This is a genomic window from Mucilaginibacter calamicampi (assembly GCF_042676765.1).
GTDB lineage: Bacteria > Bacteroidota > Bacteroidia > Sphingobacteriales > Sphingobacteriaceae > Mucilaginibacter > Mucilaginibacter calamicampi.
Genome location: NZ_JBHTHU010000005.1, coordinates 228,520 through 343,862 on the forward strand (window position 1 = coordinate 228,520; position 115,343 = coordinate 343,862).

Annotated in this window: 113 protein-coding genes and 2 tRNA genes (2 of these 115 only partly in view); 61 read left to right on the forward strand and 54 right to left on the reverse strand. The window is 43.1% G+C overall.

Annotation, left to right across the window (positions count from 1 at the left end; translation table 11 throughout):
* Nucleotides 1–236, forward strand: partial view of a phosphatase PAP2 family protein gene (locus ACFQZS_RS06650; RefSeq protein ID WP_377098498.1) — the 3' end only. Its footprint begins 418 nt before the window's first position; only the last 236 of its 654 coding nucleotides appear in the window; the start codon falls outside the window, past its left edge; it ends in the stop codon at nt 234–236.
* Between the two features lie 70 nt (nt 237–306).
* Here ACFQZS_RS06650 and ACFQZS_RS06655 read toward each other — a convergent pair whose 3' ends face one another.
* Entirely contained in the window at nt 307–957 is a 651-nt protein-coding gene (locus tag ACFQZS_RS06655) for a hypothetical protein (RefSeq protein WP_377098500.1), read from the reverse strand.
* 122 nt (nt 958–1,079) lie between these two features.
* Here ACFQZS_RS06655 and ACFQZS_RS06660 point away from each other — a divergent pair, with 122 nt between their 5' ends.
* A complete protein-coding gene (locus ACFQZS_RS06660; RefSeq protein ID WP_377098502.1) occupies nt 1,080–1,688 on the forward strand; it encodes a hypothetical protein in 609 nt (202 codons plus the stop codon).
* 50 nt (nt 1,689–1,738) lie between these two features.
* Here the strand turns inward: ACFQZS_RS06660 and ACFQZS_RS06665 are convergent, their stop codons facing one another.
* Nucleotides 1,739–3,439, reverse strand: a complete 1,701-nt coding sequence (locus ACFQZS_RS06665; protein ID WP_377098504.1) for a M3 family oligoendopeptidase — start codon at nt 3,437–3,439, stop codon at nt 1,739–1,741.
* A 423-nt stretch (nt 3,440–3,862) separates the two neighbouring features.
* Here ACFQZS_RS06665 and ACFQZS_RS06670 point away from each other — a divergent pair, with 423 nt between their 5' ends.
* Nucleotides 3,863–4,297: a YybH family protein gene (locus ACFQZS_RS06670; RefSeq protein ID WP_377098505.1), complete on the forward strand. Its 435-nt coding sequence runs from the start codon at nt 3,863–3,865 to the stop codon at nt 4,295–4,297.
* 56 nt (nt 4,298–4,353) lie between these two features.
* Here the strand turns inward: ACFQZS_RS06670 and ACFQZS_RS06675 are convergent, their stop codons facing one another.
* The gene (locus ACFQZS_RS06675; RefSeq protein ID WP_377098507.1) at nt 4,354–4,629 is read right to left on the reverse strand and encodes a hypothetical protein; all 276 of its coding nucleotides are present in this window, start codon (nt 4,627–4,629) and stop codon (nt 4,354–4,356) included.
* Between the two features lie 355 nt (nt 4,630–4,984).
* Nucleotides 4,985–5,380: a winged helix-turn-helix transcriptional regulator gene (locus tag ACFQZS_RS06680; protein WP_377098509.1), complete on the reverse strand. Its 396-nt coding sequence runs from the start codon at nt 5,378–5,380 to the stop codon at nt 4,985–4,987.
* A gap of 131 nt (nt 5,381–5,511) precedes the next feature.
* Between ACFQZS_RS06680 and ACFQZS_RS06685 the strand changes: the two genes are divergently transcribed.
* Entirely contained in the window at nt 5,512–6,270 is a 759-nt protein-coding gene (locus tag ACFQZS_RS06685) for an SDR family oxidoreductase (RefSeq protein WP_377098511.1), read from the forward strand.
* 153 nt (nt 6,271–6,423) lie between these two features.
* Here the strand turns inward: ACFQZS_RS06685 and ACFQZS_RS06690 are convergent, their stop codons facing one another.
* From ACFQZS_RS06690 to ACFQZS_RS06710, 5 genes are all read right to left on the reverse strand, one after another.
* Nucleotides 6,424–6,897 (reverse strand): hypothetical protein, encoded by a 474-nt coding sequence (locus ACFQZS_RS06690; protein WP_377098514.1) that lies wholly within the window; start codon nt 6,895–6,897, stop codon nt 6,424–6,426.
* Nucleotides 6,898–6,964: 67 nt separating this feature from the next.
* A complete protein-coding gene (locus ACFQZS_RS06695; protein WP_377098516.1) occupies nt 6,965–7,492 on the reverse strand; it encodes a DUF5946 family protein in 528 nt (175 codons plus the stop codon).
* A gap of 35 nt (nt 7,493–7,527) precedes the next feature.
* Nucleotides 7,528–8,043, reverse strand: coding sequence for a VOC family protein (locus ACFQZS_RS06700; RefSeq protein ID WP_377098518.1), 516 nt, complete (start codon nt 8,041–8,043; stop codon nt 7,528–7,530).
* 99 nt (nt 8,044–8,142) lie between these two features.
* Nucleotides 8,143–8,997 carry a UbiA-like polyprenyltransferase gene (locus tag ACFQZS_RS06705; RefSeq protein ID WP_377098520.1) on the reverse strand — a complete coding sequence of 285 codons (855 nt, stop codon included), beginning with the start codon at nt 8,995–8,997 and terminating at the stop codon, nt 8,143–8,145.
* A 394-nt stretch (nt 8,998–9,391) separates the two neighbouring features.
* Nucleotides 9,392–10,531, reverse strand: coding sequence for a GAF domain-containing protein (locus ACFQZS_RS06710; RefSeq protein ID WP_377098522.1), 1,140 nt, complete (start codon nt 10,529–10,531; stop codon nt 9,392–9,394).
* Between the two features lie 239 nt (nt 10,532–10,770).
* Here ACFQZS_RS06710 and ACFQZS_RS06715 point away from each other — a divergent pair, with 239 nt between their 5' ends.
* The 6 genes from ACFQZS_RS06715 (at nt 10,771) to ACFQZS_RS06740 (ending at nt 15,603) form a co-directional block, all read left to right on the forward strand.
* Complete coding sequence (locus ACFQZS_RS06715; RefSeq protein WP_377098524.1) at nt 10,771–11,424, forward strand: HAD family hydrolase; 654 nt, start codon at nt 10,771–10,773, stop codon at nt 11,422–11,424.
* Between the two features lie 53 nt (nt 11,425–11,477).
* Nucleotides 11,478–12,245: a hypothetical protein gene (locus ACFQZS_RS06720; RefSeq protein ID WP_377098526.1), complete on the forward strand. Its 768-nt coding sequence runs from the start codon at nt 11,478–11,480 to the stop codon at nt 12,243–12,245.
* 118 nt (nt 12,246–12,363) lie between these two features.
* On the forward strand, nt 12,364–12,783 hold the full coding sequence (locus ACFQZS_RS06725; protein ID WP_377098528.1) for an OsmC family peroxiredoxin: 420 nt from the start codon (nt 12,364–12,366) through the stop codon (nt 12,781–12,783).
* Nucleotides 12,784–13,001: 218 nt separating this feature from the next.
* The gene (locus tag ACFQZS_RS06730) at nt 13,002–13,811 is read left to right on the forward strand and encodes an MlaE family ABC transporter permease (RefSeq protein WP_377098530.1); all 810 of its coding nucleotides are present in this window, start codon (nt 13,002–13,004) and stop codon (nt 13,809–13,811) included.
* The gene (locus ACFQZS_RS06735) at nt 13,811–14,584 is read left to right on the forward strand and encodes an ABC transporter ATP-binding protein (RefSeq protein ID WP_377098532.1); all 774 of its coding nucleotides are present in this window, start codon (nt 13,811–13,813) and stop codon (nt 14,582–14,584) included. The genes ACFQZS_RS06730 and ACFQZS_RS06735 overlap by 1 nt, the downstream gene beginning before the upstream one ends.
* A gap of 17 nt (nt 14,585–14,601) precedes the next feature.
* A complete protein-coding gene (locus ACFQZS_RS06740) occupies nt 14,602–15,603 on the forward strand; it encodes an MlaD family protein (protein ID WP_377098534.1) in 1,002 nt (333 codons plus the stop codon).
* Nucleotides 15,604–16,279: 676 nt separating this feature from the next.
* Here the strand turns inward: ACFQZS_RS06740 and ACFQZS_RS06745 are convergent.
* Entirely contained in the window at nt 16,280–17,170 is an 891-nt protein-coding gene (locus ACFQZS_RS06745) for a winged helix-turn-helix domain-containing protein (protein ID WP_377098536.1), read from the reverse strand.
* A gap of 102 nt (nt 17,171–17,272) precedes the next feature.
* Between ACFQZS_RS06745 and ACFQZS_RS06750 the strand changes: the two genes are divergently transcribed.
* The 6 genes from ACFQZS_RS06750 to ACFQZS_RS06775 all read left to right on the forward strand — a co-directional run bounded on the left by ACFQZS_RS06750 (nt 17,273) and on the right by ACFQZS_RS06775 (nt 23,490).
* Nucleotides 17,273–18,019 (forward strand): WD40/YVTN/BNR-like repeat-containing protein, encoded by a 747-nt coding sequence (locus ACFQZS_RS06750; protein WP_377098538.1) that lies wholly within the window; start codon nt 17,273–17,275, stop codon nt 18,017–18,019.
* A gap of 43 nt (nt 18,020–18,062) precedes the next feature.
* The gene (locus ACFQZS_RS06755; RefSeq protein ID WP_377098540.1) at nt 18,063–19,073 is read left to right on the forward strand and encodes a ligand-binding sensor domain-containing protein; all 1,011 of its coding nucleotides are present in this window, start codon (nt 18,063–18,065) and stop codon (nt 19,071–19,073) included.
* 212 nt (nt 19,074–19,285) lie between these two features.
* On the forward strand, nt 19,286–20,029 hold the full coding sequence (gene fabG, locus ACFQZS_RS06760) for a 3-oxoacyl-[acyl-carrier-protein] reductase (protein WP_377098542.1): 744 nt from the start codon (nt 19,286–19,288) through the stop codon (nt 20,027–20,029).
* 124 nt (nt 20,030–20,153) lie between these two features.
* A complete protein-coding gene (locus ACFQZS_RS06765; protein WP_377098544.1) occupies nt 20,154–20,765 on the forward strand; it encodes a hypothetical protein in 612 nt (203 codons plus the stop codon).
* Between the two features lie 141 nt (nt 20,766–20,906).
* Complete coding sequence (locus tag ACFQZS_RS06770) at nt 20,907–22,994, forward strand: hypothetical protein (RefSeq protein ID WP_377098546.1); 2,088 nt, start codon at nt 20,907–20,909, stop codon at nt 22,992–22,994.
* Between the two features lie 310 nt (nt 22,995–23,304).
* Complete coding sequence (locus tag ACFQZS_RS06775; RefSeq protein ID WP_377098548.1) at nt 23,305–23,490, forward strand: hypothetical protein; 186 nt, start codon at nt 23,305–23,307, stop codon at nt 23,488–23,490.
* A gap of 74 nt (nt 23,491–23,564) precedes the next feature.
* Here ACFQZS_RS06775 and gldB read toward each other — a convergent pair whose 3' ends face one another.
* Nucleotides 23,565–24,605 carry a gliding motility lipoprotein GldB gene (gene gldB, locus ACFQZS_RS06780; RefSeq protein ID WP_377098550.1) on the reverse strand — a complete coding sequence of 347 codons (1,041 nt, stop codon included), beginning with the start codon at nt 24,603–24,605 and terminating at the stop codon, nt 23,565–23,567.
* 70 nt (nt 24,606–24,675) lie between these two features.
* Here gldB and ACFQZS_RS06785 point away from each other — a divergent pair, with 70 nt between their 5' ends.
* On the forward strand, nt 24,676–26,325 hold the full coding sequence (locus ACFQZS_RS06785) for an NAD+ synthase (RefSeq protein WP_377098552.1): 1,650 nt from the start codon (nt 24,676–24,678) through the stop codon (nt 26,323–26,325).
* Nucleotides 26,326–26,553: 228 nt separating this feature from the next.
* Here the strand turns inward: ACFQZS_RS06785 and ACFQZS_RS06790 are convergent, their stop codons facing one another.
* Together ACFQZS_RS06790 and ACFQZS_RS06795 are read right to left on the reverse strand one after the other, a co-directional pair.
* The gene (locus ACFQZS_RS06790; RefSeq protein ID WP_377098554.1) at nt 26,554–27,693 is read right to left on the reverse strand and encodes a redoxin domain-containing protein; all 1,140 of its coding nucleotides are present in this window, start codon (nt 27,691–27,693) and stop codon (nt 26,554–26,556) included.
* A gap of 51 nt (nt 27,694–27,744) precedes the next feature.
* The gene (locus ACFQZS_RS06795; RefSeq protein WP_377098556.1) at nt 27,745–28,926 is read right to left on the reverse strand and encodes a formimidoylglutamase; all 1,182 of its coding nucleotides are present in this window, start codon (nt 28,924–28,926) and stop codon (nt 27,745–27,747) included.
* Nucleotides 28,927–29,138: 212 nt separating this feature from the next.
* Between ACFQZS_RS06795 and ACFQZS_RS06800 the strand changes: the two genes are divergently transcribed.
* Complete coding sequence (locus ACFQZS_RS06800) at nt 29,139–30,104, forward strand: SDR family NAD(P)-dependent oxidoreductase (protein ID WP_377098558.1); 966 nt, start codon at nt 29,139–29,141, stop codon at nt 30,102–30,104.
* Between the two features lie 58 nt (nt 30,105–30,162).
* Here the strand turns inward: ACFQZS_RS06800 and mtgA are convergent, their stop codons facing one another.
* From mtgA to ACFQZS_RS06815, 3 genes are all read right to left on the reverse strand, one after another.
* Nucleotides 30,163–30,855 (reverse strand): monofunctional biosynthetic peptidoglycan transglycosylase, encoded by a 693-nt coding sequence (mtgA, locus tag ACFQZS_RS06805; protein ID WP_377098559.1) that lies wholly within the window; start codon nt 30,853–30,855, stop codon nt 30,163–30,165.
* A 48-nt stretch (nt 30,856–30,903) separates the two neighbouring features.
* On the reverse strand, nt 30,904–32,211 hold the full coding sequence (locus ACFQZS_RS06810) for a DEAD/DEAH box helicase (protein WP_377098561.1): 1,308 nt from the start codon (nt 32,209–32,211) through the stop codon (nt 30,904–30,906).
* 299 nt (nt 32,212–32,510) lie between these two features.
* Nucleotides 32,511–32,834 carry a hypothetical protein gene (locus ACFQZS_RS06815; protein ID WP_377098563.1) on the reverse strand — a complete coding sequence of 108 codons (324 nt, stop codon included), beginning with the start codon at nt 32,832–32,834 and terminating at the stop codon, nt 32,511–32,513.
* 145 nt (nt 32,835–32,979) lie between these two features.
* On the opposite strand from ACFQZS_RS06815, the gene ACFQZS_RS06820 reads away from it, so the two are divergent.
* From ACFQZS_RS06820 to ACFQZS_RS06840, 5 genes are all read left to right on the forward strand, one after another.
* On the forward strand, nt 32,980–33,750 hold the full coding sequence (locus ACFQZS_RS06820) for an Fpg/Nei family DNA glycosylase (RefSeq protein ID WP_377098565.1): 771 nt from the start codon (nt 32,980–32,982) through the stop codon (nt 33,748–33,750).
* 165 nt (nt 33,751–33,915) lie between these two features.
* Entirely contained in the window at nt 33,916–34,290 is a 375-nt protein-coding gene (locus ACFQZS_RS06825; protein ID WP_377098567.1) for a GreA/GreB family elongation factor, read from the forward strand.
* Between the two features lie 83 nt (nt 34,291–34,373).
* Nucleotides 34,374–36,203 carry a M61 family metallopeptidase gene (locus tag ACFQZS_RS06830; RefSeq protein WP_377098569.1) on the forward strand — a complete coding sequence of 610 codons (1,830 nt, stop codon included), beginning with the start codon at nt 34,374–34,376 and terminating at the stop codon, nt 36,201–36,203.
* 2 nt (nt 36,204–36,205) lie between these two features.
* Nucleotides 36,206–36,859, forward strand: a complete 654-nt coding sequence (locus tag ACFQZS_RS06835; protein WP_377098571.1) for a hypothetical protein — start codon at nt 36,206–36,208, stop codon at nt 36,857–36,859.
* 64 nt (nt 36,860–36,923) lie between these two features.
* Complete coding sequence (locus ACFQZS_RS06840; RefSeq protein ID WP_377098573.1) at nt 36,924–37,199, forward strand: hypothetical protein; 276 nt, start codon at nt 36,924–36,926, stop codon at nt 37,197–37,199.
* A 77-nt stretch (nt 37,200–37,276) separates the two neighbouring features.
* Here the strand turns inward: ACFQZS_RS06840 and eno are convergent, their stop codons facing one another.
* The 7 genes from eno to ACFQZS_RS06875 all read right to left on the reverse strand — a co-directional run bounded on the left by eno (nt 37,277) and on the right by ACFQZS_RS06875 (nt 44,618).
* Entirely contained in the window at nt 37,277–38,575 is a 1,299-nt protein-coding gene (eno, locus tag ACFQZS_RS06845) for a phosphopyruvate hydratase (RefSeq protein WP_377098575.1), read from the reverse strand.
* Nucleotides 38,576–38,701: 126 nt separating this feature from the next.
* Entirely contained in the window at nt 38,702–39,430 is a 729-nt protein-coding gene (locus tag ACFQZS_RS06850) for a DUF2490 domain-containing protein (RefSeq protein ID WP_377098577.1), read from the reverse strand.
* A gap of 97 nt (nt 39,431–39,527) precedes the next feature.
* Nucleotides 39,528–40,244: a DUF2490 domain-containing protein gene (locus ACFQZS_RS06855; RefSeq protein WP_377098579.1), complete on the reverse strand. Its 717-nt coding sequence runs from the start codon at nt 40,242–40,244 to the stop codon at nt 39,528–39,530.
* Nucleotides 40,245–40,323: 79 nt separating this feature from the next.
* Nucleotides 40,324–41,427, reverse strand: coding sequence for an ABC transporter permease (locus ACFQZS_RS06860; RefSeq protein ID WP_377098581.1), 1,104 nt, complete (start codon nt 41,425–41,427; stop codon nt 40,324–40,326).
* Nucleotides 41,428–41,484: 57 nt separating this feature from the next.
* Complete coding sequence (locus ACFQZS_RS06865) at nt 41,485–42,246, reverse strand: ABC transporter ATP-binding protein (RefSeq protein WP_377098583.1); 762 nt, start codon at nt 42,244–42,246, stop codon at nt 41,485–41,487.
* A gap of 448 nt (nt 42,247–42,694) precedes the next feature.
* Nucleotides 42,695–42,901 carry a hypervirulence associated TUDOR domain-containing protein gene (locus tag ACFQZS_RS06870; protein ID WP_377098585.1) on the reverse strand — a complete coding sequence of 69 codons (207 nt, stop codon included), beginning with the start codon at nt 42,899–42,901 and terminating at the stop codon, nt 42,695–42,697.
* Nucleotides 42,902–42,962: 61 nt separating this feature from the next.
* Entirely contained in the window at nt 42,963–44,618 is a 1,656-nt protein-coding gene (locus ACFQZS_RS06875; RefSeq protein ID WP_377098587.1) for a M1 family metallopeptidase, read from the reverse strand.
* Nucleotides 44,619–44,773: 155 nt separating this feature from the next.
* Here ACFQZS_RS06875 and lpdA point away from each other — a divergent pair, with 155 nt between their 5' ends.
* A complete protein-coding gene (lpdA, locus tag ACFQZS_RS06880) occupies nt 44,774–46,177 on the forward strand; it encodes a dihydrolipoyl dehydrogenase (protein WP_377099615.1) in 1,404 nt (467 codons plus the stop codon).
* A gap of 191 nt (nt 46,178–46,368) precedes the next feature.
* On the opposite strand, the gene ACFQZS_RS06885 is transcribed toward lpdA, so the two are convergent.
* The 12 genes from ACFQZS_RS06885 to ACFQZS_RS06940 form a co-directional block, all read right to left on the reverse strand.
* Complete coding sequence (locus tag ACFQZS_RS06885; protein WP_377098588.1) at nt 46,369–47,403, reverse strand: DUF6807 domain-containing protein; 1,035 nt, start codon at nt 47,401–47,403, stop codon at nt 46,369–46,371.
* A 21-nt stretch (nt 47,404–47,424) separates the two neighbouring features.
* Nucleotides 47,425–48,780: a Gfo/Idh/MocA family protein gene (locus ACFQZS_RS06890; protein ID WP_377098590.1), complete on the reverse strand. Its 1,356-nt coding sequence runs from the start codon at nt 48,778–48,780 to the stop codon at nt 47,425–47,427.
* Between the two features lie 469 nt (nt 48,781–49,249).
* Nucleotides 49,250–49,513: a hypothetical protein gene (locus ACFQZS_RS06895; RefSeq protein ID WP_377098592.1), complete on the reverse strand. Its 264-nt coding sequence runs from the start codon at nt 49,511–49,513 to the stop codon at nt 49,250–49,252.
* A 160-nt stretch (nt 49,514–49,673) separates the two neighbouring features.
* Nucleotides 49,674–49,970, reverse strand: coding sequence for a thioredoxin (gene trxA, locus ACFQZS_RS06900; RefSeq protein WP_377098594.1), 297 nt, complete (start codon nt 49,968–49,970; stop codon nt 49,674–49,676).
* A gap of 302 nt (nt 49,971–50,272) precedes the next feature.
* A complete protein-coding gene (locus ACFQZS_RS06905; RefSeq protein ID WP_377098596.1) occupies nt 50,273–51,415 on the reverse strand; it encodes a Gfo/Idh/MocA family protein in 1,143 nt (380 codons plus the stop codon).
* Between the two features lie 360 nt (nt 51,416–51,775).
* Complete coding sequence (locus ACFQZS_RS06910; protein ID WP_377098598.1) at nt 51,776–54,811, reverse strand: glycosyltransferase family 117 protein; 3,036 nt, start codon at nt 54,809–54,811, stop codon at nt 51,776–51,778.
* Nucleotides 54,812–54,898: 87 nt separating this feature from the next.
* Nucleotides 54,899–55,120: a CDGSH iron-sulfur domain-containing protein gene (locus ACFQZS_RS06915; RefSeq protein WP_377098600.1), complete on the reverse strand. Its 222-nt coding sequence runs from the start codon at nt 55,118–55,120 to the stop codon at nt 54,899–54,901.
* Nucleotides 55,121–55,212: 92 nt separating this feature from the next.
* Entirely contained in the window at nt 55,213–55,773 is a 561-nt protein-coding gene (locus ACFQZS_RS06920; RefSeq protein WP_377098602.1) for a DUF4256 domain-containing protein, read from the reverse strand.
* Between the two features lie 10 nt (nt 55,774–55,783).
* Nucleotides 55,784–56,161, reverse strand: a complete 378-nt coding sequence (locus ACFQZS_RS06925) for a DoxX family protein (RefSeq protein WP_377098604.1) — start codon at nt 56,159–56,161, stop codon at nt 55,784–55,786.
* Nucleotides 56,162–56,168: 7 nt separating this feature from the next.
* The gene (locus ACFQZS_RS06930) at nt 56,169–56,633 is read right to left on the reverse strand and encodes an SRPBCC domain-containing protein (protein WP_377098606.1); all 465 of its coding nucleotides are present in this window, start codon (nt 56,631–56,633) and stop codon (nt 56,169–56,171) included.
* A gap of 5 nt (nt 56,634–56,638) precedes the next feature.
* On the reverse strand, nt 56,639–56,965 hold the full coding sequence (locus tag ACFQZS_RS06935; RefSeq protein ID WP_377098608.1) for an ArsR/SmtB family transcription factor: 327 nt from the start codon (nt 56,963–56,965) through the stop codon (nt 56,639–56,641).
* Nucleotides 56,966–57,041: 76 nt separating this feature from the next.
* Nucleotides 57,042–58,034, reverse strand: coding sequence for a GlxA family transcriptional regulator (locus tag ACFQZS_RS06940; protein WP_377098610.1), 993 nt, complete (start codon nt 58,032–58,034; stop codon nt 57,042–57,044).
* Nucleotides 58,035–58,147: 113 nt separating this feature from the next.
* Between ACFQZS_RS06940 and ACFQZS_RS06945 the strand changes: the two genes are divergently transcribed.
* Genes ACFQZS_RS06945 through ACFQZS_RS06955 form a run of 3 tightly spaced genes read left to right on the forward strand, consistent with a single transcriptional unit; the run spans nt 58,148 to nt 59,920 of the window.
* The gene (locus ACFQZS_RS06945) at nt 58,148–58,675 is read left to right on the forward strand and encodes a DinB family protein (protein WP_377098612.1); all 528 of its coding nucleotides are present in this window, start codon (nt 58,148–58,150) and stop codon (nt 58,673–58,675) included.
* 44 nt (nt 58,676–58,719) lie between these two features.
* On the forward strand, nt 58,720–59,163 hold the full coding sequence (locus ACFQZS_RS06950) for an SRPBCC family protein (protein WP_377098614.1): 444 nt from the start codon (nt 58,720–58,722) through the stop codon (nt 59,161–59,163).
* A gap of 13 nt (nt 59,164–59,176) precedes the next feature.
* Nucleotides 59,177–59,920, forward strand: a complete 744-nt coding sequence (locus ACFQZS_RS06955) for an isocitrate lyase/PEP mutase family protein (RefSeq protein ID WP_377098616.1) — start codon at nt 59,177–59,179, stop codon at nt 59,918–59,920.
* Between the two features lie 45 nt (nt 59,921–59,965).
* Here the strand turns inward: ACFQZS_RS06955 and ACFQZS_RS06960 are convergent.
* The 6 genes from ACFQZS_RS06960 to ACFQZS_RS06985 form a co-directional block, all read right to left on the reverse strand.
* Nucleotides 59,966–60,041 (reverse strand) — tRNA-Lys (locus ACFQZS_RS06960).
* 72 nt (nt 60,042–60,113) lie between these two features.
* Nucleotides 60,114–61,040: a bestrophin family protein gene (locus tag ACFQZS_RS06965; RefSeq protein WP_377098618.1), complete on the reverse strand. Its 927-nt coding sequence runs from the start codon at nt 61,038–61,040 to the stop codon at nt 60,114–60,116.
* 16 nt (nt 61,041–61,056) lie between these two features.
* Nucleotides 61,057–61,569, reverse strand: coding sequence for a hypothetical protein (locus tag ACFQZS_RS06970; protein ID WP_377098620.1), 513 nt, complete (start codon nt 61,567–61,569; stop codon nt 61,057–61,059).
* 86 nt (nt 61,570–61,655) lie between these two features.
* Complete coding sequence (locus tag ACFQZS_RS06975) at nt 61,656–63,020, reverse strand: sensor histidine kinase (protein WP_377098622.1); 1,365 nt, start codon at nt 63,018–63,020, stop codon at nt 61,656–61,658.
* Complete coding sequence (locus tag ACFQZS_RS06980; protein WP_377098624.1) at nt 63,021–63,707, reverse strand: response regulator transcription factor; 687 nt, start codon at nt 63,705–63,707, stop codon at nt 63,021–63,023.
* Nucleotides 63,708–63,876: 169 nt separating this feature from the next.
* Nucleotides 63,877–64,224, reverse strand: a complete 348-nt coding sequence (locus ACFQZS_RS06985) for a nuclear transport factor 2 family protein (RefSeq protein WP_377098626.1) — start codon at nt 64,222–64,224, stop codon at nt 63,877–63,879.
* A 127-nt stretch (nt 64,225–64,351) separates the two neighbouring features.
* On the opposite strand from ACFQZS_RS06985, the gene ACFQZS_RS06990 reads away from it, so the two are divergent.
* From ACFQZS_RS06990 to ACFQZS_RS07000, 3 genes are all read left to right on the forward strand, one after another.
* Nucleotides 64,352–69,952: an alpha-2-macroglobulin family protein gene (locus ACFQZS_RS06990; protein ID WP_377098627.1), complete on the forward strand. Its 5,601-nt coding sequence runs from the start codon at nt 64,352–64,354 to the stop codon at nt 69,950–69,952.
* A gap of 151 nt (nt 69,953–70,103) precedes the next feature.
* On the forward strand, nt 70,104–72,476 hold the full coding sequence (pbpC, locus tag ACFQZS_RS06995; RefSeq protein ID WP_377098629.1) for a penicillin-binding protein 1C: 2,373 nt from the start codon (nt 70,104–70,106) through the stop codon (nt 72,474–72,476).
* A 180-nt stretch (nt 72,477–72,656) separates the two neighbouring features.
* Complete coding sequence (locus ACFQZS_RS07000) at nt 72,657–73,061, forward strand: hypothetical protein (protein WP_377098631.1); 405 nt, start codon at nt 72,657–72,659, stop codon at nt 73,059–73,061.
* A 486-nt stretch (nt 73,062–73,547) separates the two neighbouring features.
* Here ACFQZS_RS07000 and ACFQZS_RS07005 read toward each other — a convergent pair.
* Nucleotides 73,548–73,621: transfer RNA gene (locus ACFQZS_RS07005), tRNA-Arg, on the reverse strand.
* A 158-nt stretch (nt 73,622–73,779) separates the two neighbouring features.
* Here ACFQZS_RS07005 and ACFQZS_RS07010 point away from each other — a divergent pair.
* Complete coding sequence (locus ACFQZS_RS07010; protein WP_377098633.1) at nt 73,780–74,628, forward strand: N-acetylglucosamine kinase; 849 nt, start codon at nt 73,780–73,782, stop codon at nt 74,626–74,628.
* Between the two features lie 99 nt (nt 74,629–74,727).
* On the opposite strand, the gene ACFQZS_RS07015 is transcribed toward ACFQZS_RS07010, so the two are convergent.
* Nucleotides 74,728–75,432 carry an NUDIX hydrolase gene (locus tag ACFQZS_RS07015; protein WP_377098635.1) on the reverse strand — a complete coding sequence of 235 codons (705 nt, stop codon included), beginning with the start codon at nt 75,430–75,432 and terminating at the stop codon, nt 74,728–74,730.
* A 125-nt stretch (nt 75,433–75,557) separates the two neighbouring features.
* On the opposite strand from ACFQZS_RS07015, the gene pfkA reads away from it, so the two are divergent.
* Genes pfkA through gap form a run of 3 tightly spaced genes read left to right on the forward strand, consistent with a single transcriptional unit; the run spans nt 75,558 to nt 78,393 of the window.
* Entirely contained in the window at nt 75,558–76,544 is a 987-nt protein-coding gene (pfkA, locus tag ACFQZS_RS07020) for a 6-phosphofructokinase (protein ID WP_377098637.1), read from the forward strand.
* Complete coding sequence (locus ACFQZS_RS07025) at nt 76,545–77,393, forward strand: hypothetical protein (protein WP_377098639.1); 849 nt, start codon at nt 76,545–76,547, stop codon at nt 77,391–77,393. It abuts the gene before it with no gap.
* Nucleotides 77,394–77,397: 4 nt separating this feature from the next.
* The gene (gap, locus tag ACFQZS_RS07030) at nt 77,398–78,393 is read left to right on the forward strand and encodes a type I glyceraldehyde-3-phosphate dehydrogenase (protein WP_377098641.1); all 996 of its coding nucleotides are present in this window, start codon (nt 77,398–77,400) and stop codon (nt 78,391–78,393) included.
* 77 nt (nt 78,394–78,470) lie between these two features.
* Here gap and ACFQZS_RS07035 read toward each other — a convergent pair whose 3' ends face one another.
* From ACFQZS_RS07035 to yihA, 3 genes are all read right to left on the reverse strand, one after another.
* Nucleotides 78,471–78,845 (reverse strand): YtxH domain-containing protein, encoded by a 375-nt coding sequence (locus tag ACFQZS_RS07035; protein WP_377098643.1) that lies wholly within the window; start codon nt 78,843–78,845, stop codon nt 78,471–78,473.
* A 229-nt stretch (nt 78,846–79,074) separates the two neighbouring features.
* Nucleotides 79,075–79,266, reverse strand: a complete 192-nt coding sequence (locus ACFQZS_RS07040; RefSeq protein WP_377098646.1) for a cold-shock protein — start codon at nt 79,264–79,266, stop codon at nt 79,075–79,077.
* 104 nt (nt 79,267–79,370) lie between these two features.
* Nucleotides 79,371–80,000, reverse strand: coding sequence for a ribosome biogenesis GTP-binding protein YihA/YsxC (gene yihA, locus ACFQZS_RS07045; protein ID WP_377098648.1), 630 nt, complete (start codon nt 79,998–80,000; stop codon nt 79,371–79,373).
* A 144-nt stretch (nt 80,001–80,144) separates the two neighbouring features.
* Between yihA and ACFQZS_RS07050 the strand changes: the two genes are divergently transcribed.
* From ACFQZS_RS07050 to porT, 4 genes are all read left to right on the forward strand, one after another.
* Entirely contained in the window at nt 80,145–80,633 is a 489-nt protein-coding gene (locus ACFQZS_RS07050) for a VOC family protein (protein WP_377098650.1), read from the forward strand.
* A 253-nt stretch (nt 80,634–80,886) separates the two neighbouring features.
* Nucleotides 80,887–81,372: a GNAT family N-acetyltransferase gene (locus ACFQZS_RS07055; RefSeq protein ID WP_377098652.1), complete on the forward strand. Its 486-nt coding sequence runs from the start codon at nt 80,887–80,889 to the stop codon at nt 81,370–81,372.
* Between the two features lie 179 nt (nt 81,373–81,551).
* The gene (gene ubiE / locus ACFQZS_RS07060; RefSeq protein ID WP_377098654.1) at nt 81,552–82,283 is read left to right on the forward strand and encodes a bifunctional demethylmenaquinone methyltransferase/2-methoxy-6-polyprenyl-1,4-benzoquinol methylase UbiE; all 732 of its coding nucleotides are present in this window, start codon (nt 81,552–81,554) and stop codon (nt 82,281–82,283) included.
* Nucleotides 82,280–83,011, forward strand: coding sequence for a type IX secretion/gliding motility protein PorT/SprT (gene porT / locus ACFQZS_RS07065; RefSeq protein WP_377098656.1), 732 nt, complete (start codon nt 82,280–82,282; stop codon nt 83,009–83,011). Before ubiE ends, porT begins: the two co-directional genes overlap by 4 nt.
* A 55-nt stretch (nt 83,012–83,066) precedes the next feature.
* Here the strand turns inward: porT and ACFQZS_RS07070 are convergent, their stop codons facing one another.
* Nucleotides 83,067–83,759, reverse strand: coding sequence for a LytR/AlgR family response regulator transcription factor (locus ACFQZS_RS07070; protein ID WP_377098658.1), 693 nt, complete (start codon nt 83,757–83,759; stop codon nt 83,067–83,069).
* The gene (locus ACFQZS_RS07075) at nt 83,752–84,837 is read right to left on the reverse strand and encodes a sensor histidine kinase (protein WP_377098660.1); all 1,086 of its coding nucleotides are present in this window, start codon (nt 84,835–84,837) and stop codon (nt 83,752–83,754) included. The genes ACFQZS_RS07070 and ACFQZS_RS07075 overlap by 8 nt, the downstream gene beginning before the upstream one ends.
* A 173-nt stretch (nt 84,838–85,010) precedes the next feature.
* On the opposite strand from ACFQZS_RS07075, the gene ACFQZS_RS07080 reads away from it, so the two are divergent.
* Nucleotides 85,011–86,681: a S41 family peptidase gene (locus tag ACFQZS_RS07080; RefSeq protein ID WP_377098662.1), complete on the forward strand. Its 1,671-nt coding sequence runs from the start codon at nt 85,011–85,013 to the stop codon at nt 86,679–86,681.
* A gap of 79 nt (nt 86,682–86,760) precedes the next feature.
* On the opposite strand, the gene ACFQZS_RS07085 is transcribed toward ACFQZS_RS07080, so the two are convergent.
* A complete protein-coding gene (locus ACFQZS_RS07085) occupies nt 86,761–87,141 on the reverse strand; it encodes a hypothetical protein (RefSeq protein WP_377098664.1) in 381 nt (126 codons plus the stop codon).
* Nucleotides 87,142–87,370: 229 nt separating this feature from the next.
* On the opposite strand from ACFQZS_RS07085, the gene ACFQZS_RS07090 reads away from it, so the two are divergent.
* The 21 genes from ACFQZS_RS07090 (at nt 87,371) to ACFQZS_RS07190 (ending at nt 110,937) form a co-directional block, all read left to right on the forward strand.
* Complete coding sequence (locus ACFQZS_RS07090) at nt 87,371–88,147, forward strand: SDR family NAD(P)-dependent oxidoreductase (RefSeq protein ID WP_377098666.1); 777 nt, start codon at nt 87,371–87,373, stop codon at nt 88,145–88,147.
* A gap of 205 nt (nt 88,148–88,352) precedes the next feature.
* Nucleotides 88,353–88,802, forward strand: a complete 450-nt coding sequence (locus ACFQZS_RS07095; protein ID WP_377098668.1) for a GatB/YqeY domain-containing protein — start codon at nt 88,353–88,355, stop codon at nt 88,800–88,802.
* Between the two features lie 131 nt (nt 88,803–88,933).
* A complete protein-coding gene (locus tag ACFQZS_RS07100) occupies nt 88,934–89,695 on the forward strand; it encodes an alpha/beta fold hydrolase (RefSeq protein ID WP_377098670.1) in 762 nt (253 codons plus the stop codon).
* A gap of 9 nt (nt 89,696–89,704) precedes the next feature.
* Nucleotides 89,705–90,367 carry a CBS domain-containing protein gene (locus ACFQZS_RS07105; protein WP_377098672.1) on the forward strand — a complete coding sequence of 221 codons (663 nt, stop codon included), beginning with the start codon at nt 89,705–89,707 and terminating at the stop codon, nt 90,365–90,367.
* A 109-nt stretch (nt 90,368–90,476) separates the two neighbouring features.
* Nucleotides 90,477–91,358 (forward strand): NAD kinase, encoded by an 882-nt coding sequence (locus ACFQZS_RS07110; protein WP_377098674.1) that lies wholly within the window; start codon nt 90,477–90,479, stop codon nt 91,356–91,358.
* Nucleotides 91,359–91,367: 9 nt separating this feature from the next.
* Entirely contained in the window at nt 91,368–92,153 is a 786-nt protein-coding gene (gene porG, locus ACFQZS_RS07115; protein WP_377098675.1) for a type IX secretion system protein PorG, read from the forward strand.
* 184 nt (nt 92,154–92,337) lie between these two features.
* Entirely contained in the window at nt 92,338–93,078 is a 741-nt protein-coding gene (locus ACFQZS_RS07120) for an isoprenyl transferase (RefSeq protein WP_377098678.1), read from the forward strand.
* Nucleotides 93,079–93,141: 63 nt separating this feature from the next.
* The gene (gene bamA, locus ACFQZS_RS07125) at nt 93,142–95,694 is read left to right on the forward strand and encodes an outer membrane protein assembly factor BamA (RefSeq protein WP_377098681.1); all 2,553 of its coding nucleotides are present in this window, start codon (nt 93,142–93,144) and stop codon (nt 95,692–95,694) included.
* A gap of 11 nt (nt 95,695–95,705) precedes the next feature.
* Nucleotides 95,706–96,239 carry an OmpH family outer membrane protein gene (locus ACFQZS_RS07130; RefSeq protein ID WP_377098683.1) on the forward strand — a complete coding sequence of 178 codons (534 nt, stop codon included), beginning with the start codon at nt 95,706–95,708 and terminating at the stop codon, nt 96,237–96,239.
* A gap of 50 nt (nt 96,240–96,289) precedes the next feature.
* Nucleotides 96,290–96,802, forward strand: a complete 513-nt coding sequence (locus ACFQZS_RS07135; RefSeq protein WP_377098685.1) for an OmpH family outer membrane protein — start codon at nt 96,290–96,292, stop codon at nt 96,800–96,802.
* A 145-nt stretch (nt 96,803–96,947) separates the two neighbouring features.
* The gene (gene murI, locus ACFQZS_RS07140) at nt 96,948–97,781 is read left to right on the forward strand and encodes a glutamate racemase (RefSeq protein ID WP_377098687.1); all 834 of its coding nucleotides are present in this window, start codon (nt 96,948–96,950) and stop codon (nt 97,779–97,781) included.
* 99 nt (nt 97,782–97,880) lie between these two features.
* Nucleotides 97,881–98,951: an NADH-quinone oxidoreductase subunit NuoH gene (gene nuoH / locus ACFQZS_RS07145; protein ID WP_377098689.1), complete on the forward strand. Its 1,071-nt coding sequence runs from the start codon at nt 97,881–97,883 to the stop codon at nt 98,949–98,951.
* Between the two features lie 120 nt (nt 98,952–99,071).
* Complete coding sequence (locus tag ACFQZS_RS07150) at nt 99,072–99,659, forward strand: 4Fe-4S binding protein (protein WP_377098691.1); 588 nt, start codon at nt 99,072–99,074, stop codon at nt 99,657–99,659.
* Complete coding sequence (locus ACFQZS_RS07155; RefSeq protein ID WP_377098693.1) at nt 99,656–100,204, forward strand: NADH-quinone oxidoreductase subunit J family protein; 549 nt, start codon at nt 99,656–99,658, stop codon at nt 100,202–100,204. Before ACFQZS_RS07150 ends, ACFQZS_RS07155 begins: the two co-directional genes overlap by 4 nt.
* Nucleotides 100,201–100,506: an NADH-quinone oxidoreductase subunit NuoK gene (gene nuoK, locus ACFQZS_RS07160; RefSeq protein WP_449288896.1), complete on the forward strand. Its 306-nt coding sequence runs from the start codon at nt 100,201–100,203 to the stop codon at nt 100,504–100,506. Before ACFQZS_RS07155 ends, nuoK begins: the two co-directional genes overlap by 4 nt.
* Before the next feature lie 3 nt (nt 100,507–100,509).
* On the forward strand, nt 100,510–102,576 hold the full coding sequence (locus tag ACFQZS_RS07165; RefSeq protein WP_377098694.1) for an NADH-quinone oxidoreductase subunit 5 family protein: 2,067 nt from the start codon (nt 100,510–100,512) through the stop codon (nt 102,574–102,576).
* Between the two features lie 3 nt (nt 102,577–102,579).
* A complete protein-coding gene (locus ACFQZS_RS07170) occupies nt 102,580–104,181 on the forward strand; it encodes a complex I subunit 4 family protein (RefSeq protein WP_377098696.1) in 1,602 nt (533 codons plus the stop codon).
* Between the two features lie 108 nt (nt 104,182–104,289).
* Nucleotides 104,290–105,903: a DUF4139 domain-containing protein gene (locus ACFQZS_RS07175; protein ID WP_377098698.1), complete on the forward strand. Its 1,614-nt coding sequence runs from the start codon at nt 104,290–104,292 to the stop codon at nt 105,901–105,903.
* Between the two features lie 3 nt (nt 105,904–105,906).
* On the forward strand, nt 105,907–107,403 hold the full coding sequence (locus ACFQZS_RS07180; protein ID WP_377098700.1) for an NADH-quinone oxidoreductase subunit N: 1,497 nt from the start codon (nt 105,907–105,909) through the stop codon (nt 107,401–107,403).
* 109 nt (nt 107,404–107,512) lie between these two features.
* Nucleotides 107,513–108,820: an ammonium transporter gene (locus tag ACFQZS_RS07185; protein ID WP_377098702.1), complete on the forward strand. Its 1,308-nt coding sequence runs from the start codon at nt 107,513–107,515 to the stop codon at nt 108,818–108,820.
* Nucleotides 108,821–109,029: 209 nt separating this feature from the next.
* Nucleotides 109,030–110,937, forward strand: a complete 1,908-nt coding sequence (locus ACFQZS_RS07190; protein WP_377098704.1) for an amidophosphoribosyltransferase — start codon at nt 109,030–109,032, stop codon at nt 110,935–110,937.
* A 112-nt stretch (nt 110,938–111,049) separates the two neighbouring features.
* Here ACFQZS_RS07190 and ACFQZS_RS07195 read toward each other — a convergent pair whose 3' ends face one another.
* Genes ACFQZS_RS07195 through ACFQZS_RS07210 form a run of 4 tightly spaced genes read right to left on the reverse strand, consistent with a single transcriptional unit; the run spans nt 111,050 to nt 113,413 of the window.
* Entirely contained in the window at nt 111,050–111,415 is a 366-nt protein-coding gene (locus tag ACFQZS_RS07195) for a DUF1304 domain-containing protein (protein WP_377098706.1), read from the reverse strand.
* Nucleotides 111,416–111,463: 48 nt separating this feature from the next.
* Entirely contained in the window at nt 111,464–111,979 is a 516-nt protein-coding gene (locus ACFQZS_RS07200) for a DinB family protein (RefSeq protein ID WP_377098708.1), read from the reverse strand.
* Between the two features lie 35 nt (nt 111,980–112,014).
* Nucleotides 112,015–112,797, reverse strand: coding sequence for a hypothetical protein (locus tag ACFQZS_RS07205; RefSeq protein ID WP_377098710.1), 783 nt, complete (start codon nt 112,795–112,797; stop codon nt 112,015–112,017).
* A 58-nt stretch (nt 112,798–112,855) separates the two neighbouring features.
* Nucleotides 112,856–113,413, reverse strand: coding sequence for a 2'-5' RNA ligase family protein (locus ACFQZS_RS07210; protein WP_377098712.1), 558 nt, complete (start codon nt 113,411–113,413; stop codon nt 112,856–112,858).
* A gap of 73 nt (nt 113,414–113,486) precedes the next feature.
* On the opposite strand from ACFQZS_RS07210, the gene dinB reads away from it, so the two are divergent.
* The gene (gene dinB / locus ACFQZS_RS07215; RefSeq protein ID WP_377098714.1) at nt 113,487–114,671 is read left to right on the forward strand and encodes a DNA polymerase IV; all 1,185 of its coding nucleotides are present in this window, start codon (nt 113,487–113,489) and stop codon (nt 114,669–114,671) included.
* A gap of 159 nt (nt 114,672–114,830) precedes the next feature.
* On the opposite strand, the gene ACFQZS_RS07220 is transcribed toward dinB, so the two are convergent.
* Nucleotides 114,831–115,343: the 3' portion of a DUF4251 domain-containing protein gene (locus tag ACFQZS_RS07220; RefSeq protein ID WP_377098716.1), read on the reverse strand. 81 nt of this gene lie beyond the right edge of the window; 513 of the gene's 594 nt are visible here — the last part of the coding sequence; the start codon falls outside the window, past its right edge; its stop codon occupies nt 114,831–114,833.

Consider the following 115,343-nt stretch of genomic DNA (forward strand, 5'->3'; position numbering starts at 1 on the left):
CTATAGTAATTACTTACATCTGCCGTAACAAGTTATGGGGATGGCCGCTGTTTTTGCTGGCTTGCTTGGTTGGTTATTCGCGTATGTATCTAAGTCAGCATTTTTTTGAGGATGTTACTGCAGGCTCTGTTATTGGCGTAGTGGTAACGGCAATTTGGCTTTACTGGGCTGAGGGCCGGCAGTTCCTGAAATCAGAAAAATGGAATAGCGGTTTAAGTAAAATTGGCCGTAAATAAAAAGGATTTAAGAATTGCAAAACACGTAGTTCTGCAATCCTTAAATCCTTTAAAATCTTAGTTTAGACAATTAGGCTAGAGCAGCCCTGCGTTTGTTGATCAAAACTACCACCAACGCAATTACTAAAAGCGATCCGCCACCAATCAACCCAAATTTGACAACCGGAGACATACCTTTTTCGTTTGAAAGGTATTGATCGCCGCGGTTAAGTGCGGGCGATAATTTGATAGACGACAAGAAAGTTTTCAATTCTCCGCCAATTACGCCGGCACGCATGCCGGGATAGGCATACTCAAAAAAGTAACTCGCGCTGGTTGTATACAATAACACAAAGTTTTTAAACTGGGTGCTGCTGTCGTCGGCATCATATTGTAAGGTAAATGCTTTGGCTTTTAACGCGCCTACAGTGGTATCGCGTACGTTTTGGGCGCTGGCGTTTTTATATTGCTGCTTAAAGTTGTCAACATAGTTATCCATTACCTTGTTCAGGTCCTTTTCCTTTTTCAGCGGCTGATTTGTCTTGTCGACTGCTTTTACAACCACCATATAACCATAGTCGCTGTTGGCAGAAAATACTTGCTGATTAAGCGTATCCGTCTTACTATATTCTGCCGGCAACGACACTGTTACCAAACTATCTATTTCTACAGGTTTTAAGTCCTGGCCAAACCCCGCCGCTGTAATCAGTGACAGGAAGGCACCTAATACTATCTTTTTCATACAGACAGTATTCCCAAAACCGTACCAGAAATTTGCTACCCGTGTAAATTTGATGTTAGATGTTTATATTGCCAAAGCGAATTTGGTTTAATAGCTATCCTCCTAAATAAAAGCTTTATCTAATGAAATTTTGTTCCTATCTTATTTTTGTGACAGTCTTGATATTCATAATTTCATGCAATGCAAAGGATAAAAAATCAGGCAGATACAGATCAAAAGGCTTTGCAACAAATGCAATAGCCACTAGTGCGGAAACTCCTCAGGGAGTAGCGTTAAAGTTTTACAAATGGTATATAAAGGAAATGTATCCGGACAGCTCAATTGATAAGCCACAGCTATTAATTAATGCTGATTCTATTTATCGGTTAGATACGACTTATCAATTCGCTCGCTTAAGAAAAACAGATTTTTTTTCAGAAGATTTCTTTAAAATACAAACACGTAATTATCAATCCTGTGATTTATGGTTAAAAAACACGCGTATAAAGGAAATCGAAAGCTATCAATCGGCACCTAATAATATTTGCGATTTTTTTTCCAACTACTCTTGGGTAGGTGGGCAAGGTGAAAATGTTACCGACGCACGGATCGCGTCGCATAGTATCAAAGACAACAAAGCAATTATTAAAATGGAGATACTGATAGACGGAGTATCATATAGCCATCCAAAAGTAGTTGAATATAAAGAAAATGGCTTATGGAAAATTGCAAGGATTGATTTAGAGTGGTAAGTAACGAAATAATGAGACAACTCACTATTCTCTACTTACCACTCACCTAACTATAACTTCTCTATCTCCGCCTTAACAAACTGAGCCAGTTCCTTCACATAGTCGGCGCTGAAATCAAACTTGATACCCGCGGTTTGGTAAATCTCTTTGATGGTTTTGGTGTAACCCAGTTTTAACGCGTCAAGGTATTGCTGAAGCGCTTTTTCGGGGTTTTCCTTATAGTTTTTCCATACAGCAATGGCGCCTAACTGTGCCATGCCATACTCAATATAATAGAAGGGTATCTCAAAAATATGCAACTGTTTTTGCCAAAGGTTGGCTTCGGCATCCTCCAATCCGCTCCAGTCGGCAAAGCCTGCGCCGAAGGGTTCATAGATCTGTTTCCAGGCCTCGCGTCGCTCGTCGGCGGTATGCTCAGGATTGGTATAGATCCAATGCTGAAACTGATCAACCACGGCTACCCAGGGCAGGGTTTTAAGCACATCTACCAATTGATCGCGCTTGGCACGGCGCAGATCATCCTGATCAGAAAAGTATACATTCCAGTTATCCATTGATACCAGCTCCATAGACATAGAGGCCAGTTCCGCCACTTCTGACGGGCAATGTTTAAAGTCGTTCAATTCTAGATCCGCAGTAAGGAAGGTGTGCACCGCGTGTCCTCCCTCGTGCACCATGGTGGTCAGATCGCGGAAGGTATTGGCGGAGTTCATAAAGATAAACGGCGCGCCGGTTTCAGACAATGGGTAGTTATAGCCACCCGGTGCCTTTCCTTTACGGCTTTCCACATCAAACAGGTTATTGGCTTTCATGATTTCCAGCCGCTCGCCCAGGTAGCTGTTAATATTGGTAAAACACTGTATGGTTTTTTCTATCAGGTCATCGCCATTGCTAAATGGCTTGAGCGGCGGCTTGCCCGATGTGTTTACATCCATATCCCAGGGGCGCAGTTCGCTTAGGCCCAAAGCCTGCTGGCGCTGGTGCGCATGTTCTTGTAGAATAGGCACCACCTCGCGCTCAATTGCTTCGTGAAAGGCGTAGCAATCCTGTGGTGTGTAATCAAACCTGCCCAGCGCCTGGAACATGTAGTCGCGGTAGTTTTCAAACCCGGCATTAACGGCTACCTTATGGCGCAACGCGCGCAAGTGATCAAACAGATCATCCAATTTCTCTTTCTCCTGCAGGCGGCGGGCGGTAATAGCCTGCCAGGCCTGGTGGCGTTTGTTGCGGTCGGTATCTTTTAACAGCGCGCCTGCCTGTTCAAGCGTATACTCTTTACCATCAATGGTTACAGACATTGCACCGCTTATCTGCTGGTACTTTTGCGCCTCAACCTGCAACTCGGTTTGCAGCGGGATATTCTCTTCTCTAAACAACTCCAGTGCCTTTTTAACTCCTCGCAGGTACACAAAGTATTTGTCGTGGTCCAGTTCATCAAAGTAGGGGCTGGCTACCAGCTTCTTGTTCAACTCGTTGCTGTAGGGGGCGGTTTTAGGCTCTATCTCTGTAGCAAAGTACTGAAAAGCCGCCAGCTTCTCTTCGCTGTTGGTATCGCAGGTCATGCGGATGTAGCGCCAGGCAAAATCTTCCTCTAATGCCGCTTCCAGTTCGCTGCGGTCGCGCATCCAGAACTCAAGGTCGCCGGTATTGTCTATCTGGCGGTTAACCAGATCAAGGTAAAGCGGCTCCAGGTTTTCCCATTTAATATCAAGGTCGGCAGGTATGTATTTGCGTGTTTTTTTATGGATCATTTTGATGTGCAGATATGTAGATATGCAAATATGCAGAATAGTACGGAAGTCCGAAAGACGGAAAGTCCGAAAGATGTAAAGTTTGTTGGAACCGCGAATTCGGAAAAATGGCTCCATTGTTTGTCCTGCATGGATGTGAGACAAAGTGAGACAAGGTGGGACAGTTTTTTTGGTAAGAATTTGGTAATGAGTAGATTGCAGTTTTGCGTTGGGACAAAGTGAGACTACTTATTCGTCAGGAAAATTAGCTGTAAAATTTATATAATTAACTGATAAACAGATATATTGTGAAAATGGATTTTTTTGTCCCGCGAGACAAATCCTGAAATAGGTTGAGCCTAATGAACAAAACCAATTTTGCGTGGTTATTAATTCCGCTTGGTATTTAAATATAAGCGGAATTAATAACCTGATAATCAACTTATGAAAACTATAGAAGGCGACGAGGAACTGATCAAAAAGCTTACCGAAAATTTTGTAGCCGCGTTTAACTCAGGCAATGTTGATGCCATGATGTCAAATTACGTACCTGATGAAAGCTTTGTTATTTTTGACGTTGTGCCAAGGGCGGAATATTGCGGTGCTGAGGTTTATCGCGGATATTGGCTGGAGATGTTTTCGCATTTTGAAGGCAAACCTCATCTTTCAATAAAAGACCAGGGTATCACTGTTGGCGGAGATGCAGGCTTTGGGTATAGCTTTCAGCACGTTACCGGCAAAAGTAAGCAGGGTGACGAGGTTAACCGCACCGTGCGGGTTACGAATGGCTACCGCAAAATAGGCGATAACTGGCTCATAGCCCTTGAACATGTTTCTATCCCGGTTGATTTAAAGACAGGCATGGCGGTATTCCAGTAAATGTAGGGGTAATCCTTTGCTTTGCCCGGCTTCTGCAAACAATGTCAGCCGCTCTGTTATAAGCGGTCCATATAGTTAATGATGAATAAGGCAAGATGTTCCTGCTCCGCTACTTGCAGATCATAACCATCGTATATCCAATAGCCGTCGTTATCAAACAAAATACGACCTAAGTTTTCGGTTGTTTGTTCAAAAGAAGTATACAACTCATAACATTGTTGCCCTGCCGGCGCGTACGAGGGAACTACCCTGATAACTTCGCCACTTCCATTGCGGCTTAGCCAGGCCTTGGCCTCGGTAGTTAAATATTGCTTTACTTTAGTTAACTGCATCAGTAAAAACTTTAAGCAAAGCTAATAAAGTTGCTAATATTATTAGTAAATTTATTGTATCTGTGACTTCCTTTACTTTTTGTTACGTGTGCAATTTTTTGTTAGTCCGGATCTTTGATTAGTCGTGTTCGAAAGATTTAAGACAAGCGGCGGGCGGTGCGATTCCTTCCTTGGGGAAGGAGGAGGAAGGGGTAAATAGCTGTTTTAAGTTTGCGTAAAACCCCTACCCGCCATTTCACAGCCCACCCCGCCCTTCCCCAAGGAAGGAGTTTTGATGGTGACCAATCTTTCGAACACGACTAATCAAAGATCCGGACTAACATGGTCCGGACTAACATGGTGAGTGAGCTCTTAGTTAACTATTTTCCACCATCACCCGCTCCCTAAAAGTATAACAACTTTCATCAGCCACCTTAATGCTGTCCTGATTGACGGTCAGAAAATCAGCACCCCATTTTTCGAGGGCATAAAAAATGGCGGAGAGTTTAAGGCCCAGTTCGGTAAAGGAGTATTCCACCCGCGGCGGCACTTCGGGGTAGATCTTCCGCTGTATAATTTTATCTTCTTCCAGCTCGCGTAATTGCTGCGACAGCATTTTTTCTGTTATCCCGCTAACGCGGCGGTGCAGTTCGCTGTAGCGGGTGGGGCCGTCCATTAACTGGGTTAAAATTTGAACTTTCCATTTGCCTGATAGCACACTTAGCGCGGCCTGCATGCTGCAGGTGTATTCGGGGTGTCTTTGTTTTGTCATAATAAAAAAGGCAAATGGCGTTTTAAGCCAACCCCGCCAAAACCTACTTTGTGGTGCGTAGCCTACAAAATGGTGCATTCTTGACGGGAGTTATCCCGCTGTGTACATTTGAGGGATATAAATCAAATGTAATGAAAAAATTAGCTAACAAAACAGCCATAATAACAGGCGGCAACAGCGGTATAGGCTTTGCCACCGCGCAGGAATTTATTGCCCAGGGCGCAAAGGTGATCATAACCGGCAGGAGCCAGGCAGCAATAGACGAAGCCGTTTCAAAACTTGGCGAAAACGCCTACGGTGTAATTGCCGACAGTAACAGCATGGAAAGTATAAAGGAATTAAATAACCGTGTTAAAGCAATTGCGCCATCGGTTGATATTGTTTTTATCAACGCGGGCATGGGCAAGTTCAATTCTGTTGATGAAATGACGGAAGAGATGTTTGATGAGATAATGGATACCAATTTTAAAGGCGCCTATTTCAGTCTGCAACAATTGCTGCCGCTGGTTAACGAAGGTGGTTCTATCATTTTTAATACCTCTATTAACGCCCACATAGGTATGGCGGGTGCCAGCGTGTATGCAGCAAGCAAGGCCGCGTTGCTATCATTAACAAAAAACCTGGCTGTTGAGTTGCTGCCACGTAAAATCAGGGTAAACTCAGTTAGTCCTGGTCCGGTAGGTACGCCATTTTACGCTACTGATAAATTGGGTATGACCGAAGAACAGTTAAAGCAAATGGGCGAGGCTGTTGTGTCTAAAGTTCCGATCGGCCGTTTTGGTACCATGGAAGAGCTGGCAAAGGTGGTAACCTTCTTCGCATCTGATGATTCAACGTTCCTGTTGGGGTCTGAGCTGATTGCTGATGGGGGTATGTATAATTTGGGGTAAGCGTGAGCGGTAACGCTCCGTTGACTCACCCCGATGACGCTTCGCTGGTCGACCCTCTCTTCGCCTTCGGCGGAAAGAGGGTAGGGGAAGTAAATTCATTAAAAAAGGGCAACCCGCTAAGCAGATTGCCCTTTTTGCTAAATAAAATTATGCTTAATTCTTACTAAAAGTATAAACAACGTAAGCGGTTCTGCCACCATTGGCTATGGGCGATTTTAACGTCATAGAAGTCTTGTCTGCCTGAGCAACGTTAAGCTGATAACCGTCGGCTATGTTTTTAGCTTTTTCTCCTTCGTATATTTTTTTAAACTGAAATACCGGGTTCATTTTGTCCTGGTTATTATAACTCCAGAATATGGTTTGCGACGTTCCGTTGGCTAAAGTGTATGATCCGTTGCCGCTGTTAGACAGCGCCCAGGTACTGTTAACAAAAGCCGATGGTGGTGCCTGGTCGAAAACATTTTGTACCGCATTGGCTACAATACCTTCGTAACTAACGTTAGTTAATGTCCAGTTGCCGTTAACCGGTCCATTTTGGGCACCCACTAAGCTTTTGGTGGTTGAGCATGCCTGTAAAATAAAGGTAAGGGCTAAAACGCTTAGGGTAAGTTGTACTATCTTTTTCATGGTGTTGTGATGTAATTATTTGGTTAATCAGAACATAAACCCTGCCAAAAAATGAATGCTGTAAAAACTAACGTTTCAGCAAAAAATTAGCTACAATGGGTTCAATATCTTCCCTGTATCCATAAAAAGCTTCGTAAACGCTGTATGCCCATTCTTTCACTGTTGTTCTGCACTCCTCGGGCGACGATGCTGTTAATATATCAGCAGTAGTTATTTCGCCCCGTTCGCCTTTGGGCGGAGGGGTACGTACCGCACTGCGATTTCTTTTATAATCATTTACCGCGTTGCTTAGTATGGGGGTAAGTGAATAGTTCCACTCCACACTTTTTTCAAATATCAGCACCAGCCTTGCAAAATGGATGTAATTGTTCCAGGGTCCGTGTACCTCACAGTGCTGCAGCGCCAGTGCGTCAACACTTAAAAAACGGGTGGTGTAATTGGCTGGGTCACTATAATCAAGCAATTCTGCAATGTGATTTACGTTTTGATGGCATTCGGCCACACCATTTAATACCGGCGCGCCGCAGAACTGACAGGGACCGTTATCAAGCAACTTTATCCCGTGTTTTTCAGCATAACTTAGCCAGTCTTGCATAGTTGTTTGATTGAATTTCTTTCGAACGTAAAATCCTACATTGGGCCTATCAGCTCAATAAAGTTACCGTCAGGATCTTGCACAAAGGCAAATTGACTTTGCGCGTTAAGGGCGGTTGGCGTACTGCCTAATAACTTAACATTCATTTTAGTAAGCCTGTCTATCACCGCTTTTAACGATTTTACATTAATGGTGATATACTGCGGGCGTACATCATCCTGTATAAAGTTTTGTTTTGGATGCGTTGCCTTGGCACCTTTAATGCTGATGAGTTTCCACTCGTTGGCTTCGGGACTGTTCTCTAATTTTAAAACCGTTACCGCGAAGGGCACGCCGTTGGATAGACCGGAACGTTTGGCAAAGTCTTCGGCAATATTAAAACTGCTCGTTTTAACCATGCCTATGCCGTTTACATAAAAATCGACAGATTTTTCAATGTCGGCTACAACCACGCCTACGCCGATCAGTTTACTGCTGAAGTTAGATTGGGCTTTGGCGGTAAAGGCCGCAAGTAGTGCAAAAGCTACAGAGAGAATTAGATACTTTTTCATTGGTTTATTGGTTTATCAGTTAAGCTAATATGCGATGTATTACCTTTTGTTTTTTATCAGATACCGACTGTATTTTGTGATTATGGTCAGTAAATCCAACTAAACAAAAAACGTCCTATCCAACAAAAACAAAACCGCGAAAACAACGCTGGCTATGCCGTTGGTTGTCATAAAAGCGAAGTTTACCCGGCTCAGGTCGTTGGGTTTTACCAGCATATGCTGATAGATGAGCATGGCGCTGAAAAACACTATGCCGATATAATATAAAACACCCACATTAGTGTAGAATATTGGCATTATAATAAACAATGCAGATAGGATATGTAAAAAAGTAGAGAGCCGTAAAGCGTTCACTTTGCCCAGATAGGCGGGTATGGAGTGCAGGTTTTCACTGCGGTCAAAATCCTCATCCTGCAGGGCATAAATAATGTCAAAACCGCTCACCCAGCATAATACCGCCAGCGAAAAGAAAACGGGCAGCAGGGCAAACGCGCCTGTTACGCTCAAATAAGCACCGATAGGAGCCAACGAAAGGCCAATGCCCAATACCAAATGGCAGAGCGCCGTAAAGCGTTTGGTGGCGCTATAACCTAACACTACCAATAAAGCCACCGGCGAAAGGTAAAAACACAGCGGATTAATAAACCATGTTACAACCACAAACAATGCGCAGTTAACCAGCGTAAAGGCCAGCGCCGATGTTGGACTAATGCGACCTGCGGGTATATCGCGCACTTTGGTGCGTGGGTTGCGGGCATCAATTTCCCTGTCCAGGTAACGGTTAAATGCCATGGCCGAATTACGAGCAAACACCATGCACAACACCATCATAACCAGTTTTTGCCAAACAAAGGGGTGGTTGGTAGTTGTTACCGCCAAAAAAAAGCCTATAAAGGCAAAAGGCATGGCAAATATGGTATGCGAGAAGGTTACCAGCGATAGATATTTCTTCATTTAGTACAGGGTAGTTAGCCTTGCAAAAGTAACCAAAACTTTAAATAAATAAGGCGGGGTGTAAGAGCGTTGAAATCCGCTTAAAAAATCAATGTGATGGTACAGCTTGTTTAGGCATACCACTATATCTAACGGCCTACTTAGCATGTGGGATGCTGAAACGAGTTCAGCATGACAATGAAAAGTCATGCCGAATTTATTTCGGCATACCATAGACAGGTGGCAAACTCGGTATAAAAATCATATATAACGGGCTACTTAGCATGTGGGATACTGAAACGAGTTCAGCATGACAATAAAAGGTCATGCGGAATTTATTACGGCATCCCATAGACAGGTAAACACCTGCCTGGTAAATGGACGGACAAATAAGTTCGGCATAACGATTTGGGTGTTACGCCACAATAGACATATATCCGTTAATGGTATTTTCAGAGTCTTTTACTATCTCGCAGATCTTTTGGTCCAGTTCTTTTACGGTATATTCCAGCATTTCAAGATACTCGCTGTTGCCTTTGTTCTGTTCCAGTTTTATCAGCGCCATAATACCCAATAAGGATGCAACCGGGCGGCGCAACTCGTGCGATTGTATAATGGCTATGCGGGTAAGTGCGGCATTTTGTATATTGATCTGGTCCTCCTGCATTTTACGGTCGGTTATGTCTGCAGAATTGATGGCTACGCCTATAATATTGCCGTTCTGGTCGGCTATCGGTATAAAAGTAACCTCCATCCAACATTCTTTTTCCCTGCCGGGGCATACGTTCCATTCGCGCCGTACTATTTCGCCTGCAAATGCCTTTGCCAGGTTTTTCGTTATAGGCTCAACCACTTTTGGAGCGGTAAACCCGGTTATTAAAGCCCCGGTTTGCAGTGGTTTACCATGTTCTGCTATAGAAAACTCATCGGCAGCCTTGTTAAAAGCAAGTATCTCCAAATTTTTATTTACAAGCACATGGGTATCTTTTGAGCTATCAAAAATAGCCTGTAGTTTAAGCTCCGATTCTTCTATCAGTTTCTTTTGCCGTTCCGTCTCGTCATTCCGGCTTTCCAGGGCGTTCATTGTCCAGTTCAGCTCCATCAGGCGCATTACCTGTTTTGACAGGGTTTTCAGCGCGCTTCGCTGCGTGTCGTCCAGGTCGCGCTCTTCCATATCAATAACGCAAAGGCTGCCAATGTTGTAACCATCGCTGGTAACAAGGGTTGCACCGGCATAAAACCGTGCGTGCGGTGCTTCTGCTACAAGCGGGTTGTGGGTAAAACGTAAGTCATTGGCCATGTTAGGCACAACCAATAACCCGTTTTGCTGTATAGTGTGATTGCAAAAGGCCAGCTGCCTTGCAGTGCCTTCCATATCAACACCTTTGCTGGCTTTAAACCATTGCACATCCTCGTCAATCAGTGTTACAAGCGCCACAGGGGTATTGCAGATCTGTGCGGCAAGGTCAACAAGTTCGTTAAGGTCGGCTGCTACGTCAGGGTTTATTTGAGTAAACCTACTTACGGCCTCAAGGCGACTTTTTTCGTCAATCATATTACAGCACGTAAAGATTTAGCATGTTTCGGTTTATATATAATACGATTTGAGGCCGCAATTGGTTTTAATGGCGGTGATCAGATTTTATATTATTGCTGTAACTTTCGTAATACAAATGTTACTTAAAAGTTATAATTTAACTATTGTGATAGTTTTCACGCTTTTAGCAATCATTTCAATTTTTTATCCGCTGGCAGCATTCATTTAAATACTTTTGCGGCTGCTAAACAAAAATTATGAGGGCTTTTATATTCGACCTGAATGGTACCATGATAGATGACATGGAGTTTCATACCCGCGCATGGCAGCATTTATTGAACCATGACCTGGGCGGAAACTTTACCTGGGACGAGGTAAAAGCACAGATGTATGGTAAAAACCCCGAAGTGCTGGTGCGCATGTTTGGCGCCGACCGTTTTACTGCCGACGAAATGAAGGAGCTTTCATTTGAAAAAGAGAGGCGTTACCAAAAGGAGTTTTTACCGCAGTTAGCGTTGCTGCCGGGTTTGCATCAGTTTTTAGATAAGGCGCATAAGGCAGGCATAGTTATGGGGATAGGATCGGCGGCTATTCCGTTCAATATTGATTTTGTGCTGGACAATTTGAACATACGCCATTATTTTAAAGCGATAGTTAGCGCAGATGATGTTACAATTAGCAAACCCCACCCCGAAACCTATTTGCGTGTAGCAGAGTTGCTGCAAGTTGCACCTGCAGACTGTCTGGTTTTTGAGGATGTTCCTAAAGGCGCAGAGGCCGCGCTAAACGCGGGTATGCCGTCGGTTATATTAACAACCACGCATCAGCAGCATGAGTTTGAAGGCCTGCCCAACGTGATACATTTTGCTGATGATTTTACCGGGGATTTTTTTGAAAAGCTGATAGAATAATGGTTGCGGAGCTGACTTACAAACTTTTTTAAACTTGTTAGCGTTAAATCACCATGAAGATAAAACTACCCATTGTAATAATTGGCGCGTTGGTTTTGCTGAGTTCCTGCTCGCAGGTTTATACGCCGGCGCTTTATCACCAGGATATTGCCTACCTGCCAAAACCGGCATCGTTTGATAAGGAAAGCACCGCTAATTACGTATCGGCGGGCTTAAACATGCATACCAATACCAATTTTAACGACGTATTGGTAAGCGGACAGGTAAACCTGAGCCGCGCGAATACTTTTGACAATTTTAACGTGGCTTACGGCGCGTTCGGCTCTTTCGGCGATTATCAAACCGGTTCAAGCGATAAGGCAAAAGCCAATTATTTCCGCGATAAATTTTTTGGCGCGGTAGGCGGGCGGTTCTCTGCCAATTTTTTTGTGAATAATGACCGGGCCGATATCCGTTTTATTGGTGTGGAAGCCGCGTATAGCCATGAGTTTGGCGATTATGCCGATTTTCGTAAATTTTTGGTAACCCAACCCGGCTATAAAGTTGATGCCCGTACAGATCTGTTTAGCATAGGCCTAACCAGCGAAATATTGTTCCATAACCAAAACGATACTGATTTTCAGCACGGCATACGTGGCTACTTAGGCACAACACTGGGCTATAACCCTATTAATGAAGAGTTTTATAGCGGCGACACTGCCACGCAGCGCATGTTTCGCAATATTTACCCCAAAGCCAGCTATTTTATAAAGTTTAAAGATTATTTTGGCACTATAGAAGTAGGCAGCGCGGTGTTTTTAAGAGCAGGGTTGAAATTTTAACAGCGCTGAACAAAACCGGTAAGCCTGGTTTATAATTTAACAGTAAAACCAATCTTTAATAACTAATCTTTAATCTTCAATAGCTAACTTTACCAATAATCAATAAACACACAACATTATGAAAAGAACAGCAAAAGCCCACTGGAACGGCACATTAAAAGAAGGCACAGGAACCATCACTACGCAAAGCACTACTTTAAACAATACACAATACTCTTTTAAAACCCGTTTTGCTGAGGGCGTTGGCACTAACCCCGAAGAATTAATAGCCGCTGCACACGCAGGCTGCTTCACCATGGCTGTTGGCGCTGAGCTTACCAAAGCCGGCTTTACCCCAGGCGATCTGGACACCGAAGCTGTTTTAGAACTGGATATGGTAGCATTAAGTATCACCGGTATACACCTGGAGTTGAAAGCATCAGCAATTGAAGGTGTATCTGCAGAGCAGTTTCAAGCAATTGCCGAAGGCGCAAAAGCTAATTGCATTATATCAAAAGTATTGAACGCGCCTATTACCTTGGGTGTGAGCTATCAATAAGGAATAAACACAAGAAAAACAGAAAACGCCATTGCGCCTAGCAATGGCGTTTTTTTATTTTCTTAGGTTAATGTAAACAACATCCACACTTTACTTTACCTAACAATTACAAATGTAACTTTGCCGTATTAATCATTTGATTAATTTTGCAGCGCGTAAAACAACACATGCGTGTGTTTGTAGATATTATACATTAAATAATACCTTTGCCGCCGTTAATGGATATACAAAGCACAGAAGCCCCAGTAGTTAAGAAAAAGCAGAGTAAACCACGTAAAAGGGCGCTAGACTTTTTTGCTACGCTTTACGATATCCACAAGTTTATCATCCGCTTTTTTAAGGAGGCTTTTGTACCACCCTTTGAGTTTAAAGAGATCGTTCGGCAGTGTTTTGAAGTAGGGGTACGGTCGTTCACCTTAATATCGTTAACAGGTTTAATTGTAGGTCTTATTTTTACCAAGCAATCCCGCCCTTCATTGGCCCAGTTTGGAGCAAGCTCCTGGTTGCCATCATTGGTGTCAATAGCTATTATGCGGGCGCTGGCACCCTTGGTTACCGCTTTGATAGCTGCCGGTAAGGTGGGATCAAGCATTGGTGCCGAGTTGGGCTCTATGCGCGTAACCGAGCAAATAGATGCCATGGAGGTATCAGGCACAAACCCGTTTAAGTTTTTGGTTTGCACGCGTGTGCTGGCCACAACACTTACTATTCCAATTTTGGCCACTTACACCGGTTTGGTAGCCATGTTAGGTGGTTATATAAATGTTGCGCTTAACGAAGGCACCAGTTTTAAAACTTTTATACAAGAGTTTTTTGATCCTTTAGGTTTTATTGATTTTAACGCGTCGCTTATCAAATCTATTGTGTTTGGGTTTACCATTGGTATTGTAGGCTGTTACCAGGGTTATAACTCAAACAAAGGAACAGAAGGCGTTGGTAAAGCAGCAAACGGCGCGGTGGTTACCGCTATGTTTTTAGTGTTTATTGAAGAGATTGTTATAGTACAAATGACCAGCTGGTTTAGATAATGCACAAGGCTAAGGCACCCATAGATAAAAGCAACGCGGTTATTCGCATTAAAGGATTGGAAAAATCCTTTGGCGATTACCATGTACTGCGTGGAATTGATCTGGAGCTTTACCAGGGCGAGAATTTGGTGGTGCTGGGCCGGTCGGGTACGGGTAAATCTGTGCTGATAAAGATCATATCAGGCCTGCTTAAACTGGATAGCGGCCAGGTAGATGTGTTAGGGCACAACGTTAACAACATTAGCGATCGCGAGTTACGCGAATTGAGGGTGAGGATAGGGTTTTCTTTCCAGAACAGCGCTTTGTATGATAGTATGACGGTGCGTAAAAACCTGGAGTTCCCGCTGGTACGTAATAAAAGAAATTTAACCCGCGGCGAAGTTGATACCGCGGTTGAGACGGTGTTGGATGCTGTGGGGCTATCGCAAACCATTAATCAAATGCCGTCAGAGCTTTCTGGCGGGCAGCGTAAACGTATAGGCATTGCCCGTACTTTGATACTTAACCCCGAGATAATGCTGTATGATGAGCCTACGGCAGGGTTAGACCCGATAACTTGTATTGAGATAAACGAACTGATAAATGAGGTGCAGGAACGCTACAATACATCGTCTATTATAATAACGCACGACTTAACCTGCGCCAAACAAACCGGCGATCGTATTGCCATGTTGCTTGACGGGCAGTTTCAGCGCCAGGGAACGTTTGATGAGGTATTTGATACTAAGGATGAGCGGGTTAAACCATTTTTTGATTACAATTTTATAAAGTAGATTTAAAGAAGATTTTTATGGATAGATCAGACAATAAAACGGCTATAACAGTAGGCATATTCCTGGCCGTGGGGCTGGTGGTGTTTATACTGGGCGTTTTTACACTGGGCAGCCAATCAAAAAGTTTTTCAAAAAGCGTACGCATCAGCGCGGTATTTGATGATGTTGCGGGCCTTAAAAGCGGCAACAAAGTTTGGTTTTCGGGTGTAATTGTGGGCAGCATAAGTAAAATAAAATTTATTGGCGCGGGCCAGGTTGACGTGGACATGAAAATTGACGAAGGCAGCCAGCCGTACATTCACCGTAACGCAGGTGTGCATATTGGTTCAGACGGCTTGATTGGTAATAAAATTATTGTTATTGACGGTGGAACCCCGCAGGCCCCAGTTATACAGGAAGGGGATGTATTACAGTCAGAAAAAATGACTTCGACCGATGATATCATGAAAACCTTACAGCAAAATAACCAAAACCTGTTAGCCATAACCGGCGACTTTAAATTGCTGAGCCGCAAAATATTACAAGGTAAAGGTACTGTAGGTACGCTGATGGCTGATAGCCTGATGGCTATACAATTACGTAACTCTATGCGCAATTTAGAAGCTGCTACCGGCAGCGCCGCGCGTATGGCAGTACAGCTGGACAAATTCAGCAAAACCATGAATACCAAGGGTGGTTTGGCGGATAAATTGTTTACAGACACGGCGACCTTTAATAAGCTTACCGCAACGGCAGATCAGTTTCAGCAAACGGCAAAAAATGCAAATGCAATTACCGATAATCTTATTAAGGCTACTAACAAGTTTAACAGCAATGATAATACCATAGGTATTTTGTTAAACGACCCTACAGCTGCCGGGCAAGTTCGCAGCACGCTTAATAACCTGCAGCAAAGCTCGGTTAAACTGAATGATAACATGCAGGCGCTTCAAAGTAATTTCTTCCTTAAAGGGTTCTTTAAAAAGCGCGAAAAAGCAAAGCAGGATAGTATAAAAGCTGCTGAGAAGTTGAAGCAGTAACAACCGTAATGTCATGCCGAACTTGTTTCGGCACCCCATTGGTAAAACGCGCGGAAAAGCATGTGGGATGCTGAAACAAGTTCAGCACGACTTGAACAATAATAGCGATGGGTTTTAAACTCATCGCTTTTATTGTTTAGGCGCTAATCTGAGTTAGTCCGGATTTATAATTCCGGACTGAAGAAAAGGAGGATTTGCAATCCTCGTGTGCCGAATTAATAGCATTGCATTTATTCACGGATTACAAATCCACAGCTCGCTGGTCCTGGATGAAACATCCTGACCAACGTGGATAAAACGTGCGGAAAAGCATGTGGGATGCTGAAACAAGTTCAGCATGACTCAAACAATAATAGCGATGGCTTTTAAACTCTGAGTTAGTCCGGATTTGCAATCCCGGACTGAAGAAAAGGAGGATTTGCAATCCTCGTGTGCCGAATTAATAGCATTGCATTTATTCGCGGATTACAAATTAGTCGTGTTCGGAAGATTTGTAAAAGCGTTGGCTAGTGCGATTCCCCTCTTGAGAGGGGCGGAGGGGTGTGTTATATCGCGCGTTAAACACACCCCCGCAGCCGCACATTCTCTCGCACCCCCTCTCAAGAGGGGAGTTTTATTCGAGCCGCTATTCCTTAGTTCGGAATGAAACACCCCAACTAAATTTTTTAAGGTTATTTTAAGCGCTAATCTCCAACCTATACCCCTTACCCCTTACAACAACAATATTAATATCCTGCGCCTCTTCCAGTTTTTTTCTGAGTTTTGATATAAACATATCCAGGCTGCGGCCTACAATAACGCCTTCGTCTTCCCATATCTCTTTTTGCAGGCGCTTTCTTGCTATAATTTGGTTGGGGGCCGAGGCAAAAATACTGAGTAGGCGTGTTTCTGTTCCCGTTAGGTCTGATGTTGTTCCGTTTATAATTAGTTTCCGGTACTTAGCATCAAATTGCACCGACCCTAAAGTGATGGTACCTGCATCCTCACCGGTGGCTGCTTCTCTGCGTGGTTTAGCAGATCTGAAAAAAAGAAAGCCAACAAATGCTAAAAAGGGAAGGCCGCCTAAAACATACCCCGTTGTTGCGGTATTTAAGCCTTTAGGTTTAAATTTAATATCAATAATGTAACAGGCTGTGGGTTGCTTTCTGCCTTTACATGTTACAATATCATCCTTTTTATTGTCTGATATGGCATAGCCATAAATTACAGCATCACTACTACAGTTTAAAACGCTGATAACATAATCGCGCGCCAGCGGGTCTGTACCTAACAAACGCCCCGTTGTATTTACCAAAGAGTCTGTTTTAAAAGTTAATTCTTTCTCAAACCTTATCCGGTACTCGTTAGTATTTACCTTTTCTACAGGCAGTACCCTCGATATGCTATCGCCTGATTGTAAAAGCAACTCATGACCTATTTTGCGCAGTAAAATTTCGCGCCTTGCCAGATCAAAATTTTCGCTGTTGCCCACGCTAAATGCCACGCAGATAACCGTAATGAATGGTAGCAGCGTCAATGCAAACAGGTACTTACGTTTCCCCGAGAGGAGGTTTTGGCTAACTAACATAGTGTCAATATTTTATTTACAAAGTTTACATTTTTATTTACAATCCAGGTTCTTCCAACGGAAAAATGTCAAAGTAATTTCGTGGAACCAAACGAAAAGGATATGAAAAATAAAAAAATGCGAAGACTATTTCTATTGACCCCGGCCATTGCGCTGGTATTATTTCTCCTCAACTCTTTTATACCAAAAGGCGAGAGAGCGGCGGACAAAAAAACAAAAACCGTTAAACTGTATACAAACGCGGCACGCACGGCCCGGGCAGGTAATAAAGATCTGCTGATAAACTCCATTCTTAAAACAACCGACGGCGGAGAACATTGGAATGATGTTAGCAAAACGCCGCCTGCTATTGAGCAGTCTGCTTTAGAACGATTCATGGTAAAGACGGAAGGGGTTTGGATTGGGACAAATAAAACCGGCGTTATGCGTTCTACAGACAACGGTAAACACTGGCAAAAAGTGATAAACGAAGGCGGCAGCGGTATGGCTGTTTCACGCATCGAAGAGGGATTTACCGCAATTGTCTACAATGCAACAACTAAATCCAACGAAATACGCATTTCATTAGATAAAGGGGAAACCTGGCAATCCATAAATAATGGACTTCCAACTTCCATTTCATCCATCAAACAAATGGGTAAGTATTTAATATGCGGGCATATGGGCGGCCTGTACCAGTCGGCTAATATGGGTAAAACCTGGAAGAGGGTGCTTTGCGCTATTCCGGTTCATAAGGAGTTTGAATTTTTAGAGGCAAGTATTTTTACCCGTAACCAACGCGAATTTGTACTCAGATTATATGTTTCGGGCAATGCATTGTATGCGGTATCAGAGCCTGCCGGTTGCTGAAAAATGTATCAGAATTATGTTTAACAATTATAACCCAATAACAATGTCTAACACTAAACAAATTTTCACCCTATTCCTGCTGCTGGCTTTTTGCACTTTAAGTAAAGCACAAAACAGATCCAACACTGCATCGGGCCCTAAAAACATTACCCGCAGTATCATCCAGGATAAAAAAGGCAACATTTGGCTGGCCTCGTCCGAAGGTATTTTTAAATATGACGGGCAAACGTTCACCAACATCACTGGCAAAGAAAATTCAGCACGTTTCTCTTCTGTTTTAGAGGATAGCAAAGGTAACCTGTGGTTCGGTTCTCTCGGCTCGGGCGTTTATAATTACGATGGCAGGACCTTTAAAAACTTTACAACTAAGCAGGGACTTCCCAGTGATGGCGTGATGAGTATTTACGAAGACAAAGCCGGTAATATCTGGATAGGCAGGCAGGGCGGCTTAAGTCGATATGATGGCGCCACCTTTCGCAATTTTACTGTGAAGGACGGCTTGCCCAATAATGCTATAAATACCATTATTGAAGATAAAACCGGCAAGCTTTGGTTAGGCACAATGGGCGCTGCTGTTGTTTATGATGGAAAAACATTTACCGTTTTAAGCCGCAAAAGCCAACCGTTTATAAAGGTGCGGTCTATTATACAGGATAAAAACCGCAACATTTGGCTGGGTGGCGATGACGGCCTTTGGAGCTATGATGGCAAAACGTTTACCCAATTGAGCGATTATATTGTTAGCCATGTTTACGAGGACAGAAAAGGCAATATCTGGACAAGCGCAGAAAAAAAGAGCAATAACTCTGCGCCGGTAGTGGTTATGGATAGTATGCCATCGGGCTTTAATAATGCCAATAACAAAAAGTTCGCGCTTTCGCGTTATGATGAAAAGGCGTTGTTGAGTGAAAAGCCGACATTAACGGAAATAAGATCAGAATACCCGGAAAATATCGCGCTCTTTGGCATCCTGGAAGCTAAGGATGGCAGTATTTGGTTTGGAGCAGAGAATGGTGTTTATCGTTATGATGGTAAAGAGGTTAAGAAGTTTTAAAGGCGTATTTACACTACGGTGTTCTACATTAATGTCGGATACCTCGACAATCGCCGATGTCATTTCAACGATCTGCGTAGGGCTGTGAGGAGCGGGAGGAGAAATCTTTTCGAGTATAAAAAAAGCGACTGCCGTACTTCAAGCAGTCGCTTTTTCCTCGTTTCGGCTTAAATGTTTATCTTCACCGCCCGAAACGGAATCTGTAAAAGTTTATGAAATTATTAGAAGGAAAAACCGCCCTAATCACAGGTGCATCAAAAGGAATAGGCCGCAAAATAGCCGAAAAATTTGCCGAGCATGGCGCTAACGTGGCTTTCACCTACTTATCGTCTGTAGAAAAAGGACTTGCCCTGGAGCAGGAACTGCAAAGCTTTGGCACACAGGTAAAAGGCTACCGTTCTGACGCATCGAAATTTGATGAGGCTGATAAATTGATAAACGATATAGTTGCCGATTTTGGCACCCTGCACATAGTAGTAAATAACGCCGGCATAACCAAAGATGGTTTGCTGATGCGTATGACAGAGCAGCAGTGGGATGAAGTGATAGAAGTAAACCTTAAGTCAATATTCAACGTTACCAAAGCGGCATCAAAAATTATGATGAAGAACCGCGCGGGCGTGTTTATCAACATGAGCTCGGTAGTTGGTGTTGATGGTAATGCCGGACAAGCCAATTATGCGGCATCAAAAGCCGGTATTATTGGTTTCTCTAAATCAATGGCTAAAGAGCTTGGTTCACGTAACATCCGTACCAACGTGATAGCCCCGGGGTTTATCCGTACCGAAATGACGGAAGTGCTTGACCCTAAAGTGGTGCAAGGCTGGGAGGCAGGCATCCCGCTTAAACGCGCCGGCGAAACAGAAGATGTGGCCAACGCCTGCGTTTTCCTGGCATCTGATATGGCTACCTACATCACAGGGCAGGTTATCCCGGTTGATGGGGGAATGCTGTAGGTTAGTGACTGGAGATTGGTGATTAGAGATTAGTTGCCAAACCTTATATAAAAGAGCATATCTGTATAACAGATATGCTCTTTTTGTTGTGTGCATTAAGTGTAGCGATTAGTTATATTTGGTTGTGAAAAAGCTAAACATTACTTTATTATTTCTCTTATCATCCACGCTTGTATATAGCCAATATGCTAAATTGAAAGGCATGATTGGTGTGGAGTTAACCGGGAAAGAAGCAGCGTTGGCGAAAAAGTATATGACCTGCATAAATACCGGACGCTATAACTCAACCCAGCGTCGTAAGTTCATTCCTTTTGCTTCATCCACAGCCGTAACATTAATTTCGTTCAGAAGCGATTATAGTCCCATAAAGCCTGTCGCAGTAAATAACTTTTCCATTGACACAAAGTTAGTAAAAGAGAGTCGTCAACTAACTTCAAGTGAAATTGATTCGCTTACTGATATTCTATTTAACGTAGGCTATTCGCCCGTCAAACTACCGTTTAAGCTGATTGATCCGGGCTTTACCTGTTATGAGCCAAGGAACGCCATTTTATTTGCCGATGCTAAAGGGAGAATCACGCACTACATTGAATATTGCTTTGAATGCCAAAAGTATTACCTAAGTTCATCTAAAATAATGAATACGGAATATTGCGAGCAGAAGTATGATATGCTAAGGAAATTTTTTCTTAAAAGTGGAATAACATACGGCACTACAACGGTTAAGCGCGATTAGTCTAAATCAACGTGCAACGTCAAACGTAACACTTCAAACCAAATCCTCTCTGTAACAAAAACATTTCAACCACTTAATTATATTTTTTGCATTTTGCGATTAGCAACGTAAAACGTATTACGTAACACGTACAACCTGAATATGCTGTTATTTTCAATTACCTGGGGCGCTGTTTCCGGTTGGTGGGCGCCGGTTTGCCTGCTGCTCGGTCTTGCATATGCCTGGCTTATGTATCGCCAGCCTGTAAACCTGGGCGAAAACTTCAGGAAGGGCCTGTTTGCCCTGCGGGCGCTGGCTGTATTTATTATAGCTTTATTGCTGTTGTCTCCCTTGTTGCAATCATTAAGCTATCAGCCGCAAAAGCCTTTGATATTGGTGGCACAGGATAATTCGCAATCCGTATCGCAGTTTAAACCTGCCGGATTTGATCCTAAAGCTTTTGTAACCAACCTGGCAACCCTTAAAGATAAATTAGGCGACGACTACGATGTACGCGAATTTAATTTCGGTGCGCAATTGAATAACGGCCTTGCCAATACTTTCGATGCCCGCAAAACGGATATGTCTGCCGCCTTGCGCCAGCTGAATGATCAGTATTCCAATCAAAACATTGGGGCGCTGGTTATAGCAACGGATGGTATGTACAACCAGGGTGCCGATCCGCAATACGATGCCCGTAATATAAAATCGGCCATTTATACCATAGCGCTTGGCGATACCGTTGCCCGCCGCGATGTGCTGATAGGCAATGTTAATTACAACAAAACCGCCTACCTGGGCAATAACTTTGAAATTGAGGTTTTAACCGAAGCATGGCAAAGCAGGGGCGAGGCCATGCGCCTAACCGTTAGCGAAGGCGGCAAAGTGGTGCATTCAGAAAATATAGAGGTAAGTAACGATGCCTTTAAAAAGATCAGCACCTTTCAGCTGAATGCCGAGAAGAAAGGCATTCACAAATACAACATCAACCTGTCGCCGGTAAAAAACGAGCTTTCTACGCAAAATAACTCGGAAACTATTTATGTTGAGGTTTTAGACGTAAAGCAAAAAATATTGTTGTTATATGATGGTCCGCACCCGGATGTGACGGTAATTAAGCAAGCCATTGAAAGTAACAAGAACTTTGAGCTAAAGGCCGGCCTTACTGCCGATATGGGTGCCATAAAATGGAGCGATTACAGCCTGTTAATTCTTTATCAGCCATCGTTCTCCACCTTTACGCTGCTCAGGCCTGAGTTAGCTAAAACCCGTATCCCTATTTGGTATATGCTGGGTGCCCAGGCAGATATACGTGGCTTTAATACACAGCAAAAACTGGCCGGTGTAAGCAGCAACCGTTTTGATATGCAAGAGGTGTTTGCTATTACAGCTACTGATTTTTCATCATTTACGTTAAGCGACTCCACCCTTCAAAAGATCAATAAGTTTCCTCCATTAATGGCGCCCTATGCCAACTATAGCGTAACTGTGCCTAACGGCGTGTTATTAAAGCAACGTATAGGTAATGTGCCAACATCTTACCCATTGCTGATGTTTGGCGACGATGCCGGGCGCAGAAGCGGTGTTTTTATGGGCGAGGGCCTGTGGCGCTGGCAGCTATCGGAATACCAAAGCTACGCCAATCACCACGCTTTAGAAGAACTGTTTAGCCAGAGCGTGCAATACCTTACCGCCAATACCGATAAGCAACGCTTTAGGGCCTATCCATCCAAAAATATATTTGATGAAGGTGATAATGTATTGCTCAATGCTGAATTGTATGATGATGCCTTACAGCTCACCAATACGCCCGATGTTAAAATGGCCATTAAAAGTGCCGATGGCAAGAACTACAACTTCCTTTTTACCCGCATGGGCCAAACTTACCAGTTAGATGCAGGTAACCTGCCCGTTGGCGAATACACCTACAGCGCCACCACAATATTCGGAAAGCAGGCGTTTAATGGCACCGGGCAGTTTACGGTTAAGCCGCTTAATTTAGAGATAAGGCAGAGCGTAGCCAACCGTCAGTTATTAAACAGCATGTCTGCCCAAAGCGGCGGCAAAATGTTGTTCCCAAAACAGCTGGATGAATTGGCCGAACTGATTAAAAAGAACGAGAATATTAAAACCCTTGTTTTTGAGGATAAGCACTACAGCGATATGATAGATGTGAAGTGGATCTTCGCTTTTATATTTTTGCTGCTGAGTGTTGAATGGTTCCTGCGTAAAAGGGAAGGAGAGGTGTAGGGGGATTTCGGATTTCGGATTTCGGATTTCGGATTTCGGATTTCGGATTTTCGATTTCGAATTTCATCGCCCGGTTGTCATTTCGATAGAGCGGAGGGCGGGCCTTAGGAACTGGAGCGAAAGAGAAATCCTTTCGAACTGTCCACACTGTTGTCGCTTCGAAAGGATTTCTCTTTCGCGCCACCCATTTTCCCTCGCCTGCTCTATCGAAATGACACGTTTTAAAGCATCTTCTTTATAAAATTTCAATTACGCATTAGTTTATTCGGCAAACATTTTTATTTTTGTGCCAGTAAAATAAATCAGCATCATGATATCACCACAAGAAGCAAACGCGCCACGTCATTACATACTTTTAGTAATTGCAATAGTTATAGGTTTAGTGGGTGTTTACCTTCGTTTTTTCGATTTTAAATACGCATCGGGCATTGCTAACCTTATTTTGGTTATAGGTACTGCTATAGGCTTAAAAGCCGTGTTTGCAATTATTAAGTAGGTAAAACAGAAAAACTTTATAAATAAAAAATAGCGATGGGTTAAACTCATCGCTATTTTTTTTTGGAAGATTTTTTATTTAGGTCGATATTTCGATTCGTTCAAGATCTTCTGCGCATTCGGTTCGGCCATTAACATTTGCAGGGTTACATCTTTATGTTCGGCCATATATTTACGAACGATCTGCCAGCCGGTAAATATGCCTAACTTGGGCGAAGAGTCATTGTGCTCGCCAAGTCCTGGTGTAAAGGGCGCTTCATTAATATACGTCTGTATTCTTTGGTAATCGGTTTCATACAACAGGTTTTCCTCCAAAAAATACCCCCATATCTTTCCTTCAAACTCAGTGCACCATTTCATTTGCTGGGTAGTGTAGCCAATTTTTACCGAATCAGCCACATTGGGCAGCACCTGGTCCATAAAATAAAGGATCTTACCGGCGTAAACCATTTTATTGAGCAGGCTATGGTCGCTTTCATTTTCGGGGAACATGTCCTCGCGGGCAATGCCTTCTACCACCCGCGTAGCAATGTAATCAGGTGTAAATCGGCGCGAAACGTAATGCGGGAAGGTTGCCCTGATAGCCGGATAGAATCGCGAATCGGCGCCCAAAAACATATCCAGGCCTACGCCAAAGTAGCCATCTCCAATAGATGTTTGCGCTTTAAAGCCCGAAAAGTAAGCGTACACTTTCGGCAGGTTTTTCTGCGGGTAGTAATATTTTATGCGTCGGAACGCGTCGGTAAGCTCGGCGTTCTGCTTTTCCATATCGCCGGGGAAAACGGCATCTACATCGTGCTTCAAATCACGGTAGGCATTACCGGCAAAGATCTGGCGCAAGGTGTTGAAGTAGGAGGTGTCATTTACATTCCCCGCCTCCAATATTTGGCCCACGTAATCGTTATAAAAGATGCCATACTTTTTTTGAAGTAAAGCAGCCTGTTGCTGCATGGGTTTTTCGCGCATCTGGTCAAAATCGCGGTCAAAGCGTTCAATCTTAACATCAACAGGAATACCGCTTACGTCGATATTTTTATTGTCGCCGCATGACGTAAATAACACGCCTATGGCAAAAAATAAATAAATTTGTTTGAACTTGCAGTAGGTTGCTGTCATTTTTATACTTTCAGCAAAATTAGCTTATTATTTGCATTTTGGGTGCAAATGTACAACCGGGAATACACTTATGAAAATAGCCTTAGCCCAACTTAACTACCACGTTGGTAACTTTGAATCAAATACCGCCAGGATAATTCAATCTATTGCGGAAGCGCGGGATAACGGGGCTGATCTGGTTGTTTTTGCAGAACTCTGCATAAGTGGATACCCGGCGCGCGATTTTTTAGAACTGAACGAGTTTATTACCCTGTGCGATGAGTCGGCCCGCAAAATAGCTGCGGCCTGTACAGATATTGCCTGCATAATTGGTTTGCCCATACCTAACCTTAAACCGGAAGGTAAGGACCTGAGCAATGCCGCCTGGTTTATTGAAAATGGCCACGTTAAGGCCGTAGTTGCAAAAGCGTTGCTGCCCAATTATGATGTGTTTGATGAGTACCGGTATTTTGAACCCTCAACCGAATTTAATTGTATAGATTTTAAAGGTAAACGCATTGCGCTTACCATTTGCGAGGACCTATGGAACACCATTGAGAACCCGCTGTATGTTACCCGCCCCATGGATACGCTGATTGAGCAACAGCCTGATGTGATGATCAACATTGCTGCCTCACCGTTTTCGTACAAGCATGATGAGGAGCGTATTGCCATTTTAAAGGATAATGTAACGCGTTACCAATTACCGTTGTTGTATGTTAACCACGTAGGCGCGCAAACCGAACTGATATTTGATGGCGGATCCTTAGTATTCGATAAATCTGGCGAGCTGGTGGATGAGATGCCTTATTTTACCGAAAGTATAGCCTATTATACCTTAGGAGACAACGGAGATGTGACCTTTAACCACCCATCAACAAAAAAGGAACAGCGAGATAGTGATATATCTCAAATTCATGATGCCGTTATCCTGGGCATTCAGGATTACTTTAAAAAGTCAGGCTTTAAGCAGGCTATACTGGGGCTTTCGGGTGGGATAGACTCAGCCGTAGTCTGCGCATTAGCTGCCAAGGCCCTGGGTCCGCAAAATGTTATGGCTGTTCTGTTACCCTCAAAATTTTCAAGCGACCACTCCATCAAGGATGCGCAGGACCTGGTTGATAACCTTGGCTGCATGAGCCAGACCATAGCTATTGAGCACGTTACCGATGCTTTTGAAACAGCCCTGCATCCGCAGTTTAATAACCTGCCGTTTAACATAGCCGAAGAAAATATACAATCGCGCAGCCGTGCTGTTTTGCTTATGGCTATGTGTAATAAGTTTGGCTACATCTTGCTCAATACATCCAATAAAAGCGAGGCTGCCGTAGGCTATGGTACATTATATGGCGATATGTGCGGCGGCATATCTGTTATTGGTGATGTTTATAAAACACAGGTGTTTGAACTGGCCCGGTTTATTAATAAAGACGAGGAGATTATCCCGGTAAACTCTATCACAAAACCGCCGTCTGCAGAACTGCGCCCCGGACAAAAGGATTCTGATTCCCTGCCGGAGTACGACATTTTGGATAAGATCATCTTTGAATATGTGGAGCAACGCCGCTCGTCAGCCGAGATAATAAAAATGGGTTATGATGAAGCAACCGTAAAACGCACCCTCCGCTTGATCAATATATCTGAGCACAAACGCTACCAAACACCACCAATTTTGCGCGTATCGCCAAAAGCTTTCGGTATGGGCCGAAGAATGCCTATTGTTGGGAAGTATTTGCAGTAGCGGCCCCGTTTTTCTTTACATCGTGTCATCTCGACCCAAGGAGAGATCTATGCACAAGCTTATCCTGTGGCTCTAACATGTATAGATTTCTCGCTATCGCTCGAAATGACATTTTGATTGATCATTTTCGTTGTCATCTCGACCAAAGGAGAGATATATGCACACGCCAAGCAGGCGGATACTCGTGTATAGATTTCTCGCTATCGCTCGAAATGACAATCTTTAAATCTACAACACCTCACTCAACTTCTTTTCAAGATCGGCACCGCGCAGATCGCGGGCAATGATCTTGCCGGTTGGGTCAAGCAGAAAGTTAGCTGGTATTGAAGATATATGATAAAGCCTGGCCACCTCGTTATCCCAGAATTTAAGGTCGGATACCTGCGTCCATGTCAGGCCATCATTTTTTATAGCGGCCAGCCAGTTGTTTTTAGCATCAGGCTTATCAAGCGATACCCCTAAAATTGTGAATTTTTTACTTTTATATTTATTATAAACCTTAACAACGTTGGGGTTTTCCGCGCGGCAAGGGCCGCACCATGATGCCCAAAAATCAACCAGTACATACTTTCCTTTAAATGAAGAAAGCGATACCGGTTTGCCGGTGGCATCATTCTGCGTAAAATCAGGCGCTATAGAGCCAATGGCGGTTGCCTTAGAAGCTTCAATAGATAATTTTAACGATCGCGCTGTTTCTAAAGCGGTTATCTGTGGCGATAGTAAACTGTATAAATTATCTATTTCGGCAATGTCGGCAGCGTGATTGCCTAACATGCTTAACGCTATCAGGCTAAGAAAACTATTGGTGTGGCTTGTTATAAAATTTTTAAGTATAGTTTTTTGCCGGGCCTGTAAAACCACCGCGCGAGCCTGCAGCGAATTTTTAAATTCCAGTGAATTTTGTTTCTCTAATGATGCTGATCTATATTCTTCGTTTAACTTCTTCGCGTCATCCTCAAGTTGACTTAGCTGGGTTTTTAATTGTTTACTTTCGTTATTCAACGCATCATCGGGAACAGCGTTTTTTACAGAATCCTTATCAGTAGTGATGTTGATGCTGTTGTTATAGATAAAGAAAGCCAAGATATCAACGCTCTTATCATCGCTTAATTTTTGAATGCCCAATCCCTTATGGTCTATGGCTAATTGCGCCATATTAGGCTCCATAGTTTCGCCTTTTATGCTGAAAGCCCCATTCACTATGTCGGCAGAGTCTACCACCTGGTTAGCCCCAAATTTGTATATCAAATAAGCTTTAGCAGGGGCATTTAAATTGCCCACTTTACCGTTTACCGTAAATTGCGGATTTGTGCTTTGTGCTGTTGCAAACAGCGGCAGCATGGCCGCCGCCAATAACCATCTCTTCATCAAAATCAAAATGTTTTTGTACATAACGTGCAATTTCGCTCTCAATTGCATTTACACCAATTTTTGGTACGTGCGCCACCAAAGGTCAGGCATTTCACCGGATACGGCGGTGGTATAATCATCGTACCGGCAAGGTACCAGGTGAAAGCGTTCATTTAACGATCCGCCTGTGGGGTAAGGTACCTGCATCCACCATCGGTCAGATTTTTTGCTTTTTACAAACACCAACTCATGATCGTCATGCTTTAAACTGGTTTTATAAATAAGGTATTGCGATTTTGGATTAAGCGGAAAGTCTTTTTTACGATTATAAAAGCCGTCAATAAAGCACCATATCATTTGCGCTAAAAGCATGGCTGTTTGGCCATTGCTGTCATACGCCGGGTTAAATTCGTAAAAGCCTATAGAGGTAAGCTTATCATTTATCCCTGCGTAGCGGCATATCTGGCAAGCTTCTTCGCCATAAAAGCCGTTTGGCCCGGCGTTGATATTACCCATAGCGTCTGAGGACCGTACCGCGCCCATATCAAAACTGAGCATATTGGCATTCCTGATGATAGGCTCGGTAACGGCTACTTGTCCGCTTAATTCGCCTAAACGGTGGGTATCAAAATAAAGCTTCTCCATTACCCGCAGGCTATCCTGACTGGTGTAATAAGTTTGATAACCAAGGTTACTGTAGTTGAACAGGTAATTGGGCTCGTGTAAAAATATTTTTTGAAGATATGACGCGGATGTTGTCTCTATGGTTTCCGGGTAATCATCGTCATCCAGATCAAACCGCGGATCAATTATAACCAGGTCAACCTTTTGTTCAAGCGACTCGTAGGCCAGATACTGGGCGTAAGTAAGATCCTGCCCGCCGCCGATGATGATGGGGAGGATGTCCTTTTTTATCAGTTCATTAATAACAGTTTTCAGCGCGAAATAGGTGTCTGTAACCGTTTCGCCCTGTTTTATGTTTCCTAAGTCGGCAATTTTTGTGTTGTAACCGCCTTCGTTAAGCAGGTAAAGCTTTTCGCGTACATAATCAGGCCCAAGCGCGCAGCCGGGGTTGTTTATGGCATTGCGGTCTTCCTGCACACCAATAATGGCCAGATCTACACCTTGCTCCAGATCCGGAAAAGCGTCTGAAAAAGTCTCGATCTTACTTCCCAGATGACTGGTATAGTAACCATTTTTAGGAAGTATCTTTTTTAAATCGATAGGAAAAAAAAAATCAGATAGGGACATATTTGATGTGCAAATGCGTTGATGTGCAAATATGCAGATTTTTTTAATGTGCAGATATGAGGATGTGCAGATATGCAAATGATTATAAATTTGCTTATCCACACATTTAACCCATTTGCACATCTGCACATTTACATATCCGCACATTTGCACATTTGCATATCCGCACATCTATCCGCACATTTGCACAACCGCATATCTGCACATCAAGAATGATACTCGTTACCGGCGCTACAGGTTTTTTAGGGGCAGAAGTTGCCAAACAGCTGGCCGAACGCGGCGAGCTGGTCCGTTGTACCAAACGAAAAAACTCATTTATTCCTCCATTATTAGAAGCATCTAAGAATATCGAGTGGATAGATGCCGATATGCTGGATATTGCTGCCCTTGAGCAGGCCTTTGAAGGTGTTGATAAGGTTTATCATTGCGCCGCTTTTGTGTCGCTTAAACAGGCGCATAAAAAGCGAATGATAAACGCCAACATTGCCGGCACCGCCAATGTGGTTAATCTTTGTTTGGATAATAGCGCGCGGCTGGTGCATGTAAGTTCAATAGCTGCCGTTGGCCATGCCAAACCCGGAGAGTTTACCACAGAGAACCACCAACTTGATGTTAATTTAGAGGATGATGGTTACGCTATATCAAAGCTGGAAAGTGAGATGGAAGTGTGGCGCGGCATAGCTGAGGGACTTGACGCAGTTATTGTTAATCCGTCGTTAATAATTGGCCCCAACGCGGGCACCAGAGGCAGCGGGCAATTGTTTGAAGCCGTTCGTAAAGGATTAAAATTTTATACCGAAGGTGTAGCCGGTTTTGTTGATGTGCAGGACGTTGCCAGATGTATGATAGCACTAATGGAAAGCGACATCGTTGCCGAGCGATACATCATCAGCGCCGAAAACCGCAACTACGGGGAGCTGACCACAGAAATTGCCGCTTGTTTCAAAGTAGCACCGCCTACCATATATGCCAAACCCTGGATGATGGAAATTGGCTGGCGACTGGCGCGGTTAGTATCACTTATTACCGGGAAACCGCCTTTTTTGGATAAGATAGCCGCACAGGCTGCAAGCCAGGTACGCAACTTTGATAACAGCAAAATTAAGCAGGCCATTGGCATTGAATTTAAGCCGATAAGCGAGACGGTGAGGGAGATATGCGAATCCTTAGCCCCCTAACCCCCTGAAGGGGGAACTCTTGTGGCCATTGCTTCGTGGGTATTCTCCCTTTAGGGGGCTAATCAAACTCCAGCGGCCCTATTATTTTCATGTTTCTTTTAATAAGGTATTGCCGGTGCTTTACATAACGGCTGGGCTTAGTTGGCGACCAATGCAGCGGACTTGGAAAAATAGATGCAATGGCAGCGCACTGCGAACGGGTTAGGTCTTTGGCATCTTTGTGGAAATATTCCTGCGCGGCTGCCTGTGTGCCATAAATACCATCGCCCATTTCAATAACGTTAAGGTAAACTTCCATAACGCGTTCTTTGCTCCAGAATATCTGTATCAGTACCGTAAAATATGCCTCGAGCCCTTTACGCAGCCAGGAGCGCCCCGACCACAGGAACACGTTTTTAGCAGTTTGCTGGGTTATTGTACTACCGCCCGCGACGTGCTTGCCTTTGCCATTGTTTTTTGCTGCGCGTTCAATAGCTTTAAAATCAAAGCCAACATTATTTAAAAAGGTAGCATCTTCGGCAGCGACAGCCGCACGGGCCATGTAAGGCGATATTTCTTCAAGGTCGCGCCACTCTTTGTCAATTTTCCAGTCCTTGCCGTCTGCCTTGCGCTCAAACCCGCGTCCGATCATTAACCAGGTAAAAGGCGGATTAATAAAACGGTAGGCTATAACGCTTAAAACGCTAAAGCCAACAAATACAATAACAAATAATTTAACAAAGCGCCATATGAGTTTGCCCAAGCCTTTCATGCAACTAAAATATCTGTTTATCCCGAAATTTTATCAAGATGGTAACAATTATCTTGCTGCTCTCGGCTTCCCGCTCATATTTCCCTCACGACGGTTGTTGCTTTTTTTCTTGTCGCCACCGCCAAAACCACGGCCGCGCTTTGGCCCGCCGCGTGGGTTGCCGCCACCTTTGTTACCGCCCTGAGCAGGGGGTGGCAAAGGATTAGCAATAGCCTTAGCGCTCATAGGGTATGGGTGATCTTCGTTAACAGGGATCTGTTTACCTATCAGTTTATGAATATCCTTTATGTAACCTATCTCTTCCTGATCGCAGAATGAAAAAGCAATGCCATCAGCACCGGCGCGGCCTGTACGGCCAATACGGTGTACATAGGTTTCGGGTATGTTAGGTATCTCGTAGTTAATAACGTGCGTTAGCTCGTCAATATCAATACCACGCGCGGCAATATCAGTAGCAATTAAAACACGCGTGGTGCGGTTTTTAAAGTTAGCCAATGCGCGCTGCCTTGCATTTTGCGATTTGTTGCCATGAATAGCCTCGGCAGTAACGCCAATTTTATGCAGGTCCTTTACCACTTTATCAGCACCGTGTTTGGTGCGGGTAAACACTAACGCGGTTTTAATGTCCCTGTCTTTTAGTATATGGGCCAGTAAAGAGCGTTTATCGTTCTTCTCTACATAGTACAGTTCCTGCTGAATAGTATCGGCAGTTGATGATACCGGCGTAACCTCCACCTTTTCAGGTTTGTTTAATATGCTATCGGCCAGTTGCTGTATCTCTTTAGGCATAGTGGCCGAAAAGAAAAGCGTTTGCCTTTTTGCAGGCACTTTGGCAATTATTTTCTTTACATCATGCACAAAGCCCATATCCAGCATACGGTCGGCTTCGTCAAGTATCAATATTTTTATATGGTCAAGGCGTATGTAGCCCTGGTTCATCAGGTCAAGCAAACGGCCTGGTGTAGCTGTTAAAACATCAACACCACGGCGTATAATGTCCACCTGTGGGTTTTGAGACACACCCCCAAAAATAACGGTATGTTTTAAGCCAGTATGGCGTCCGTAAGCTGCAAAGCTCTCGTCAATCTGTATGGCAAGCTCGCGGGTAGGGGTTAATATTAAGGTCTTTATTGTTTTTTGTTCTTTGTGCTGTTGTTTCTCCTGGTATAATAACTGTAAGGTAGGAATAGCAAAAGCGGCAGTTTTACCGGTACCAGTTTGTGCGCAGCCTAAAAGGTCGCGGTTTTGTAGTATAATGGGTATAGCTTGTTTTTGTATAGGGGTGGGCGTTGTATAACCCTCTGTTTTAAGAGCCTTCAAAATAGGCTCAATTAATTTTAAATTTTCAAATGACATGTATTGTATCTTATTATGTAGATGCTAACGCGATTGCATAAGCGGATCTGAAGAGTCTCTCGTCGTGGAAATGATCAAAACCGTAAAGCTAACGGGTATTATTTTTTTATTGCAGGCAAAGATACTGTTTTTTGTTGGGATGTATAGGTAGGGGTGTTTTTGCGGATTATGACGAAGAATAGGTATTAAGAGATTGGGGTTTAAAAAAATAGAATAATGTGGGCGTTCCCCCTTCGGGTCAGGCTTTCCGCTCATACGCCTTCAGGCCTTAGGCGCGGGGCCGGTATCCGCTGCAATCCTTAACGCAAGGGATTTTGCAAATACTTATAGTTCAGCACAGCAATTTCCACGTCTTTCCACAACTGGGAAACAGTGTTCGATTTTCTTTTTGCCGCTATGAATATTTCTTTACCACGGTCTGTAAGAAAATATTTGCCTCCTGTTTTCACCAATAGATCGTTAGCAGCCAACCATCTAATGGATGTCTGCAATTCTTTTTGCGTTGGAACAGCATGATTGATGCCATCAGCCAACATGGATATTCCGGCTATATCAGTTGGCTCCACCTGAGATGCCATAGCGGTAGCTAAAAATATCCAGGAAATAGTTTGATTATCCTCCATATCAGGAATAGTTATTCTCTAATATATAAATTCCGGTCATCTACCACAATTATTGGTCAGCAAAAATGCCTAAACGCACAGTATTGAGATTAAATACTAACAAAACTAATAGCACTTATAAAGGTTATTTATTAAATTAACCACCATGCCCGAACTACCCGACCTTCAAGTATTCGCCCGTAACCTGAACAAATTGTTCAAAGGCAAAACCTTAGCTAAAATTGAAACGCCAAACCATAAAAAGCTGAATGTCTCGGTTAAGGAATTAAAATCCGCGCTCGAAGGAAAGGAATTAACCAACGTAAGGCGTGTGGGTAAAGAACTGCATTTTGAATTTGGCAAGCATGCACTTGGTTTGCATCTGATGCTGCACGGTCAGTTTTACACATTTGATGGTGATAACGCGCACAAGTTCACTATAGTTGAACTGCATTTTACGGGCGGGCAAGGCCTGGCGCTAACAGATTATCAGGGAGCCGCCACACCTACACTTGATCCGGAGGAGAAAGATGTACCTGATGCTTTAGCAGTGGAGTTGGCTTACCTTAAAGAAAAACTGAGCAAAAAGCGTTCGCCGGTTAAAACTGTTTTAATGGATCAGAAGGTGCTGCGGGGTATAGGCAATGCTTATGCTGACGAGATTTTGTGGGAAGCACGGATATCTCCATTTTCACCCGCTAATAAACTGCCTGAAGCGGCGGTTAAGAAATTAGCCAAAGCCATAAAGGAGGTTCTTGAAGATGCCGAAAAGCAAATAATTAAACACAGTCCTGACATTATCAGCGGAGAGGTGCGCGATTTTTTAAAAGTGCATTTGCCCCGGCACAAACAAACCGAAACCGGTGCCGCCATTCATCAAAAGGAGTTAGGTGGAAGGAAAACCTATTATACTGATGAGCAGGAAGTGTTTGACTAGTACGGGTATGTCCTGTTGGGCGCTTTATTATACTATTTAACTTCAAACGACGTTCTAATTTCAAATAGTAATATTTGCTTTAAGCTCAATATTTATGGCTTGCGCTGGTTTACTGTTTTGACAGTTTTGCAACCAATTCCTTTAATTGCTATTCCCTGACCCACTATGAGAAAACGCTTTCAATTGATATTAACAGCCAACAATTTCAAGCTGTTAATGAAACAATATTTTTCAAAAAGCTTATCTGTTTTTAACAAACGCAAGCTGTTTACAGAGTTAAACGATGCCAGCATTGTTAAAGACGATGCCTTGCCACTTAACGTTGTACAACCAGGATCAAAAGTGTTGGTGCGCGACATTAGTAAGCGCCAAACTTATACTGTACAAATAGCAGAGGAAAATCAGGAGGCCCGCACCCTTAACAAAATACCTGTAAACGATCCTTTATCTATCGCCTTATTGGGCTATGGCAACGGGCACAGAACGGAGTGGGAAATGCCCGACGGCGTGCACCAATTTGAGATCGTATCAGTTAGTTGACGCAGGTATTTGCCAAAATGCTGTGCTGCCTTTTGTAATGCCGAAATAATTGCGGTATTTTAAGCATCAGAAACAGTATCACAATGATCAGATCAATATTTATAGCTGCCTTTGTTATTAGCGGCACCCTAAGCACTTTTGCGCAAAACAGTTACCAATATACCGCCGACATTGCCAATATTAAAAGCGATGCGGTTGCCATTACCCTTAAAACCCCGGCTATAAGTCAGCAGGAAGTTACCTTTTCGTTCCCTAAAGCCATACCGGGATCATACGCCCGCAAAGACTACGGCAGGTTTATAGCGGATTTTGAGGCTTTTGATAAAAGCGGAAAGAAGCTGAAAATCAACAAACTGAACGAAAATCAATACAGCATTAGCAACGCCACCACGCTTGATCAAATAAGCTATCGTGTTAACGATACATGGGACGAAAAGCATAAGGATTTTATATTTCAGCCGGGCGGCAGCAATATCGAGGCCGGTACAAACGTGGTGATGAACAACCATGCCTTTTATGGTTATTTTGAAGGCATGGCTGATATGCCATTTGAAATAGCAGTAAGCAAGCCCGCAGATTTTTACGGCGCAACGCATTTGGATGTAAACCGTGCATCGCCGCAAAAAGATATTATTAAAGCCAAAAACTATGTTTACCTGGCTGATAACCCAATAATTTATTCCAGGCCCGATACTGCGTCTTTTTACGAGGGTAAAAGTAAGATCAACATTGCTGTATTCTCTGCAACCGGCAAAGTAAAGAGCGCGCAGGTAACGGCATACTTAAAGCCTATTTCGGCCGCTTTAAACAAGTTCTTTAACGGCTTGCCTATAAGCTCTTACCAGTTTTTATACTACTTTGAAGATCCCGAAAAAGCATTGGCCGACCGTGCCAAAGGCGAAGGTGGCTACGGCGCTTTAGAACACAACTATTCGTCGTTATACTATTTGCCGGAAATGACGTTGGAAAGCAGGCTGAAATCAATGGTGTATGATGTTTCTATGCATGAGTTCCTGCATATACAAACGCCATTAAATCTGCACAGCAACGAGATAGAGCATTTTAATTTTACGGCGCCGGTAATGTCGCAGCATTTGTGGTTGTACGAGGGAATTACCGAGTATTTTGCGCAGCTGGTGCAGGTACAAAACGGCCTTACTAATGAAAAGCAGTTTTTTGCCAAAATGCGCGAGAAAATGAGCGAAGCCGATGAGTTTGGCGATTTTTCTATGACAGAAATGAGTAAGCGGGTAATGGAAGACAGCTTTCAGAAAAAATATAACAGCGTTTACAGTCGCGGTGCTTTGCTTGGTTTGATGTTGGACCTGGAGATACGCGAAAAAACCGGCGGCAAAAAAGACCTGAAGCAGGTAATTACAGAGCTGTCAAAAAAGTACGGACCTAACCGCCCGTTTGACGATAATAAACTGTTTGATGAGTTTGTGGCGGCTTCGCACCCTGCGGTAAAGGATTTTTTGGATAAATATATTGCAGGGCCTAATGCAATCCCTTACCAGGAGTATTTTGGTAAAATAGGCTATGAGTATGCACCGACTAAGGATGTGCAGGCCTATTATCCCGGTAAGATGGGGTTAAAGTATGATGAGCCTACCAAATCTTTTTTATTTACCGGAGTTGAAAATAACCCATTGGGCATTGCAGACAATGATGTATTTAAAGCGATAGACGGCGTGGCCGTTAGCGGCGAAAATATTGATGAAATATGGGGATCATACTTTCAGGAAAATACACAGCACCCCAGCATTAGCTTTACCGTGGTACGCAAGGGGCAGGAGAAAACGTTAAGTGGTAAAATATTAGACGGGCAGTTTAAAACTAAACATTACCTTGAGCCAATGCCTGCAGCAACAGCACAGCAAAAGCAATTGCTGAGCGCCTTAATAGGCAGATAACCATGGAAAAAGATCTGATCTCTTTTAGAACGTTTGACGACCTGGCCCTGGCCGAGGACGTGGCTAATACGCTAAAGCAGAACGGCGTTCAGTACGAGCTAAAAACCATTGCTCCTAAAATTGATATAGCTACCATGACGGGTGCCGCTAAAAGCTATGTTATAATGGCTTATGCCGCAGACTTTGACAGAATAAATGATCTGTTGCAGCAAAGCGAATTGGAAGACATTGAAAAAGTAGGCAGCGATTATTACCTTTTTGGTTTTACCGATGAGGAGTTATTTGATGTGGTAACCAAAGCGGATGAGTGGAGTGCATTTGATATAGTGCTGGCGCGAAAAATATTAAAAGACCGTGGACATGATGTGAGCGACGGAAAAGTTAAGCAGATACAGAATGATAGAATTGTAGAATTAAGGCAGCCTGAGCCTTCGCCAACCTTGTGGGTAATTTTAGGATATGTGTTTGCTTTGTTAGGCGGCATTATTGGTGTTTTTATTGGCAGACACCTATACGCACACAAAAAAACTTTGCCCAACGGCGAAATGGTTTTCATTTACAGTGAAAATACCCGTAAGCATGGGCGCAATATATTTTATATAGCCACTGTGTGTTTTGTCTTGGCTTTTCTTTTCAGATTAAGGGATTTCTTTTAGTAAAAGCCTATGCCCGTTAGAGACACACAAGATCAACTATCAAAATAATAGTAAAAAAAGAAAAATGGAAAATATACAGCAAGACCGCGTAGAAGACTTAAAAGCTCCCGAAGCTTCTCAAAAGAACATTATCATATTAGGTTATATATTCGCGTTACTCGGTGGCCTGATCGGTGTTTTTATCGGCCAGTATCTGGCAGGCTACAGAAAGACTTTGCCTAACGGTGAAGTGGTGCTAGCCCATAGCGAAAATGACCGTAAACAGGGAAAATACATAATGACATTAGGCACCGTAATGCTGTTGGTAGTGTGCTTTTTAAAATTGACGCATATAATTTAGCAAACTACGTACCCTAATAAAAAAAGGCTCCTTGAAAAATCAAAGAGCCTTTTACCTTTCGCCTTTCAGCTTTTACCTTATTTCTTATAAGCGTATTTAAAGTTTTTGCCTATGAATTTTGCGTTCTCGCCTAATTCTTCTTCAATACGTAATAATTGATTGTATTTAGCGATCCTGTCTGAACGTGAAGCCGAACCGGTTTTGATCTGGCCGCAATTTAAAGCCACGGCTAAATCAGCAATAGTAACATCTTCCGTCTCGCCAGAGCGGTGACTCATTACTGAAGTATAGCTGCTGGTTTGCGCTAATGACACCGCGTTAATAGTTTCGGTTAGTGACCCTATCTGGTTAACTTTTACAAGTATAGAGTTGGCAGTAGCATTATCAATACCTTGTTGTAAACGTACTACGTTAGTAACAAACAAGTCATCTCCAACTAACTGTACTTTATCGCCAATTTTGTCGGTTAATATTTTCCAGCCGGCCCAATCATCCTCTGCCATACCATCTTCAATAGAAATAACAGGGTATTTGCGGGTTAACTCAGCCAAGTATTCTGCCTGCTCTTCGCTGGTGCGGATAGCACCTTTTTCGCCTTCAAATTTGGTGTAATCGTATTTACCATCTTTGTAAAACTCAGAGGCTGCGCAGTCAAATGCAAGGCAAATATCTTCGCCTGCTTTATAGCCTGCTTTTTCAATGGCCTGTAAAATGGTTTCAACACCATCTTCGGTACCACCAAAGGTAGGAGCAAAGCCACCTTCGTCGCCTACAGCGGTTGAAAGGCCGCGGTCATGTAATATTTTCTTTAGGGTATGAAAGACTTCGGCACCCCAACGTAAAGCCTCAGAGAATGATGGCGCGCCAATTGGCATGATCATAAACTCCTGGAACGCTATGGGAGCGTCAGAATGAGAACCACCATTAACAATGTTCATCATTGGTATAGGCAGCGTATTAGCATTTACACCACCAATATAGCGGTATAGCGGCTGGCGGCTTTCCTGCGCGGCAGCTTTTGCAGCAGCTAATGATACACCTAAAATGGCGTTAGCGCCTAAGTTGCTTTTGTTATCTGTGCCATCAAGGTCTATCATTATTTTATCGATGCTGTTTTGATCAAACACATCAACGCCTTGCAATTCTTTAGCTATAATATCATTTACGTTGGCAACAGCTTTTAAAACCCCTTTACCCAGGTATTTTGATTTATCGCCATCGCGAAGTTCAACTGCCTCGTATGCACCTGTTGATGCGCCTGATGGCACAGCAGCACGGCCTAAAAAGCCGTTTTCGGTTAACACATCAACTTCAATAGTAGGATTACCGCGAGAGTCAAGTATCTGGCGGGCGTGAACATCAATTATTAAACTCATTTTCTATTTAGGATTAATTTATACTTCTCGCAGTGTGTAAAGTGTACACTTAGATTATTCAAAGATACAAATCTTCAATAAATAAGCGGAAAAACTTTAAATATTAACAATTGCTTAATACGGCGCTTAATCTGCAGAGGTTGGTATTTGTTCTTTTGATTTTTTGTGATCGCGGTGTATGCGATAATTTATATTAATAGCCAGGTTGTTTTTAGCGCCTGCAGTGGCAAGGTTATAATTGTATTGGTTAAGCCATCCCAACTGCAAACTAAATGATTTATCAAACTGATACCCCAGCCCCGCCGAAAAACGGTTACGCTCAAAATGTGGCGCTTTATTATTAAAGAAAACTTCGTCAAATATCCCTATAAAAAATGTTCCCGGACTTACCTTTTTATTATTAAGTGGGATAACCATACTCAAACGGTAGCGAAAGCGGTTACGATAAATACCGTTCACCCAACGCTGTTCGGCCCGGTAACGGTGCTCAAACTTAACACGGTCTAAAAAGCTGTTAACCGTCATTTGTTCCCACATTCTGAACTCGGTGTTGGGCGTAAGTCCCAGATCATTCTCATCGGTAACATAGCGGCCTGCGCCTAAAAGCGCCGTGTAATTGTTAGCAATGTCATAGCTTATGCCACCCTTTGTTTCGTAATAAAAAAACTGGTTAAAAAACTTATTGGAGCGTGTCTGCAGCTCTATATAGCCACCCCAGCGCGTAACACTGTCGCCGGGCATTGTTATGGTCGCAATGCCAAAAACACCTGGTTTGTTATTTTGTGCTTTTGCGGAAAATGAAATAATTGACAGGATGAAAAATAGACCGAATAACCGTGCCTTTAGGTTTGCCATGTTAAGTTTGTGTAAATTTTAATGGCAAATGTATTTTGTTAATATTACCTCAATATTAAATATTTGGCACACAATGTTAAGTTTGTGTTAACAGTGCTTATATGTGCGGATGAGGTTTATGTGTGCCGCGTATCACTCTGTAAACAACCGCTAATGCCATACTGCCTTTGGCAGCAGTATTGGTTGATGTGTGAATGTACTGGTGAGACCAGCCGGCCTGGATGCGTAACGGTGTAGAAAACTGATAACCTAATGTGGCAAGGAAACGGTTGCGCTCAAAATTTGGCATTTTATTGTTCAGCGAGATCTCGTCGTTAACATTGATATAAACGGTATTGGCCGTCATTTGACGATGCGTAAGCGGGAATAACAAACTTAGCCTGTAGCTAAAGCGGTTACGATAATTGCTGTTTACCCAACGTTGCTCAACCCTGAAACGGTTCTCCAGATTTAATCTCTGCCAGTTCTCGTTGATGGTTACCTGTTCCCACATCCTAAACTCGGAGGTGATGGGCAGTAAACTCAGGTCACGGTAATCATCGGTAATATAGCGGCCCGTACCTAAAAGAAATGCTGTTTTGTTAGACGTATTATAGCTGATGCCACCATGCAGCTCGTAATAATAAAATTGGCCTACAAAGGTATTGGTGCGTAACTGCAGTTCGGCATAACCGCCCCAGCGGTGGGTGGTATCGCCGGGTATTAATACGTTCATAAGCCCTAAAAAGCCGGTTTTGTTGTTCTGGGCCCTGGCGGTAAAGCTGAATGCTGTTAAAAAGAATATAAGGGCATACCTGCCCTTGTATAAAAACATTTAATCAATATAATTAGGGCAGCAAATGTATGGTTTACAATTTATTAATATTAACCTCATTAATAAATAAGTCGCGCCCTTATTCCCATTTAAACAGTTTCACTGCCAGCGCATAGATCACTACACCCCAAATTACCATGATCAAAATCTGATTGCCTACATCAAACAATCCCGCCCCCTCAAAAGCCACCTTTCGCAGCGCATCGTTTAAATAGGTGAGGGGTAAAGCACGGCTTATAGGCTGCAGCCATGATGGAAAAACATTTATAGAAAAGAAAGTACCCGATAGCAGAAATTGCGGCAAGGTAATTATGTTGGCAATAGGCGGCACAGAACTCTCGCTTTTTGCAATACCCGATACTACAAAGCCAAAGCCCATAAAAACGATTACCCCGAGGGTAGAGAGGAGCAGCATATTGATCACCGTGACCGCACCGTGTATCAGCGTAAAGCCAAAGGCAAAATGCCCTATCAGTATAATAAACAGTGCTCCGATCAAGGCGAAGGAGATCCGTGCAATGGCCTCGCCTAAAACTATGCTGTAGCGCTGTACGGGCGTAGCAAAAAAACGTTTGATAACCAGTGTAATGCGCAGACTTAAAAACACAAAGGCGGTACCAAACACGCCGGTGCTTAATAGCGAAAAGCCTAATTGCCCCGGTAAAATAAAGTCGATGGTTTTATACTCGCGACCATGAACGGTTGTTTCTTTTAACTCGGCAACAGGGGGCGGCATTTGTCCGCCACGTGTGTTAGCCTGATAAATAACATTATTCAGAATTGATTTAAGGATATTTCCTTTTTCTAATGATGCGCGGGTGTATTGGACGTCTATAGTAAATGGAGGCGCAGATTGATTCTTTTTTATGCTGATGATTGCATCTATACTCCCTTTTTGCAAACTTTTATCCATCTCTTCCGGCGACAGATTATCATTTATTCTGATAACGCCGCTGCTGCTTAAAGCCTTGTAAATATAGTTAGACGTATCGCTGCCTTTAGCCATTCCCACATCAACAGATAGGCCCCCGCCGCCAATAAACCCAAACACCAAAATAAATATCAGCGGAAACGCCAAACTAAACACTACCGACGAAGGGCTGCGGGTTATAGAGCGAAAAGCGGCTTTAGCGATAGAAAGCGTAGCGCGAATGTTGTTATATGGTTTGTTGTTGTTGGTCATTGGTCAATAGTCATTAGTCATTAAAAAAATCCGAAATCGAACATCCGAAATTCGAAATCAACCGCGCCATTCCTTACCCGTCAGGTTAATAAATACATCTTCTAAATTGGCAGCCTTTACCTGTTTAGGGCGCTCAAAACCGGTTGCCACCAGGTTGTCAATAAACTGGTCTGGGGTGTCTATGCCGATTATGCGGCCGCCATCAACAAAGGCAACACGATCGCAAAGCACCTCAGCTTCATCCATATAGTGTGTGGTAATAACCACGGTAGTTCCGTTATCGCGTATCTCGCGGATCAGATCCCATAAATTACGACGCGCCTGTGGGTCCAGTCCGGTAGTTGGCTCATCTAAAAAAACAATGCGAGGGTCGTTGATCAGCGTGGTAGCAATAGAAAAGCGTTGCTTTTGCCCGCCGGATAGTTCTTTATATTTTGCTTTTGCCTTGTCTTCAAGCGCAACTTTAGCCAGCATCTCTGCCGGGGTTTTATTTACACCATAAAGGCCGCAAAATAGTTCTATCAATTCGGATAGGTTAAGGTTGGGATAATATCCCGCCGCCTGCAGTTGTACACCAATACGTTTCTTTATCTCGCCGGCATGGACGTCAATATCAAAGCCATCAACGGTAACGCTACCTGATGTTTTATCGCGCAGGCTCTCAATTATTTCAAGGGTGGTGGTTTTGCCGGCTCCATTCGGGCCCAGCAGGCCAAATATCTCGCCTTCATGAACTTCAAAGCTGATGTCGTTTACCGCGTTAAAATCGCCGTAATTTTTTACCAGGTTTTTTACTGTGATTATAGGTTGTTTTACCATGGTGTAAAGGTGCTGCAGAAATAGCTACAATGCAATATTATTTTTGGTTAATTACAATTTAGTGTTAACTGCCTTATTTAACCAGGTGACCAATTAATTGGATAGCTAAGGCGATATGTGCTACAAATTTGGCCAACATTAAAAATAACGATGCGGTTAAAAACTTTCCCATTGTTGTGCGTGATGATTTATAGACCAAAATTGGCTCAAATCAGCAGGGTAACATATAGTTTTTAGGTAAACGCGGCCTAATTGTCGGTAAATGTGGGGCGTTGGCGGCGAAAGTATTTACAACTGTGGGTTTTAAGCTATGATAAAAGCGTCATGCTGAAGTTGTTTCAGCATCCATTTGCTCAGCACGCGTTCATAGTTGATGAGATGCCGAAATAAATTCGGCATGACCCGATTGGGCAGGAATGGTTTTTACTTGCTAGACAGACTTATGATATCATCCCTTTTTCAACTCACTTTCTGATTTTAAAGCCTTGCCGCCATCTTCCTGCTTAACCTCATAAGCCGGTTCATCTCGGCTGGCGTTGCGCTTTACATGCGCGCCCTTTATAGTTTTTTCAATCGGCCCGGTGTGCTTTTTAACTATCTCGCCTTCGGCGGTGCCTTTGCCCCACTTCCAGGTAACTTTATCTCCTTTTTTCATAAACAGAAATAGCTCCCAATAAGCGGGAGCTATTTCTGTTAAGCAAACGCGTTGCCAAAAATTATTCTATCAGGGTACCTATGTAATAATTAAATGTATCAACCTCTACGTTGTCTTTGGTCAGGCCCGCAATCTCAAATGGTTTTAATGTATTTGTAACAGTTACAAATTTATACTCGCCACCTTTAACGCGTATTTTAACCGGCATAGTAAAATTGGCTGCTTCTGCTATCCAACGGATATACAAACGGCCGTTAACATTTTCAATGTTAAGTATCGGCAAGGTTTTATAATGCAGATACTGATCAAAAACAGGTGCCAGATTCATGCCCGCCTGTTGCGAGATATAGCCCGTTATATCATCATAAGTAACCGTTTTATGATAAAACGTTTTATTCAGTCCCCTCAATATATCGCGCCATTTAGCATCATCATTAATAATGGTACGTATGGTGTTTAACAATACCGAGCCTTTAGGATACATATCGCCTGATCCTTCTTTGTTAACATTATATGGCCCAACAATTGGCCCATCATTATCAATGCCTTTACGCAGGCCTAAGTTATACTCCAACCCGGCCTGTTTGCCGTAATTACTTTCTATAAACAATGATTCAGAGTAATCTGTAAAGCCCTCATGTATCCACATATCGGCAATGTCTTTTGATGTGACGTTGTTGCCAAACCACTCATGCCCGCTTTCGTGCACAACTATATAATCCCACTTTAAGCCCCAGCCTGTAAGCGATAGATCCTGCCCCAGGTAGCCGTTACCGTATTTATTGCCGTAAGCAACCGCGCTTTGATGCTCCATACCTAAAAATGGGGTTTCAACCAGTTTATATCCATCTTCGTACCAGGGGTACGGGCCAAACCAGTTTTCAAATGCTTTTAGCATGGGTTTTACATTGGCGTCAAAGTGTTTTTTGGCTTTAGCGGCGTTATAACTCAACACCCAGTAATCCAGGCTAAGATTACCCTTTTCGCCGGCATAGGTATCGCTTATGTGAGCGTAGTTGGCAATGTTTACCGCGACGCCATAGTTATTAATAGGGCTGCCAACAAACCAGTCAAACTTTGTATACCCATTCTTCAGGTCGGTGGTTTTACGCAAGCGACCGTTGGATACATCCTGTAATCCTGTAGGCACGCTAATACTGATGAGCATGCTGTCAACCTCATCCGCCTGATGATCTTTGTTAGGCCACCAAACGCTGGCACCCAAGCCCTGGCAGGCGGTTGCTACAAAAGGCTTGCCTAACGAGTCGGCAGTGTAAACCACACCGCCATCCCAAGGCGCTTTTTTCGCAACAACAGGATTACCTGAATAGTATACTGTAAACTCATCTTTTGAGCCTTTGGTTATAGTTTTAGGGAAGGTTACAAAAACGGCGTTAAACTCGCGCTTAAACGGCAGGTTGGCACCTTTATAAACAACCTTTTCAATTTTCAGGTTATCAAACAGGTCGAACTGAAGTTTAGTAAAATTCTCGGTAGCCGTAAATTTAAACCGGTTGCTGCCGCTGATGAATTTTTTATCGATATCAAACTTAACGTCAAGGTGATAGTAGTTAATATCATAACATGTGCGCAGTGGCGTTAGCATACCACGCAAAGTATCTGCACGGGTATACTTTGCCTTTGCTTTAAGTAGCTGAGCCTGGGTACAAAAGGGTACAAGCCCTAAAATGAATAGGAGGATACGGGTAAATTTCATAATACGCAGTTAATGAGACTCAAATATAATACATCCGCCCTAAATTAATATTTAATAATATCTTCGTAACATTTTGCTCAACAAAGCCAACTAATCTCTAATTAACTAATCACTAATCTCCAAAATAATTAACTTTGGGCACCAAAACAATAAATATGCAATATGATGTTATCGTGATCGGCTCGGGGCCGGGTGGCTATGTGGCCGCCATACGCAGCGCCCAGCTTGGTTTAAAAACCGCCTGTATTGAAAAATATGCTACCTATGGCGGTACTTGTTTAAATGTGGGTTGCATCCCATCAAAAGCTTTGTTAGATTCTTCGGAGCATTTTTATAATGCAGGTCATACCTTTCAAAGCCATGGCATTAATCTTAAAGACCTTAAGGTTGACATTGCCCAGATGATGAAGCGCAAAACCGAAGTAGTGCAAAAAAACACCGCCGGTATCAGCTTCCTGTTCAAGAAAAATAAGATTGACGCCTATCAGGGCATGGGATCTTTTAAAGATAAAAACACCATTGTTATTACTGCCGCTGATGGAAAAACGCAGGAGATAACAGGTAAGAATGTAATTATTGCAACCGGCTCTAAACCGTCAAGCCTGCCTTTTATCAAGATAGATAAAAAACGCATCATTACCTCAACAGAAGCCTTAACGCTTACCGAAGTGCCTAAGCATTTGGTGCTGATAGGTGGGGGTGTTATCGGCCTTGAGTTAGGTTCTGTATACGCACGTTTAGGCGCCAAAGTATCTGTAATTGAGTTTATGGATGGCATTATCCCAACTATGGATAAAGCCTTGGGTAAAGAATTGCAAAAGGTATTATCTAAGCAAGGAATGGAGTTTTACCTGGGGCATAAGGTTACCGGCGCTACCGTTAAGGGTAAAGAGGTTACCGTTACTTTTGATTCTCCGCAAGGCGAAAAGAAAGAACTGAAAGGCGATTACTGCCTGGTAGCTGTTGGCCGTGTTGCTTATACAGATAGCCTGGGCTTGGATAAGATAGGCATCACCGTTGAAGAGCGCGGACGTAAGATCACTGTTAACGACCACATGGAAACCAGCGTTAAAGGTGTTTACGCCATTGGCGATGTGGTACGCGGCGCTATGCTGGCCCACAAGGCCGAAGATGAAGGTACTTATGTTGCCGAAACCATTGCCGGACAAAAACCACATATCAACTATAATCTGATACCGGGTGTTGTTTATACCTGGCCGGAGGTTGCGGCTGTTGGTCAGACAGAAGAGCAGCTGAAAGCAGCAGGTATTAAATACAAATCAGGTTCGTTTCCGTTCCGTGCAAGCGGCAGGGCAGTAGCCAGCGGTGATATGGACGGCTTTGTGAAAGTATTGGCTGACGAAGCTACCGACGAGATATTAGGTGTACACATGATCGGTCCGCGTACTGCCGATATGATTGCCGAGGCCGTTTGCGCGATGGAGTTCCGTGCCAGTGCAGAGGATGTAACCCGCATGAGCCATGCGCACCCGACTTACACTGAAGCTATGCGCGAAGCTTGTTTAGCCGCAACCGCCAACAGGCCGATACATATTTAATTTCGGATTCGAATTTTCGATTTCGGATTTTGATAGAATAGCAAAGCCTTTCCAGTTGGAAAGGCTTTGTTGTTTTCTCTGTCATTCTGTGCAACAGCGAAGAATGTTGTAAGCGATGCCGTGCAGGGCGCCTAGCTTAGCGAGACGGATAAGATCCTTCACTGCGTTCAGGATGACAAATAAATAAGCGGTTACTTTTTCGAAAACGCACTCGCCATCGCATTCAACTCCTTAACGCCTGGTGTGGTTTTGCCATTACTAACAACTATTCTGTACCTAAACGTAACCGATTCCCCCTTTTGCAATACCAGGTTCTTAGCCGATTTGCCATTGGTAAAGATCTTTTCGCCTAATGGGTTAGCGGCAAATAAGCCATACCCGCGTGCATGCCAAAAGGTAGGGTAGTTAGGGTTTTTAGGGTGATCAATAATGGACACGCTGATAGAATCCGCTCCCATCTTGCCAAATACTTTGCACCATTCGCCGCGGGTGCTCCACGCATCGTCGCCTGTTTTGCCTGCGCTGGTTAAGTAATTGCCGTTGGGTATTTTATCTGTACCGGCCTTAACAATTGTAACAATGCCTTTATCGTCTGTAAACTTTTGATCTACCGTGCTGGGTATCTCCAGCGCATGCGCCAGGCGAATGCCCAGCATGCCATCCTTAGCATCGGTAAACCTGGCTTCCATATCGGCCTTAATGGTAGTGATCCTGTCAATTATCCGCCTGTTAGCGTCGCCACTAAACTCATATCGGGTGGTTTCTTGCAATATCACCTCTTTGGCCTGGTTGGTCCAGTTGGCGTGGTAGGCAATAACGCCCGTGGTTCCGCTTTTGGTTTCCAATATTTTATCTGTGCGGATCCAGCCGTATTGACTTTTCTTAGCCGTCGGGATAGCATAGCTGTTGTTCCAGAAATCTAAGCCATTCAGGTTTTCATAGTTAAACCAAAGGCCAATATGATGCGGGTGATCAATAGGATCGCCGGGCTGCGGGTTAAGCGGAAAGCCCCGTGTTACCGTTGTGCCATTAGCCGCTACCAACGGATAAAGTACTGATTTCTCCAGCGTATCCGGATATAAAAAACTGGTAAAGGCTTTGCCGCCAATAGTTACGTCTATTTTACCTTTTGCCGATGACCTAACAATCACCTGCTGTTGGGCCATGGCACTTGCACATACTGCACATAATGCCACAATTAAAGCGGGTGTTTTAAACTTGCTCATAGTTGTTGAATATGTTAAGTCTTAATACTTAAACACCTTGCCATTAACCATAACCTCCTGGGTCTTCTCATCAAAAGTTGCCTTGCCGCCAGTGTGCGCCGCGGCGGTGGTCATAATGTTGGCAATAGAATGTGAATAACCCGCCTCAACAGGTGCATTAGGTGTTTTTCTGCTGCGTATACATTCCATCCAATTGCGCACATGGGCAGACGTTAAGGCGTCGCCACCCGTGTTGGCACTTGCCACTACTTTTTCTGTACTTGCCAGGGTTTGTTCGGGCAATAAAAATGGCTGCATGTTCATGGCTGCTGCAAACCGCTGTGTTAAGCCGCCTTTAGGCGATATTTTGTTAGTATCAAGGTTAAGCTCGCCGCCGTTTGAATAGTAAATTTCGGTAGGGTTTTCGGTGCCGTTATGCATACGCGACTGAAACGATACCTGGAAACCCGTTGCAGGATCGTCTGCCGGGCCATAATCAAATACTGCGGTAATGGTATCCCAGTTACGCCTGCCATCTTTCCATTGATAAATACCACCGTTAGCGGTTACACTTCGTGGGTGTTTTAAACCCGTAAACCAGTGTACCGTATCAATCTGATGGCTCATCCATTGGCCGGGTAAGCCTGATGAATAAGGCCAGAACAGGCGATATTCTAAATATATACGTGGGTCAAACTTTTCAAACGGGCGGTTTCCTAAAAACCTCTTCCAATCAGTATCTGCTTCCTTTAATTGCGCTACTACATCGGGCCTGCGCCACCTGCCGGGCTGGTTAACGTTCCATGCTAGTTCAACCATTGTTATAGGCCCAAACTTTCCTGATTTAATAAAATCATTGGCCGCATGATAATTAGTACCACTACGCCTTTGCGATCCGATCTGCACAATCCTGTCAGATGCCTTAATTACCTTTAAAGCTTCGCGGTTGTCTTCCATGGTTTCGGCAAAGGGTTTTTCGCAGTATACATCGCAACCTGCTTTTACGGCTTCAATGGCGTGTCGGGCGTGTTGAAAATCGGCAGTGCTTACAAACACGGCGTCAACCAGTTTTTTGCCATACATTTCTTCATTATTGCGGCAGGCCTCAATGTCATGCCCCATTTTCTGTTTCCATGTGGCAACGCCTTCTTCGCGGCGTTTGTTCCATATGTCTGATACCGCCACAATATCAAAGTTCAGTTCTTTGTAGTGGTTCATAAAACAAGGCATGTGCGCGCCTTTGTGCCTGTCAGAATAACCAACAACGCCCACCCGAACTCTATCATTAGCCCCGATGATGCGCTTGTAACTTTGTGCGCTCCAGGCGGTTTTGCTTACCAGCAGGCCGCCTGTAGCTATTGACGCCTGTTTAATAAATTTACGACGCGATTCTTCCATAGCTTATGTTTGTTTAATACGGTTTTTAATTGGTTTACACGGGGCTTGCCGGCATAGGGTTTACGGCTCGACTCCCGATTTTAAAAGTACAAACTTTAGCCACATATCTGCAACAAATTACGGCGTGTTTCGTCTCACACGATTGCGGGACAAAGTGAGACAGGTTGGGACAGATTTTTCATTAAACACCTGACAATTAATATTTTACGGTTTGCCTGTGGGACAAAGTGAGACAACTTATTCGTCAGGAAAATTAGCTATGAAATTGGGGTAATTGATTGATTATCAGATATGATGTGAAAATGGTGATTTTTGTCCCACGGTGAGACAAAAAATGTAAAGATGGGATAGGATTAATGAGCGGGATAGTACCGCTAAAACTTAACCAAACAATTAATAAGCCCCCACATGCTATCGCGCAGAGATTGCTCCGTTCCTTGCAAAGACGAGTTGGAGAGGATTTTAATTATTACCCAAACAACTCTTTAAACCTGCCGTAATAATCGCTTATATGCTGTTCTAATTGCTTAATTATATTGTTGTTGAGTTTACCGCTGCGGTGCACGCATTTATAATCGGGCGTAAGGTCAACTTCGCCTAGCACATCGCCGTGTTCTATTACTTTAAAGTGGCCGTCGTTATGGGGTAAAACGGTGAGGTTAAGTTCCTGCCCGGGCAGGCTGATCAAAACATGAAACTGACGCTGTGGCAAAAAGCCTAATTGCTGTAACATAATGCCTCCGGTTTTTTATAGGTAGTAAATTTTGTAGATGCTTTTATTAAAACATTATTCGGCGCAAAATATTGCGATTGAAATGTTAAATACGCGTTAAATACTTACCTTAAAGTTAAAGGTGCCAAATGAAAGTAATACTAAGGCTATATTAAGTTTGCTACAGGTATTGCGTTAGCACCTGCTCTAACTGCGTAGCGGGCACAACGCCGCTTTGTCGCCATTTGGTTTGGCTGTTTTTAAATACCATTAGCGTGGGCACGCTTTGTATGCCGTAGGCGTTGGCCACAGCCGGATTTTTATCAATATCAATTTTGATAACGGTTACTTTATCGCCCAGGCTGCTTTTAAGCTGCTGCAAAATAGGGGGCATCATTTTGCAGGGCCCGCACCACTCGGCCGAAAAATCAACCAACACTGGTTTTTCTGATGCTATTATTTCATTGAAGGTGGCCATGATAGTATAACTTAAGTAGGATGGAAATGTTTTGCCCACGCTGATCTCCCCTTAAAACCGAAGCCTTTTAAAATGAAACACTGAATGCCGAATGTCCAAGTTACCTTCATTATTGGATACTTAACATTGGGTGTCACCATCAAAACTCCTTCCTCGGGGAAGGGTGCGGCAGGTTGTGAAATGGCGGGAAGGGGTTTTGTAAGGCGGCATAACCCCTCCCTACACCCTCCCGTGGGGAGGGAATCGCACTGCCCGCCGCTTCTTTTTAAACCTCTCGGAAACTCTTAAGCAAGTATCAGCAATTACAATTTCAAATCCAACCGTTTGGCTTTCGCCTGCGCCTGCAACGCCAACTCTGTAGCTAAAAGGCAATGCGCCTGTGGCATGGCGGTTTCGGTGCGGTTAAGTACATCGTTAACAAACTGCTCGCCAAAGGGCAGCACCTGGTTGGCGCAATCAATGTATTGAATGCCTTTTTTATCTGCCAAAAAAACGTGACTGCCACCCGGCCTGCCTGCTATGTCAATATATTTACGCACTTCAATATAACCATCCGTACCCAGAATGGTAAGGCGGCCATCGCCAAATACGCTTACACCATCGGGGGTGAACCAATCCAAGCGCACGTAGCCCATACCGCCGTTGCCGTGTACCATGGCATCACCAAAGTCTTCAAATTTTGGGTATTGTGGGTTATGCACATTGGCCACCTGCGATGCTGTAACCTCGGCCTTGGTTGAGCCGGTATAAAACAAATACTGGTCAAACTGGTGCGAGCCAATGTCGGTAATGATACCGCCATAATATTTAGGATCAAAAAACCAATCGGGGCGACTTTTAGGCGTCATTTTATGCGGGGCTATGTTGATGGTTTGCACCACCTTGCCAATGGCTCCGGCCTGCACCAGCTCGCCTGCTTTTACGCTGCCCTTATTCTCCAGCCTTTCGCTGTACATTATAGAGTAAATGCGTTTGGTTTGCTTCTGCACTTTACGCACTTCGGCCAGCTGATCAAGCGTTATAACACCCGGTTTATCAACCAGGTAATCTTTGCCATGCTGCATTACCTTAACACCCAAGGGGGCGCGGTCAACCGGAATTCCTGAACTTAAAATAAGCTGGATGGAAGGGTCTTCCAAAATTTCGGTATCAGTCGCTGCTTTTTTTACCGTTGGATATCTGCGCATAAACGAGGCCAGCAGATCAGGCTCTTTGGCGTAAACAGCTACTATTTGGCCGCCTCCGCGTGTTACAGCATCAACCATGGCGTTTATGTGGCTGTGGTTAATGCCTATTACCGAGAAACGTATTTTAGCATCAGCGGCTTTTACCGGTGGCGGCGGAGGGGGAGAAGCTAATAGCGATGGCGGAAGCAGTAAACTGCCACCGGCTACCATAGCCGTTTTCTTTAAAAATTGTCTGCGGGTATTGTCGTTAATGTTCATAAAGCAGGGTTAATTGGATATTTAAAGTTATATATATCCAACTAAAACTCCTTACATAAACTACGCAAACGATTACGCGGGTTTTACTTTTTAGTGTTTATCCAAACGTACCTGCCTTTGCTGCATTTTGCGCAAAATAGTTTCATTACGGGCAGAAAAGGAAGAAACATCCTTATAAACAGCCCCCTGCGTTGTTTAAAATGAAATGGCGCACCGCATTTAGGGCACGTATAATCTGCCGACTTAATTACTTTAGATTTCAATAGATGCTGGTTAACTACGGTTATAGTAGCAAGATAGAAATAATTTAACGGCAATCGATAATAAAAAATATAAAAAGTAGTTTACGCCGAAAAGCAATTATTTGAGTTGCTCCATGTGGGCTATTACCTTGACAAAACGCGCCTGGTAGCGGGTAATTTTAGCTGTTAGTTGGTTGCTGAATTTAGTTTGACCGGCAGTTTTGCTCAGGTCGGCAAGCTCCTTCAGGATGTCTATCCCCTTAACTATGTTATAGCCGTTAACGCCGCCGCTGTATAATTGCCCCGAATAATAGTCCAGCTGATCTGTTACGTAGTTATCCAACCCCTCAGCCATTTTTGTGCCGATGGCCTTTTGGCGCAACTGATACGCCATTTTAGCTAAGGTAAGCCGGTTGTTTGCTGCCCGCATATCCACCAATATTTCGGGCATTTCTTTATCGTATTTACGGATAACTTTGGCAGCCAGATCCGGCTGATCGCTCTTTATCAGATCTTGCGCCAGCAGGCTAAAGGCGGTAGTTGTTGCGTTGAAGAACATGGTGCGGCTTTGTTCGTCCAGATAGCGGGCGTTTTTATAATTGCCAAATCTGAATTTGTTCATCACATTATTGTACATCACACCCGGGTTAATTTTCATCGTCTGATCTGCCAGCGCTGTATCAGGTTTTAGCGGTAACAAACGGTAGGTAAACCCTTCGCGGTACAAATAATTTTGCAAGCCTGCCATATTGTTGCTGCCTATGGTAACGGTAAAACATACCGGGCGTTTCCAGTTGTTATGCGCAAGCATATCTAAAATGGCCAGATCGTCCTTCATAATAAGGTCCGAATTATAGCGCCATGTAAGGCTATCGGCTACCAGGTTTTGTTGGTTGGCAGCCAAAACATGGTTGTTTTTAACCGCGTTTTTATCTACTGTTATTTTAAGATTTTTTGTGGGGATGGCGTGGAACCGCACGCCGCTTTTAGATTTAAGCTCGCTTTTATCTGATATGATGTAATCAAAAACATCTTTCAACTCTGTATTTTGCTGTTGGCCGCTATCCTTGTAGTAAACCATATCCCGCGTGCCGGCTTTGTATTTACTGAACGGCATAGTAACAGGCAGCGGTTCCGACTGATTCATTTGCCGTTGCATTTGGCGGATATACCAATCTGTTGATAGCAGGCTGATGTTAACCACCCGTACATCCGGCCGTATGTTTTCGACCTCCTGCGCATACCATAAGGGATAGGTGTCGTTATCGCCGTAGGTAAATAAAATAGCGTTAGGAGGGCAGGAATTGAGGTAATTATAAGCCATATCGCGCGCTACGGTTTTTGTTGAACGATCATGTCCGCGCCACTCGGTAAATGCCATTAAAACCGGTACAACTACTAAACCAATGCAAATAGATACTATAACAGATCTTTCAGATCTTACCCATTTTTTTAACAGCGTTGCCAATGCTATTACCCCTAAACCAACCCAAACAGCAAACGCGTAAAACGAAGATACATAGGAGTAATCCCTTTCGCGTGGTTGTATGGCAGGTTGGTTAACATACAGCATAATGGCCATACCGGTGAAGAACCATAACAGCAATATCACAACAGCATCGCGTTTGCGGTGTTTAAAATGATACCACATGCCTAAAAAACCAATCAGCAGTGGCAGGGCATATAGCGGCATATAATTAGTGCCTTGTGTAACCGATTTTGGTAACTGTTTAAATCCGTCAAAAATGCCGGTGGTCCAGTCGCCGTTAACATAGCCATTAAAGCCGCCCATGTGCTGCTGCCCGTCTATCTCGTTAACGCGACCGGAAAAATTCCATAAAAAGTAGCGCACATACATCTGGTAGGTTTGCCAGCTTAAAAAGAAACCAATGTTGTCAATAAAATTAGGTGCCCTGTCCTCGGGGATTTGCTGCCATTGACGGTAAAAGCCTTGATCGCCGGCATCGCGACTGAAAATGCGGGGGAAAAAGGTATTATGATCATAAACATAGGCCGGCCTTTTACCCGATTCCTCGTAGCGCTTTTCGCCTTTTATGTACATTTTGCCCTTATCTTTCCGCTCAATTATATTGGCATCAAAATAAGGCCCGTAGAATAATGGCATTTGTCCGTACTGATCGCGGTTAAGGTAGCTGTTCAGCGTAAAAGCGTTATCCGGGTTTGAGTTGTTCAAATTAGTACCTGCAGTAGCGCGAATGGGGATATAAGCGAACGAGCCGTAACCAAAATAGATGAACGCCACGCAAAGTAGTGCAAGGTTGAGTGTAGGCTTTTTTGTTTTGATGCTGTAGACTATGGCGGCAACAAGCACCAATATCAGCAATATAAAAAATAAAATGGCCCCGGTGTTAAAACCAAAACCAAGCGAGTTTACAAAATACAGATCAACATAAGCGGCAGCTTTTATAGTGTATTGCCTTATGCCAAATTGCACCAACGCTAAAATAATAACACTGGTAAAAAAGGCGATGATGGCTTTTGGTAAATTCATTACCTTATTGCGCCTGTTAAAATAAACCAGGGTAACAGCTGGGATAGTAAGCAAATTGAGCAGGTGGATGCCTATAGACAGGCCAATTATGTAGGCAATAAATATCAGCCATTTATCAGCGCCGGGTTCATCCGCGTGGGCATCCCACCTTAATATCGCCCAAAAAACAATGGCTGTACATAATGCCGATAGCGCGAATACAATGGTTTCAACCGCCGAGAACCAAAAAGTATCAGAAAAAGCAAAGCATAGGGCACCCACTAAACCGCTGCCCATTATTAACAGGGTTTGTTGCTGCTGTGTCCATTGTTTACTGTTGGCTAATAATTTTTTGGCCAGGGCCGTAATTGTCCAGAACAGAAACATCACAGTTGCCGCGCTGGCAATTGCTGAACCCAGATTAGTGAAATAAGCAACTTTGGTACGGTCGCCAAAAGAAAGTAAAGAGAATACCTTGCCCAACATGGCAAACAGGGGATACCCTGGCTGGTGCGATACCTGTAAACGATAAGCACACGATATAAATTCGCCGCAATCCCAAAAACTTACAGAGGGCTCTAAAGTAAGCGTGTAGGTTATGGCTGCAACGGCAAAGCACAGCCAGCCTAAAATATTATTGAGTTTGTTGTATTGGGAGAGCATTCAGGGGGCAAATATACAAATAGCGATGGGTTTCAAACCCATCGCTATTTATGAATACGGCGTTAAGACGCTCAACTATGAAGTTTATTATACTTTCTTAGGCGGCAGATCAAACGCTACCGCGTTGTGTTCAAAGTGCCCTTTGTGTGATCCATCGCAAAATGGTTTGTTGGCAGATAAGCCGCAGCGGCATATAGATACCACAGTTCTGCCCTGCAAGCCATAGGCGTTGCCCTGCATATCTACTATTTCAAAATCGCCGTCTATTTTTACTGAGCCGTTATTGTTAATGGTAAGTTTTGTTGCCATATTTTATAATTATCTGGAGGCAAAGATAATTTTATGAAAATGCCGCGCGTACAATTTGTGCTATTCAGAATGTATCTAAAGCTTAGCAGAAACTACACTTTCAAAACTCCCCTGAATCCTCTTGCTGCATAATAAGAGTCTGCCCCGTTATGATATGTGAAAACTGTATTATACCTGCGATCACAAAAAATAGCGCCACCCAATTTCCTGATATCTGCCGGGGTTTTTATCCAGCTTGATGTTTTTAGGTCAAAGTTGCCTAATGTTTGCAGTTCGCGGTATTGCTCTTCTGTTAGTATTTCCACACCCATTTCAGTGGCCATATCCATAGCGGTATTTTCAGGTTTATGCTCTTTCCTGGCTTCCCATGCGGTGCGGTCGTAACAAATGCTGCGGCGTCCTTTGGGGCTTTCGGCAGCGCAATCAAAGAAAATATATTCGCCGGTTTTATCATCAAACCCAACTACATCGGGTTCGCCGCCGGTAAATTCCATTTCATTTAGCGTCCACAGATTTTCGGGAGCCGCTTCCAGTTTGCGCTGTACATCCGGCCAATTTATACCCGCATGGCGCTGTGTATGATGCTCGAAACGTGCTTTAAGTATGCCTAGCAATTCCGTGTTTTGTTGTGGCGATAATATGTTTTTGCTCATGATTATTTTATTAGTTAGGTATAAGCCGTCTGTCTGCCGGTCTGAAATACCACGATACAATGGTTAATACAATTAAAAGTATGGGCCCAAAAAGCGACACGGTCTTATCTCCAGTTGCCAGGTGCGAATACACAGCGCCTGACATGGCGAAGAAGAAACCCGCGTAGGCCCATTCCTTCACTAAACCAAATTTAGGCATTAGCACCGCTATCACACCCAAAATTTTCCAAATACCCAATAGCGTTAATAAATAAAGTGGGTAACCCAGCCGCGTCACCATAGCGGCCTCATCTTTCACTTTAAGCAATTGCACTACAGCGGTTGACAGCATGCCCAGCGCCAGCCAAAGTGTGGCTATCCAATAAATGATCTTGTTTCTCTTTGTCATGATGGGTTTATTTTAATTTAGCTGCTATTTCCTGCAAACGGTTATGCGCCATATTAAGCCCCTGCTTAAACGGCATTTGCAACACCTGGTCGCGGTGCTCAACAGAGCGGTATATGGTATGTATGGTTAGCTTGCTGGTATGGTCCGTCAGTTTTTCAAATTCCAGAAACTCCAGCTGCACATCAAAGGGCATATTCTCAAACTCAAAGGTGCGGGTTATCTTTTCGTCAACTATAAATTCGTGTATAGCGCCATTAAAACGATATTTATTTCCTTTGGGGTCGGTAGTTTCAAATTGAAAGCCGCCGTGCTTTTTGTTTTCCAGGTGAAGCACTTCTGTACCCATCCATTGCTCAATAATTTCAGGCTCGGTATAGGCCATAAAAAGCAGCGCTACCGGTAGCTCAAATTCGCGGGTAATGGTGAGGTCGTTTCTACCATCCAGGGCATCAATTTTTGTTTTCAGTTCCATAAGGTTTATTGTTTTTTCTGCGGATAATTTTTCATAATGGCTTCCAGTTTATTAAATCTGTCATCCCACATCTGGCGGAACGGCTCAATAAATTCGGCTACTTCTTTCATTTTTTTCGCGTTGATGTGGTAATGAACTTCGCGGCCGGTTTGCGTTTGTGCCAGCAATTCGCATTCGGTAAGGATCTGCAAATGTTTAGATACCGTTGGGCGGGCGGTATCAAAATTGGCTGCTATAGCCCCCGCCGTCATGGTTTGCGATGCCAGCAGCAGTAGTATGGCCCTGCGGGTGGGGTCGGCAATGGCCTGGAATACATCTCGTCTTAAATTCATTATGTAGTTATATGGCTACAAATATATATGTAGTTATTTAACTACGCAAATTTTTTGAAAGAAATTTGATGAAAGGCTAAATACCCGCCGCGTCCTTATTATACTTACTCCTGTAAACCAGCGGAGATACGCCGGTAAATTTTCTAAATACTTCGCGAAAGGCTTTCAGATCAGAGTAGCCCACCTCGTACATAATTTCATTGATCGACTTTCGGGTAGTTTCGAATGCCCGCTTAGCCGATTCAACTTTAACGCGTTGCATATACTCAATAGGGGTGTTGCCGGTAGCCTTTATAAACCTGCGGTCGAAATTTCTGCGGCCGACTGAAAACTTCGACGATAAGGTTTCAATAGATATTTTCTCGGTTAGCTGACTTTCTATATACGCCTGCGCTTCTTTTACCATTTCGTCGTTGTGCTGTTTCTGCCCCCTGAAAATAATGAACGGCGACTGGCTTTGCCTGTCCATTTCTATCTGAAAAACTTTAGAACAAAAAATGGCGGTCTTGCGGTCATAATACTTCTCAACCAGGTAAAGTGCCAAATTTAAAAATGAATAGGCTCCACCATTGGTGTAGATGCCATTTTCGTCGGTAATTAACTCATCGGGCTGCAGGTTTACATCGGGGTATAAGGTCCTGAATAGATTAGCATAATTCCAATGCGTAGAACAGCTCCGGCCATCCAATAAACCGGTTGAAGCCAGCATAAAAGCGCCGCTGCACATAGTAGCAATTTCGGCCCCGTTTTTATATTGATTCACAATCCAGTCTATAATCTCGGTGTTGCCCTTGCCTCCCTTTTCAAAGTTGGCATTTAAGGATGGTATAATTACCAGGTTAGTTCGCTTAATATCCGCAACCGGGGTATGGATGTTCACAGAAAATAGCCCGCCTGCTAAAGCCGTATTGCTGGCCACTCCTGCAATTTCAATTTTATATAGCTCTTTATTACCGCTCTCTTTAAAATACTCGCCAGCGCGCGAGAAAATTTCATAAGCGCCTGCAATGCAGGCCACTGTTCCCAGGTTGGTTTGGCAATTGGGCGCAACTATGGTTATGTGCTTCATAACAGCAAAGGTAAATTGTTTAAATGTCCAAATCAACCCATCATATTGTCCATTTTACCCTATGCCGGGTGGCAATTTTACATCTATGTTTGTGGTGTAAAACAAATAACCATATGAAAATTAAAAATTTAATCTTCGCGCTTTTTATAATGGCTGCCAGCCAGCTGGCACAAGCGCAGGTAAAAGTAACTGACATTGTAAAGGAATGGGAACGATCCAAAGCTTATACTAAAGAGTATTTAGATGCGATGCCCGAAAGTGGTTACACTTTAAAACCAACACCTGAAATGAGATCATTTGCAGAACAAATGTTACACCTTGCAGATGCTAACTATGGTTTGGCTTGTTCAGCATTGGCTATTAAAAGTCCATTTGCCCAGGGTCAGTTTGAAAAAACAGCGGCTAAATCTAAAGCCAATGTAAGCAGTGTAGTATTGGCAAGCTATGATTTTGTGATAGCGCAGATCAAAAAAAATACGGAAGCTCAGCTGGACGAAAATGTTAAAATGGTAGGAAGTTTTGATATGTCTAAAAGAACAGGTTTGGCCAAGTCGCTTGAACATCAGGCACATCACAGGGGGCAAACTACAGTTTACCTGCGATTGGCTGGCGTAACCCCACCTGCAGAAAAATTATTTTAACATCGGCAGTAAGCTAAATAATGTCATACCTAATACTAACAAACATGCAAACTACAGATTTTACAACTACAATAACCGTTGAGCAAACACCTGCCGAGGTTTTTGACACAGTTAATACACCGCAAAACTGGTGGTCGGGAGATTTTGAAGGCGATACCAAAAATTTAAATGGTGAATTTACCTATCGCTACCAGGATATGCATTACTCAAAGCAATGGATAACCGAACTGACACCGGGTAGAAAGGTGGTGTGGCTGGTAACGGATAGTCAGCTTAACTTTATTGAAGATAAAGAGGAATGGATCGGTACAAAGATGATTTTTGAGATCAGCCAAGAAGGCGGTAAAACCAAATTGCAATTTACGCACCAGGGCATCAACCCCGAAGTTGAATGTTACGATGCCTGTTCCAATGCATGGGGGCAGCTCATTCAGCAAAGTTTATTCAACTATATTACTACAGGTAAAGTAGAAAAACCGGTTTTGTAAGTCACCTTTTGTTATGGATCAGTACCAAACATTTTATAACCTTCATCACCAATCACAGCCCCTCGTAGTCGGCAATGCATGGAATGCCAAAAGCGCTCAGATAATTGAAAAAGCAGGATTTGACGCGGTTGCTACATCAAGCGGTGCCATTGCCGACTCGTTGGGTTACAAGGATGGAGAACAAATTCCGTTTGATGAGATGTTATACGTGGTGAAGCGGATAAAATCAGTATTAAATATTCCCTTATCTATGGATATGGAAAGGGGGTATACTAATGATCAGCAGCATCTAATAGCCAACATTCAATCTGTTATTGATATTGGCGTTGTTGGCATCAACCTGGAAGACCCGCAGGGTGAAGAGATCTATTTAGAGAAATTATATACCATTAGCAATTACCTTAAAAGCTCCAACCAGCAATTATTTATTAATGCCCGCACAGACGTTTTTTTGCAAAAGCTACCCAACCCTTTTGAAACAGTAATTGCAAGGGCAAAATTGTATAAAGCTGCCGGAGCCAACGGGCTGTTTGTAACCGGAGTGAACGATACGGGACTTATAAAAGAAATAGTCGCGGCTGTTGATCTTCCGGTAAATGTGGTGGGTGTATCTGCAATTGCAGATGTGCAGCTATTAGTTGATTGCGGTGTAAAGCGCATAAGTATGGCGGGTTTATTGTATACAGCGAGCTACAAAAAGATAAGTGACTTGGTAACGAGTATTAAGTCTGAAAACTCATTAGCTAAACTTTATTAGCTAATGAGTTGCAAGCCACTTACTAATCAGCATATACCACAAATGTGATCCCGTTTGGATTTGAACCAAAGTCCTTCCCGAAAAAATATCAGGACGCTCTATCCGGCTGAGCTACGGGATCAAAAAAACAGAACGTTGCCGGGCAGCTAAGCCGCCGGCAACTGTTCTGCTATCATGGTTATTTTAGGGTTAACTACAAAATATAGAACATAACATTATTTTGCGGAGACGCGCCCGGTTCGGGCACCTTTGCATATTCGTCTTTAAGTAACTGGCGCAGATCGTTTTCAATTTTTTTGCTTATGGCAGTCATTGGCGTATCTGTTGGTTTATTCTCAAAGGGATCCTGCAGGTGGATGGCCATTTTTTCGATCAAAAAGAACGATGCTGACATGGCTACCACCAATGGTATCTGGAATATGCCGAAATGCTCTATTAGGCTAAATGGCATCATCAAAGCAAATAATATAACCAGCATATGTATGTACAAGCTATAAGTAACCGGGAAAACGGTATTCTTTATCCGCTCGCAGGCACCCATAGCGTTTGAAAAACGGCACAGCGTTTCATCCATAGCAATCTGCTGATACTCGTTTACCCAACCCAGGCGCAGTAATAAACGCAGGTCGTTACCGTGCTGCTCCAGCAGGGCCATCGGGGTATTGTCCAGCCTTGAAACGGCTCTTTTTTCTTCTTCAGAAACAAGGTTATTCAAGGTATCACGCGCGTTTTGCCCGCGCAGGTGTTTGCTTAGGCTATAAACCCAGCCTATTTGCCGTTTAATTATTCGCTCGCGTAAGGCAGACCTGTCCTCGTTATCATATGAATTATCAACGAAGGTAAGTACCTGCCGCGCGAATGAGCGCGAATCGTTTACAATAGCGCCCCACAATGAGCGGGCCTCCCACCAGCGGTCATACGCCTGGTTTGATCTGAAAGCAAGCAACAATGATATGATGGTTCCCAATATTGCCGGTATGGCAATGGGTATAGATACGCCCGGAAAATTGTAAACGGTATGAGCTATGTAAACTAACGACGAGTAAACCGCCAGCAGTGCCAATTCCATTTTTATTTTGCCCACAACGTAGCTTACCGGTATATTTTTCTTTAGTAGCATAAAGTTTTAAATTTGGTTAAACATATTGTTCGGCAAGCATGGGTGCTTGTTCTGTTTCGCTTACAACTTCCAGCTTTAATACAACCGGATTTCTCTGCAATTCTCTGCTATTTATTTTTACAATTTTCTTTCCGCAGCGGTCTATCATTTCAACCGGATTTATGCTGGCCTGGTTAAGCATTTTGTACCTGTACCCGGTGAGCTCTAAAACGGCATCGATGTCATGCAAGTCAATAAAATTTTTGAATGCCGACGTGGTATTTCCGTAAAAAAATTCCAGACGGATATTGTTAAGCTGACTCGGGTTTTCGTTTTTAAGACCTATACAGCCGTTATAAAACTCGTCTGAAATGTGTTTGTATTCTGCCGAGCGGCGCGTTAGCATTAGCAATTCCCTTACGCAATCGGTAACACTCATCATGTGTACCATAACTACGTCAACCTTTTCAGGGTAGAACTTTGATAGTAGCTGAGGGATGTATTGTAGTGATTCGGTTCGGTAATCGGTTGGAATAAGTACTGTTTTCATGGTTCTTTAATGTTAAGTGAGCACTAATTGTTATGATACAATAGTACCCCGCACTTATTAAGAACCTCTAAGAGCCGTATTAGAATTTAATTAGAGTTGGCGCGGTAAAGCGGCAGAAACACCTGGATCTCTGTACCTGAATTAACTTCAGACCGTATGCCAATGGTGCCATTATGTAAGCGGATAATATTTAATGTTAAAGGCAAACCCACCCCGTGGCCGCTATAATCGTGCGTGTTTGATGCCCTGAAGAATGGCTCAAAAATGTGCTGCACTTCTGTGGCGGGTATGCCTATGCCGTGGTCGGTAACAGAAAATACGATGCTGTTATTCTGAGTAAAAAGTTTAACGTCTACAATATCGTTATGCGAGTATTTGCAACCGTTGCTGATGATATTTGTTGCAGCCAGGTTAAGCAGATTTACGTTGCCTGATACGTAAAGGCCTTCAGCATCTGCAGGCAAGCCCGAAAAATCTACCTGGATATTGCTTTTCGGGATGATTTTTTTTACAGATTCAACCGCCTCTAAAACCAGTTCATCCATGCGTATGGGCTGCCAGTTTTGTTTTTTACCATCAAAGCCGGTTTGCGCTAATGATAACAGGCTGTTTAACATCTGTATCAGCTTGTTAGACTCGTCATAAATAACTTTTAAAGCCTGGTGGTGCTTTTCGTCAGTTTTGCTATCGTTAAGTGCAAGTTCAAGCTCGCCGTTAATTACTGTCAGCGGAGTGCGCAGTTCGTGCGAAGCGTTGCTTACAAAATTGTTCTGCGTTTCAAAAGCCGTTTCAAGCCGGTTAAGCATGTTATTAAACGTGTGCGATAGTTCGGCTATCTCATCCTTTCCGCGGGGTTCATCCAGCCGCAGGTGCAGGTTGTCAGACGTTATGCTGTTAACCTTTTGAATTATCTTTCGAACAGGTGCTATAGTATATTTAGAAAAGGCCCTTCCCACAAAAAATACAATAATAAGCGCGCCTGCAAAGCCCATCAATAATATTCTTTGCAGCTCTTCTATTTCGCGCAATCCGTAGGCGTTAAGCGCGGTAGCTATTACAATGTAATTATCCTTATTTATGGTAAATACTTTCCCGGCAAAAAATTTATTGTCCTTACGGTAGGTGGTGCTTTTTAGGGTGATAATGTCCTGAAAAAACTCATCGGGCACGCCCGGATTTTTATACTTGCCGTTTTTATTGGCCTTAACAATGTATTCCTTTTCGCCGTCAAGCTGCTCCAGGTAGCGGTTTCGTACCTCCTGGTAAGCGTTCTTGTCGCCGCCGGGCAGCAAATTTATCTCGGCGGTAAGGTTGGTTCGGGCCTCAAGTCGTTTAAAAAAATCCCGGTAGTTAAACTGATACTCAAAGTAGAGGATAAAAACATTCAGCAGCAGCAAAATGGCTGTGGATAAGCCCAGAAATAGCAGGGTTATTTTGCTGGTTATCTTCAATTATTCCGCCTCCTTTAGCATGTAACCCATACCAAAAACAGTATGTATATAACGCGTCAGATTGGTTTTGTCCAGCTTTTTACGCAGGTAGTTTATATATACATCAACTACGTTAGTGCCCAGGTTAAAATTGATATCCCAAACACTTTCTAATATCTGTATGCGCGACAGTACCTTTTTTGGATTTTTCATAAAGTACTCTATCAGCCGGTACTCTGTAGGCGAAAGGTTAAGCTGCTTACCGGCGCGACACAATACTTTGGCATCTGTATCCAATTCAAGGTCCTCCCAGGTAAAGGTATTAGCGTCCTGTTTAGGCTCGTTGCTGCTGCGCCTTAGCAGTGTTTTTAAACGGGCCGCCAGTTCTGCCATTTTAAATGGTTTTGCCAGGTAGTCGTCGGCTCCGCTTTCCAAGCCCATCACAATGTTCTCGGTAGAATTAAGCGCGGTAAGCATTAAAATTGGCGTGCGCGTGTCAATAGCGCGAATGCGCTTGCACAATTGTATACCATCCATATTGGGCAGCATAACATCCAGTATTATCAGATCAAAGGGATAACCCGTAGCCATTTGCAGGCCGGTAAGCCCGTCGGTAGCCACGCTTATATTATTAAACCCGTATTCAGCAAGCCCGCGCTTAACAACTGATACTACATTAGGTTCATCCTCTACCAATAATACTGACATGCTGATATTTGAAACTTATCTGAGTTGAATTTTTGAAAAAAGCTGTAAAAAAGCTAAAAAATTAACACTGATTTTTAACAAAGTAAATACAAAACTACTAAAATAAGCGGTTTCAGAGCTAATAAGTGTTGATTGGTAGTCGCTAATTCGTAATAAATTCACCAAACGGTTATTCTGCTATTACAAAAGCCCTCAGTTCAGCCATTTTTCCATCACTAAAACGCCATACATCACAATAACTGTAATTGACCATTATTCCTTGCTCGTTTTTAAGGCTGATTTTACCCAAAACGCTTACAAAATCGTCGTCGGCAATTACTCGTGAAATATTAAACTTAGGCGGTTCTGTATAGGTTTTAGCCATATATTGCCTTACTGCATCTTTACCCTGTAGGGTTTGCTCCCCCACAAACTCCCATTTGGTATCATCTGTACAAAATAACAGAAACCCTTCGTTATCACCTGCTGCTACGGCTCTGTTTGCTTTTTCAAGTATTGCTTTGTTGTCTGTATTCATGGTATTTCCATATTATCAGGTGTAAACTTATCAGGCAAATATCCTGCCGTTAGTTTAAATCTATTTTTTGTCACCAATCAAATTCCAACTTTTATTGTTTAATTTTCGTTATCAAACCAACCGAAAAATGTCAGCACTAAAGGGCTTTTTTTTAAGTAAAAAAGGCGTTATCATCACATCCGTATCTCTTGTTTTAATTGCAGCTTTTGCCTATGCAATAAGTCGTTTTAAAGGCGAAAAACAGGTAGACCGGTCATTCAGTAAGTATATAGAATCTTACACGGCGGGCATTATCTCGCGCGAGAGTAGTGTCCGTATCCGCCTTGTTTCGCGGGTAGAGGGCAGCCACGCGCAGAACGAAGCTTTGCCTGATGGTATTTTTAGCTTTTCGCCTTCCATAAAAGGTAAGGCCTATTGGGTTGACGCGCTTACCATTGAGTTTAAACCGGAGAAACCGCTTGATGCGGATAAAAAATACAATGCCACCTTTAAGTTAGGCAAGGTTACTAATGTGGATGATGAGCACAAGGAGTTTGAGTTTTGCTTTAAAACCATAGCGCCTGACTACACAGTTACCTTTAACGGATTGCAGACATCGCCGCGTACCTCGCTAGATAAAATGAAACTGGAGGGCGTGGTACAAACGGCTGACGCGGAGAAAAACGAAGCGATTGAAAAACTCATAGCAGTTGATTACCCTTCGGATGTGCAGATAAGCTGGCAGCACAATAGTTATAGCCGTACCCATAACTTTACCATTGATAAGGTAGTACGTGCCGCTAACAAAACCACCCCGCTTACGGTAAAATGGGACGGAGACCCGCTTAACGTTGATAAAAAAGGTGCGCAGCAATTTGAGGTACCTGCCGTAGGCGATTTCCGTGTGCTGGATATCAAGGCAGTGCAAGATCAGGAGCAGTATGTGCTGGTGCAATTCTCAGACGCTATTATGGTAGGGCAGGAGCTTAATGGCCTGATAGGCATTGGCAACACAACCGAGCCATCATACACCATTGAGGGCAGTATGGTTAAAGTTTACGCTGTCGAGAGTTTAGAGGGTAATTACAGCGTTTTTGTAAATCCGGGTATCCAGAATATATCGCGCCAAAAAATAACAAAAACATATAGCGCCAATGTCTTTTTTGAAAACAAGTTGCCTGCTGTTACCATCCCCGGCAAGGGCGTTATTTTGCCAAGCGCGGGTAAGCTGATGATGCCTTTTGAGGCTGTTAATTTGAATGCTGTTGATGTAAGTATCATCAAGATCTATGAGGATAATATCCCGCAATATTTCCAGACGAATGATATTGACGGCGGTAGCGAACTCCGTAGGGTCGGTCGGCCTGTGGTTGAAAAAACCATCAGGCTTGATGCCGATAAAGGCGTAAACCTGAGCAAAAAGAACCGGTTTATGCTGGATCTGGATAAGCTGATCCGTACAGAACCGGGCGCTATTTATAGGGTGGTTATAGGTTTCCGTAAAGAGTATTCGCTTTACAACTGTAATGCAGGTGGACCGGTAAAAAAAGAGGGTGACGATGATGACTACGGATACGATGGCGAAGATGGTTACGGCGGTGGATCAGTCAGTGACGATGACGATGATTTTTGGAGCAGGTATGATAATTACTACCCCGAAGACTACAGCTGGGCCGATAAGGATAACCCCTGCACAAAACCCTATTTTACCAAGCGCAGATGGGCCACCCGCAACGTAATAGCATCAAATATTGGTTTGATAGCCAAGCGCGGTACAGATAACAGCATGGTGGTTATTGCTACCGATATTTTAACAGCACAACCGCTATCGGGTATTGAGCTTAATTTGCAGGATTACCAAAAACAGGTAATAACCAAAGCAACAACAGATGGTTATGGTATGGCCAGGTTTGATATTAAACGCAAGCCCTATCTGCTGGTTGCCAAGCGTGGCGAAGAGCGGGGTTATTTAAAGATTGACGATAACAACGCCCTGCCGCTTACCCGTTTTGATATTGGTGGCGATGAGGTACAGAAAGGTTTAAAAGGCTTTATCTATGCCGAACGCGGCGTTTGGCGGCCCGGCGACAGCATATTTGTATCATTTATTTTAGAGGATAAAGGCAAAAAGCTGCCGCCCGAAATGCCGGTTGAATTTAACTTTTACAACCCAATGGGGCAATTGTACAGCCGTATTACCCGCACCAAATCTGTTGACGGTTTTTACAGCTTCCATACGGCTACGCAAACTACTGATGTTACCGGCAACTGGACCGCTAAGATAAAAGTGGGCGGGGCCACCTTCACCAAAAACATAAAGGTGGAAACCATTATGCCTAACCGCCTAAAGATCAGCCTGGATTTTAACGGACAAACGGAACTGACCAAAGGCGAGAATACAAGCGGTAGTCTGAACGCCAAATGGTTGTTTGGCGGCATAGCGCAAAACCTGAAAGCCACAGTTGATGCTTACTTGTCATCGCAAAAAACAAGCTTTAAAAACTTTGAGGGTTATGACTTTGATGACCCCACCGAAACTTTTAACGCGGAGGTGAAAAACGTTTTTGAAGGCAGCCTTGATGCCACAGGCAATGCCAATATTAACGCCAGTATTGAGACGGAGGGCGCGGCCCCCGGACAACTGCGCGCCAATTTTATGACGAAGGTTTTTGAACCCGGTGGTAACTTCAGCATTAGTCAGGTGAGTTTGCCTTATAATGTTTACAGCGGCTATGTAGGTATAAAGGCACCGCAGGGTAACGCCTTGTCGGGTATGCTTGTAACGGGTCAGGATCATGTTTTTGATGTGGTGGATGTGGACACTAAAGGTAACTTACTACCCGGCACCCGTACCGTGCAGGTTGAACTGTATAAAGTGAGGTGGCATTGGTGGTGGGATAACACGGGTAACCAGGGCAGCAACTTTACGCAAGACAAGTACAATAAACTGGTAACAACCCAAACCATAACCTTGGTTAACGGGCGCGGTAAGTGGAAAATGCGTATTAAACAAGCTGATTGGGGCCGCTATGTTGTAAAGATAAAAGACGACCAAACCGGGCATACCACCGGCAAGGAACTTTATGTAGACTGGCCAAACTGGGCGCAGCGCTTACAGCAGGACAACCCAAGCGAAGCGGCCATGCTATCCTTCACATCTGACAGAAAAAGCTATAAAGTTGGAGATGATGCAACATTAACTATACCAACACCCGCAAATGGCAGGGCATTGATAAGTTTTGAGAATGGCACCAAAGTGTTAAAAACAGATTGGATAGATACCAAAAAGGGACAAACCCAATACAAATTTGAGGTGGACGATACGATGGCACCAAACGTTTTTGTAAACGTTACGCTGCTACAGCCCCATTCGCAAACGGTGAACGATTTGCCGATACGCATGTATGGTGCTATCCCCTTGCTGGTAGAAAATCCGCAGACCATATTGAAGCCGGTCATTAATATGCCGGATAAGATCCGCCCCGAAACGCGGTCGGCGGTTACAGTATCAGAAGCATCCGGTAAAGAAATGACGTATACACTGGCTATTGTTGATGAAGGCCTGTTGGATATCACTAACTTTAAAACACCCGACCCGCACGCCGCGTTCTATGCACGCGAGGCTTTGGGCGTTAAAAGCTGGGATCTGTTTGATTACGTGATAGGTGCCTACGGCGGCGAACTGGAACGCATCCTCAGCATCGGCGGCGATGCAGGCGGCCGTAATCTGAATAAAAACATCAGCGTAAACCGCTTTAAACCTGTTGTTAAATTTATGGGGCCGTTCCACCTAAATGCAGGCGAAAAGAAAACAACGGCTTTTACCCTGCCGCAATACATTGGCTCGGTTAAGGTAATGGTTATTGCAGGCCACAATGGCAGCTATGGCGCCGCCGAAAAGGATGTGGCCGTTAAAAAGCCGTTAATGGTGCTGGCTACATTGCCGCGGGTATTGGGTCCGACTGAGAAGATACTATTACCTGTTACGGTTTTTGCAACTGAGAATAGCATAAAAACAGTGAGTGTGGACATACAATCAAACGCGTTTAGCAACCTGTCGGGTAATAATCACCAAATATTAACATTTACCAAACCCGGCGACCAGATGGTAACCTTTGCACTGGATGTTAAAAATTTCATCGGCATTGGTAAGGTAAAGATAGTTGCCAAAAGTGGTGGCGAAACCGCGGCTTATGATGTGGAACTTTCAGTCAGAAACCCTAATCCCGGTATTACCCGCGTGCTGGAAAAAGAACTGGCACCAGGCGAAACCTGGAGCACTCCTTACGCTGCTGTGGGTATGAATGGCACTAATAAAACCACGCTAGAGGCATCTAACATCCCGCCGCTTAATTTGGCTAAGCGATTAACTTATTTGATAGATTATCCGCATGGCTGTGTTGAGCAAACAACGTCGGCGGTGTTCCCGCAGTTGTACCTGGCGCAGCTCACTGATCTTTCATCATCACAGAAAGCATTTTCCGACAGAAATATTAAGGCCGGCATACAAAAACTAAGTGGGTTCCAGCTGCCGGGTGGTGGCTTAAGCTATTGGCCAGATGCCGGTGATGCCGATGAATGGGGAACCAACTACGCCGGGCATTTTATGTTAGCAGCGCAGGCTGCGGGTTACGCTTTGCCGGTTGGATTTATAGAACACTGGAAAACGTATCAGCGGCAAAAAGCGCTTACCTGGGCACCGGATAGCAGGAGTTTTTACGGTGCTGATTTGACGCAAGCGTACCGCCTGTATCTGCTGGCTATGGCACGTTCACCCGAGTTAGGAGCCATGAACAGGCTGAAAGAGTTCCCGTACCTTAGTGTTGAGGCAAAATGGCGTTTAGCCGCTGCATATAAACGGGCCGGGCAACCGGAGATAGGTTTACGCATGGTGGCGGGCCTGCCATTAATTATCAAACCTTATAACAGCATGTGGGGTACGTATGGGTCTGACCTGCGCGATGAGGCCATGATTTTGGAGACCTTGACGCTGTTAGGCAAGAAGAAAGAAGCAGCAAGCCAGTTGCGTACAGTTGCTGCGCACTTGTCGCAGGATAGTTGGTACAGTACCCAAACTACAGCTTATAGTTTAATGGCGATAGCGCAGTATTGCGGCAAAAATGCTTCGGGCGGTAAATTGGCCTTTAACTATCAGGCATCTACATCGCGGGGCAGCGTAAATTCTAATTCGTACCTGTGGCAAATGCCGGTTAATAATCATGCAGGCAATGTTACCATAAAAAATAATGGTGGTGCCAGGCTTTATGCACGATTGATACAATATGGACAGCCGGTGACAGGGGAGGCGGTAGCCCCGGTAAATAACCCTGATGTACTCACCATGCGCATAAATTACTTCAATTTAAAAGGACAGGCAGTTGATGTTTCCAGCTTAAAACAAGGGACCGATTTTGTGGCACAGGTAATTGTGAAAAACCCGGGCAGGAGAGGCCGTTATGATAACATGGCGCTTACCCAGATCTTCCCTTCGGGATGGGAGATATTGAACACCCGCCTGATGGAAAATGATGATGTATACAAGTCGTCGCCATCTGATTATCGCGACATCCGCGATGACAGGGTGAATACCTATTTTAGTTTAGCAGAAGGTAAAGAAGCAACTTATTACGTTATGCTGAATGCATCCTACGCCGGCAGGTATTATTTACCGGCTACGTATTGCGCGGCCATGTATAACAATAATATCAACGCTCTCGCCAAGGGGCAATGGGTTGAGGTGGTGAAGTAAATAATGTAAAAAAAAATGTCATTTCGATAGAGCGGCGGTTGACCGTGGGTTGGGGCGAAAGAGAAATCTTTTCGAAGCGATGCGTAACTGTTGTCGCTTCAAAAGGATTTCTCCTCGTACCTCGTCGAAATGACAAACTGTTTGATTAATAGTGAAGTCAATCTTAAAAAAACCAAAACGTGTAGCTTATATCGTAATCGGGTTTATACTGCTTTTGCTATTCTGGTTCTGTATACCAAAAAAGCTTTTTAACACGCCAACCTCATTTGTAATAGACGATAGCAAAGGCCAACTGCTCGGCGCTGCCATAGCATCAGATGGGCAGTGGCGGTTCCCTTACAATGACAGTGTGCCTGATAAATTTAAAGCCTGTATTATGGCTTTTGAGGATAAACGTTTTGAGCATCATCCTGGGTTTGACCCATTGGCATTTGGGCGCGCCATCAGGCAAAATATCAGCGCCGGGCATGTAGTAAGTGGGGGTAGTACTTTAACCATGCAGGTTATCCGCCTGTCTACCCGGCAAAACCGCACCTTCTGGCAAAAATCTTTAGAAATAATAAAAGCCTTAAGGTTGGAGTTAACCTACTCAAAAGCCGAGATCCTGGCGCTTTACAGCAGCAACGCTCCCTTTGGCAGCAACGTGGTCGGCCTGGATGCAGCATCGTGGCGGTACTTTGGTCGCGGCCCGGCTCAATTATCCTGGGGAGAGATGGCTGCGCTGGCGGTGCTGCCTAATTCGCCATCGCTGGTGCACCCCGGTAAAAACCGGCTCATCCTGTTAAGAAAAAGAAATAAGCTGATAGATAAACTCGCGCAGCAAAAAACAATTGACGCCACTACTGCTATGCTGGCTAAATTGGAACCTGTTCCTGAAAAGCCCGTGCCGCTGCCCCGCCTGGCTCCGCATTTGCTGCAACGCTTCAGAAACGATAATATAGCCAACGGGCAAAACGGCGGTAGGGTTAAAACCTCCATCAACGGCGTGCTGCAGCAAAACGTTACTGATATTATTGAACGCCATCATCAGCTGTTAAAAGGCAACAACATCCGCAACGTGGCAGCTATAGTGCTTGATGTGGAAACAGGCCAAACCCTGGCTTATGTGGGTAACGTAAACCACCCTGAAAACCCGGATATGGAAAGCGATGTGGATGTTATTGCCGCGCCCCGCAGTCCCGGCAGTACTTTAAAGCCGATACTTTATGCCGCTATGCTGCACGATGGTTTGATACTCCCTAATAGCTTAATACCTGATATTCCGACACAGATAGCCGGTTACCATCCGCAAAATTTTGATCTGGGTTATGATGGTGCGGTTCCTGCATCAAAGGCGCTGTCGCGCTCATTGAATATCCCCGCGGTTAAAATGCTGGTGCAGTACAAATATGAGCGACTGCATAGTTTATTACGCAAAATGGGCATGACTACGCTTACCCAACCTGCAGATCATTATGGCTTGTCGTTGATATTAGGTGGATCAGAAAATAACCTTTGGGAACTTACAGGAGCCTATGCTGATATGGCGCGTGTGTTAAACCATTTTCAAAGCTATAAAGGGCAATATAACGCAGGCGATTATCATTTACCCGTTTATACCACTACGCCGCAAACGAAAAGGCAGCTGGAAAAAGGCGGCCTGCTGGATGCGGTATCAATTTACTACACCTTTCAGGCGATGGAGGAAGTAATGCGCCCCGGCGACGAGTTATTATGGCAGCAGTTTAGCTCAACCCAACGCATAGCCTGGAAAACCGGTACAAGCTTTGGCTTTAGGGATGGCTGGGCCATTGGGGTTACGCCACGCTATCTGGTGGGCGTTTGGGTAGGCAACACCAATGGCGAGGGCAGACCCGGACTTATTGGCGTAAATACTGCGGCACCTGTTTTGTTTGAGATATTCCGCCAGTTACCCGTTGCAAGGCAATGGTTTAATGTGCCTTCGGGCGAAATGGCGCGCATTGCCGTTTGCCGCGAGAGCGGTTACAGGGCAGGCGAGTATTGCCAGCCTGTTGATACCTTGTGGTTACCCAAAAGTGGTTTAAAAGCGCCGGTATGCTCGTTCCACCAACTGGTGCATCTGGATGCTACGCGCAAGTGGCAGGTTAACTCGGTTTGCGAGGCACCGGGCAATATGGTTCATCAACCCTGGTTTGTGCTGCCGCCATCAATGGAATATTATTATAAAAGCAAAAGTTATAATTACCGCGCGCTGCCGCCATTCAGGTCTGATTGTGGTGCCACTGCGCAGCGTACAATGGAGATGATCTATCCCAAAGATGGCGCTAAGGTTTATGTGCCGTTAGAAGCCGATGGCAGCCGTGGGCGGGTGATCTGTAATGCAGCGCACCGGCAGCCGGGTATTAAAATATTTTGGAACATTGACGATCAGTACGTGGGCCAAACTGCAGGCTACCATCAAATGGCACTTAACCCCGCGCCCGGCAAACACATTTTAACTTTGGTAGATGCTGATGGCAGCCGCCTGCAAACGCGCTTTGAGATATTAGAAAAAGGAAAGTGAGGGCGTATTTTATTAACCTGTATCTTAGTAACCATCAAACAAATACCTTAAAAAAGAAAAATAATACATGAATTTAAAGATCATTACATCTACTACCAGGCCCGGGGCTAAAGGTATAGCAATTGCCGAGTGGGTTTATTCGCTTGCTACAGGTAAATTGGGGACATAAATAAAAAATCAATGAAAAAGATATACATAATAATTTTGTGCACATTATTATCTTCCTGTTTGTTTGAGTCTCCAAGCGATCTCAACGTAACCATCATTAACAATTCAAAAAATAAAGTTTATGTGGGTCAAGCGTTTTACAGTTGTGACTCTTGTGGAATCATGAAGGACGTAAGGTTGTATTGTAGCCATGGAAATGATACCACATTTTTTCCGCAATTATTAAATGCAGGCGAAACTACGATAATGCGAACAAAAATGCACGACATTCAGAAGATGAATGTTATAAATGCAGATTCACTGGAAGAATATTGTAAAAAGGGATTGGATTATAATATCATGAATAAACCTTGGGTGAAAATATTAACTGAAAGGGTTGACTTGCAAAAGAAAACCTGTACAATCACAATTCAGTAAATCGTCACTGTATAATCAAAATACTCTTAGCCCCTCGCGGTGTTGAACGGGTTTTGCCGTTTTTGAGTCTTAGACCAACAACATGCGCGCGGGGAAACCGACGGATTTTAAAATTCCTCCTTTCTGGTGCGAGGTAAACAGTGGCTGGCAAATGGGTTATCTGTGAGCGTAAAAAATCCAAATTGGCCAACCAACAATTGAGAATAGTTATTGCCTGATTAGTCTGCCCATTTTATTTACACTTGGCATTACATAAGTATTACCCAATAAAAAATGTACAGATTAAGATTCTATTTATCCTAGTTGCCTTTTAAAAGGTAGTAGCTGAAATTGAAATATCCGGTCGAAAAATTGGTATATTCGATCAAGCCTTATTTAAAAGGCAGTAACTAACAAATTTATTTATTAACTCTGCACTTAGCTGTAAGACAGTCCTTTAAAACAAAAAAAGCCTCTCTGAACTAACAGAAAGGCTTACATTATAAGTGATCCCATCAGGATTCGAACCTGAGACCGACAGATTAGAAATCTGTTGCTCTATCCAGCTGAGCTATGGGACCATCGCCACCGGTACCCCGGGGCGGTGCAAATATGCAAAAAAGTGTTTATATAGGCAATCGGCATTTTTAAAATGATGCAAATGATACCTGTTTTTTAATATTGGTTCTAAAATTGCCATCAGAAAACTATATTTTTAGCACAGGTATAAATTCAGGATATGATAATAATTGCAGACGGCGGCTCAACCAAAACCAACTGGTGTTTAATTAATGATGAGGGCAGCAAAATAAATTTCAATACAGAGGGCTATAACCCCTACTTTGCAAGTATTGACTATATAATTAACTCGCTTAAACATAACTTACCCGCCGACCTTCCCCTTGACAACATATCCGAAGTAAATTATTACGGTGCAGGCTGCTCTACCGAAGAAAAGCGTAACCACGTTAAAACTGCCATGAGCGCGGTTTTTACCAAATCGCAGGTTAATATAGACCACGACCTTATGGCTGCTGCACGGGCTTTGTTAGGCAGGCAGGCAGGTTTTGCAGCCATATTAGGCACCGGCACCAACTCTTGTTTATATGATGGGGAGAAAATAACATTGAACATAGACTCTGGCGCTTATATTTTAGGCGATGAGGGGAGTGGCTGCGATATTGGTAAAAAGCTGTTGATTGACTACCTGCGCGGCTATATGCCCGAAGCCGTAAAGCAGAATTTTTGGGACACCTACAAACTTACCCGGGACGATGTTAACGAGCAGGTTTATACCAAACCTTTGGCTAATCGTTTTTGCGCTGGCTTTAGCAAGTTTGTTTATGATAACATGAACGTTAACCTGGGCTACTCGCACGGTTTAGTAAAAACATCGTTTCAGGATTTTTTCAGGAACCTGGTAACGCATTATCCCAATTATAATCAGCATACGTTTAACTGTATAGGTTCTGTAGCCTATAACTTCCGCAATATTTTAGAAGAAGTGGCGGCAGAAAACGATATGAAGATTGGCAGTATCATCCGTTCACCTATAGATAATCTGGTGAAGTTTCATTTGGAGAAATAGTTTTTGTTTAGAGTCAAGAATCAAGAGTCAAGAATCAAGATGAATGTCCAAGCGAACAAAAGATCTTGATTCTTGCTTCTTGACTCTTGATTCTAACTCTTACTGCTGCGCAGCAGACGGCCCCATTTCGTTCTGGAATATCTTGGCGTACTTTCTTCTGTCAAACTTATACAGTTTAGCCGCCCGGTACGATACTCCCCGTTGCTTCTCAACTAATTCTTTCAGATATCCGTAGCTCAGCATTTTCTTGCGGAAATTGCGTTTGTCTAATTTTTTATCCAGTATAGCCTCGTAAAGGCCCTGTAGCTGTGTAAGTGTAAATTTTTCTGGCAACAGGTCAAATGCTATAGGCTGGTGCGTTAAACGCCTGCGTATTTTTGCAAAACCGGTATGGAAAATATCGCTGTGATCAAAAGCCAGCTTTGGTAAAGTTTTTACGGGATGCCACAATGCCTTACGCGCCATTGAACTGATTGACCTTAGTTCCTTTTGTGCGTTTATGCGGATAAGGGCGTAATATCCAACAGTAATTACGCGGCCTTTAGGGTGCCTGTCAACATCGCCAAACGTATGGAACTGTTTCATGGGCAGGTCGCGCAGGCCTGTTAACTCAAAAATTGTCCTTTCAGCCGCATGGTCAAGGCTTTCTTCCTGTTGTACTATATAACCCGGTAGTGCGTACCAATCTTTAAAAGGGTCTTCACTTCTTTCAATCAGTAATATTTTCAATTCGCCGGCTTCGTAGCCAAACACCAGGCAGTCAATAGAAAATATCGAATTAAAGGGGGGAGTATTATCTTCCAAACTGGTAATATTTAAAGTTATTAATATAAGCGCCTTAATTTGTGGTACCAAAAATAAATAAAAATAAATTTAATGGTGTAACAATCACACCTTATATTCGTGCAAAATATTCCCGTAGTAAAACGATGCAAAAAATTTCAAAACTTGGCGTACTTACTTCCGGTGGCGATGCTCCCGGAATGAACCCCTGCATCAGAGCTGTAGTGCGTACCGCTATTTACAACGGTATAAGTGTTGTGGGTATCAGGCAGGGTTATAAAGGCCTGATAGAGAATGATATATATAATATGGAGACCCGCTCTGTAAGCAATATTCTTAACCTGGGTGGTACTATCTTAAAAACCGCACGTTGTAATGAATTCCGCACACCGGAGGGTAGAAAAACAGCATATAACAATTTAAAGGAACACGGTATTGACGCGCTTGTTGTAATAGGCGGAGACGGTACCTTTACCGGTGCGCTTAAATTTTCGCAGGAATATCCGGACATAAAAGTGATGGGTATACCAGGCACTATTGATAACGATTTGTATGGATCAACCTATACGCTTGGTTTTGATACCGCTACCAATACGGTTATTGAGGCCATAGATAAAATTAGGGATACTGCCGATTCTCACGACCGCTTGTTCTTTATAGAAGTAATGGGTCGCGACTCTGGCGCTATAGCCTTGCGGGCCGGTATTGCCTGCGGAGCAGAGGGTATTTTACTTCCCGAAAAATCAACCGCGATTGATGAGTTGATCGATCTGCTAAAAAAAGGCGAGGTAAACAAAAAATCGTCAAGTATAGTAATTGTGGCCGAAGGTGATAAAAGCGGCAATATTTATGATCTGGCTAAGAAAGTAAAAAGTCACGTATCAAATTACGATATTAAGGTTACTGTATTAGGGCACTTACAAAGAGGAGGGGCTCCAAGTAGTTTTGACCGCATTTTAGGTAGCCGCTTAGGTTATGCCGCAGTTAACGCTTTAATTAAGGGGCATACGCAGGAAATGGTGGGCCTTGAAGCAAACGTTATAAAAACCACCCCGCTTATTGAAGCATTAACTGATCATCAGTTTAAATTGGAAGACGATCTGTTACAAATGGTTGATATTTTATCGATATAAATGATAGCGGTTGTATACAGCGGATCATATCATGCCGACTGGCGGCTGGCAGACAAGGGGAAAACTATTGCTTCCTTTAAAACCAGCGGTATCAACCCTTATTTTATGGATGAGCGGCAGATGCTGCAACTTTTTGGTAAGAACATCAATTTGATACACCACGCCGAAAATGTTAAGCGGGTATTTTTTTTCGGCCCGGGCTGTTCATCTGATGAGTTAAAAGCTATTGTGAGCGCTGCATTAACCCAGTTCTTTAAATTTGCCAAAGTAACCATTGCTCATGATGTTGATGGCGCGGCTATTGCCTGCTGCCGCAATTCGCCGGGTATAATAGGCATTTGTGGTAGCGGCTCAAACGCGGCCTGGTTTGACGGAAAAAAGGTAAAACCCAATAATTATGGATTGGGCTATATTTTAGCCGACGAAGGATCTGGCAACTGGTTGGGCAGGCAGCTGATAAAAGGCTTTATGAACGAAACACTCCCTGAGAATTTGCGAAAAAAGTTTACGCTGAAATATAATGCAGACCGTAATAATTTGCTGGAGAAGGTTTACAGGCAAAAGCAACCGGCCATATATTTAAGCTCATTTGCAGATTTCTTCACAGAGCATCAGCATGACCAATATCTTGCCAATGTAATAAAAGCGGGGTTTAATAAACTAATAAATACATACTTGTTACCTTTGCATAAGCAGCATCCGCAGGCGCCACTGCATTTTGAAGGCTCAGTAGCTTTCACCTTTCAGGATCATTTGCGGGATGAAGCCAAGTTGGCAGGGTTGCAGATAACCAGTATAATTAAAGAGCCAATAAATAATTTGTTAACGTATTATTCAAATAAAAATTAAAATCATGAAAATAGGAATTAACGGTTTCGGCCGGATTGGACGCCTGGCTTTCAGAGCTGCTATTGAAAGGCCCGATGTTGAAGTTGTTGGTATAAATGACCTTGTTGAGCCTGACTACATGGCTTACATGTTAAAATACGACTCAACACACGGACAATTTAAAGGCACTATTGCTGTTGAAGGCGGCCATTTGGTTGTAAACGGTAAAACTATACGTGTAACTGCAGAAAAAGATCCGGCTAACCTTAAATGGAGCGAAGTTGGTGCTGAAGTTATTATCGAATCAACCGGTTTATTCTTAACTATAGAAACTGCCCAAAAGCATATTGACGCAGGCGCTAAAAAAGTAGTAATGAGCGCTCCTGCTAAAGATGATACCCCAACTTTTGTAATGGGTGTTAATCACAAGCAATTAAAAGCAGACCAAACTATCGTATCAAATGCATCATGTACTACCAACTGCCTTGCACCTATTGCAAAGGTATTGAATGATAAATTTGGTATTGAAGAAGGTTTGATGAGCACTATCCACGCGGTAACTGCTACTCAAAAAACTGTTGACGGTCCGTCTGCTAAAGATTGGAGAGGTGGCCGTGGTGCTTACCAGAACATCATCCCTTCATCAACAGGTGCTGCTAAAGCTGTTGGCTTGGTATTGCCTGATTTAAAAGGTAAATTAACAGGTATGTCATTCCGCGTTCCGGTTGCCGACGTGTCTGTGGTTGACCTAACTGTACGTTTAAAAACTTCTGCTACTTATGAGGACGTTAAAGCTGCCATGAAAGAAGCATCAGAAGGAGACCTGAAAGGTATTTTAGGTTACACTGAAGACGAAGTAGTATCAGAAGATTTTAAAGGCGATGCCCGTACATCAATATTTGATGCTAAGGCAGGTATCGCGTTAAATAACAACTTTATTAAAGTGGTATCATGGTATGATAACGAGTGGGGTTACTCTAACAAACTGATAGACCTGGTTCAGGAAATAGGTAAGTTATAAGCCAACGCCTCCGGGCATTGTAAACAAAAATAGCGATGAGTTTAAACCCATCGCTATTTTTGTTTTCGGTTGGAGCCTTATGCTTGTTGTATAGAATCGTTTACGTTATCAGCAGTGTTTTTTACTCTTGATTTTGCATTGTCTACATGATCTCTAACGTCACTTGCTATATTGTTAGCTTTGTTACGCAAATCTCCCTCAACGCCATCTCTGTAGTTATACAGATCATCTGCCGCGCTGTTAAATCTTGATTTTACCCTGTCGACGGCATTATTGCCATAGTCTTTTAATTCATTGGCCTTGTCTTTGGCTTTACCTGCCAAATCGGTAGCTAAATTGCCAATAGAACCTCTGGTTCCTTCTCCGCTATCTGGTGCAAATAATAAACCCAATACCGCACCTGCCGCAGCGCCTATCAGTAGTGCCGCTATAACTCTTGATTGATCTTTCATAATGTTTTTCGTTTTGTAGTTATATCAACAGATACAACAACAATGCCAAGCGCCAACTCAACCTTTTGTTAGCAGGCACAGAGGGGGTTTTGTATAAAAAACCTACACTTTTTATATAAAAGTGTAGTGTAAAAATGGAGCAAGAGCAGGTTTACACCAAAATACGATGCAAAAAAAACATCCGCCCTTTTTGGGGACGGATGTGATACGTTTAATGGTATTATTATACTTAAATAACCTTTACATTTACCGCATTTAAGCCTTTTCTGCCGTTCTCTACTTCAAACTCCACTTTATCGTTTTCACGAACTTCATCGATAAGACCTGTTGAATGAACAAATACATCTGCACCACCACCGTTAGGGGTGATAAAGCCAAATCCTTTTGTTTCATTGAAAAATTTTACTGTTCCTTGTTGCATTATATTTTATTTTAAAGTGCGCAAGGTAGCACAATTATATTTATAAAAGCAAGCGTTGGTTTTATTTTACTGCCACATGTTTTAGTAAGATGGTCGCGACGAGCTTACTCCGCGTTAAAGGTGGGCTGTGGCGGCACCACAAAATGCCTGTTGGTATCTGCAATAAAAGCAAGCACCTTGTCGCGCCCATCATGCGTTTCTGATGAGGTTACAAAGTAAGGGGGAACTTCTTCAAAAGTAGCCTTTAAGGCTTTTTTAAATTTAGCTACATTCTGGTCTGTTTTAACAGCTGACTGTTTATCGGCTTTGGTAAAAATCAATACAAAAGGCAAACCTTTTTCGCCCAGCCAGTTGCAGAATTCGATGTCTATTTTTTGAGGCTCAAGACGGCTATCTATCAGCACCATAACGCATTGCAGGCTTTCGCGCTTGTCAAGATACGTGCGTATAAACTTGTTCCAGTCTTCTTTTTTGTTTTTTGATACACGGGCGTAACCATAGCCCGGCAGATCAACAATGTACCAGTTATCGTTGATCAAAAAGTGATTAATAAGCTGTGTTTTGCCCGGCGTTTGCGAGGTTTTTGCCATGCCCTTTTTTGCCGAAAGCATATTAATAAGCGATGACTTACCTACGTTGGAGCGCCCTATAAAAGCATACTCAGGCATTACCGGCGGTGGCAGTTTGGAGATCTGCGTATTGCTGCAAATAAATTCGGCAGTTTTAATTAACATGGGGCAAAGATAGTGATTAGTTGATTAGCGGTTAGAGATTAGTACTTCGCAGCGCAACTGGTTGTTATGCTAATGTAATATAAGGCGCGTGAGGGGCTAACACGAGAATTTGTAATTATACTTGTACAACCAATCACCGACACCATGAACGATTACAAGATACCTGCCGCCACCCGCATTGGTCACGTACACTTAAAGGTAAGCAACCTGCAGCGCTCGCTTGATTTTTATTGTGGGCTGCTTGGGTTTGAGTTGATACAAACTTACGGCACCGACGCCGCTTTTATATCAGCAGGTGGCTATCATCATCATATAGGGTTAAATACCTGGCAGAGCAAAGGTTCTGGCCCTGCACCGGCTAATGCGCCGGGCTTGTTCCATACCGCTATTTTGTATGCTGAGCGTAAAGACCTGGCGCAGATAGTTAAGCGTTTGCGCGAGGCCGGGTACTCGCTTACCGGCGCTGCCGATCACGGTGTATCTGAAGCTATTTACCTGGATGATCCTGATAAAAACGGTGTTGAGCTGTACTGGGACCGCCCTAAAGCAGAATGGCCGCGTAATGAAGACGGCGAGCTGGATATGTATACCCGGCAGCTGGATATGCACGGCTTGCTGGCGCTGGCAGATTAAAAATTGTCTCGTTTTGTTCCGCGTGGGAGTGAGACAACATGAGACAAGTTGGGACAGATTTTTAAATAAGTAATTGATAATTAGTGGTTTGCTATTTTGACTTGGGACAAAGTGAGACTACTTATTCGTCAGGAAAATTAGCTGTAAAAGCTGTTTAAGTTTTTAATAATCAATACATTATAAATACGTCTTTTTTTGTCCCACATAAAGCGTAAACTTTTTTTAGAAATTAACCACGACAGAATCTAAACTTATGCCTGACTATATTATACGCCCTATCTATAACGATCAACAAGACGAGATAGTTGATCTGATCATACACATTCAGCAACAGGAGTTTAATATACCTGTTACCTTGAATGATCAGCCCGATCTGTTAGACATAGAAAAAAATTACCATGCCGGGGGCGGCAACTTTTGGGGTGCCTTTAAGGGCGATGAGCTTGTAGGTACCATAGCGCTTATTGATATTGGACACCATGCAGGCACCATCCGCAAAATGTTTGTAAAGGATGGCCACAGGGGTACGGGTTTAGCGCAACAATTATTAGATACGCTTTTACATTATTCGCGCGAAAAGCAAATAACCGACTTGTATTTAGGTACCTCAGCTGTATTAAAAGCCGCCCACCGCTTTTATGAGCGTAATGGCTTTGTGTTAACAGATATTAATGAGTTCCCAACCTATTTCCCCCGCATGCCGGTTGATACAATGTTCTATTGGTTAGAGATTGGTTGATTAGAGACTAGTTGACCAGGCGCAAATTCGAGATTAATTATAGTTAAGCAGAAATTCTATTTTACAAAGCTTATGTCTCCAATCAATCAGGCTCTCATGACTAATTCGCTAATCACCCAGTTAACTAGTCTCTAATCAACCAATCAACTAGTCAACTAATCAACTATCTTTGCCCACAAATGAGCAAAACCGTTACCCCTTACCAGGATCAGCAGGGCACCAAGAAAGAGCAGGTGGCCGATATGTTTAATAATATATCAAAAACTTACGATTTTCTGAACCATTTTATGTCGCTGGGGATTGATATCATCTGGCGAAAAATGGCCATCAACGAGCTGAAAAAGGATAAACCACAACTTGTTTTAGATGTTGCTACCGGTACTGGCGATTTTGCTTTTGAGGCCCTGTCTATTTTAAATCCAAAGAAAATTATAGGGGTAGATATATCTGAGGGAATGCTGGATATCGCGAAGCAAAAAATAGCAAAGCGCTGTTTGAGCAACAGGTTTGAAGTGAAATTGGGCGACTCGGAAAAGCTGCCTTTTGGCGATAACGAATTTGACGCGGTTACCGTAGCCTATGGCGTTCGCAATTTTGAGAACCTGCAACAGGGCCTGTCAGACATTAACCGCGTGCTAAAACCGGGCGGCAGGGCTGTAGTGCTCGAGTTTTCAAAGCCCAGGGTTTTCCCGGTAAAGCAGCTGTATCATTTCTATTTTAACTACATTACGCCGGGCATTGGCAAACTGTTTTCAAAAGATTCACGGGCTTATACCTACCTGCCCGAGTCGGTCGCGGCTTTTCCGGATGGAGAGAACTTTACTGCCATTATGAAAGCCGCAGGCTTTAAAAATACCAAAAGCAGGCCTTTAGCGTTTGGTATCTGTTCAATTTATACAGGCGTTAAATGATAAAAAAGTACCTTGTACTTACAGGTTTACTACTATGCAGCCGGGCTTTACTGGCGCAATCTGTACCGGTATGGGGGGGAGGGGCCGATCAGAAAGATTTTAGCGCCGGTTTTAGCTTTAGCTATGTTAGCAGCTATTATAAAATAGACAGAAAACCCGAATGGCGCCAACCCTATTTTGACGCATCGGGCACCAAAATAACCAACGAGCTTACCAACATTACATCAGAAAATGCGCCGGGTTTCGCGGTTGGGTTTTTAGGCAGGTACAGGCTTACCGACCACCTGGAAGCGCGCTTAACCCCTGCACTTATCTTTGCTGATAGGTCTGTTACCTATCAGTACGTAACGCCCGATCAAGATCAAACAAAATCCATCCGCGCCACGCTGGTCGACTTGCCTTTGCAGCTAAAATTAAAATCAGATCGCCTGGGCGATTACCGGGCGTATTTAATAGGAGGGTTAAAATACTCGCAGGCGCTTGGTAACAAGGAAAACTCTGACGTTAATGCCGCGCCAACAGCAAAGTTGTTAAAAACCATTAACGGGTACGGCTCTTACGAAGTAGGAGTGGGTATGGATATCTATTTTGAGTTTTTTAAACTATCGCCGGAAATTAAAATATCCAACTCCTTTGGCAACGTGCTGCTGCGCGAGAACAACGCCTTTGCCGCGCCTATTAACAGCCTGAGCTTGCATACGGTAATGTTTAGTTTGCATTTTGAGTAAACGAGCCGGTAATATTATCAAGCGCTTATTTAATTGACGTTGCTGTTCTTTGCACTTACTTTAAACTCCTCAACAAGCTCTCCTTATAAGTAATTCCTATCGACAAATCGATATCGTTTATGCGGATAAAATTCCCTTCAATAAACTGAATCATACTTTTATTAATAATAGTGGAGCGGTGTATGCGAATGAAAGCTGAAGAAGGTAAAAGCGCCTCTAACTTTCCCAGGGCCATATAGCTAACATAAGTTTGGTGTTTTGTATGTACTTTCAAATAATCGCCCAAACCTTCCACATAAATAATTGATGACAAGTCTATTTGCACCAACCGGCGGTCAACCTTTAAAAATATACTTGATGGCTCAGCGGCAAGCTGGTTCAAAGTTGGCACATTGCCTTCACCAATGCCTATTTTTTGTACGGCTTTAACAAATCTTTCAAACGTTACAGGTTTTACCAGATAATCGGCCGCTGCTATTTCAAAAGCCTCAACAGCATAATCTGTATATGCTGTAATAAATATCACTTTTGGATGCGTTTTTAAAGCCTTAATTAGGTTTAAACCACTAAGCCCCGGCATTTCAATATCAATAAAAATTACATCCACCTGCTGCTCCATCAGTGCCGGTAAAGCTTCCATGGCGCTTTTGTAATTGCCAACGCACTGTAACCCGGGTATTTGATCAATATAAGATACGATCAGTTGCCTTGCCAGCGGTTCATCATCAACTATAATACACTTAATCATGCTTTAGGCTGATAGTTAAGTTTACTGTAAAAATGCCGTCTTCGTTATGTATAAGCAATTCGTGGTTGTTACCGTACAACAGGCTAAGCCGTTTACGCACATTTTCAAGGCCAATTCCACTTGGCGTTTTTTCGGCGTTTTGTTTATTTGTTGTTTTTGGATTTGATGTTTGAAAAACCAGTTCGTCCTCGTCAACAACCAGCACCAATTTTACCCATTTATTGGTAATATCTTCATGCATGGCATGTTTAAATGTGTTTTCAATCAAGGGTAAAAATAACAGTGGCGCTATCTTAATTCCTTCGGTATCTCCCTGAACAACAAAATCAATAACATCGGTTTGCGTATGGCGCAAATTTTCAAGGCTTATATAGCTTCTAATAAAATCAACCTCCTGTTGCAGCAAAACTTTTTCGCCAGCGGTATCATAAAGCACGTAGCGCATAATTGCTGATAGGTCCTTTATCATTACCGGCGTTTTGGGCGAATTTTGCACGCTTAACGAGTACATGTTGTTAATGGTATTGAAAAAGAAATGCGGATGCACCTGCGATTTAAGCTGATTTAGCTCAAGCTTTAATTTTTCAGATTGCAGCGTAGCCAGACGGTGCTGATTTTCAAACAACAGTTTTATAATGTAGAGCGCCGTACCCGCCAAAAGCACAAGCACCGTGTAGCCAATATTTTCGTTAAAATAGCCTTTGGTGAAATCCCAGGGATGGGCACCGCTTATGGCCTGGCGGTAACTTTCAATTATAAAAGGCATGGCCATTACCGCGCCAATAGCCAGTCGCCCGTTTAGGTCATAAAGTAGTATGTAAACGGGCAAAAGCAATGCAAACTGCCAATAATGGCCCTTGCCTACGGTTTGCGGCAGGTAAACCCTGTAAAATAAAATTATAACAGGCAGCTGTAAAACGGTTATGGTTACGTAGCCTATTGAATTGGGAATGGTGTTTTGACTCCAGGTTTGCAACCCAACCGCAAGCGGACTTAATATGCCTATCACAAATAAATAGCAGAGTTCGGCTATGTTGCCCTTCTGTTTATAACTCAAATTGGTGATGGAAAATGGCATGCTGCAAAATAAGTTGTTCTGCATTAATACTGATGGAATTTTCGATGAATACCCTGTTTTGCATGTTGAACTTTTTTACGTAGGCATTCGCCATGCCGAAAAAGGTGTTTATCGAATAAATTGAGTCTTCGCGTTTACTTATGGCAAGTTTGCTTTATACAAAACCAAATACCATGAGCTATTTTAGTTACATCCGTTTTTTTGCTTTTTGTCTGTTTATACATTTAACCTCAGGTGTATCGGCGCAAACCCCTTACAGTAAAATAGAAACCTTTACCAAAATATGGGGATTTTTAAAGTATCATCACCCGGCGGTGGCTACCGGCAGGATAAACTGGGATTCGGTATATGTAAGCACAATGGCTAAAATACAAAGTGCGCCGGGTACAGATATTAATAAGCGGGTATTAGGTATTATTGATGATTTGGGTGCGTTAAATAAGAACCGCGCAGTTAAGGTGCCTGATACCCTGTTTTCAAAAAATCACGATTTGAAATGGATTGACACAGATAAAGCCATCGGTACAAAACTCAGGAGCAGGTTAAAAGACATATACACCTACCGCAATAGCGGAGAAAATAAATATATCAAATTAATCAATTCAACCGCTGATTATAGCGGTGAAGATCAGTATGACAAGCTGGGCTTCCCAAACAGCAGCTATCGCCTGTTGTTTTTAGCGCGATTTTGGAACGCCATAAATTATTTTGCGCCTTACAAGTACGAAACAGGAGAAGATTGGAATAGCGTATTAAACAGATTTATTCCGCGGATGATTAAGGCAAAGGATACTTTGGCCTATTATAAGGCCATGATGCAATTGGCAGTAACGTTGAATGATGGACACGCGCAGTTTACCATTGCAAATGGCAACACGGCCATAAAAAACGTTGTTTTTGGCAAATATGCCGCGCCGGTTTTTGCAGACATTGCAGACGCAAAGGTTATCATCAGAAAATCGGCTGCCTACGATGAAAAAAATGGTTTAAAGCCAGGTGATGTGATTTTAAGTATTGATAATGAACCGATAGGTAAAAGAATAAGCCGGCTGGCTGCTTTAACATCGGGCTCTAATAAAGTTGGCCGAAACAAACAGGTAACATGGATTTTATTTAATACGCACCAAGCCTACATGACCTTTAAAATAAAAAGGGGAAACAGAATAACAGCTGTTAAAGTGAAATGCATGCTTGCGGCCGACAGAAATTGGCGAGACCTTAACAACTACACCGCGAATGAGACGGGCTACGAAATGATAGGGCAGGGGGTTACCCGTGTATATGCCGGGCAAATATGGCGCGGCAATATTGATACCATTAAAACTTTGATTAGGAACAGTAAAGCGGTAATATTTGATGTGCGCAATTATCCCAATAACGATGAATTCTATAAGCTTTTTGATGTTTTTTTACCTGAATCAAAGGTGATAAACCAGTCGCTATTAATGTCTGTTAATCATCCGGGTTACTTTAAATGGCAACCTTCGCCAAAAATTGGCGGTATCAATCTGTCTCCATACAATGGCAAAGTAATTATACTGGCCGATGAGCGAAGCCAAAGCCAGGGCGAATATTCTGTTATGACGCTGCAAACCATACCGGGCGCTGCTACCATAGGCAGCCAAACAGCAGGTGTAGACGGGGTGGTAACCAATATTCCTATGGGAAATAAGATGGCGCTATCCTATTCGGGCTACGGTATTTTTTATCCTGATAAAACACCAACCCAAAGGCGCGGCATAAGGATAGATGTTAAAGTAGAGAAAACGGCGATCAGTATTGGTACGGGGAATGATGCTGCAATGGAAAAAGCTTTATTATATTTAAGGGAAAAGGGAATTTAAAAGGTTTTGTATTAGTTACAAGAATTAGATTTCTATCAACAAAACTTAAAATTTAGCTATTTACATCGCATTGAACCGGCTATCGCGTAAGTTCAGCGGCCTTTGCGGTGGCTTTGCCAATCCTTTTGTCGCGGCGGGTAATCAGTTCGCATAGAGCGATGGCAGCTTCCTCAAAGTCCTCATGGTCATTGTTAAGTTGCAGCCAGTTAGGCTCAAGGGCTTCGTCCTCGCCAAATACAAAGTCTGTTAGCGCGGGTAGTTCAGCTTTCAGGCTTGCATGATCTTCCCGGCGGGTGGCTACCCAAATGCCATTGTGCTGCGGGTTTTTACCCACTTTGCGAAAGATCAGCATTATCTTACCCTCCAGATAAATATAGAACATACCTATGGCGGGTTTAACGACTACCGTACCCGGAAGATAGTCTAACAGGAAATCAAAAGGCATGGGTTTTTTCATCATTTCATCCGGAATTCGACGGGTGTTTTGCAGGTTTTTTGCTTAAATAATTTATTAAAATAAACACAAATCCATGCATGTTGTATACTTTTTACGGATTTAGTGTTTTTATCATTGCCACCTTAACCGCAGATAGCCAAAAGTACGGGATAGATAATTGCCCATTAACCGTTAATTAATTGCTGATTCTTATCTAAAAACTATAATTTCGTACCATAATAAAAACTCATTTATGGCAAAGATCGCTTTAATTACAGGTGCAACATCCGGCATTGGCGAAGCTTGCGCCAGTGTATTTGCCCGCGAGAAATATGATCTGATATTAACGGGCCGTCGTTTAGATCGTTTGGAGAAACTGGCCGCCAAACTGTATAAAAAGTACAATGTTGAAATTGCGATAGGCAACTTTGACGTTCGCCATCGCGATGAAGTAAGTGAAAACCTGGAGAAACTGCCCGCTAAATGGAAAAAGGTAAACATATTGATCAACAATGCGGGTCTGAGTCAGGGGCTTGACCCTGTACAAGATGGGAACATTGACGATTGGGAAAACATGATAGACACCAATGTTAAGGGTTTGCTGTATGTTACCAAAGTTGTATCCAACTGGATGATAAAAAACGGCTCGGGGCATATTATTAACCTGGGCTCTATAGCCGGTAAAGAAGTTTATGTTAATGGTAATGTGTATTGCGCATCAAAATTTGCTGTGGATGCATTAACCAAAGGCATGCGACTTGATTTTTTACCGCATGGGATAAAAGTAACATCTGTGCAGCCGGGTGCGGTTGAAACAGAATTCTCTGAAGTGCGTTTTAAGGGAGATAAAGAGCGTGCCGGTAAAACATACGAGGGTTGGGAGCCGCTACAGGCAGAGGATATTGCAGAAACAATATGGTTTGCGGCTTCGCGCCCTAAACACGTTAACATTAATGATATTATAATTATGCCCACCGCGCAAGCCAACGCAACAACAATATTAAAAGGCGGCAAAGTAGGCGGGAGATGATTAATGTGCAAATGTGTAAATGTGCAGATAAGCAGATGTGCAGATGTGTAAATATGCAAATGTGCAGATGGGCAATGGCTAAATAAATTCTATCACGATAGTTATAGAGATAAACATTCAAAATAATAAGATTTTGCTTGAGGGGGGGTACAGCCATTCACTCATTCACTCATTCACTCAATCACTAATTCAATAATTAAAACACATGTCATTAACAACAAAAATTGATCAGGATATAAAGCTGGCCATGCTGGCTAAGCAAGCCGACCGCCTGCAGGGGCTAAGAGCTATAAAATCAGCCTTATTATTAGCTAAAACAGAAAAAGGCGCTGCCGAAGAAGTTACCGAAGAGGCGGAGGTTAAAGTATTGCAAAAATTAGCCAAGCAACGCAAGGAATCTGCAGAGATATACAAAACCCAAAACCGCGATGACCTGTACCAGATAGAGATGGGCGAGTTGAAAGTGATTGAAGAATACCTGCCACAGCAAATGAGCCGTTTTGAGATTGAAGGCTATTTGCAGGAGTTAATAGGCAGGATAGGAGCCACATCTATACAGGATATGGGCAGGGTAATGGGTATGGCCAACAAAGAACTGGCGGGGCAGGCCGATGGCAGAACCATATCAGAGGTAGTTAAGCAGTTACTGGGATAACCCTAAGGAAATATTTTTTTAATTTAAAAGGTAAAACTGGTAACATACCAAGTATAAATAATTGCTTATACTTGCTTCGTTCAACGGTAATAAGCTGTTTTGATATTTTATTACGCTCACAAAATACATTTATGAAATTCGTGCTTAAAGAAGATCGTGGTTTTACTTACATAGACGAGGGCGAGGGCCAGGTGCTGCTGTTATTGCACGGTTTAATGGGCGGTTTAAGCAATTGGGAAATTGTTATAGAAGAGTTCAGTAAAAAGTACAGGGTGTTATTACCCATATTACCTATTTATGATTTTCCGGTTTTAACAACAGGTGTAAAAACGCTTTCAAAGTTTGTACACAAGTTTATCAAATTTAAAAAACTGGATGATGTGGTACTGTTGGGCAACTCGTTAGGGGGCCATGTTGGCCTGGTGTATGCATTAGCGCATCCGGCTAAATTAAAGGCAATGGTGCTTACTGGCAGCTCGGGTTTATATGAGAATGCATTTGGTGGTACGTTTCCGCGCCGGGAGAGCTATGACTTTGTAAAAGAGAAATGCGAGTATACTTTTTACGACCCCGAAGTTGCTACGCCCGAATTAATTGCCGAAGTTTATAAAACCGTAAACGACCGCCACGCCGTAATTAGGTTACTGGCTATGGCAAAGTCGGCCATAAGGCACAATATGAAAGCTGATCTGCATAAAATACATATGCCGGTATCGCTTATTTGGGGCCGTAATGATAAGATTACTCCGCCGGAGGTAGCAGAAGAATTTCATCAGCTACTGCCCGACTCGGAATTACAATGGATAGATAAATGCGGGCATGCGCCTATGATGGAGCATCCGCATGAATTCAATCGTCTGCTAAAGAATTTTTTAGACGGACGGAATATTTAAACTACAATTATGTTTGCAGCCGAGCTGATAAATGACGACATAGCGCACCTGCATACTTCTGACACCATTCAGAGGGCGATGGAGCGTATGGCGGAGTTTCATGTACGGCACTTACCTGTTGTAAATGAGCAGCAGTTTTTGGGCCTTGTAGCCGAAGCCGATCTGATAGCAGAACCCGACGCGCAGACCGCCATTGGTGCTATAGCTTTGTCGCTGGTTAACCCTTACGTACGCGAAGATCAGCATATATACGATGTAATACGCCTGTTTTATGAGCAACAGCTAACCATTGTACCGGTGCTTGATATCAAAAAAAATTACCTGGGTTGTATATCCATCAATACCATGAATAACTGGTTTGCCCGGATAACCTCGGTAACAGATCCCGGTGGAATTATTGTATTGGAAATAAGCAATAAGAATAACTCGCTGGCGCATATGTCGCAGATAGTAGAGTCAGATAACGCGCAGATATTAAGTTCGTATGTGCGTTCATTTCCTGATTCAACCCGTCTTGAAGTTACACTTAAGGTAAATAAGCAGGATATTTCAAGCATTATAGCCACCTTTTTAAGGTATGGCTATGAAATAAAAGCCACCTTTAATCATAACGAACACCGAGATAGCGCGATGGACCGGTATGATGCGTTAATGAATTACCTTAATTTGTAAGTCGATAGTCGATGGACCATAGACGATAGAAATTAAAGCTTGATATACTATAGATAACGGATAAACATCTATGGGCCATAGACTATGGTCTATGGACTAAAAATAAAAAATGAAAATAGCAATATACGGCCGTCAGTTTAATGATGCGGCAGTATTTCCGTACATACAGCAGGTGTTTGACAATTTGGTGCTGCACAATGTTGAGGTATATGTTCATCATCAGCTTAACAAACATCTTGAAGGTAAAATAAGCACCGTTGCCTATAACATCCTTAATGAGGATGACCGGATAAAGGATTTTATTGATGTGTTTTTAACCCTGGGTGGCGATGGTACGCTGCTGGATATGGTTAACCTGATAGGCAACTCGGGTGTTCCGGTAATGGGTATCAATTTTGGGCGCCTTGGTTTTTTAGCAAGCGTTAATAAAACGGAGATAGCGGCCGCCATTGCGGCAGTAGTAAATAAGCAGTTTACGTTAGATAGCCGGGCTTTATTAAGTATAGACTCTGAGCAAAATATTTTTGGCGACAGCAACTTCGCGCTTAACGATGTCACCATCCATAAGCGCGACGACTCGGCCATGATAACCACGCACATGTTTTTAGATGGCGAGTTTTTAAACTCCTATTGGGGCGATGGTATAATTATAGCCACGCCAACCGGCTCAACCGCATACTCATTAAGCTGCGGTGGCCCCGTTATGTTCCCGGCATCAAATACAATAATAGTTACCCCGGTATCGCCACATAACTTAAACGTGCGGCCCATTGTACTGCCCAATACCAGCAGGTTATCTTTTGAGGTAGAGTGCCGCAGTTCAAACTACCTGCTCTCGTGCGATTCGCGCACAACGGTGATAGACAGCACCATGCGGTTTGAGGTGCACAAGGCCGGTTTTGAGCTTAACCTTATCCGCTTAAGCAATGAAAGCTATTTATCAACGTTAAGAAACAAATTATTGTGGGGATTAGATACCCGCAATTACTAAATTTGTTGAATGCCCAAAATTTTAGCAGGCTTAATAATAACTTTTGTTTGCAGCAGCGCGTACGCGCAAAGCTGGGAGGTGGGCGCGCGAATGGGCGGTGCCGGTTACATGGGCGATCTGAATACCAACAATCCCATTAAACTCTCCGGCGTTTCCGCGGGGGGCTTTGTTAAGTATAATTTTAATCCTTATTTATCGGCTAAGTTAGGCTACACTTTTGGCAATATTAACGCAGCCGACAGTCTTTCTTCTAACCAGCAGTTCCGCGACCGTAACCTGAGTTTTTCAACAAACCTGCACGAGGCAAGCCTTACGGGCGAGTTTAACTTTTTAGATTATGTGCCCTCTGTAAGCAAAAATGTTTTTACGCCGTTTGTTTTTGCCGGGGCGGGTTTAGTACACTACAGCCCTACAACTGTTTATGCCGGCGACAGGTACGATCTGCGGCAGCTTACTACAGAGGGGCAGGGCACACCCTACAGCAAAATGGCGGTAGCTATTCCGTACGGTGCCGGAATTAAATATAATTTTTCGGGCAGGTTAAATTTAATTGCTGATATAGGATATCGCCATGTACGTACCGACTTTCTGGATGACGTTAGCGGCAACTATCCGGATGCTGCTGGTCTAAACAATCCTTTATCGCGCGCGCTGTCTGACAGATCTGGCGAGAGAACAGGAGTTTATCTGGGCACAGCGGGCACCCAAAGGGGCGATAACAGGCGCTTTGATACCTATTTTTTTGTGGGGCTTTCCATATCATACACCTTTATCACCCCAAAATGCTACTATTAGCATTTACATGTAAACCATTGTTTTATATTAAAAAACCTAAAATTTTGCGCCCTTTAGGGCAGTAAATGCAATTAACTTTTCTTTTAAGCCTGTATACTAAAAAAGTACAAAGGAAGTTTTACCTTTGTCACCTGAAAAAATTGAAAAGTGTTATCGCGAAAAGTGAGCGGACGACTGAATAAAGATGAGATATAAAGACCAGATTGACTTGTTGAAATTGCCTAAGCATATTGCTATTATAATGGATGGTAATGGCCGTTGGGCAAAAGAGAAAGGTAAGTTGAGGGTTTTTGGTCATCACAACGGAGTGGTTTCTGTGCGCGATGTTGTTGAAGGAGCCGTAGAGGTTGGCGTTAAGTACCTTACCCTGTATACTTTTTCTACCGAGAACTGGAACCGGCCAAAGCTTGAAGTGGCCGCCATAATGGAGCTAATGGTTAATACTATTCATAAAGAAATAAAAACCTTTATGGATAATAACATAAGGCTAAATGCCATCGGCGATCTGAAAATGCTTCCTGCCAAGTGTTACAAAGAGCTTACTAACGCCATGGATACCACGGCCGCAAATACCGGTTTAGTGCTTACGCTGGCATTAAGCTATAGTTCGCGCAATGAAATTTTACAAGCTGCAAAAAATATAGCCGTTAAGGTTAAAGAGGGCAGTTTGAACGAAGCTGATATAGATGAGCGCGTATTTGCAGATAACCTGTATACATATAATATGCCCGATCCGGAGCTGTTGATAAGAACCAGCGGGGAGTTTAGAATAAGCAATTATTTACTTTGGCAAATAGCTTACGCCGAATTGTATTTTACACCAAAATTATGGCCCGATTTCAGAAGAGAAGATCTCTTTGAGGCCATACTGGATTACCAAAAACGCGAACGCCGTTTTGGCTTAACAAGCGAGCAGATCAACTAAATTTTCTCGTTTAACAAATTTTAACAACTGTATAAATTATTTTTAGCCCACTAAAATATTCGAATGAACAAATTTCTGTTTGCTATTCTTTTTTCAATAATAAGTGTTGCTGCCATGGCCCAGGCACCGGGCCGACAAATATCCCGTCCTTCGTCTACATCAGATACCGTTGTATTAAATTATAATAGCCCGCGCGAGTATATTATAGGAGGAGTGACTGTTGTAGGCACCACCCACCTGGATAAAGAAATATTGATACAGATATCAAAGCTAAACAAGGGCGACAAGATATCGTTACCGGGCGAGGTTAATTCAAACGTTATTAAAGATTTGTACGCCCAACAACTTTTTGATGATGTGCAGCTTAATATCACAAAGATAAACCTGGATACCGTTTATCTTGAAATTCAGGTGAGCGAGCATCCCCGTCTTTCAAGAATGCGTTTATTAGGTATAAGTAAAGGCAAGGCAGATGATGTGCAAAAGAAACTGAATGATAAAACCGGCAAAATTGTTAACGAAAACCTGCTAAACACAACTACTTCTATTATTAAAAGGCACTTTCAGGAAAAAGGATATTACAATACCGAGGTTTTAATAAAACAACGCCCTGATCCGAGTGATACCACCAGTGTGATATTAGATGTGAACATTGACAGGAAAAAGAAGGTGATGATAAACAAAGTTACATTTGAGGGTAACAAAGATTTTTCAAAAGGTAAACTTAAAAAGTACTTAAGCAAAACACGCCAGCGCAAATTCTACAATATATTCGGCTCAAAAAAATTCAAGGAAGATAAGTACAAGGAGGATAAAGAGAACCTGATAGCTAAAATGCAGGAGAAAGGTTACCGTGATGCTGCTATTTTAAGTGATACAGTAACCAAACATAACGACAGAACGGTTGACGTAAAGATAAACGTGTTTGAAGGGCGCAAATACTATTTTGGTAGCGTTAAATGGTCTGGCAACGCGCGTTATCCCAATGATCTGTTAACACGTGTGCTTCGTATAGAGAAAGGTGATGTGTTTAGCGAGGAGTTGCTTAACAAAAGGTTGAGCGGCGGCGGCCCAAGCGGTGATGATCTTTCATCATTATATATGAATGACGGTTACCTTACATTTACTGCAGATCCGGTGCAAACCAAGTTATATAACGATACCATTGACCTGGATATAAGAATTTACGAAGGCCCGCAATACACCATTAACCGCATAACAATTAAAGGTAATGATGTAACCAATGATAAGGTTATACGCCGCGAGTTGCAAACCATACCGGGGCAGAAATTTAACAAAGCCTTGTTAATTGAAAGTACGCGTATAATTGGGCAGTTAGGCAATTTTGACGATACAAAGACCGACCCACGCCCGGAAAATTTGAACCCTGCAGAAGGTACAGTTGACCTGCTTTACAACGTGGTTGAAAAACCATCAGATCAGGTAGAACTTTCAGGTGGTTTTGGTGGTGGCCAGTTGGTGGGCACGCTGGGTTTAACCTTTAACAACTTTGCGTTAAGAAACCTGTTTAACCTGAAAGCCTATAGGCCCCTGCCAAAAGGCGACGGCCAGAAGCTAAGCATACGCGGCCAGTCAAGCGGTAGAATTTATCAGAACTTTTCGTTCACATTTTCTGAGCCGTGGTTGGGTGGCAAAAAACCAATTTATTTCGCGCTTACTGCTTATACCCAGTTAAGTTCAACCGGGCAGTATTACGCTAAAGACAATCCTAACTATAACTATCTTAGAATAAATGGTGTGGGCGTTACTTTGGGTAAACGTTTAAAATGGCCTGATAACCATTTTCAGCTTAACTACTCGTTAAACCTTGACCATTATTTTCTGGATAACTACAATGGTTACCTGTTCTCTAATGGTACGTCTTATAACATTAAACTTACGCAGGACCTGAGCCGTACCTCGTTAGATGCGCCAATTTATCCAACAACGGGTTCAAACATCAAGTTTACTATACAGGCTACGCCACCGTATTCATTATTTAATAATGTTAATTACAATATTGCTACCCCTGCGCAGCGTTATAAGTTTGTGGAGTATTATAAATTTAAATTTGATGCGCAATGGTTTACCAAACTAACCGGAAAATTGGTGCTTATGTCGCAACTGCGTTCCGGCTTCCTGGGTATGTACAATTCAAAGGTTGGCCCATCGCCGTTTGAGCGCTTTAAGTTAGGTGGCGACGGTATGCAGAGCTACCAGTTTTTACAGGGTAGCGAGATAATTGGTTTACGTGGTTATACCAACTTCTCAATTGTTCCGCTGGGCAGTAACTATACCGCCAGCCAAAACCCGGGTAGTACCATTTATAATAAGTTTACTATGGAGGTTCGTCACCCTGTTATAGCAAGCCCATCGGCAACTATATTTATGCTGGCATTTGCAGAGGGTGGTAATACCTGGAACAGTTTTTCTCAATACAGTCCGTTTAATATAAGGCGTTCTGTTGGTGTTGGAACGCGGATATTTTTACCTATTTTTGGTTTGCTGGGTCTTGATTACGGTTATGGCTTTGATGCTATACCCGGGCAGCCAACAGCCAACAAAGGTCAGTTCAGCTTTTCTATTTCGCAGAGTTTAAGTGGTGGATTTAATTAATTAGAAAAAAAATGAAGAAGAAGATAATTTTAATAGCTGCATTAACGTTCCTATCGGTAACTGCAGCATTAGCGCAACGTTTTGCTTATGTTGATTCTGAATATATACTAAAACATATACCAGATTATATTTCGGCCCAGAAACAATTGGGAGCGATGTCTGATCAATGGCAAAAAGAGGTTGACGCCCGTTTTCAGGAAATAGACCGCTTGTTTAAAGCCTATCAGGCCGACCAGCCCTTAATGACGGCCGAAGTAAAGAAAAGACGTGAAGAGGAAATTGTGAACAAAGAAAAAGAAGCAAAAGATTTTCAGCGTAAAATATTTGGTCCCGAAGGTGATCTTTCGCAGCGCAGCAATGCTGTTATAAAGCCCATACAGGACAGAGTTGCAAAAGCTGTGCAGGCTATGGCCGAAAGCGAAAATTTGGACGTGGTGCTGGATAAGAATAGCGAAGTAATAATGTTATACGCTAATCCACGTTATGATAAGAGCGCAGAGGTTATTACCCGTTTGGGTTTAAAGCCAGGAGTACTTGCTAAATAAATTTATTATATATATAATCGCACTATTAATTAAACACGAGACAAAGAACAATGAAAAAAGTATTTAAAGTTGCCTTAGTTGCAGTATGCATAATGTTAGCGGGCAACTTTGCCAAGGCACAAAGTAAAATTGGATACATTGCCCAGGAAGAAGTTATATCTGCGCTTCCTGAAGCTAAAACAGTTCAAAAACAATTGGAGGATTATTCTAAAACCTGGACAGATCAGTTAGGCACCTTAAACAATACCTATCAAAAAACTATAAAAGAATATCAGGATCAGGAAAAAACAATGACTGATGCCGCTAAAGCAGCAAAGATTGCCGAAATACAGGATATGCAAAAAAGACTTGATGACCAGCAAACCCTGGCTCGTCAATCAGTTGATGCTAAAAGCAACGAATGGTCAAAACCACTTTTTGATAAAGTTAGAGGAGCTATAAATGCTGTAGCTAAAGAAAAAGGTTACGCTTATGTTATTAATACAAGCCAAACCGAATTATTGGTTGCACCAGATGCGGATAACCTTTTAGCTGCTGTAAAAGCTAAATTAGGTTTAAAATAATCAGCATTAAGATTTTATAAAAGCGCCCTGATTATTCAGGGCGCTTTTTTTTTACTTTTGGATCGCTGATTATATTGATTAACGGGTTGTAGTGAGAAATAATCCGGATACACTAATCTTCAATCTTTAACAACCAATCTTTAAGATGAACCCCATAGGTATTTTTGATTCGGGCATAGGCGGCTTAACGGTGTTTAAGTCTATTGCTGCCGCGTTGCCTGCTTATGATTATATCTACCTGGGCGATAATAGCCGTGCGCCGTACGGTAACAGGTCATTCAATACCATCCATCAGTATACCTGGGAGTGCGTGCAGTGGCTGTTTGGGCAGGGCTGTCCGCTTATTATACTGGCTTGTAACACCGCGTCGGCAAAGGCCTTACGCACCATTCAGCAAAAAGATATACAGGCGCTTGATCCAGATAAAAGGGTATTAGGCGTTATAAGGCCTACGGCTGAAGTAGTAGGCAATTACTCAAACACCGGGGAGATAGGCGTGCTGGGCACTAACGGAACAGTGCAATCAAACTCTTATCCTTTAGAAATAGAAAAATTCTTTCCCAATTTAAAAGTATATCAGCAAGCCTGCCCGCTGTGGGTACCTTTAATTGAAAGCGGCGAATATGAAAAGCCCGGAGCTGATTATTTTGTGAAGGAATATATTGATGGTATTATGGCACAATCTGCCAATATTGATACCTTACTGCTTGGCTGTACGCATTATCCCCTTATTCAGGATAAAATAGAGGCCCACCTGCCTAAAAATGTGCGGGTGGTAGCCCAAGGCGATATTGTAGCAGACAGCCTGGTTAATTACCTGCAGCGCCATCCGGAAATGGAACAAAACCTAAGCAAGGGGCAAACCAAATTGTTTTATACTACTGATGATACGGCGGAGTTTGATCACCACGCTTCGCGTTTCTTTTCGGCTCCGGTAACGTCATCGCATGTTGCTGTTAATGAGCTTAGGTGCAAATAAGGAAACAAAAAACACTACCAATTTAGTCAACTTATTTAGGCAAACTGCCTTATTTTATTTAGCATTTGTTAAGTTTGCATCCAAAGCAAATTACAGGGGTTGAATTTTTACCTGACATATATTTTAGTAGCAGTAGGCTTATTTGCATTTTCTGCAGTGTTCGCCTTGTTTGCCGTGTATGCCGAACGAAAAGTTTCTGCTTTTATACAAGACAGGCTGGGACCAACAGAAGTTGGTAAATTCGGTCTGTTGCAAACCGTTGCTGATATTTTAAAGCTGCTGCAAAAAGAAATGATCACCCCTTCGGCGGCTGACAAAGTGCTGTTTGTGGCTGCGCCCGCTATTATATTTATTGCTGTATATCTTGGCTTTGCAGCATTGCCCTGGGCACCGGGTTTGGTCCCCTCTAAAATAAATCTGGGTCTTTACTACATTTTCGCCATTATATCCATCGAGACTTTGGGTATTTTAATGGCTGGTTGGGGCTCTAACAACAAATATTCAATACTGGGCGCTATGCGGTCGGCTGCGCAGATCATTTCCTACGAGATACCGGCCGGCTTCGCAATAATATCAGTAGTAATGATAGCGCAAACCCTTAACCTGCAGGATATAGCCATGCAGCAAGGCACGCTATCAAATGAAGGTGTTAAGTTTTTGGGCTTTTGGGATGTATCGCGTACCGGTGGTATTCTGGCCTGGAATATTTTCAGAGCTCCGCACCTTATTATCGCGTTCGTGATCTATTTTATAGCATCATTAGCAGAGAGTAACCGGGCACCGTTTGATATCCCCGAGGCAGAATCGGAATTGGTATCAGGCTTTCATACAGAATACACCGGCCTGCGTTTTGGTTTGGTGTTTTTGGCAGAATATTCAATGATGTTCCTGGTATCAATGATTGGGGTTGTGTTATTTTTGGGCGCCTGGAACACGCCTTTGCCAAATATTGGCTCCATTCAATTGGCTGACTGGACAACAGGCATAGTATGGGGCATATTTTGGATAGCCATAAAAACACTGGCATTGGTTGGCGTACAAATGTGGATACGCTGGACACTGCCACGTGTACGCGTTGACCAGTTAATGAACCTGTGCTGGAAAGTACTTACACCGCTTGCTTTTGCCTGTATGCTGGCATCGGGCGTATGGCGGTTGTGGTTAATGTGATTGGATTTCGAATTTCGGATTTTCGATTTCGAATTTTTAAAAAATAAGCTGTCATTCTGAGCGCAGCGAAGAATCTTATAGAAGATGTTTCGCCACGCTCAACATGACAAATTGGAATAAATGATAGACAAAGCACTAAAGGGATTTTCAACGGCATGGAAGGGGCTAACCCTTACCATTAGCCACCTTTTTGCCTCCAACGCGAAGCGAAAGGTGATTCCCGTTAGTGACGATAATTATTTTAAGCAGTTAGAGGGTACTAACACCATTCAATATCCTAAACAGGCGCTGTTAAGTCCGGAAGTGGGCCGGTATCAGTTGGATGTGGAGATAGACGACTGTATTGTTTGCGATCTTTGCGCAAAAATTTGCCCGGTTGATTGTATCACCATAGAACAGGTAAAGGCAACTGAACTGATAGGCCACACCTCAGACGGATCGCCGAAACGTATTTACGCGGCTCAGTTTGATATTGATATGGCTAAATGCATGTACTGCGGCCTTTGTACAATAGTTTGCCCTACGGAATGTATTGTAATGACCGACCAATACGACAAAAGCGTATTTGAGTTAAAGGACCTTAACTACGAGTTCTCTAACATGTCGCCCGAAGAGGTTGCTGAGAAGAAAACTTTGCTGGAGAACCAGTTAGCCGAAAAACAGGCTGCTAAATTGGCCGCCATGAATAAACGGGAGGGCGGCGCATGAGTTTAGTGCAGGTGCTTTTTTATGCCATGGGTTTTATAGCGGTAGCGTCTGCCTTGTACGTGGCATCTACAAAAAACCTGGTGCGCGGCATCTTTATGTTCTTTGTAACACTGTTTGCATTGGCGGGTTTGTATGTGCTGGCCCTGGCAGATTTTGTTGCCGTTACGCAAGTGGTTATATACGTGGGCGGCATTTTGGTGCTGATACTTTTCGCGTTCATGCTATCCGGAAAAGAAACGCTAAACACCCTTGGCGAGCAGAAGGATAAATTAATAAACAGCGGTAAAATACCGGGCCTGTTATTAGCCGTTCTGTTCTTCGCGGTAATGGTGGCTATGATATTAAAAATGGATGCCGATAACCTGGGTTGGATAAAACACGCGGTAGCTGTAGATAACGTTATAAAACCTACTGATAACGGCCTTAACAATATCGGCATCAACTTAATGACCACCTATTTGCTGCCTTTTGAAGCGATATCTATTTTATTAATGATGGCATTAATAGGCGCGGCGCATATAGCCAGAAAGGAACCCGAAGCATGATCTCATTAAATGATTTCCTGATAGTTGGCGCGGCTTTGTTTTGCATTGGTTTATATATGCTGATTACCAAACGCAACGCCATCCAATTATTAATAGGAATTGAACTAATGTTGAATGCGGGCATTTTAAACCTGGTGGCATTTGGCAAATTTGATAGGATCAATAACGGCGGGCAGATCTTTGCCCTGTTTGCCATAGTGTTGGCTGCTGCTACAACTGCAGTGGCTTTGGCTATCATATTAACTGTTTACAAAAAGTATAAAACCATTGATCCGGGTAGGATTAATAGCTTGAAAGATTAATTATTGAATAATTTTCAACCATATCAGCAAACCTTAACACTACTCCTAGCGTCAGCGGCGGTATTGCTGCCTTTGCTTGCCTTTTTAATTAATGTTTGTTTACGCGGTAAAACCAATAAAGCGGCAGGCTGGGTATCAACCCTGGCTATTTTGTTAAGCTTTATCAGCGCGATAGTAGTTTTTACCAATCTGTGGAATCAGCCGCAATTGCATTGGCAGTTTAAATGGTTTACCATTGGTGCTACTAACGTTTATGCAGGTATGTGGCTCAACAACCACTCTGTAATTATGCTGTTGCTAGTGCCTGCTATTGCCTTGCCTGTACACGTTTACTCTACCGCTTACATGAAGTATGATGAGCGGTACAAACGCTATTTTAGTTATCTAAGCCTATTCTGCTTTAGTATGCTGGCTCTGGTAGTTGCTGATAGCATGATAACGTTTTACGTTTTCTGGGAGCTGGTTGGCTTTTCGTCGTACCTGTTGATCGGTTTTTGGTTTACCCGGGAAAAAGCCGTAATGGCCAATAAAAAAGCCTTTATAGTTAACCGCATAGGCGATGTGGGTTTGCTGATAGCCATGATGATAATCTTTGCCCAGTCGGGCAGTTTTGATCTTAACCAGTTGTTTGGCAGTTATGGTTTAATAGCGCAGTCGCAAACAATAAATGGCATGTGGGTAGGGGCAAGCGCCACCATACCGGTATTTTGGCAGTATGTAGCTTGTGGCGGGGTATTTTTAGCGGTAGCGGCAAAAACAGCGCAATTCCCGCTGCATACCTGGCTACCCGATGCAATGGAAGGGCCCACCTCGGTTTCGGCGCTCATACACGCGGCAACAATGGTAGCTGCAGGCGTTTTTTTGCTTGGCAGGTTATACCCATTATTTACACCAACAGAGTTAGATATTTTAGCTGCAATAGGTTGCTTTACCGCGTTTATGGCCGCAACCATAGCGCTAACACAAAATGATTTTAAGCGCATATTGGCTTACTCCACCATATCACAACTGGGTTTTATGGTAATGGGTATGGGTATAGGCGCGTATGCTTCATCACTTTTCCATTTGGTTACACATGCTTTCTTTAAGTGTCTGTTGTTTTTGGTAGGCGGTATTGTTATACACCAAATGCAACATGTTAAGGATGATAATAACCTGGATATAGATCCGCAAAACATTCTTAACATGGGTGGCCTGCGTAAAAAGCTGCCATTCACTTTTATGGCTGCCCTTGTAGGTGCCGCAGCTTTAATAGGTTTGCCGCTTACGTCCGGTTTTCTCTCAAAAGATGGCATTTTAATACAGTCAATCAGCTGGGCAGAGCAGCGTGGTTTTTGGCCTATGCTGGTGCCCATTGGCGCCATACTAACTACCGGGTTAACCGCATTTTATGTAAGCAGGCTGATTGTAAAAGTGTTTTTTGGCGAGTTTAAGCTGGAAAAATTCCATCCACACATTAAATTTCACATCAGCGACGGTAGCTGGCAATATAAACTGCCTTTGTTAATGCTGGCGGCATTTAGTTTGTTCCCGGTATTTTCTTACAATCCGTTTGTGTATGAGGATGCCTGGGTGTTCCGTGGTTTTGCCAGCGAGACCGCTTTAGATAGGGTAAATATTTTTCATACCATTATCCCCGTGGGTGTTAATATTGTAAGCGCGTTTGTTATATACTTTGCTTATACGGTTTATGTTAAGCGTAATTCGTGGTCGGCACCGCAACATTCGTTTCTATTCAAGCTGAGTTATAACCAATGGTATTTTGACACCTTTTACAATAAAGTTATTGTAGGCGGAGTGTTAATAGTTAGCCGTGCATCATCATGGGTAGACCGTAATATTGTTGACGGCTTTATACACCTGCTGTCAAATTTGGTGGTCGGCTTATCAAAAATTGCCGCCTGGTTTGATTATTATGTTATTGATGGCGTATCGCGCCTGCTTACGTTTATTGTACGGATAACGAGTAACTTTATACGCTACTTTCAAGGCGGTAAAATACAGTATTACCTTTTTAGCATGATGGCAATTGTGTTGGTGCTGTTTATTTATTTATTATTGGATTTTTAACAAATGAATATATTAACCCTGCTGATATTTATTCCTTTACTGTTTGGTGCAGTTATAGCCGCCATGCCGTCTGATTGGCGCCGGAGTTTCAGGTATATAGCCCTGCTGGCTACTTTGGTACAATTTGCTATCAGCATTTATATTTATTTAAACTTTAAAACCGGGCAAAATTTTGCCGGCATAGCTAACGAAGCAGGATATCAGTTTGTTCAAAAAATTCCCTGGATAAACCTAAACCTTGGCACGTTAGGTAAAATGCAGATAGATTATTTTGTAGGGATTGACGGCATTTCGCTGCCCTTACTGGTAATGACCTCGTTGGTACTGGTGATAGCCGCCTTAGCATCATGGGAGATAAAAAGCAATATAAAAGGCTTTTTTATTCTGTTTTTGATATTAGATATGGCGGTTATTGGCGTGTTCTGCGCGCTGGATTTTTTCCTGTTCTACATTTTTTACGAGTTGATGCTACTTCCGCTTTACTTCCTGATAGGGATGTGGGGCGGTGTGCGCCGCGAGTACGCTGCTATAAAATTCTTCCTGTATACCTTATTCGGCTCGGTATTTATGCTGCTGGTAATGATAGGTCTTTACATTTCAGTTACTGATCCTGCAACAGGCAACCATACCTTCAACATAGTACAGATGATGAACCCTAACAATTATGGTACTGATTCTATATTTTCTGTCCTCGCCCAACAATATTTATTTGGCATTCCGGCCCGTGCGGTGGGTTTTATTGTGTTGTTTATAGCCTTTGCCATTAAGGTGCCGGTGGTGCCACTGCACACCTGGCTGCCCGATGCGCACGTAGAGGCACCTACGCCGGTGTCTATAATTCTGGCTGCCGTACTGCTTAAAATAGGAGGCTACGGAATGATCAGGATCTGCCTCGGTATTTTCCCTGACATGGGTGCCTGGGCATCGCCCATAATTGGCCTTTTAGGCGTAGTATCAATTTTATATGGCGCTTTTAACGCCCTTGCCCAGCGCGACCTTAAAAAAGTGGTTGCCTACTCATCTGTATCGCAAATGGGCTTTGTGCTGTTAGGTATGGCCTCGCAAACTGCCGAAGGCTTAAGCGGCGCGGTGATACAAATGGTGAGTCACGGTTTTTTATCGGCCATGTTGTTTTACCTGGTAGGGGTAGTGTACAATCGCGTACACGACAGGGATATTTACAATTTCAGAGGCTTAAGCAGTTTAATGCCTAAGTATACCGTATTTATCATGATAGCGTTTTTCGCGTCTTTAGGTCTGCCGGGATTCTCCGCCTTCATTGCCGAAGCTTTCTCTTTAGCAGGTGCCTTTAAATCGCCATCAATTAATGGTTTGCTGCCCTATTGGATGGCCGTTTGTGGAGCTGTTGGTATTCTGTTCAGTGCTGCCTACTTTTTGTGGACACTGCAACGCGTGTTCTTCGGTTCGCTATCATTAAAAGGTGGCGAAGTTTGGAAAACCGCCCTGGTTGATCTTAACCGCCGCGAATTGGTTGCCTTAATACCACTGGCCGCCGCTACGTTAATATTAGGCATAATGCCATCGCTGGTTTTTGATAAGTTGAACGATTCTGTGCTGGCGCTGGTTCTGTTTTTACAGCGATAAATAATTTTTTTGCGCGATTATGGAAAAAGGCATGCAAATACATCCTGTAATTGTAAGCCCCTTTGGGGACAACAATTAACCGGATTATTTACTTAAACAAAAAACGCCATGCTCAAAAAATTAACCCTGATAATTTGCCTTTCCATTTTTACCGCATCAGTAAAGGCAGATGATGGCCAAAAGGTTGAATCAAAAGTTCAAAAAGTTACTGTCTTTTTAAACGGTGCACAGGTTACACGTACGGCTACGGTTAATGTGGCTGTGGGTACGTCAACGCTCATCTTTGATAACATATCTTCGGATATTGACGAGCAAAGTTTGCAACTAAATGCAAGTGGCGAGTTTACCATCCTATCAATAAAAAACGAACTTGTTTATTTAAATAAGCAAGACAAGGAAAATGAATTGTCGGCTTTGCAGGCATTGCAAAAAGGAGTTAGGGCTAAAATTGAATTTCAAAACGCATTGCTGGCTATCAACAAGCAGGAAGAAGAAATGCTGATGAAAAACCAGATGATAGCAGGGCAAAACAGCAGCCCGGACATTGTTAAATTACGGCTGGCACTTAATTTTCAAACAGAGCGCCTTACCGAGATAAAAAAGCGCACCATAGCTATCAATGAGCAGATAGCGGCCCTGGTTTCTGAATTTGAAAAATATGAGCAGCAAATAGAAAAAATTAATGCAGGTAACAACAAAACTGTCACCAATGTATTTGTAACGGTGTCATCCAATGCTCCTGTAGTATCTACCTTTACATTAAGCTACCTTGTGCGTAACGCAGGCTGGTACCCAAGTTATGATGTTTATGCCAAGAATATAAGCAGCCCTATCAGTATTGCCTACAAGGCTAATGTAAGGCAAAGAAGCGGCGAGGACTGGAGGAACGTAAAGCTTAAACTATCAACAGGAAACCCTTCTGTAAGTGGTATCAAACCTGTATTAAACCCTTATTATCTTGGTCTTACCAAAGTTGAGGATAGAGTTGGGTATCAAACAACACAGTTAAATGAAGTGGTGGTTGTGGGTTACGGCGTAAATATGAACAAAGCTTTAGCAGACAGGATCCCGGGGCTTAACACTTCACCCCTTGCCGTTCAGCAAATTGAAAATCAAACAAACGTAGAGTTTAGTATTGATGCGCCGTTCTCTGTACCTACTGACGGAAAACAATATCTGGTAGAAGTAAACCGGGTAGAATTACCTGCAACTTACCAGTATTATACCGCCCCTAAACTAAGTACCGATGTGTTTTTAACCGCCAGTTTAACCAACTGGAATAAGTACAATTTCCTATCGGGCGAGGCTAACTTGTTGTTTGAAGGCACCTTCATCGGTAAATCTTCAATAAATACACGTGTTTCTACAGACACTTTAAACCTGTCATTAGGTGTTGACAAGAACATTGTGGTAACCCGCACCCTGCAAAAAGAACTTACCGAAAAGCAAAGCCTGGGCGCTAATAAAAAAGAAACCAAGAACTGGCTTATTAATATTAAGAATCGTAAAAATCAAAAAGTAAACCTTTTGGTTGAAGATCAGGTACCTGTATCGCAAAACTCAGGTATTGAGGTTGACACCCAGGATCTCTCTGCCGGTACATTGGATAAAACTACAGGCAAGATTTCATGGAATTTAACATTAAATTCGCAGGCAGAAAAGAAACTCGAATTAAAATATCAGGTTAAGTATCCAAAAAACCAACAAGTAATAGTTCAATAATACATGCTATACCTACTACCACACATACCTCAGCAGTTACAGGGCATCCTGGGCGATCTGCATTATTTCGTTCCCGAACTGTATTTGACGGTGGTATTTGTGGTGGTATTGTTAGCCGACCTGGTGTTTGGCAAATCATGGTCAAAGGCATGTAAAGCATTAGCTTTAGCCGGTATGCTAATTGTTATTGGTCAGGTATTGGGGCAGTTAATTGCACTAAAAAGCGGCGTGGGGCTACTGTTTGGTAATATGCTGTTGCAAAGCCACACATCCCTTATTTTTAGGCTGATAGTTGATATTACTGCATTTATACTGCTTTTATATTTTGATTGGGACAAAAAATTAAAACACCACAGCAAAGGCATAGGCGATCTTTATTCTATTACCATCGCCTCGGTATTCGGCCTGCATATAATGAGTATGGCATCTAACCTGCTCTCGGTGTATCTTTCGGTAGAGATGGTATCAATAGCCTCGTACCTCATGGTGGCCTACCGCACAGAAAAGGCATTCAGCGCCGAGGCTGGTTTAAAATATGTATTGTTTGGCGCTGCTGCTTCGGCAGTTATGTTGTACGGCATATCCCTATTGTATGGTATGTGTGGTACCCTTGGCTTGTTTGACGCCGGCTTTATAGCCGGTTTAAGTAAAGCCAATACAGTGGCAGTATCATTCGCTATTGTACTTATTTTGGTAGGTATAGGCTTTAAACTGTCTTTTGTTCCGGCGCATTTTTGGGTGCCCGATGTTTACCAGGGGGCGGCAACACCTATCACCGCTTACTTGTCAACAGTGCCTAAAATAGCGGCGTTTGGCTTACTCATTAATTTTTTAACACCGTTTGTTTCATCTGCTGATTGGAAATCATTTGATTTTAGACTGGCGCTTTCTGTTATAGGCATAATTACCATGATTGCCGGCAACTTTGCCGCTGTTATGCAAAATAACGCCAAGCGCATGTTGGCTTACTCAAGCATAGGGCACACTGGTTTTGCTTTGATGGCAATTGTAACCTTTAGTGCGGAGGGCGTTAGCACATTAACTTTTTATTTAGCGGTTTATGCAATTGCCAATATTGCTGCTTTAGCTTTAGTGAGCTATTTTGAGCATGTAACAGGTTCTGATGATATTGAAAATTACAAGGGTTTAGGTTTTAAATACCCGGTAGCATCGGTTTGTTTCGTAATTATCCTTATTTCGTTAACAGGTTTGCCCGTAACTGCAGGTTTCAACGCCAAATTATTGGTGTTTTCTTCTGTTTATGGCGCTTATCAACAAAATAATAACCTGTTTTTGCTATTATTAACCATAACAGGTGCTGTTACTACCGTAGTTTCGCTTTTCTATTACATTAAAATTCCTTTAAACCTGTTTCTAAAACGCCCGGAAAATGTTGAATCTCCTGCCGCGCCGTTAAATTTATTAGTACTGGTAATTATCATAAGTAGCGCGCTCGTGCTTTTTGGTGTTTTTCCTTCAGTTATTGTAAATTCTTTATAAAAAATCCATTTTTTATCCACATTTATCAATAAAGTTTAATTTTATTTGATTTATATGTGATTTAAATCATAATTTCAGCCAATTTTTTAATTTAATATAATTTTCTTCAATGAAACGCTACGTTCCTTTTATTGTAATAATGGTTGCACTGGTATTAACCTTTATTTTTCCTTCTGTAGAGGTTGATAAGACAGCAAAAGCGACCTATAATACCGGCGATATTGCCTGGATGCTCATGTCAACCGCTCTTGTTTTGATAATGACACCCGGTTTGGCTTTTTTTTACGGCGGTATGGTCAATAAAAAGAACGTTATATCTACTATGCTGCAAAGTGTGGTGTGTATGGTTATAATAACCGTAATGTGGGGAATATTTGGTTTTAGTTTGGCCTTTGGCGATAGCATTGGAGGTATTATCGGAAACCCCTCTACCTTTTTTATGATGAAGGGAATGTTAAGCAACAATACATGGCCTTTGGCACCCACCATTCCGTTGCTGTTGTTTGCTATGTACCAGTTAAAATTTGCCATTATTACCCCGGCACTTATTACCGGCGCATTTGCCGAGCGGATCCGCTTTAATTCGTATATATTATTTTTATGCCTTTTCAGCATCTTCATATTTTCGCCATTAGCGCACGCAACCTGGCACCCGAGCGGTATTTTATTTAAATTGGGTGTGTTAGACTTTGCGGGTGGTACAGTTGTACACATGTCTGCCGGTTGGGCTGCATTGGCATCGGCACTATATTTAAAGAAACGTAATGAGCAAAGCCACTCTCCGGCCCGCATTACCTACGTTATAATAGGTACCGGTTTACTGTGGTTCGGCTGGTTTGGTTTTAATGCCGGTTCTGCTTTTGGCGCTAACCATTTAGCGGTAACAGCTTTGGCCACAAGTACCACAGCATCAGCAGCAGGTGGTATAGCCTGGATATTTTTTGATATGGTACGCGGCCGCAAACCATCTGCTATGGGTACCTGTATAGGTGCTGTTGTGGGTTTGGTAGCTATAACTCCGGCAGCGGGTTTTGTATCTGTACCTCACTCATTGGCAATTGGTATTATATCATCAGTAGTAAGTAACCTGGTGGTTGAGTGGCGCACACGTACCTCTATTGATGATACGCTGGATGTTTTCCCTTGCCACGGCGTTGGTGGTATGGTGGGTATGCTGCTTACCGGCGTATTTGCACACACCAATGTTAACGCAGGCAATGCAACCGGCAACGGTTTGTTTTTTGGCGAAACGCACTTGTTCCTTGTGCAGCTATTTGCCATGGTTATAGCATCTGTATTCGCTTTCTTTGGTTCATTACTGCTGCTAAAAATAACAGATATGATATCTCCGCTACGTGTATCTAAAGAAGAAGAAGTGATAGGATTGGACATCAGCCAACACGGCGAGAAACTTTAACCCTGATTTGCCTGATTAAGGAATGTTATGTTTTTTTAACAAAGCCGGGATTTATTTCCCGGCTTTGTTGTTTTAATCATCCTGACTTGATATATCTTACAATCTTAAATCCTGCTAATCACAGGTAAGACATTATTATACCAATTAATGACATTCAAGTTAACGCAACTTTATAATAAAGTTATAACTTTGCCCGCTCATTACCAATCATGAGCGATCAGATTAAACATGAATGCGGTGTGGCATTTATCCGTCTACTAAAGCCACTATCTTACTATCAGCAAAAATACGGCACTGCGCTGTACGGCTTAAACAAACTGTATCTTTTAATGGAAAAACAACACAACCGGGGCCAGGATGGCGCGGGCGTTGCTACCATTAAATTAGATATAGCTCCGGGCAAGCGTTACATAAGCAGGCACCGATCAATGGCATCAAATGCTGTGGCTGATATTTTTGAATATATACAGAAGAAATTCGCTGATATTCAGAAAGAAATGCCTGATAAGCTGCAGGATGCCGAATGGCTGAAAGAACACGTTAGCTTTACCGGCGAGGTGCTATTGGGCCATTTGCGATATGGCACGCACGGAAAAAACAGCATAGAAAGCTGCCACCCCTTTCTGCGCCAAAACAACTGGATGACGCGTAACCTGGTAATTGCAGGTAACTTTAACATGACCAACGTTGATGAGTTGTTACAGCAGTTATACGACCTCGGTCAGCACCCTAAAGAGAAAGCCGATACCGTTACTGTTTTAGAGAAGATAGGGCACTTTCTGGATACCGAAAACCAGGGATTGTTTGATCAATACAAACGCGAGGGATTGGACGACAACATGGAGATCAGCAAGCTGATTGCCAATGATATGGATGTAGCCAAGATCCTTACCAAGTCTGCCCGTAACTGGGATGGTGGTTACACTATAGCCGGTATATTTGGGCATGGCGATGCCTTTGTAATGCGCGACCCTGTTGGTATCCGTCCGGCTTATTATTATTACAATGATGAAATTGTTGTAGCGGCGTCTGAACGCCCTGCTCTGCAAACCGCTTTTAATATTCCTATTGAAGATATTAAAGAGATAAAGCCCGGTCATGCGCTCATTGTTAAAAAGAACGGTAAGATAAGCGAAGACATGTTTAGCGAGCCGCAGGAGCGGAAAGCCTGTTCGTTTGAGCGGATCTACTTTTCGCGCGGAAGCGATGCATCCATTTACCGTGAGCGTAAGCAATTAGGGCGTTTACTTTGCCCGCAGATATTGGCTGCGGTTAATAATGATATAAAAAACACGGTATTCTCCTACATTCCTAATACGGCAGAGGTTGCTTTTTATGGAATGGTTGAGGGTGTGCATAAATACATCAAGAAATACCAGCGCGAGCGCTTACTAAACCGCGAGGACAAGATAAGCGAAGACGAGTTATGCGAAGTGCTTAGCATGGCCCCACGCGTTGAAAAAATAGCTATTAAGGATGTTAAGCTGCGTACCTTTATTACCCAGGATGCCGATAGGAGCGAGATGGTTGCCCACGTTTACGATAGTACGTACGGCCTTATCAAAAATGGCACAGATACCTTAGTGATATTGGATGACTCCATTGTGCGTGGTACAACGCTTAAGCAAAGCATTTTAAAAATACTTGACCGCCTGGGCCCTAAAAAGATAATTGTAGTTTCCTCAGCACCGCAGATACGTTACCCGGATTGCTATGGCATTGATATGTCAAGAATGGGTGAGTTTGTGGCTTTTGAAGCGGCTATCAGTTTATTAAAGGAGCAAGGCAAAGATCACATCATACTTGATACTTACCAGAAATGTAAGGCAAGCGACGCTCTACCAAAAGAACAAGCCAGCAATTACGTTAAAGCTATTTACGAACCGTTTACCGATCAGGAGATATCAGACCGTATAGCACAGATCATCACACCAAAAGAGATCAACTGCGAGGTGCATGTTATTTACCAAACGTTGGATAACCTGCATAAGGCTTGCCCTGATCATACAGGCGACTGGTATTTTTCGGGTAATTTCCCAACGCCGGGTGGTAACAAGGTGGTTAACCGCGCCTTTGTTAACTGGATGGAAGGCAAGAACCAGCGGGCTTATATGTAAAAATTGGCATAGCTGGGAAAACCAGCTGCAAGAAATATGTAAATAGCTACAAAAAATTTAGGCTGAATAGGGAAAGCCGCTCTCCGTTAAGAGCGGCTTTTTTTTATAAAAATTACCGGATCAATAATACCGCAGCAAATGCAATAAAAGCTGGTAGCGCCTGAACAAAGAATATTTTTTTTGATGACGTTAGCGCTCCATATATACCCGCAATAATCACACATCCCAAAAAAAACAGCGCTACGTTGTTTTGCCATATGGCATCGGTAATAAACAGACTCCATATAAGGCCTGCAGAAAGAAAACCGTTATATAAACCCTGATTAGCTGCTAACATCCTTGTTGGTTTAAACAGGTCTGGTGGAAAACTTGTGAAAACTTTTTTCCCAATTGTTTCCCATCCAAACATTTCAACCCACAGTATAACAAGGTGTTCAATAGCTATAATTGAAATCAATATTTTAGTTGTCAATGCCATATCTCTTTTAAATAAAAAAGACCTCGATTTTTCAAGGTCTTTTTAAGTTTAGAACAACATTTCTTGTGGTGGTTTTACACCTTTAAGGCGAAGGTAAACAGTAACCTGGCCACGGTGATGGGTTTGATGCTCAAAAGCTTTTGCCAGTAGCAAGCCTTTGGTAGTTTTCATTCCTTCGGCCGTAACGGGTTTTGATAGGTCCGCATCCGGGATAGCTTTTATGCTTGCTATAACATAGTCGTAGCTGTCTAACACGGCTTTGGTGGTTGCATCTTTAGTTTGCGGTACAGTTTTTTCTAAATCTTTTTGTCCGCTCGGCTTTCCGGTTATTGTTGAAAGGAAATAATAGCTGGCATTTGCCAGGTGCAGCATTTGCTCGGCAAAGCTACGTACCTCCGGCGTTGCCTTAAAAGTATAACCATCGGCAGGCATGGCATCTAAATAAGCTTTTGTGTAAGCTTTAGCGCGGGTCCATTCTGCAATGCTCTCTTCTTTGCTGATCTGTGCGAAGGCGGTTGTGCAGGCCAGGGCCAGCAAACCGAATAAAAGGGTTAATTTTTTCATGTTGTTGTTGGTTTAATGATGTTGTAAAATTAGTATTAATGACCGTACTTTTTACGCTGTTCTTCGCTGAAAGTTAGCGGGACTGTGTATTGAAACGGATATATTTTTCCTTGCTTATAGTCGGGTGGCCAGGGCATACCACTTAATGCCCGTAAAGCTTCTTCATTGCAAGTGACGCAATCTTTACCGCGCATTATTGCTGCTTTTTCTGGCTTACCGCTTATGCCGGTTTCAAAAACAACAAATACTTTTTTTTGCTGATCTATTGGAGGGATTTTATCCCAACTTATATGCGAATAAATAAACTCCAGTATCTCCTTATCTTCGGGCCGGCCCCCGGAAGGATAATTAAACTGCTGTTTTTTAGCCACCTTACCATTTTTGATAACAAAGAGGAATTCTGCTTTATAAACAGGCGTCATCATGTTAGCCCAGCGTAAAGGTTTACCAATGGGGATCCAAAAATCAGCATTTACCCATGTGGCTTTTACGCGCGAGTTGCTTGCGTGGAATATCTTATTCAAATCGGCTTTTTGACCTTCCTTTTCCGCACCAGGGCCAGGATAAATACCAGTAAGATATACAGTATTGTCAATAATAGTCCACTCTGCAATATAATCAACCATTTCGCAATCCATGCACGTTCCGGTTTTGTAACCCTTTAAAAACGGCTTTATTCCTTTTATATCCGGGTGCTGTTCAAGTGCGCTTTTGTTGGGCCAAAAATTGGTTGTATCGCCGTTAATTATCACCTTATCTGCTTTAGCGCTAAATGTGGATAGGATACTGATAAGCAGGTAAATTGTAAAACGGCGCATAAGGCAAAATCTTAATTAAAGTTAATTATAGAGATCAATATTCCAAGTGGAGCAATCATTAAAAAGGCATCAGCCTGTTTCCGAAAAATAACTCTTTATAGGGCCGCCATTCATGCTGTTCAGCAAAGGTCTCCCTCCACAAAATAGTAAGGCTGTTGGCTTTAAAAGTAGCTTCGTATTGGCTGTTTTCAAAATACGGCCAAAGTTTTTTAAATGCCGATGGCGGGATATTTTTTAACACCGTAATGTGCGGCACAATGGTTATGGTAATACCCATTTGTTTGCGCAGCAATTTAAACCAGTTATGGTTAGGGGGCATTACGTTTACCTCGGCGTAAATGGTAAAACCAACGGTGCCATGCGTAAAAAATTTAAAGTTTTTAATATAAATTTCTGCGGGCTGCATGGTTTGGAGTTTATTCTCCAGTCGTGCCATAAACGGATCAGCCATGAAGGGTTTGCAGCGTTGCTGATAGGTAATGCTGATGTGCGCTATAGAATGCATACCCTTAAACGGGCCAATTTTATTGGCCGATGCGCGCTTGTACTTGCTTATCTGCTTAATAACTTCATCGGGCGGAGAAATGATCATTAAAAAGTCTTTATAGCTTTCCATTACTGTGCAAATAATGGCGGCAATTTTGCTAAAAATATTAGTATTTTAAAATTTATTTTTCAATATTTGTGTCATGGAACACAAGCGGTGGATAGTACATATTGACCTTGATTCTTTCTTCGTTTCTGTTGAGCGGAAGTTTGATCCCTCGCTAATTGGCAAGCCGGTATTGATAGGCGGTTCTGCAGAGCGGGGTGTGGTGGCATCATGCAGTTATGAGGCGCGCAAGTTTGGTATCCACTCGGCCATGCCCATGAAACAGGCTATGCGTTTGTGCCCGCATGCTACGGTTATCCGTGGTTCGCATGGCCTCTATTCCGAGGCCTCACGCGAGGTAACGCAGATCATTCATGATAGTGTACCGCTTTACCAAAAAACATCGGTAGATGAGTTCTATATTGATCTGACAGGCATGGACCGCTATCACGACAGCTATCAGCTGGCTACCGAACTGCGGCAGCGGGTGATCTGCGAAACAGGCCTGCCTATTTCTTTCGGCATGGCCTCAACCAAAACCGTAGCCAAAATGGCTACTAACGAGGCTAAACCTAACGGGCAGCTGCTGATACCGCATGGGGGCGAGGCTGCTTTTATGGCGCCACTTCCCATCCGCAAAATACCTATGCTGGGCAAAAAGGCCTGCGAGAAATTGTATCAGTTTGGTATTGAGAAAATAGAACACCTGCAAAAGGCCGATGTACGCTTTTTAGAGACCATATTTGGCAAACACGGGCGCGATATATGGAACAAGGCACATGGATGGGATGACGGGGAAGTGGTATCAGAACACGAACGAAAATCCATGTCGACAGAAAATACTTTTCATAACAATGTTAGTGATCTTAAATCATTGGAAACATCGCTGGTATCTATGACGGAAGAACTCGCATCCAAGCTGCGCCGTGAGGGCTTGGTAACATCGTGCCTGGCCATTAAACTGCGTTATGCCAATTTTGAAACGCATACCGTGCAGGAAAAGATCCCCCTTACCTCGGCAGAGCATATTTTAATACCCGGCATAAAAAATCTGCTTAAAAAGGCCTGGAACCAAAGCCGGCCCGTGCGTTTAATAGGCGTAAGGCTAAGCAATTTATGTCCGGGCAGTTACCAGATCAACCTGTTTGAGGACAACGAGGAGCGCATCCGCCTGTACCAGGCCATGGATAATATCAACGGTAAATTTGGCGATAAAACGGTTTGCCGTGCAGCGGGCATGGCAATAGGGACGCGGAATTTTAATCCGTTTATGCGGGGTTGAACTTAGAGAATGTCATCTCGAACGGAGTGAGAGATCTATACACGCGCTGGTCCTGTGGCTCAACTATGTATAGATTTCTTACTACCGCTGGAAATTAAAGCGGTACAATGCAAGGTTTAACAACAGGCATAGGTAAGATAACCAAGGTTTGTTAAAAAGCTAAGAAGTTGGCTTCGGTTTAATTTCTTCGATGGTCCCGCTAAATGAAATTCGCTGTCTTGTTAACAAAGTTATCTGTAAATTGGCCCAACCGCCTTCGCTTACTGTCAACATCATGCGTTGTACGTCGCTCGGCGCTCGCGAGGATAGGTCATGCGGTATTATTAATATTTCAAGGATACCTTTCTTTTTCTGAGTAACCGTATAATCAAACTTTGTGCTGGTAAATTTTATGCCGCTCTCTGTAGGGCTATTGTAAGGTGCCGAATAAGCTTGTCCGTAATAAGGCAGAAATGCCGTTAAAGAATCATTAGCGAACTTTACGTCGTAAGACGCGCTTGTAAGCGAGATCATACCACTATTAAGCTGATTTAAAATACTATTGGGCGGCAGTGAACCGCTAACCTGCATTGACGCTATAGGAGTGGGCATAGCGCTGTTAGCTTTAAAAACAAAGTTTTTCTCGTTGATAATACGCTTCAACTCCTCGGCTTTTTGTACTTTCTTTTCGGC

Coding starts and splice junctions, on each gene's coding strand:
- ACFQZS_RS06655 (WP_377098500.1), bottom strand. CDS start 957: ATGAAAAAGATAGTATTAGGTGCCTTCCTGTCACTGATTACAGCGGCG.
- ACFQZS_RS06660 (WP_377098502.1), top strand. CDS start 1,080: ATGAAATTTTGTTCCTATCTTATTTTTGTGACAGTCTTGATATTCATA.
- ACFQZS_RS06665 (WP_377098504.1), bottom strand. CDS start 3,439: ATGATCCATAAAAAAACACGCAAATACATACCTGCCGACCTTGATATT.
- ACFQZS_RS06670 (WP_377098505.1), top strand. CDS start 3,863: ATGAAAACTATAGAAGGCGACGAGGAACTGATCAAAAAGCTTACCGAA.
- ACFQZS_RS06675 (WP_377098507.1), bottom strand. CDS start 4,629: ATGCAGTTAACTAAAGTAAAGCAATATTTAACTACCGAGGCCAAGGCC.
- ACFQZS_RS06680 (WP_377098509.1), bottom strand. CDS start 5,380: ATGACAAAACAAAGACACCCCGAATACACCTGCAGCATGCAGGCCGCG.
- ACFQZS_RS06685 (WP_377098511.1), top strand. CDS start 5,512: ATGAAAAAATTAGCTAACAAAACAGCCATAATAACAGGCGGCAACAGC.
- ACFQZS_RS06690 (WP_377098514.1), bottom strand. CDS start 6,897: ATGAAAAAGATAGTACAACTTACCCTAAGCGTTTTAGCCCTTACCTTT.
- ACFQZS_RS06695 (WP_377098516.1), bottom strand. CDS start 7,492: ATGCAAGACTGGCTAAGTTATGCTGAAAAACACGGGATAAAGTTGCTT.
- ACFQZS_RS06700 (WP_377098518.1), bottom strand. CDS start 8,043: ATGAAAAAGTATCTAATTCTCTCTGTAGCTTTTGCACTACTTGCGGCC.
- ACFQZS_RS06705 (WP_377098520.1), bottom strand. CDS start 8,997: ATGAAGAAATATCTATCGCTGGTAACCTTCTCGCATACCATATTTGCC.
- ACFQZS_RS06710 (WP_377098522.1), bottom strand. CDS start 10,531: ATGATTGACGAAAAAAGTCGCCTTGAGGCCGTAAGTAGGTTTACTCAA.
- ACFQZS_RS06715 (WP_377098524.1), top strand. CDS start 10,771: ATGAGGGCTTTTATATTCGACCTGAATGGTACCATGATAGATGACATG.
- ACFQZS_RS06720 (WP_377098526.1), top strand. CDS start 11,478: ATGAAGATAAAACTACCCATTGTAATAATTGGCGCGTTGGTTTTGCTG.
- ACFQZS_RS06725 (WP_377098528.1), top strand. CDS start 12,364: ATGAAAAGAACAGCAAAAGCCCACTGGAACGGCACATTAAAAGAAGGC.
- ACFQZS_RS06730 (WP_377098530.1), top strand. CDS start 13,002: ATGGATATACAAAGCACAGAAGCCCCAGTAGTTAAGAAAAAGCAGAGT.
- ACFQZS_RS06735 (WP_377098532.1), top strand. CDS start 13,811: ATGCACAAGGCTAAGGCACCCATAGATAAAAGCAACGCGGTTATTCGC.
- ACFQZS_RS06740 (WP_377098534.1), top strand. CDS start 14,602: ATGGATAGATCAGACAATAAAACGGCTATAACAGTAGGCATATTCCTG.
- ACFQZS_RS06745 (WP_377098536.1), bottom strand. CDS start 17,170: ATGTTAGTTAGCCAAAACCTCCTCTCGGGGAAACGTAAGTACCTGTTT.
- ACFQZS_RS06750 (WP_377098538.1), top strand. CDS start 17,273: ATGAAAAATAAAAAAATGCGAAGACTATTTCTATTGACCCCGGCCATT.
- ACFQZS_RS06755 (WP_377098540.1), top strand. CDS start 18,063: ATGTCTAACACTAAACAAATTTTCACCCTATTCCTGCTGCTGGCTTTT.
- fabG (WP_377098542.1), top strand. CDS start 19,286: ATGAAATTATTAGAAGGAAAAACCGCCCTAATCACAGGTGCATCAAAA.
- ACFQZS_RS06770 (WP_377098546.1), top strand. CDS start 20,907: ATGCTGTTATTTTCAATTACCTGGGGCGCTGTTTCCGGTTGGTGGGCG.
- ACFQZS_RS06775 (WP_377098548.1), top strand. CDS start 23,305: ATGATATCACCACAAGAAGCAAACGCGCCACGTCATTACATACTTTTA.
- gldB (WP_377098550.1), bottom strand. CDS start 24,605: ATGACAGCAACCTACTGCAAGTTCAAACAAATTTATTTATTTTTTGCC.
- ACFQZS_RS06785 (WP_377098552.1), top strand. CDS start 24,676: ATGAAAATAGCCTTAGCCCAACTTAACTACCACGTTGGTAACTTTGAA.
- ACFQZS_RS06790 (WP_377098554.1), bottom strand. CDS start 27,693: ATGAAGAGATGGTTATTGGCGGCGGCCATGCTGCCGCTGTTTGCAACA.
- ACFQZS_RS06795 (WP_377098556.1), bottom strand. CDS start 28,926: ATGTCCCTATCTGATTTTTTTTTTCCTATCGATTTAAAAAAGATACTT.
- ACFQZS_RS06800 (WP_377098558.1), top strand. CDS start 29,139: ATGATACTCGTTACCGGCGCTACAGGTTTTTTAGGGGCAGAAGTTGCC.
- mtgA (WP_377098559.1), bottom strand. CDS start 30,855: ATGAAAGGCTTGGGCAAACTCATATGGCGCTTTGTTAAATTATTTGTT.
- ACFQZS_RS06810 (WP_377098561.1), bottom strand. CDS start 32,211: ATGTCATTTGAAAATTTAAAATTAATTGAGCCTATTTTGAAGGCTCTT.
- ACFQZS_RS06815 (WP_377098563.1), bottom strand. CDS start 32,834: ATGGAGGATAATCAAACTATTTCCTGGATATTTTTAGCTACCGCTATG.
- ACFQZS_RS06820 (WP_377098565.1), top strand. CDS start 32,980: ATGCCCGAACTACCCGACCTTCAAGTATTCGCCCGTAACCTGAACAAA.
- ACFQZS_RS06825 (WP_377098567.1), top strand. CDS start 33,916: ATGAGAAAACGCTTTCAATTGATATTAACAGCCAACAATTTCAAGCTG.
- ACFQZS_RS06830 (WP_377098569.1), top strand. CDS start 34,374: ATGATCAGATCAATATTTATAGCTGCCTTTGTTATTAGCGGCACCCTA.
- ACFQZS_RS06835 (WP_377098571.1), top strand. CDS start 36,206: ATGGAAAAAGATCTGATCTCTTTTAGAACGTTTGACGACCTGGCCCTG.
- ACFQZS_RS06840 (WP_377098573.1), top strand. CDS start 36,924: ATGGAAAATATACAGCAAGACCGCGTAGAAGACTTAAAAGCTCCCGAA.
- eno (WP_377098575.1), bottom strand. CDS start 38,575: ATGAGTTTAATAATTGATGTTCACGCCCGCCAGATACTTGACTCTCGC.
- ACFQZS_RS06850 (WP_377098577.1), bottom strand. CDS start 39,430: ATGGCAAACCTAAAGGCACGGTTATTCGGTCTATTTTTCATCCTGTCA.
- ACFQZS_RS06855 (WP_377098579.1), bottom strand. CDS start 40,244: ATGTTTTTATACAAGGGCAGGTATGCCCTTATATTCTTTTTAACAGCA.
- ACFQZS_RS06860 (WP_377098581.1), bottom strand. CDS start 41,427: ATGACCAACAACAACAAACCATATAACAACATTCGCGCTACGCTTTCT.
- ACFQZS_RS06865 (WP_377098583.1), bottom strand. CDS start 42,246: ATGGTAAAACAACCTATAATCACAGTAAAAAACCTGGTAAAAAATTAC.
- ACFQZS_RS06870 (WP_377098585.1), bottom strand. CDS start 42,901: ATGAAAAAAGGAGATAAAGTTACCTGGAAGTGGGGCAAAGGCACCGCC.
- ACFQZS_RS06875 (WP_377098587.1), bottom strand. CDS start 44,618: ATGAAATTTACCCGTATCCTCCTATTCATTTTAGGGCTTGTACCCTTT.
- lpdA (WP_377099615.1), top strand. CDS start 44,774: ATGCAATATGATGTTATCGTGATCGGCTCGGGGCCGGGTGGCTATGTG.
- ACFQZS_RS06885 (WP_377098588.1), bottom strand. CDS start 47,403: ATGAGCAAGTTTAAAACACCCGCTTTAATTGTGGCATTATGTGCAGTA.
- ACFQZS_RS06890 (WP_377098590.1), bottom strand. CDS start 48,780: ATGGAAGAATCGCGTCGTAAATTTATTAAACAGGCGTCAATAGCTACA.
- ACFQZS_RS06895 (WP_377098592.1), bottom strand. CDS start 49,513: ATGTTACAGCAATTAGGCTTTTTGCCACAGCGTCAGTTTCATGTTTTG.
- trxA (WP_377098594.1), bottom strand. CDS start 49,970: ATGGCCACCTTCAATGAAATAATAGCATCAGAAAAACCAGTGTTGGTT.
- ACFQZS_RS06905 (WP_377098596.1), bottom strand. CDS start 51,415: ATGAACATTAACGACAATACCCGCAGACAATTTTTAAAGAAAACGGCT.
- ACFQZS_RS06910 (WP_377098598.1), bottom strand. CDS start 54,811: ATGCTCTCCCAATACAACAAACTCAATAATATTTTAGGCTGGCTGTGC.
- ACFQZS_RS06915 (WP_377098600.1), bottom strand. CDS start 55,120: ATGGCAACAAAACTTACCATTAACAATAACGGCTCAGTAAAAATAGAC.
- ACFQZS_RS06920 (WP_377098602.1), bottom strand. CDS start 55,773: ATGAGCAAAAACATATTATCGCCACAACAAAACACGGAATTGCTAGGC.
- ACFQZS_RS06925 (WP_377098604.1), bottom strand. CDS start 56,161: ATGACAAAGAGAAACAAGATCATTTATTGGATAGCCACACTTTGGCTG.
- ACFQZS_RS06930 (WP_377098606.1), bottom strand. CDS start 56,633: ATGGAACTGAAAACAAAAATTGATGCCCTGGATGGTAGAAACGACCTC.
- ACFQZS_RS06935 (WP_377098608.1), bottom strand. CDS start 56,965: ATGAATTTAAGACGAGATGTATTCCAGGCCATTGCCGACCCCACCCGC.
- ACFQZS_RS06940 (WP_377098610.1), bottom strand. CDS start 58,034: ATGAAGCACATAACCATAGTTGCGCCCAATTGCCAAACCAACCTGGGA.
- ACFQZS_RS06945 (WP_377098612.1), top strand. CDS start 58,148: ATGAAAATTAAAAATTTAATCTTCGCGCTTTTTATAATGGCTGCCAGC.
- ACFQZS_RS06950 (WP_377098614.1), top strand. CDS start 58,720: ATGCAAACTACAGATTTTACAACTACAATAACCGTTGAGCAAACACCT.
- ACFQZS_RS06955 (WP_377098616.1), top strand. CDS start 59,177: ATGGATCAGTACCAAACATTTTATAACCTTCATCACCAATCACAGCCC.
- ACFQZS_RS06965 (WP_377098618.1), bottom strand. CDS start 61,040: ATGCTACTAAAGAAAAATATACCGGTAAGCTACGTTGTGGGCAAAATA.
- ACFQZS_RS06970 (WP_377098620.1), bottom strand. CDS start 61,569: ATGAAAACAGTACTTATTCCAACCGATTACCGAACCGAATCACTACAA.
- ACFQZS_RS06980 (WP_377098624.1), bottom strand. CDS start 63,707: ATGTCAGTATTATTGGTAGAGGATGAACCTAATGTAGTATCAGTTGTT.
- ACFQZS_RS06985 (WP_377098626.1), bottom strand. CDS start 64,224: ATGAATACAGACAACAAAGCAATACTTGAAAAAGCAAACAGAGCCGTA.
- ACFQZS_RS06990 (WP_377098627.1), top strand. CDS start 64,352: ATGTCAGCACTAAAGGGCTTTTTTTTAAGTAAAAAAGGCGTTATCATC.
- ACFQZS_RS07000 (WP_377098631.1), top strand. CDS start 72,657: ATGAAAAAGATATACATAATAATTTTGTGCACATTATTATCTTCCTGT.
- ACFQZS_RS07010 (WP_377098633.1), top strand. CDS start 73,780: ATGATAATAATTGCAGACGGCGGCTCAACCAAAACCAACTGGTGTTTA.
- pfkA (WP_377098637.1), top strand. CDS start 75,558: ATGCAAAAAATTTCAAAACTTGGCGTACTTACTTCCGGTGGCGATGCT.
- ACFQZS_RS07025 (WP_377098639.1), top strand. CDS start 76,545: ATGATAGCGGTTGTATACAGCGGATCATATCATGCCGACTGGCGGCTG.
- gap (WP_377098641.1), top strand. CDS start 77,398: ATGAAAATAGGAATTAACGGTTTCGGCCGGATTGGACGCCTGGCTTTC.
- ACFQZS_RS07035 (WP_377098643.1), bottom strand. CDS start 78,845: ATGAAAGATCAATCAAGAGTTATAGCGGCACTACTGATAGGCGCTGCG.
- ACFQZS_RS07040 (WP_377098646.1), bottom strand. CDS start 79,266: ATGCAACAAGGAACAGTAAAATTTTTCAATGAAACAAAAGGATTTGGC.
- yihA (WP_377098648.1), bottom strand. CDS start 80,000: ATGTTAATTAAAACTGCCGAATTTATTTGCAGCAATACGCAGATCTCC.
- ACFQZS_RS07050 (WP_377098650.1), top strand. CDS start 80,145: ATGAACGATTACAAGATACCTGCCGCCACCCGCATTGGTCACGTACAC.
- ACFQZS_RS07055 (WP_377098652.1), top strand. CDS start 80,887: ATGCCTGACTATATTATACGCCCTATCTATAACGATCAACAAGACGAG.
- ubiE (WP_377098654.1), top strand. CDS start 81,552: ATGAGCAAAACCGTTACCCCTTACCAGGATCAGCAGGGCACCAAGAAA.
- porT (WP_377098656.1), top strand. CDS start 82,280: ATGATAAAAAAGTACCTTGTACTTACAGGTTTACTACTATGCAGCCGG.
- ACFQZS_RS07070 (WP_377098658.1), bottom strand. CDS start 83,759: ATGATTAAGTGTATTATAGTTGATGATGAACCGCTGGCAAGGCAACTG.
- ACFQZS_RS07075 (WP_377098660.1), bottom strand. CDS start 84,837: ATGCCATTTTCCATCACCAATTTGAGTTATAAACAGAAGGGCAACATA.
- ACFQZS_RS07080 (WP_377098662.1), top strand. CDS start 85,011: ATGAGCTATTTTAGTTACATCCGTTTTTTTGCTTTTTGTCTGTTTATA.
- ACFQZS_RS07085 (WP_377098664.1), bottom strand. CDS start 87,141: ATGATGAAAAAACCCATGCCTTTTGATTTCCTGTTAGACTATCTTCCG.
- ACFQZS_RS07090 (WP_377098666.1), top strand. CDS start 87,371: ATGGCAAAGATCGCTTTAATTACAGGTGCAACATCCGGCATTGGCGAA.
- ACFQZS_RS07095 (WP_377098668.1), top strand. CDS start 88,353: ATGTCATTAACAACAAAAATTGATCAGGATATAAAGCTGGCCATGCTG.
- ACFQZS_RS07100 (WP_377098670.1), top strand. CDS start 88,934: ATGAAATTCGTGCTTAAAGAAGATCGTGGTTTTACTTACATAGACGAG.
- ACFQZS_RS07105 (WP_377098672.1), top strand. CDS start 89,705: ATGTTTGCAGCCGAGCTGATAAATGACGACATAGCGCACCTGCATACT.
- ACFQZS_RS07110 (WP_377098674.1), top strand. CDS start 90,477: ATGAAAATAGCAATATACGGCCGTCAGTTTAATGATGCGGCAGTATTT.
- porG (WP_377098675.1), top strand. CDS start 91,368: ATGCCCAAAATTTTAGCAGGCTTAATAATAACTTTTGTTTGCAGCAGC.
- ACFQZS_RS07120 (WP_377098678.1), top strand. CDS start 92,338: ATGAGATATAAAGACCAGATTGACTTGTTGAAATTGCCTAAGCATATT.
- bamA (WP_377098681.1), top strand. CDS start 93,142: ATGAACAAATTTCTGTTTGCTATTCTTTTTTCAATAATAAGTGTTGCT.
- ACFQZS_RS07130 (WP_377098683.1), top strand. CDS start 95,706: ATGAAGAAGAAGATAATTTTAATAGCTGCATTAACGTTCCTATCGGTA.
- ACFQZS_RS07135 (WP_377098685.1), top strand. CDS start 96,290: ATGAAAAAAGTATTTAAAGTTGCCTTAGTTGCAGTATGCATAATGTTA.
- murI (WP_377098687.1), top strand. CDS start 96,948: ATGAACCCCATAGGTATTTTTGATTCGGGCATAGGCGGCTTAACGGTG.
- ACFQZS_RS07150 (WP_377098691.1), top strand. CDS start 99,072: ATGATAGACAAAGCACTAAAGGGATTTTCAACGGCATGGAAGGGGCTA.
- ACFQZS_RS07155 (WP_377098693.1), top strand. CDS start 99,656: ATGAGTTTAGTGCAGGTGCTTTTTTATGCCATGGGTTTTATAGCGGTA.
- nuoK (WP_449288896.1), top strand. CDS start 100,201: ATGATCTCATTAAATGATTTCCTGATAGTTGGCGCGGCTTTGTTTTGC.
- ACFQZS_RS07170 (WP_377098696.1), top strand. CDS start 102,580: ATGAATATATTAACCCTGCTGATATTTATTCCTTTACTGTTTGGTGCA.
- ACFQZS_RS07175 (WP_377098698.1), top strand. CDS start 104,290: ATGCTCAAAAAATTAACCCTGATAATTTGCCTTTCCATTTTTACCGCA.
- ACFQZS_RS07180 (WP_377098700.1), top strand. CDS start 105,907: ATGCTATACCTACTACCACACATACCTCAGCAGTTACAGGGCATCCTG.
- ACFQZS_RS07185 (WP_377098702.1), top strand. CDS start 107,513: ATGAAACGCTACGTTCCTTTTATTGTAATAATGGTTGCACTGGTATTA.
- ACFQZS_RS07190 (WP_377098704.1), top strand. CDS start 109,030: ATGAGCGATCAGATTAAACATGAATGCGGTGTGGCATTTATCCGTCTA.
- ACFQZS_RS07195 (WP_377098706.1), bottom strand. CDS start 111,415: ATGGCATTGACAACTAAAATATTGATTTCAATTATAGCTATTGAACAC.
- ACFQZS_RS07200 (WP_377098708.1), bottom strand. CDS start 111,979: ATGAAAAAATTAACCCTTTTATTCGGTTTGCTGGCCCTGGCCTGCACA.
- ACFQZS_RS07205 (WP_377098710.1), bottom strand. CDS start 112,797: ATGCGCCGTTTTACAATTTACCTGCTTATCAGTATCCTATCCACATTT.
- ACFQZS_RS07210 (WP_377098712.1), bottom strand. CDS start 113,413: ATGGAAAGCTATAAAGACTTTTTAATGATCATTTCTCCGCCCGATGAA.
- dinB (WP_377098714.1), top strand. CDS start 113,487: ATGGAACACAAGCGGTGGATAGTACATATTGACCTTGATTCTTTCTTC.